This is a genomic window from Flexivirga lutea (assembly GCF_054778955.1).
Genome location: NZ_BAAGZB010000004.1, coordinates 115,521 through 227,901 on the forward strand (window position 1 = coordinate 115,521; position 112,381 = coordinate 227,901).

Sequence of the window (112,381 nt, forward strand, 5' to 3'; positions counted from 1 at the left end):
TCCGGCACTGGACCAGCGAGCTCCTCCTCCGGCACTGGACCAGCGAGCTCCTCCTCCGGCACTGGACCAGCGAGCTCCTCCTCCGGCACTGGACCAGCGAGCTCCTCCTCCGGCACTGGACCAGCGAGCTCCTCCTCCGGCACTGGACCAGCGAGTTCCTCCGGCCGCCGGCCGGTCGTGGTGCGCGGTGTGGAGATCTCGCCGGACGCGGTCGCCAGCGCGCGCCTCAGCGCCGCGCAGCTCCTGCCCGGGGCGTCCGGCAGCGCCATCCGCTTCGAGGCCGCCGATGCGACCAGCGCGCTGGACGACGGTCGGCCCACGGACCTGGTGATCGTCAACCCGCCACGGCGCGGCATCGGTGACCTCGCCGAAGCGCTGGAACGCTCCGACGCCTCCCACGTGCTCTACTCCAGCTGCCACGCGGCCAGCCTGGCGGCCGACCTGGACCGGATGCCGTCATACCAGGTCCGGCGCGCCCGTCTGTTCGACATGTTCCCGCAGACGCGGCACCACGAGGTGCTGCTCCTCCTCGAGCGCTGACCGGCGAGCCGCATCATGACCGAACAGACGACCGACAGGACCAGTGCGCCCGCCATGCCGCGCGAGGTGTGGGTGATGGTCTCGGCCAGCTTCGTCATCGCGCTCGGATACGGCGTCGTGGCTCCCGCGCTGCCGGAGTTCGCCCGCAGCTTCAACGTCGGCGTCACCGCGGCATCGGCCATCGTGTCCGCCTTCGCGGTGATGCGGCTGCTGTTCGCGCCCAGCACCGGCAAGCTGGTCAACCGCTTCGGCGAACGACCGATGTACCTGCTCGGCCTGTTCATCGTGGCCTTGTCGACGCTCGCTGCCGCCTTCGCCCAAAGCTATTGGCAACTGATGCTTTTCAGAGGCTTGGGCGGCATCGGCTCGGTGATGTTCACGGTCTCGGCGATGGGTCTGATGATCCGGATCTCCCCGCCCGCGATCCGCGGACGGGTGTCCGGCCTCTACTCCTCGAGCTTCGTGCTGGGCAGCATCACCGGCCCGATGCTCGGTGGTGCGCTCGTCGGCTTCGGGCTGCGCGTGCCCTTCGTCGTGTATGCCGTGGCCCTCTTCGGCGCGATCGCGGTCGTCCATCTGCAACTGCGCGACAGCACACTGGCCGTCATCGACGACTCCTCCGGCTCGGTGCCGGTGATGCCGCTCGCGGACGCGCTACGGATCGGCGCCTACCGGTCGGCGGTGCTGACCGCCGCAATCTTCGGGTGGGTCTACGCGATGCGCGTGTCGCTGGTGCCGCTGTACTTCGCCATCGTGCTCAAGCAGCCCGACGGTGTCGCCGGTCTCGCCCTGGCGACATACGCCTGTGGAGACGTGCTGGCGATGATCCCGTCCGGGCGCCTGTCGGACCGGATCGGGCGGCGTCCGCTGATCATCACCGGCATGCTGATCCTGGCCCTCGCCACGCTCGCCCTCGCGCTGACGCATTCGGTCGGTATCGCCTTCGCCTCGACGCTGGTCGCCGGCATCGGCACCGGCATGGTCAGCCCCTCCCAGCAGGCGGTGCTGGCCGACATCATGTTCGGCCACGGGCGTGGCGGGCCGGTGCTGGTGACCTACCAGATGAGCCAGGACATGGGCACGGTCATCGGCCCGGTCCTGGGCGGCGTGCTGGCCCAGGAGTGGGGCTTCCCGACCGCGTTCACCGTCACCGCGGTGCTCGCCGGGTGCGCCGCGGCCGCGTGGATCGTCGTCCGCGACACCCTGGTGATCCGCGAGGTATGACGGTCGGCCCGATCAGTGACGGGTCAGCCGGCGCAGCAGCGCACCGAGGACGGCGACGCCGCCCACGGCGGCCACGGCCTGCTTCCAATAGGCCTTCGCCAGCACGGGCAGCACCGTGGTGCCGAGGTCCAGCGTGTCGTCGTCCCCGCGCTGTGTTCCACCCGGTGACGAAGAACCCGGCACTCGCGTGCTTGGCGGTGTCGGAGCGGGGATCTCACCGACCGTGCGCGGGCCGGCGCTGCGCTGCGGTGCGGCGACCGGCTCCGTGGCCGTGACATCCGCCGACGGCGCGACCGCGGGCGCCGCTTCGGCGGCCTCGGCGGCCTCGGCCGGCTCACCGGAGTCACTGCCGGAGCCGACCTTCGTCTGCAGGCAGTCGACGAACTGGCCGAGCAGCTTGTCCGAGACGTCCTGGATGACGCCCCGACCGAACTGGGCCGGCTTGCCGGTGATCGCCAGGTCGGTCACGACCTCGACCTTGGTCCCGCCCTCGGCCTCCGACATGGTCGCGGTGACCACGGCACCGGCGGTCCCGTTGCCGCGTTTGTCCTTGCCCTTGGCATCGATGACCATCCGGTGCGTGGCTTCATCACGTTCGGTGAAGGTGCCGGTCCCCTTGTAGACCAACGCGATCGGACCGAGCTTGACCTTGACGGTGCCGGTGAATGTGTCGCCGTCGGCGTCGGTGATCTGGGCGCCCGGAAAGCACTCGGCGACGGATTGAATGTCCTGGAACGCCGCCCACGTCTGGTCGACCCCGGCCGGCACGGTGAAGGAATGTGTCAGATCCATGGGGTCATCCTCCCGCAGCGGCGAGCACCGCGCGACGCGTCAGCACCTGGGCGAGGTGCTTGCGGTAGTCGGCATCGCCGTTGAGGTCGGACGGCGGGTTGGTGCCGTCGGCCACGTCGGCGACGGCACTCCGTATGGCGTCCTCGGTGGCCGGCTGCCCCTGCAGGGCCTGCTCGACACCGGTCGCGCGAATCGGCGTGGAGCCCATGTTGGTCAGCGCGACCTTCGCCTCGGCGATCGTGCCGGCCTCGGCGCGCACGGTCGCCGCCACCGCGACGATGGACCACTGCTGCGCGATCCGGACGAACTTCTCGTAGTGCGCACCCCAGCCGGTGTGCTTGGGGATGCGGACCTCGGTCAGCAGCTCGTCCTCGCCGATCGCCGTCTCGAACAGATCGACGAAGAAGTCGGAGGCACCGACGGTCCGGGTGCCCCCGCCCTGGCCGGCGATGACGAACTGGGCGTCCAGCGCCAGCGCCGGAGCGCCGACGTCACCGGCAGGATCGGCGTGGGCCAGCGCGCCGCCGAAGGTCCCGCGGTTGCGCACCTGTGCGTCGGCGACCGTCCGCACCGCCTGGCCGAGCAGCGCCGCATGCTGCGCCACCAGCGGGTCGGAAGCGACGGCAGCGTGCGTGGTCATGGCACCGATGACGAGGTGGTCACCGTCGTCGCGAACACCTCGCAACGCCTCGATCCTGCCCAGGTCGATCACGAATTCCGGTGCGTTGAGCCGCAACCGGAGCACCGGGAGCAGTGACTGGCCCCCGGCGATGATCTTCGCATCGTCACCGTGCTCGGCCAGCAGCGCGAGTGCCTCGTCGACGCTGGCCGGTGCGGCGTAGTCGAATGCTGCCGGGATCATTGACCCGCTCCTTCCGTCGCCGTGCCGGTATCGCCGGCCCGGCCGGCCGCGATGGCCGCGTAGACCCGTGCCGGTGAGCACGGCATGACGATGTCGGCGACGCCGAACGGCCGGACCGCGTCGAGCACCGCGTTGACCACGGCCGGGGTCGAGGCGATGGTGCCGGCCTCGCCGACGCCCTTGGTGCCCAGCGTGTTCGTCGTGGCCGGAGTCGACGCGTGATGCGCATCGAAGTCGATCAGGTCCGCAGCGCTCGGCATCAGGTAGTCGACGAACGAACCGGAGACCAGGGTGCCCTGGTCGTCGAAGACGGCGTCCTCGTAGAGCGCCTGCGCGATGCCCTGGGCCAGCCCGCCGTGCACCTGTCCTTCGACGATCAACGGGTTGATGATGTTGCCCACGTCGTCCACGCAGGTGTATTTGCGCAGCTTCACCTGGCCGGTCTCGGTGTCGACCTCCACCGCGCACAGGTGTGTGCCGTGCGGGTAGTTGAAATTCACCGGGTCGAAGGTCGCGTCCGCGTCGATCGAGGGTTCCATCCCGTCCGGCAGGTTGTGCGCGGTGAAGACGGCACCCGCGACGTCCTGGATGGACACCCCCGCGTCCGTGCCCCGCACCGTGAAGCGTCCGGTCGCGAACTCGATGTCGTCCACCGACGCCTCCAGCAGATGCGCGGCGACCGGCTTGGCCTTCTCGACCACCTTGTCCGCAGCCTGCACGAGTGCCTCGCCGCCGACCACCAGCGACCGGGACCCGTAGGTGTCCAGGCCCTTGACCGAGACCTGCGTGTCACCGTGCAGGATCTCGACGTCCTCGAAGGGCACCCCCAGCCGATCGGCGACGATCTGGCTGAACGCCGTCTCGTGGCCCTGACCGTGTGCACTGGTGCCGGTGGACACCTCGACCTTGCCGGTCGCCAACATCCGCACGGACGCGTGCTCCCACCCGCCCGCGCCGTAGTCCAGCGACCCCAGCACCCGTGACGGGGCGAGACCGCACATCTCGGTGAACGTCGAGACGCCGATGCCCAGCTGCACGGTGTCACCCGACTCGCGCCGCCGCGCTTGCTCGGCGCGCAGCGCGTCATACCCGAAGAACTCCTTGGCCGTCGCGGTGGCGGCTTCGTAGTTGCCCGAGTCGTATTCGAGGCCGGCGACCGTGGTGAACGGGAACTCCTCGTGGGTGATCCAGTTCTTCTCGCGCAGTTCGAGCGGGTCCATGCCGAGCTCGTCGGCGAGGTCGCTCATCAGCCGCTCGATCGCGAAGGTCGCCTCCGGCCGGCCCGCGCCCCGGTAGGCGTCGGTCCACGTCTTGTTGGTCAGCACCGTCTGGCAGGCGAAGTGGTATGCCGGGATCTTGTAGATCGCGTTGTACATGAATGCGCCGAGCACCGGCACACCACCGCCGACGATGGCGACATACGACCCGAGATCGGCGGTGAGTTCGACCTTGAGCCCGGTGACCTTGCCCTCCTTGGTGGCGGCGAGGGTGAGCTTCTGCCACTGGTCCCGGCCGTGGTGAGCGGCCATCATGGATTCCGAACGCGTCTCGGTGTATTTGACCGGCTTGTGCAGCTGGCGGGCGATCCACCAGGCCAGCCACTCCTCCGGTGTCACCTGCAGCTTGCCGCCGAAGCCGCCGCCGACGTCCGGCGCGATGACCCGGATCTTGTTCTCCGGCACCCCGGTGGTGGCCGCGAGCGCGAAGCGCAGGATGTGCGGCACCTGGGTGGCCGACCACATCGTCAACTGTTCGCCGGTCGGGTCCACGACCACCGAACGCGGCTCCATGAATGCGGGGATCAGCCGGTTCTGCCGGAACTCGCGCTCGAGGACCACGCCGTCCGTGCGCGCTTGGCTGATCGCGTCCTCGACGTTGCCGCCCGTGCCGGCCTCCGCGGAGTCGAAGACCCACAGTGCGGACTTGTTGGTGCCCAGGTCGGGGTGCGCGAGCACCGTGTCCTCGGCCGCCTCCTTCAGGTCGATCGCGGCCGGCAGCTCCTCGTAGTCGACGTCGACCAGTTCGGCCGCGTCCCGGGCCGCCGCCGCACTGCGCGCCACGACGACGGCGACGATCTCCCCGGCGAAGGTCACCCGGTCCGCCGGCAGCGGCGCGTGCACCGGCGTCTTCTGGTCCGGGGTGATCGGCCAGGCGTTGATCAGCACACCGGCGGACTCATCGAGGTCCGCGGCGGTGTAGACCGCGACGACGTTGGTCGCCTGCTTGGCCTCGGCGGTGTCGATGGAGGTGATCTTCGCGTGAGCGAACGGACTGCGCACCATCGCCAGATGCAGCATGCCGGGCAGCACGATGTTGTCGGTGTAGCGGCTGCTGCCGGTGATCAGCCGGCGGTCCTCCTTGCGGCGCCGGTCCCTGCCGATCTCGGCGGCCGGCCGGTCGTCGGTGACGGTCATCACTGCGCTCCCTTCCCGGCAGCGGCGGCGGTCCGCACCGCGCGCACGATGTTGTGGTAGCCGGTGCACCGGCACAGGTTGCCCTCCAGACCCTCGCGGATCTCCTCATCGCTGGGGTCGGGGTTCTCGTTCAGCAGGTCCACCGAGCGCATGATCATCCCCGGTGTGCAGAAGCCGCACTGCAGCGCATGGCATTCGTGGAACGCCGCCTGCACCGGGTGCAGGTCGCCGCCGTCGTGTGTCGCGGCCAGACCCTCGATCGTGGTCACCTCGGCACCGTCGGCCTGGACGGCCAGCACGTTGCACGACTTCACCGCGTGCCCGTTCAGGTGCACCGTGCAGGCTCCGCAGTTGCTGGTATCACAACCGATGAGAGTTCCTGTCTTGCCTAGCTTTTCGCGCAGGAACTGCACGAGGAGCATGCGTGGCTCCACGTCGTCGGAGACCTTGCCTCCGTCGACGGTGAGTTCGATCCTGGTCATGTTCGGCACCCTTCGATTACGCAGACTGCTGGCGTCATGCCCGAACCTAGATGGCCCCGGGTTGGTGCAAGGTTGGCTTTACGAAGAGTCAACGTTTCGCCGCTGCGAGGCGGCCGCGCAGCAGCGGCACGGCCCGGTGGACGCCGGTGCCGATCCGGTGCAGGCAGGCCTCGAGAACCTCCGCGTCATACGGCGCGATCTCGCTGTAGCCCAGCACGGCGTCGGGGTCGGGATCCGCAAGCAACGCCTCGCGCACCGCGACCGCGACCACCTCGGCGAGCTCGGTCAGCGCCGGCGAGTCGGTGCCCGGCATCAGGTCGCCGCCGTATGCCGTCACCGCGGCCAGCACGTGACCGGCCCGGATCCGGTCAAGGACCTCCTCGACGTCGGTGACGACCGGAAGCATCAACCGGTAGGGCCGGGACGAGATCGCCCCGCCGAGGGTGGACCGCAGGTGGGACACCTCGGCCTTGAGGGTCGAGAAGCTGACCGCGGCGTCGCCGTAGAGCAGGGCGTGCAGACGTTCGAGCGACAGTCCGTCCGGGTGCAGTGCCAGCAAGGCGAGGATCTCCGTCTGCCGCCGGTTGAGCAGCAGCCGTTCGCCGTCCAGCCGCGCCTCGGCCGCCCCCAGCAGCGTGAGCACCAGCCCCTGGTCCGCCGCCCGGGCGCCGTGCCGCGGGTGCTGACGGGTGTCGGGCATGGCGCTCTCGATCATCTGCGCCATCAGCCGGGCTGTCGCCAGGCCGATCGGGTGCGCCCGGTCCCAGGTCGTCGACAGATCGATCACGCCGAGTCGTTCACCGGTCACCGGGTCGTGCACCGGCGCGGCCCAGCAGACCCAGTTGTGCACGATCGGCGAGTAGTGCTCGGCGGAGAAGACGGTCGCGGGTGCGTCGAGGCGGCCGGCGAGGTCCAACGCGTTGGTGCCGACGCTGCCGTCGTCCCACCGACCGCCGGCGACGAAGTTGACCGTCTCGGCCTTGCGCCGCATCACCCGGCCACCGTAGGTCCACAGGATCCTGGTCCGGGTGTCTGTGACGGCCAGCACCAGATCGCCGTCCTCGGCGCTCCTGCGCAGCTCCTGCTCCACCGCGGACACAGCGGCCTGCAGCGGCGAATCCTGCCAGAACGCAGCGGTTTCGTCTTCGTCGGCCAGCGGCGCACCGGTGACGTCGAGCGCCCGGCCCTGGGCCGAGCGACGCCAACTGGTCAGGATCTCCGGGCGCACCCGGACCGCATCGTCGCCCTCGGTGACGAAGGCGGTCCAGGCCCGGACGGCATCGATCCGGCGGTCGCGCAACGAGACGGCGGGCAGCACCATGACACCTCCAGTGTGAGCACCATCACACTATCCCGAGCCGCCGTCGGATCAGGCGTGAATGCGGCCTTCCGTCTCACCGAGCCGGCTGCCGCTGCCGCCCCATTGCCGCGCGATGATCTCCGCCGCGATGCTGATGGCGGTCTCCTCCGGCGTGCGTGCCCCGAGGTCGAGGCCGAGTGGGCTGTGCAGCTTGCGCAACGACTCCTCCGCCACCCCGATCTCGCGCAGCCTGCTGACCCGGTCGTCGTGGGTACGACGCGAGCCCATCGCGCCGATGTAGGCCACCTCCGGTGCCTGCAGGGCGACCTCCAGCAGCGGCACGTCGAACTTGTGGTCGTGGGTGAGCACGGTGATCACCGTGCGAGCGTCGATCCGTCCCGCCTCGATCTCACCGGACAGATAACGGTGCGGCCAGTCGACGATCACTTCGTCCGCGTCGGGGAACCGTGTGGCGGTGGCGAAGACCGGACGCGCGTCGCAGACCGTGACCCGGTAACCCAGGAAGGAGCCGACCTTCGCCACCGCGGCCGCGAAGTCGATGGCACCGAAGACGAGCATCCGTGGTGGCGGTGCGAACGCCGACACGAAGACTCGCATCCCGTCATCGAGGCGCTGTCCGTCGGGGCCGTAGGTGAGGGTCGCGCTGCGTCCGCTGGCGAGCAGACCGAGTGCATCGTCGGCGACCGCGGAGTCGGCCCGGTCGCTGCCGAGACCACCCTCGGGTGCGGCCTCGGGCCGGATCACCAGTCTCCGGCCGAGCCAGGACCGGTCCGGGTGCTCGATCACCGTGGCGACGGCGACCGGCCGGTCGTGCTCGATGTCGTCGGCGACCGCGGCCAGTTCGGGAAAGCTGGTCCTGTCGACCTTCTCGACATACACGTCGAGGATGCCGCCGCAGGTCAACCCGACGGCGAAGGCGTCGTCATCGGAGACGCCATACCGCTGCAGCACCGGGGTGCCGGATGCGACGACCTCGCCGGCGAGTTCGTAGACCGCGCCCTCGACGCAACCGCCGGAGACCGACCCCACCGCCTCGCCGCCGGGGCCCACGAGCATCGACGCTCCGGGCGGGCGCGGCGCCGAGCGGAACGTCGCCACCACCGTGCCGACGCCGACGGACTCGCCCTCGTCGTACCACTGCATGAGTTCGTTGAGGACTTCACGCACTGCCGACCACCTCCAACACCTGCTCGAACGCGCGCAGGGAGTGACCTGCGACGAAGTGGTCGCAGTGCGGCAGTGCTGCGACGATGCCCTGCTGCACGGGTTCGTAGCCGTCCTTGCCGCGGTGCGGGTTGACCCAGACGACGCGGTAAGCCAGTCGGCCCAGCCGGGCCATCTGGTCACCGAGCAGCTGGGCATCGCCACGCTCCCAGCCGTCACTGAACACGACGACGACCGCACCGCGTGCCATTCCCCGGGCGCCCCACCGGTCGAGGAACGCCTCGAGGGTCTCCCCCAGCCGGGTGCCACCTGCCCAGTCCGGCACCTCGTCACCGGCGCGCACCAGGGCGCGATCCGGGTCGGCGGTGCGCAGCGCCGTCGTGATCCGGGTCAGCCGGGTGCCGAGAGTGAAGACCTCGACCGGCGCGCGGGTGGCCACGAGCGTGTGTGCCAGGCGCAGCAGCGCATCGGCATACGGGCGCATGCTGGCGGACACGTCGACCAGCAGCACGACCCGGCGCGGCTCGGCGCCGCGCCGCCGGTGCCGCACCTGGGCCGGCTCCCCCATCAACTGCAGGGAACTGCGCAAGGTGCGCTGCAGGTCGACCTCGCCGCGCCGCCACGGTGTATGACGCGAGGCGCGCCGCACCGGAGGGTGCGGCCGCAAGGCCCGGATCATCGCGTCCAGGACCGCCTTCTGCGCGGCATCCAACGCGGCGACGTCCCGGTGGCGGAGAATCTCCGCCTCCGACGCGGCGGCGTGCACCAGGTCGCGCTCCCCCTGCCCGGCAGCGCCGTCCGGCTCGTCGGTCACCGGCAACGGCGCGGCGACGTCCTGGGGACGTTCCCGTGGAATGCTGCGGGGCAGCTCCGAGCGGTCGCCGAACCATGCCTCGAAGACCCGGTCGAAGCGTTCCAGGTCGTCCGGACCGGAGCAGAGCGTGGCGCGTCCGGCGACATACACACCGGCCGGGTCGGCCAGTCCGACGATCGCGGCGGCGGTGAGGAAGTGGGCCGCACGGTCGTGGGTGACCCGCACACCCGCCGCCCGCAACGCCCGGGTGAAGGCGAGCAGGATGCGGTCCGGCTCGTGACTCATCTCGCGAGCATCCGGTCCAGGACGTGCTTGACCCGGTCGATGTCCTCCCGGTATTTGACCACCGCCCCCAGAGTGGCGGCGGCGTGCTCCAGATCCAGCTGCTCTGCTCCCAGCCGCTGCAGCGCGCGTGCCCAGTCGAGGGTCTCGGCGACACCCGGGGGTTTCAGCAGGTGCTCGCCGCGCAGTTGCTGGACCACCTCGACGACCTGCCGGGCCAGCGTCTGCGGCACGTCGGGCAGTCGCGAACGCACGATCGCGATCTCGCGCTCCAGCCCGGGGTGGTCGATCCAGTGATAGAGGCACCGGCGCTTCAGCGCGTCGTGCAACTCACGGGTGCGATTGGAGGTGAGCACGACGCTCGGCGGCGTGGCGGCGGCGACGGTGCCCAGCTCCGGGATGCTGACCGACCAGGTCGACAGCACCTCCAGCAGGAACGCCTCGAACTCGTCGTCGGCGCGGTCGATTTCGTCGATGAGCAGCACGGCGGGGGCCTCCCGCAGCGCTCGCAGCACCGGGCGGGCCAGCAGGAAGCGTTCGTCGAAGAGCGACTTCTCCGCCTCGGCCGGGTCGAGCGAACCGTCCTTGCCGGCGGCCTCCAGGGTGCGCAGGTGCAGGATCTGCCGTGGGAAGTCCCAGTCGTAGAGCGCCTGGCCGGCGTCGATGCCCTCGTAGCACTGCAGCCGGATCAACGGCACGCCGTGGATCTGCGCGAGCGCCTCGGCGAGTGCAGTCTTGCCGGTGCCGGGCTCGCCCTCCAGCAGCAGCGGACGAGCCATCTGGTCGGCCAGGTAGGTGACGGTCGCCAGCGCCACGTCGCTCAGGTAGCCGGTGCCTTCCAGCGCATGTGCCACCGCACTCGGTGAATCCATGCGTCCAGGCTAGTCAGTGCCGGGTTGGCGGGCGGTTGGGTGCGACCGGTCTCCCGACGGCTGCGCCGTGTCGACGTCGCGCCCGGTGGCCAGGTCACCGCACTCGACCAGCGTCGGCGCGTGCGCGCGCAGGTAGTCGCGGGCTCCGCGATCCCCGGTGGCGCTCGCCACCACGCCGGGCCAGTGGTCGCGACCGAGCAGCACCGGGTGACCGGGCACCCCGTGGTAGGCGGCACGCGCGAGCACGGCGGTCGTGTCCGGCTGCGCCAGCACCCGCTGTATGACGTCGGCGCCGACATCGGGCAGATCGACCAGTGTGAGCAGGCAACGCGTTTCGTCGGTGAGCGCGGCGAGTCCGGCACGCAACGAGGCCCCCATGCCGGTGTGCCAGTCGTGCGCCACGACGATCCGGACGGTCCGCTCACCGATCAGCGGCCGAGCCTCCTCCGCCCGCGCGCCCAGCACGACCACCACCGTGTCGCAGCCGGCCAAGGTGTCGACGGCATGCGCCAGCCAGCCGTCGACCAGTGCCTTCGGCCGGCCCATCCGGCGCCCGGCACCGGCGGCCAGCACCACTCCTGCGGTCGTCATGAGGCCAGTATGGCGTCGCTCGCCAACGCCATCTCGCACCGTGGGTCGCACTGCGTCATACGGGCTCGGGACCTAGGGTTGCCGGGTCATGCATCCACTCGCGAAACTCCGTGTAGACGGCTTCATCGTGGCCATCCTGGCCACGGTGGTCCTCGCGAGCGTCCTGCCCGCCAGTGCGGGTTTCGCCCCGACGCTCGACCACATCGTCACGGCTGCGATCGCACTGCTCTTCTTCCTGTACGGCGCGCGGATGCACCCACAGGAGGCGATCCGCGGCTTGCGGCACTGGCGGCTGCACACGCTGATCCTCGCCTTCACCTTCCTCGTCTTCCCCGTGCTGGGGATCTGCCTGCGGCTGCTGGAGCCGCACCTGCTCAGTCCCAGCCTCTACACGGGGGTGCTCTATCTGACGCTCGTGCCGTCGACGGTGCAGTCGTCGATCGCCTTCACGTCGATCGCTCGTGGCAACGTCGCCGGAGCGATCGTCAGCGCCTCCGCCTCCAACCTGCTCGGGGTCTTCCTGACTCCGCTGCTGGTGATCGCGATGACCGGCATCGGAGTGATCGGGGGTGGCGGCAGCATCTCGATCAGCGGCCATCAGATGATCGACATCTGCCTGCAGATCCTGGCGCCGTTCATCATCGGTCAACTCGCCCGGCCGCTGGTCGGGTCATTCGTCGAGACGCACAAGGCGCAGCTGAAGTATGTCGATCGCGGCTCGATCGTCCTCGTCGTCTACGCCGCTTTCAGCGCGGGCGTCCGCCAGGGCATCTGGAGCGCGGTCGAGCCGGGACAGATCGTCTTCCTCATCGTCCTGTCGATCGTGCTGGTCGCCGTCATGCTGTGGCTCACGTGGTACGTGGCGGAGCGGTTCGGCTTCGGCCGCGCCGACTGCATCGCGGTGCAGTTCTGCGGGACCAAGAAGAGCCTTGCGAGCGGACTCCCCATGGCCGCAGTGCTTTTCGCCGGGCATCAGGTCAGCATCATCGTTCTGCCGCTGATGGTCTTCCATCAGGTCCAGCTGATGATGTGCTCCTGGTTGGCGGCGCGGTATGCCGGGGACACCGACGCCGAACCGGCGCCTGCCTGAGCAGCCCTCAGCGTCGTTCCTCGATGGCGGCGGTGCGTAGTTGGATCGCTCGGATGCGTGCAACATCCAGCTTGGCCGACCGGTCGAAGAAGTAGATGCCGTTCTGCTCCTGGAAGACGTCGGTGAGCTGCGTGTAGCAGTAGCCGAACATCAGCGGGTCGTCGAGCAGCGCGTCCACCAGTCCGGCGAAACGTTCGTAGAGTTCGTCCTCGCTGCGCACGGCCTCGCCGTAACCCCATGACTCGTCGCCCTGCGTCGCGCGCGGGTTCCACCAGATGCCACCGAATTCGCTGCAGAAGTAGGGCTGTCCGCGGTAGGGCACGGACCACTTCCCCTCCCCGTTGGCGTATGGCGCACCCCCCGCGAGTGGCGCCATCAGCTTCGCGAACGTCGCCGGATCCTGCTCGTAGAGGTGGGAGTCGTAGACATCGGTCTCGTCGACGCGGTGCGCGTAGCCGGACGCGTCGATCACCGGGCGCGTGCGGTCGGCGAGCTTGGTCGCGAGAAACATCCCGCGCGTCACGTCGTCGAGCGCCGTGATCCGGTCGTGTCGCAGCTGGTAGGTCTCGTTGAGCGGGCACCAGCCCACGATGCTGGGGTGGCTGTAGTCGCGCTCCACGGCTTCGATCCACTGGGTGATGTATGCCGCGTCCGGTCGCTGGTTGTCCTTCGCCGCCGGGCCGCGCTCCCGACAACCCCAGTCGCCGAACTCCGCCCAGACGAGATAACCCAGCCGGTCCGCGTGGAAGAAGTAGCGCTCCTCGAAGACCTTCTCGTGCAGCCGGGCGCCGTTGAACCCGGCGGCCATGGACAGCTCGATGTCGCGCACCAGGTCGGTGTCCGAGGGCGCCGTCATCAGCCCGTCGGGGTAGTACCCCTGGTCGAGCACGAGCCGCTGGAAGACCGGCTCGCCGTTGAGCAGCACCGCCGGACCGTCGATCGTCACCGATCGCAGTCCGGCATACGACTCGACCGTGTCGACGACGGTGTCGTCGGCCGAGATCAATTGCAGGCGAACGTCATACAGATGTGGGTCTTCGGGTGACCAGAGCCGTCGACGGTCCTCGGGCACACGCAGGTCGAGCATCGTCGTGAAGTCTCCGGCAGCGGATCGCTCGACCCGGTCCAGCAGCGCGCCGTCGTCCAGCAACTCGGCGACGACGCGGAGTCCGGCGGTCGGTCCGCGGGTGCCGAGCTCGAGGTGGAACGCTGACGCGCCGACGTCCGGCGTGATCCGCGGCCGCCGGAACGACGTCTCGGCGACCGGCTCCAACCAGACCGTCTGCCAGATGCCGGTGGTGCGGCCGTAGTGGGCTGCCCACCCCGCGTAGTCCCGGCTCTGCTTGCCCCGCGGCTGTGGGTCGCGGTGGTTGTCGCGACAGCGGATCGTCAACGGCCGAGGCTCGTCGACGAAGTCGTCGGCGGCTCCGAGATCGACGGTGAACGAGGTGAATCCACCGCGGTGGCGGCCCTGCTCGACGTCGTCGACCCACACGGTCGTGTCGTAGTCGGCCGCTCCGACATGCAACAGCAGCCGCTGTCCACGCCACTCTGCCGGCACCTGGATCGGCCGTCGATACCAAACTGCCTCCAAGTAGTCGGTGTTCTCGACTCCGGAGAGTGCGCTCTCCGGAGCGAACGGCACCGTGATCCGGCCGACGAGGTCGTCGGTCAGCAGTCCCCTTTGCAGGCCGCTGTCCCCCTGGTCGATCTCGAAGTCCCAGGTCCCGTTGAGGTTCAACCAGGCGTCCCGGCGGAACGACGGACGCGGATATTCGGCGCGCGGAATTGCTTCCCGCACAACGTCATCGGTCATTTGGTCGGCCCCTTCGCCAATGGATGATCGGGCACATCGGTGCCCGCTGTGCTGGCTCGTACGGCGATCCCGTGCGGGATCACGATGTGGTCGTGGGACGAGGCGTGTCCGGCGATCTGCGGGATCAGCTGGTCGAGCGCGGCGCCCGCGACCGCCCGTCGATCGACACTCACCGAGGACAGGCTCGGCACTGCGAACTGGGCATCGCTCAGGTCGTCCCAGCCGATCACCGCGATGTCTTCGGGGATCGCTACCCCGGCCGTGTGCAGGGCATGCAGCGCGCCGAGTGCGAGCTCGTCGTTGAAGCAGAAGATGGCGTCCGGCCGATCGGTTGACTTGAGAAGTCCCCGCACTGCACGGGCGCCGTCGGTCCGTCCGTAGCCGTCCGGTGCGACGACCCAGCCCCGGCGGACCCGCAGGCCGGCCTGTCGCATCGCGAGGCGGTAGCCCTTGGTGCGCAGTGCGCCCGTCTCACCACCGAAGCCCCGCTGGTCGCCCACGACGGCAATCTTCTTGCGCCCCAACGAAATCAGGTAGCTCGTCGCATCACGCGCCGCCGCGACGTTGTCGGTGCCGATCCAGGCCAGGTCGAAGCTCGCGCCGTGCTCCCCCAGCGCCACGATGGGCGCTCCCGCGTGTTGGGCGAGGTCGTCCTGCGTCATGCTCAGCGGACTGACGATGGCGCCGTCCCACAGACCGTCGCCCAGACCCTGTCGCAGCGGTGACACCTCGTCGTCGCGCCGGCCGTCCGTCTGGTCCACGACCACCGACAGATCGCGCTGCCGTGCCTCGGTGACCACAGCGTCAGCGAGTTCGGCGAAATAGTGCTCGGCCAGCCGTGGGATGAGCAGCCCCACCACTCCGGTCCGACCGGACCGCAGCCGCCGGGCGACCTTGTTGGGTCGGTAGCCCAGCGCGTCGATCGACGCCTGCACGGTCGCTCGCGTCACGTCGGCAACCTGCGGAAAGTCGTTGACCACATTGGAAACCGTGCGCACGGACACACCGGCATGAGCCGCTACGTCTCTCAAGGTGACTGCCACGGAAGAAAGTTATCAGGATTCCTTGCATCGTTGCATGCAACGATGCAAGGATCCACTTCGCACGAGGAGGTGCACCTGCATGGCGAACACCCCGGTTCCCCGGCCGCCGAGCCGATTGGCACGACCCACCCGTCGCACACTGCTTGGCGCAGGCCTCGGGACTGCCGCGGCAGGACTCCTGTCAGGATGCGGATCTCCGGTCGCCACAGGGCTTTTCGGTGTTGCTCCACCGCCGAGCAAGCTGACCTTCTGGAACCTCTTCACCGGAGGTGACGGGGCGAACATGATCACGATGGAGGAGAAATACTCCAAGCAACACCCGCACTCCGACCTGAGCGCCACGGTCCTGGCGTGGGGCACGCCCTATTACACGAAGCTCGCCCTGGCGACCGCCGGCGGAGCTCCACCCGACGTCGCGATCCTGCATCTGTCCCGCTTGCAGACCTTCGTCGATGCCGGGCTGGTCACCGCGCTCACGGCCGAGGAGATGGCGGCGGCGGGGATGCCCACCGCCAAGTTCACCCCGGCAGCCATCCGGAAGGCCACCGTCGGCGGCAAGGTGCACGCAGTGCCGCTCGACACACACCCGTTCGTGATGTTCTACAACGAGGACGTGTGCCGCAAGGCCGGCCTGCTGGACTCCGACGGCATGCTGAAGCCGATCCACGGACCGGCGGAGCTGACGGCAGCACTGCGCGCTGCGAAGAAGGTCACCGGGCACTACGGCGGGGTCGCAGCGGTCACCAACGACCCGTCGACGAACCTGCGCTTCTTCGCCACGCTCTACTACCAACTCGGCGGGACCTTCTTGGCCGATCACGGCACCCGGATCACCATCGACGACGAACTCGCGGTCAAGGCACTGACCTATCTGCGGAGCCTCACCAGGAGCGGCCTGCTGCCGCAGTCCGTTGATCCGACCGGAGTCACCTCGCTCTTCTCGACCGGGAAGGCAGGTTTCCTCTTCGACGGCGAGTGGCAGATCCCGACCTACGAGGCGACCAAGATCAAGTTCAACGTCGTGCCGGTCCCCCACCTCTACGGTCCGAAGCTCGCGACATACGCCGACAGTCACTCCTTCGTCATACCGGCGGGAAGTGCCGATGACGCCGAACGCCGTTCGCAGGCATTGACATTCATCAAGTCGCTGCTCAACAGCAGCCGCACCTGGGCCAAGGGCGGACACATACCGGCGTGGTTGCCGGTCCGGGACTCGGCAGCGTTCGAGCAGATGAAGCCGCAGGCGAATTACGTCGCGGCCGCGGACGCCGCGCAGTACGACCCACCCGGCTGGTACTCCGGGGCGGGCAGCGAATTCGAGAACATCGTGGGTGCCGCGATCGCCGGATCCCAGTCCGGCGCAACGTCGCCCGCCACCGCAGTGCGCAAGATGCGCGCGGGGCTGCAGCCCTACGCGTCCGCGAAGCCGCCGGTGGGATGAGGAGCGGAATACATGGCGACCACGATCATCGACGACGGCGCGTTCATCGAAGCTCGTCCCACAACGGGCAGGCGGCGCGGCGGCGGCTCGGACGAGAACCGCGCGGGGTGGGCGCTCAGTGTGCCCTTCCTGGTGCTCTACGTCCTCTTCCTCATCGGACCGGCGGTCTACGGCTTGGTCATGAGCTTCTTCAATGCCACGTCGGTCAAACCCGGGCTCGGCGAGTCCGTCGGGCTGGACAACTACCGCGACATCTTCACCAGCTCCGACTTCTGGTCCTCAATGGGCCACACGGTCTGGTTCACGGTCCTGACCACCCCGCCGCTGGTGATCCTCGCATTCCTCTTCGCGATCCTCGCCGAGCGTGTTCGGCACGGAAAAGCGTTGGTGCGCTTCATCTTCTTCGCTCCCTTCGTGCTCCCGGTCACGTCGGTGACGATGATCTTCACCTGGCTGTATGCCGGTGACATCGGGCTGATCCCCCACTGGATCGACAAGCTCGGGATGACGCCGCCGAACCTGCTCGGCGAGACCAAGTGGGCATTCATCTCGGTGGCCGCGCTGACCGTGTGGTGGACGCTCGGCTTCAACTTCGTGTTGTTCCTCGCCGGACTGCAGGACATCCCGACCGACGTCTACGAGGCGGCAGCGGTCGACGGGAGCAGCCCGACGCGCACGCTGCGGTCGGTCACGCTGCCGCTGTTGCGGCCCACGATCGTGCTGGTCACCATGCTGCAGATCATCGCCAGCCTGCAGGTCTTCAACCAGATGTATCTGATGACCGGCGGTGGCCCGGGCACGTCGACCAGGCCGGTCATGGAATACATCTACGACATCGGGTTCTCCGACTACCGAGCCGGTTACGCCTCCGCCGCGACGATCGTCTACTTCGTGATCGTGGCCGTGGTCTCGGTCGTGTGGTTCTTCCTGCGTCGTCAGTCCAACAAAGGAGTCGGCGCATGACGACGAACGCACTGGACTACAACGGCCGGTCGCGCGCCTTCAAGATCTTCTCCGTGCTCGTGCTGGGCGTCTTCGCCGTCATCTGGGCGATCCCGCTGCTGTTTGCGGTGGACACCTCGCTGAAGCCGGAGGGTGAGATCGCGGCGCACCCGACGAGCTGGTGGAGCTCCAACTTTTCGCTGGACGCCTACAGCAAGGTCATCGACAACACGCCGATCCTGACCTGGTATCTCAACAGCCTCATCATCGCGGTCCTGACCGTCGTGCTGACGCTGCTGGTGACCTCGATGATCGGCTTCGCGCTCGCCCAGACCCGCTTCTCCGGCCGAGGCGGGCTCATCGCGCTGGTGCTGGCCGGGCTGCTGATCCCCGGCCAGATCCTCGTGCTGCCGCTCTACCAGATCGTGCAGGGGATGCACCTGCTCAACACCTACTGGGCGATGGTGCTTCCGGCGGCCGCCGCACCGGTGGCGGTCTTCATCTTCGAGTCTTTCTTCAGCGGGCTGCCGCGTGAGCTCGTCGATGCCGCACGCATCGACGGTGCGTCGTGGTTCGGCATCTACTGGCGGGTCTGCCTGCCGCTGTGCCGCCCGGCTGTCGCCGCCGTCGCGATCTTCACCTTCGTCACCAGCTGGAACAACTTCCTGTGGCCGCTGCTCGCACTCAGCAACGTCGACCAGATGACGATCCCGGTCGGTATGGCGACCGTGTCCGGCGGTTTCGGCCTGCTCTACGCACAGCTGATGGCCACCGCGGTGCTCGGAGCGCTGCCGCTCTTCGTGGTGTTCCTGCTCTTCCAGCGACAGATCGTGCAGGGCATCGCCGGCACCGGCATCAAGTAGCCGCTGCCACACCCGCAGGTCGGGCATCCCGACGGACCAGGCCCGCCGCGAACGACACCGCATAGATCGCGAAGCTCACGAAGCAGATGAGCACGCTCGCCTTGATGTCGGTGTCACTCAGGGCGAGGCTCAGCAGGAACCCGCCGTCAGCGGCCACCAGCGCGAACACGACCGAAAGCGCAGTGAACGCAATGGGATTCGCGGTCCACCGGCGGGCTGCGGCGGCCGGAGTGATCGCGAGGCTGAGCACCAGCAGGGTGCCAACGACCTGCGCCGCCTCGGTGACGGTCAGCGCCAGCAGGACCAGGAAGACCAGCCCCAGCCGGTGCACCGGCACTCCACGCGCGATCGCCACGGCCGGGTCGACCGACGCGAACAGCAGTGGGCGGAAGATCACCACCATGGTGATCACCACCAGGACCGAGAGCACACCGAGGATCACGATGTCCCGCGTCGAGGCCGACACGAGTGATCCGAAGAGGATATTGGTGGCTGCCGACGAGAAGCCGTCGTAGAAACTCAGCAGGAAGACACCGAGCCCGAGACCGAAGGCGAGCACGACTCCGATCGCCGTATTGCTCTCGCTGCGCCGTCGGCCCAGCAGCGCGAATGCCGTTGCCACCACAAGGGATCCGACAAGCGCGCCACCGACCGCGTCGCCGGCGATCAGCAACCCCGCGACTGCGGTCGGGAAGGAAAGCTCCGCCGTGCCGTGCACCGCGAACGCCATGTCACGCATGACGACGAACGGGGCGACCAGACCGCACGTCAGGGCGATCAGGGTGGCTGCAATGAGGGCGTGTTGGGCGAACGGGTAGTGCAGCATCTCCGTCAGGTTGCTCACGAGACGGCCACCTCGGCAGGCCCGCAGTGATGCGACTGCTCCGGTGTCTCGCCACCGCCGACCACGATGACCCGCCCGCGGACGCGGAGAACGTCGACGGGTGCGCCATACAGGCCGGACAACTGCTCGGTGGTGAGCACTTCGTCGGGTGTGCCGACCGCCCAGTTACCGCCCACGAGATAGATGATGCGATCGACGTAGGGCAGGATCGGGTTGATCTCGTGCGTGACCATCACGACGGCTGTGCGTGAGGACCGCCGTCGGGCATCGAGCAGCTCGAGGACGCCTTCCTGATGCCGCAGATCCAGTGAGGTGAGCGGCTCGTCGCACAGCAACACCTTGGGGTCGCTCATCAACGCCTGGGCGATGCGCAGCCGCTGCTGCTCGCCGCCGGAGAGTTTGCCCACCGGTGCGTCGGCGTATGACGACGCACCCACTGCCTGGACCATCGCGTCAGTGGCGGCGCGGACCGATGCACTCGCCCAGGGGCGGCCGAAGCGGTGCCCGTCCGCGCCGAGCGCGACCAGGTCACGGCCGCGCAGTCCGAGGTCGCCGTCGAAGATCTTCTGCTGCGGGATGTAGCCGACGTCCGAACTGCCGCGCAGTGGCTTCCTGCCCGCGACCGTCACCGAGCCACCGGACAGCTCCTGCAGCCCGAGCAATGCGCGCAACAGGGTTGTCTTGCCGGCTCCGTTCGGGCCGAGGATCGCGACGAACTCACCCGCCTGGATGTCCAGATCGAGGCCGGACCACAGGGTCCGTCCACCGAGGGTCAGGGTGGCACCCCGGAAGGCGATCACCGTCGCGTCGGTGGGTTCGTCCTTCATGCAGACTTCTCCAGAGCGGCTCGTAGTTGCTTGACCTGCTTCAGCTGCCATGCCTGGTAGCTACTGCTCTTCTTCGGCATGGTCTCGGTGACCGCGACCAGTGACACACCGGCCGACGTCGCCTGGTGCTTCAGTTGCTCGGTCTGCTTGTCGGTGACCTGGCTGTTGTAGATCAGCGCTCGGACCGTGTGCTTCTGCAGGGCTTTGTCGAAGGCAACAGTATCGCCCGGACTCGGGTCGTCGCCCTCCTCCACCGCTCGAGGGAAGCCGGCCGGTATGCCGAGCTGCAGACCGGCGTCGGCGAGGAGGTAGCCCGCGACCCGCTCGGTGTAGGCGATCTTCGCGCCGTCGTCCTTCGTCCTGATCGACTGCACCACCTTCTCCACCGGCTGCAATGACTTGGTGAACTTCGCGGCGTTCTTGCGGTAGTCGGCGGCGTGGCTCGCGTCGATCGTGCCGAGCTTCTTCGCGATGGCGTCCGCCACCTTCGCCATCTTCGGGACGTCGTACCAAAGGTGCGGGTTGGCGTCGTCGCCACTCACGCCGAGCACCTTCGCAGCGGTGATGACCGTCTGCTTCCGGGAGTCCGCGGACGAGGTCAGCTCGTCCATGAAGCTGTCGTAGCCCAGACCGTTCTCGACGATCAGCTCTGCGTCGTAGACGGTCGCGGCGTTCTTGGCGCTGGACTCATACCCGTGCGGGTCCACGTTGGGGTCGCTGAGCACCGACGTCACCTGGACGTGTAAGCCGCCGACCTGCTTCACGATGTCGCCATAGACGTTGGTGCTCGCCACGACTCCGATCCGACCGTCGGAGTTCCCCGTGCCCTTGGCATCCGAGCCACACCCGGTGAGTGCCACCAGCGGCACAACAGCGGCGACCGCCCAACGCAACTTCATTCGCTTCCCCGAATCCGTATTGATAGTCATTCTCGTTAAGGAGACAGTAGCAGCACGCCTGCGCATCACCGAATCGACCACACATCGACCACGCCCGTGCGCGATCCCGAGTCGCAGCCCAAGCCCGGCCCCCTTCAGGTCCCCCACATCGGCCAGTGACGGCTTCCTCGCCGAGCGACGGTTGTATGGCGCCGTCAGTCGGCGATCTCGCCGTCACTCGGCGTGTGGGCGGGTGGCCAGGCGGTCGGAAGGACTCGGCCGAGCCAGGAGCAGTTCGACTACTCGACTACGTGTCGCTGAAGCTCGTCAGGGTGCCCCAGCGGTCCGGCGCCTCTGTCGCAGCGAAGATCGCCGCCTGCGAAATGGCCCCGCCCAGGTCGTTGTGCCCACGGCCGGGCAGGACGACCCGATGAGCGATCCGGAGGTTCTCCGCCAGAGCAGCACTCATCCGAGTCGGCACCACCACGTCATCCGCTCCATGGATCAGCAGTGTGGGCACCTCCACCTGCCCCGCCTTGGCGAGACTGTCGAACCGGTCTCCCGCGGTGAACAACCGGGCAGGCACAAAGCGCGCATGATGCCGCACCATGCCAGCAGTGGAGGTGAAGGGCGCCGACAGGACCAGACGACCGCCGTAACCTCGCGTGGCCATCTCAACGGCGACCGCGGTCCCCAGCGAGTGCCCGAGCAGGACGGTCTGTTCTGGTTCGAGCCCGGTCTCCCGGCGCAGGTGCTCGAGTATGGCGACAGCTGCGGCATACAAGCTGGACTCGCTCGGCTGCTGATCGGCTGCGAGTCCATAGCCGGGATACTCCACTGCCACGAATCCGAGTCCGGTCGCCACGACAGCATCCATCAGCGGCCCGGCGTCGCTGAGTTGTTGAGCGTTGCCGTGAAAGTAGACAACGGTGCGCCCCGTGACGGGCGGCGTGTGCAGGGCGAAAGCAGGCTCGGGACCCGGCGTTCGAATGATCTCTGCACCATCCCCGACGTCGACCGGCTCTGCTGAAGGAACGGGATAGACAGTCCGCCTCAAATAGCGGACGACAGCCGCGTGACCGAACACGACAGTGACGCTACCGCTCACCTACCCAGCAGCCGTCGGAAGCCTCTCCGCTCGGGCTGGGTCTTCTCCGGGTGGCCGGGGCACCAGTCCGCCTCCGGGACTCTCGCGCGCACGTTCTCGATGTGAGCACCGCATCCGGTCCAGGTGGTCTTGCCGCAGCGTTTGCAACGGGTCGGTCGGCACATGATGGATCCTCCTCGGTGTCAGGCCGGCTGCTCGCCGGATTCGAGTGCGTCGGCGAACTCGCAGAACGCGTCGTACGCTCGCGCGCCGTGGACGGTGGCGGGTCCGCCGTGCATCAGGAAGGTGACACCGATGGCTTCGGCGGCTTCCTGTCGTGTTGCGCCTGCGCGTGCCGCCGACTGTCCGTGAGAAGCGATGCAGCCATCGCATCCCTCGACCACCCCGATCGCCAGCGCGATCAGCTCCTTGGTTCTCCGGTCCAGCGCACCGTCGGCGAACGCCGCCGCCGACAGTTGCCCGAATCCTCGATAGACATCGGGTATCGCGTGACGCAGCTCGCGATGGAGCGGAGCGAGCTCGTGCAGGGTGGCTTTGCCGTGCGGACTGTGATCGGTCATGGCATGAATCTCCTTCGTGCGGTTGGTTGTTCAGTGCGAGAAGCGGATGGTGGGCAGGATCCGGCGCAGCCAGGTCGGACACGCCCAGGCGGCCCGGCCGGTCAGGCGCAGCAGGACAGGAAGCAGGACCAGGCGCACCAGGAATGCGTCGAGCAGGACCGCGACCCCGAGGATGACGCCCATCTCCTTCGGCGGCAGTGGGCCGGACAGCGAGAAGGTGAAGAAGACCGCGACCATGACGGCTCCTGCGGCGAAGATGACGCGTCCGGACTGCGCGACTGCTCCGACCATGGCGTCGTGCGGGCTCTTCGATTTCTCCCAGTGCTCCTTCGCCGAGGCGAGCAGGAAGACCGTGTAGTCCATCGCGACGGCGAAGATCATCGCGAAGAAGAACACCGGCGCCCATGCGTCGAGGAAACCCTGCGACTCGAAACCGAACAGTCCGCTGAGGTGACCGTCCTGGAAAATCAGGCGTGCGACACCGAACGCTGCCGCTGTCGACAGCAAACTCACCAGCGTGCCGAGCAGCGCGATCAGCGGGGCCTGGAGGGCGATCAGCAGCAGCACGAAGCCGAGCGCCAGCACGATGCCGATGACCCACGGAGTGGATCGGTCGAGCTGGTTCTTCAGATCGAGGTTCTCCACGGCGGCCCCTCCGACGACTGCTCCCTGAGGGAGGTTTTGGCGCAGCCGGTCGACGGTCTGTTTCAGACCGGGATCGGACGGGTCGGTCTTCGGCATCGCCTGGATCACCCGGTATGGCGTGCCGTCGGTGGACGGCTGGGCAGGAAGGGTTGCCGCGATCCCGTGGTCGGCGGCGACGGCCGCCGCGGCGGTATCGGCTTCCGCCGCGGGAGCGACGACTTGGAGCATGCCGGGTGCGCCCGGCCCGAACGCCGATTGGACACGGTCGTAGCCGACCCGGGCGGGTGCGTCCGCGGGAAGCACCTTGATCGAGGGCATCGCCGTCCGCAGACCGGCGATCGGTGCGGCGAGGGCCACGAGCACGATCAGCGCGGCTGCGCCATACGCCACGGGCCGACGCCACAGTCGCTCGCCCCACTTCTCGAAGGCAGGTGACCGATGCTCGGTGACTCGCGACCACGGCAGCGCCAGTTTGTTGATCCGGGTGTCGAGTTTGCCGAGCACGAGAGGTAGCAGGGTCAGGGTCGCGGCCAGCACGAAGACGACGGCCAGCATGATCCCGCCGGCCATCGACCGGAAGGCCGGTGACGGCACGATCTCCACCGCCGACAAGGCGACCAGCACCGTCAGACCGGACAGCAGCACGGCCTTACCCGCGGTGTCCATGGTTTCGGCGACGGCACGTTCCCGGGTGCTGCCGGGGACTGCGCGAGCGGCCCGGTAACGGACGACGAGGAAGAGTGCGTAGTCGATGCCTAGGGCGAGGGCGAACATCATCGCGAAGTTCATGGCCCAGATGGACACGGGCACCAAGGCATTGATCAGCACCAGCGAACCGGCCGACGCCACGAGACCGGCCAGGGTCAGCAGCAGTGGCAGGCCCGCGGCGACCAGTGCACCGAACGCGAGGACCAGGATCGCCAGCGTGACCGGCCACGAGAGCATCTCCGACTTCAGCATCGCGTCGAGGTTCGCCGCGTTGAAGTCGGCCCACAGCTGGGACGCCCCGGTCGGCGTGACCTGAACACCGTCGCCGGACAGCGCGATGAGTTCGGGCTTCAGGTCCACGGCCGCACGAACCATGTCGTTCGTATCGGCGCCGGCGCCGCCGATCACGATGGCCGTGTGCCCGTCCTCGCTGAGCGTCGCGCCGGGCTCCGGAGCGATCACTGTGGCGATCCGGTGATCGCCACGCAGAGCTTGCTCCACCTGACCGGTGATCCGCTGCCCCTGCGGCGAGGTGAGCGGTGCGTCCTCGCTGTGAATCACCACTTGCAACGCGGAGCTGGCGTTCCCGCCGAAGTGCTCCTGCGCGAGTTGTCGGGCGGCCACCGACTCCGAACCACTGGCCTGCCAGCCCGCTCCGGACAAGGACGCCTCGACCCGAGGCGCGAAGACGCCGAGTCCGAGCACGATGAGCACCCACAACGCCAGCGTGATTCGTGCGTGGCCGAGCACTGCGAGGCCCAGCCGGCCCAGCGGTCCGGGCGGCGACTCGGCGCCGGCGGCGCCGTCGGTGCGGTGTGTTGCGTCCGGTGCGTCCGGTGTCGATCGACTGAGCCTCATCGTTTCCTCTCCTAACCCCCTGGGGGGATGTGAGATACTATAGATATCCCCCCCAGGGGGATATGCAAATCACACGAGGAGAGGATTGAGATGAATGACTTCACGATGCGTGTCTCGGTCGCGCAGCCGTACGACGAGACCGTCACTCGCGTCCGCGAAGTGCTCGCGGACGCCGGGTTCGGCGTGTTGACCGAGATCGACATGGCCGCCACACTTCGCGCCAAGCTCGGCGTCGAGGTCGAGCCGCGCATCATCCTGGGTGCTTGCAATCCGTCGCTCGCCCACCAGGCCCTCGATGCGGATCCGCGAGTCGCGACCCTGCTGCCGTGCAACGTGGTGGTCGCCGCCGACGGAGCCGACAGCGTCGTCGAGGTCTTCGACCCCGCCGTGATGACCGATTTCAGCCCTCGGCTCGCCGGCGTCGCCGGTGAGGCACGGACGCGACTGTCAGGGATGATGAATGCGTTGACCAGCGACCGGAGAGACAGTGATGCAACTAGAGCCTGACGAGATCACCGCGATCATCACCCGCCTCAAGCGGGCCAACGGACACCTTGCGTCCGTGATCCGCATGCTCGAGGACGGAGCCGAGTGCGAGGACGCCCTCACCCAGCTGGCGGCGGTCAGCAAGGCGGTCAGCAGGGGCGGGTACGCCCTCGTCGCAACCGGGCTCGAACGCTGCCTGGCCGAGGGTGGCCGCGACAGCGTGGACACCAAGAAGCTGGAGAAAGTGTTCCTCGCGCTCGCCTGATGCGCCACGCGAAGCGAGCACACGCACAGCGTCCTTCACAGGGTCCTTGGCAGCTGGGCGCGTGGTGTTCGTGGCCCCTCGCCCGGAGCTACGACGCCAGCCAGTCCGCGATCGTCCGGCCGAGTGCGCGGTCGGCAACTGCGCTCATGTGATTGCCCGGGATCTCCGCGAAGCTGCCGTGCGGGACGGCAGCGGCGAGCCGCTCGGCACCCTCCCGATGGTCGGTGTCCTGCGCACCGCAGATCGCCAGTAGGGGTTGCGAAATCGCAGACAGCTCAGCGGGATCCGTGCGCACGCTGGAGCGCCATACGCCGCGCAGGGCGACCGGGTCCGAGCCGGTCTGTCGCATGAAGATGCGCGCCTTGCCCGCTGCCGACCGCTTGTCGACCTCCTGGTCGAGGTCGAACGCGGTCTCGTAGACCTCATCGCGCGTCTTGAGGTTCTCGATGCCGTCCAGACCCATGCCCGCGGTGATCAGCCGCGCCGGAGTTGCGCCGCGCAGCACCATCCGCACGGCGGTGTGTGCGCCCAGCGAGTAGCCGCCCAGGTCGTAGTCGGTCAGCCCGAGCTGCTCGATCAAGGCCGCACCGTCCATCGCCAACACGTCCGGCGGGTATGCCGCCGCGTCGTGCGGTTGCGCACTGTCACCATGCCCTCGCAGGTCCGGCATGATCACCCGAAAGCCTTTGTCGGCAACGGTCTTCGCGTGTCCGTAGCGGATCCAGTTGGTGAGCGCGTTGGACACGAAACCGTGGATCAGCACCACCGGCCGGCCGGCGCCCAGCTCGCGCCATACGAGCTGGGCACCGTCGAACGAGGCGAACCGGTGCAGCGTCGGCTCAGCCGCGCCAGCCGGCGTGCTCATGCAAGCGAACCCATCGGGTCCCACGCCGGGAGCACGATCGGGTCTGCGTCGACTGCGGCCTGCAACTCGGCGGGCAACTGGTCGCGCCGCGCAGCGATCTCGAAGACGTATTCACCGAACCAGGAATCGTTCATCGTGTAGAAGCCCTTGTCGGCCTTCTCGTCGCCCCAGGAGTTCTCGACCCGCCACTTGCGAGGGGTGTCGCCGTCCAGGTCCACACCGGTGAGCAGCATCGCGTGCGTCATCAGCGTCTCGTGGAACTCCAGGCGAGCCGCCTTGTCGAGCTCGAACCGCGTGTCATAGACACCCTCGAAGTCATAGAGCCCGGCATCCCAGACACCGGTCTCCCGCTCCATCATCTGACCGACATCGCACCCGAACCAGACCGGCTCACCGGACTTGATCGCCTCGGCCGCCAGCGTCTTCAAGGTGTCCGACGGGACATTGAGGTAACGCACCGGCGCTCCGCCGACGATGTTGCCCAGATGGTCGACGGTGAAGGTGCGGCCGCGAGGGCTGGTCGCACGCGGGTCGTCCACCAAACACACGTAGTCATTGACGTCCACGGTGAGATAGCGATCGCGGAACTCCGCCGGTGTCAGCATCCCGTCGCGGTGGAACTCGCCCTCGTCATCGGTCCACTGCCACTCGAACTCCGTGGGCGGCGTACCCAGGTGAATGGCCAGGATCCGGTAGGCCGCCGACATCACCCGCGAGCGGATCTGCTCGACGGCAGCATCGTCGCCTGCCACCCGGATGTCCCGCGCGGCCTGACGCAACAGGCTGCGCAGGCTCTTGTTCATCGCCGCCGTGTTGGACGACGACTCCGTCTCCGGCATCACCGACTTGGGCACGACGCCGTGCTTGGTGACGAGTGCCGCAAACATGTTCCACTGCCCGCCGTCGCCCATCACGTCCTCCAGCACGAAGGACAGCGTGCGGTCGTCCGAGGGACGGTCGGACAGCTCGACGATCGACTGCAGGAAGTAGTTGCAGCGCTCGAGCTTGTCCCAGAAGAGGGGGTAGTTCTGCGAGAGCTCGAAGTCCTTGACGCCCAGCTTCTCCATCACACCGGCGCGTAGCAGATTGAGACCGGCGAACATCCAGCAACGGCCGCTCTTGCGCTGGTTGGTCACCGGCCACTTGTCGAGCCGGTGCGACATGGACCGGTCGATGCGGGTGACGACCGACCGGTCGAGCGCGACCTGCGTGATCGGAGTGCTCGTCACGGCGTTCTGGAACAAGCGATTGACCGAGCGGGCGTCGAACTCCTTGCGGAGAAGTTCGACGTCCTGCTCGGTCAACGGGTTTGGAGTGTGGCTCATGAACTCAGCTTCTCACGAGCCCGGGGAGGATGGACAGCGATCACCGCACCGGGTCGATGCTGCGCTCCTCCTCACGCTCGTAGTCATCCAAAGCGCCTGTGGCGCCACCGAATTCGTCGCCGACCTCGTGAGAGATCTGCGCGGGCGAGTCGGCTCCTGCGACGTGGTGACCGTCCTCGTCCATACCCTTGTCGGCGGCAGCCAGCGTGCGGTGCGCCGTGCTCAGCAGAACAGCCGCCAGAACCGCGGTCACCGCAGCGATGGCGAACGGCAGGTGCAGGTTGTAGTGCTCGACCAACTTGCCGGCGACGAACGGGGCGAGACCGCCGCCGATGAAGCGGACGAAGCCGTATGCCGCCGAGGCGACCGGTCGCTCGACCGGCGAGATCACCATGACCGCCTGGGTGGTCAGCGTGTTGTTGATGCCGATGAAGATGCCGGCCGCGATGACGGCGCAGATCAATACCGTGCGGTGGGTCGGCCAGATCGCGATGATCGCTAGGTCGACCGCGAAGAGGGTGAGGGCGGCATACAACGTTGGGGCGGTGCCGAAACGACGCTGCAGCCACGGCGCACCGAAGACAGCGAAGATCGCGACCAGGATGCCCCAGCCGAAGAAGACGAAGCCGAGCTGGATCGCCGACAGCTTCATCGGGAACGGCGCGTAACCGAGCATGGTGAAGAACGCCCAGTTGTAGAACAGCGCCGCGACACCCATGGTCAGCAGGCCACGGTGGGTCAGCGCCTTCAGCGGGGCGAGCACCGAGGTGTGCGTCGCGGGCTTCGGGGTCTCCGGCAGGAAGAAGACGGTCGCGATCAGCGCGATGAGCATCAGCACCGAGACGCCGAAGAACGGTCCACGCCAAGACATTTCGCCGAGCAGTCCGCCGAGCAGCGGGCCGCAGGCGATACCGACGCCGAGCGCCGTCTCGTAGAGGATGATCGCGCCGGCGAACCCGCCGGTCGCGGAGGACACGATGACCGCCAGCGAAGTCGCGATGAACAGCGCGTTGCCGAGGCCCCAGCCGGCCCGGAAGCCGACGATGCCGTTGATCGAACCGGCCGCGCCGGCCAGCCCCGCGAACACCACGATGAGCGCCAGCCCGGCGATCAGCGTCTTCTTCGCACCGATGCGGCTGGACACCGCGTTGGTGATGAGCATCGCGACGGCGGTGACGACCAGGTAGCTGGTGAACAGCAGCGTCACCTGGCTCGGCGTTGCGTGCAGCTGCTCCGAGATGGCCGGCAGGATCGGGTCGACCAGACCGATGCCCATGAACGACACGACACAGGCGAAGGCGACGGCATACACCGCCTTCGGCTGGTTGAACATGGAAGGCCGTTGCTTCTCAGCGGCCGCAGGATGACTCACTGCTTCGCTCCTTGCACATCTGGACGACTTCAGAACCATCCAGAACTATATGCATTGACTATATATATTTCAAGTCGAGGGCTCGCGGCGTCATCGGCGCACCGCGCCGGCGACCGTCAGGGAATCAGCAGCAGCTTGCCGGTGGTGTTGCGCCCCTCCAGCGCCTCGTAGGCGGCCGCCGCGTCACCGAGCGGGAACCGGCCGCCGACCTCGAGGGTCAGCGTGCCACCGGCGAGGGCGCCGAGGATCTCGGCAGAGCGCCACAACAACTCCTCACGATCGGCGACGTAGGACGCGAGCGTCGGACGAGTGACGAAGAGTGAGCCCAACTGGTTGAGGACCTGCAGGTCGAGCGGGTCGACCTGCCCGCTCGCGCCGCCGAACAGCACGCCCATGCCCCGCGGCCGCAACGACTTCAGGGACGCGTCGAAGGTGGCCCTCCCGACACCGTCGTAGGCGACGTCGACGCCGCGGCCGGCCAGGCGACGAACCTCCTCGGCCAGCGCGTCGCCGCTGAACCGGCGGTAGTTGATCGTGTGGTCGGCGCCGAGCTGCCGTGCGATGTCCAGCTTCTCGTCGCTCCCGGCCGTCGCGATCACTGCGGCACCGCGGCCGCTGATCAGCTGCACCAGCAACTGGCCCACTCCCCCGGCCGCCGCATGGACGAGGGCGATCTGTCCCGACTGCACCGGCCAGGTGGAGGTGACGAGGTAGTGGGCCGTCATGCCCTGCAGCATCGCCGCCGCAGCGATGTCCAGGTCGAGTCCGCCGGGCACCGGGACCACCCGGGCAGCGGGCAGATCGGCCAGCTCCGCGGCACTACCCATCGGCCCGGCCCACGCGACGCGATCACCCACCGCAACGTCGGTCACCTCCGGGCCGATGGCCTCGACGGTGCCGGCGCCTTCCTGGCCGAGCACGAACGGCGTCTGCATCGGGTAGACGCCCTGACGCTGGTAGACGTCGATGAAGTTCACGCCCGCCGCGGCGACCCGCACCTGCACCTCACCCGGCCCCGGCGGCGGAACGTCGACCTGCTGCACCTCGAGCACGGACCGGTCACCCGGCTTCGTCACCACCAGAGCACGTGTCATGCCTGCAACTCTAGCCAGCAAGCCGCGTGCGGCGACCTTCCGCGGTGCCGAACCTGGCGACGTAGTGCCATAGCTGTTTGACCGCCTGCGGGTGGTGCTTCCCGGTCCGCGCCACGTCACCGACGCGTCGCGGTGTCAACTGGCCGCCGAGCGCGTACTCCGTTGCCAGAGCCACGATTTCGGGGCCTCGAAACGCCGGGTGGGCGACGATGTCGGCCATGTTGGCCACGAACCCCTGGTGCCATTCGACCGGGCACGGCAGCTGCCGGGACGCCGTTTCGACGGTTGTGCCGCGGAAACTCGGATCGAGCACCATCGCCTCGACGTCGGTCGCCAGCTCGATATGACCGTGCACGTGCGCCTCGACGTAGTCGTCGAGCAGATCCCGACCGTCTGCGTCTGCGAGCTCAGTGAGCGAACAGGACGCTGCCACACCGAAGTTCGCTGGGCTGTCGAAACTGTCCGGGTAGCAGAACGTGGTGCGTTCCAGCGTGTGCGCCGCCAGCCGGATGTATGCGGACCCGAACCGCGGCGACCCACCCGTGCTGCGGAGCCGGTGGTTCAACGCGCCGTACTTCGGGCGCAGCTCCGGGTCCGCACCGTCATACACGCCACCGAACATCCTTTGCTCCCAGCGGAACCGGTCGCCACCCCGGAACGCGGTCAGGCCACCGTTGCTCGTGCCCGTCACGAACTGTGACGTGTAGATCCCTTCGCGGGCAAGACGTTCGATGACGAGGTCGGACGACCCGGGCGAGGCCCACCGGTCAGGATGGAAGCTGCAGGTGACCCGCAACGCGGCGTTGAGCGGCGGGCCGTCGGCGCGTGACGCCACTTCGGCAACCGCCGCAGCGACCGGGCCGGCCGGCAGATAGGTCATGCCTCGAACGGAGTGGGGTCGCCGGCGCCGACCCGGACGACCTCGGCATACCCGTCGGAGAAGTCGACGACGGTCGTCGGCTCGATGCCGCACTCGCCGGAGTCGATCACGGCGTCGACCTGGTGGTCGAGTGCGTCCTTCACCTGCCAGCCGTCGGTCAACGGGTCCTCTTCGTCCGGCAGCAGCAGCGTGCTGGTCATAATCGGCTCGCCGAGTTCGGCGACCAGCGCACGCGCGACCGGGTGATCGCTGATGCGGACACCGACCGTCTTCTTCTTCGGTTGCTGCAGCCGGTGCGGCACCTCCGACGTCGCCGGCAGGATGAACGTGTAGGGCCCGGGCGTCGCCGACTTGATCGCCCGGAAGACCCGGTTGTCGACGTGCACGAGCTGCCCGAGCTGGGCGAAGTCGCGACACATGAGGGTGAAGTTGTGCTTGTCGTTCAACTGCCGGATGCGCACGATCCGGTCACGACCATCACGGTTGCCCAGCGTGCACCCGAGCGCGAAGCACGAGTCCGTCGGATAGGCGATCAGGCCCCCATCGCGCAGGATCTGCACGGCCTGCGCGATGCTGCGCGGCTGGGGGTCCCGGGGATGCACGTCGAAGTAGCGAGCCATGAGCCCACCGTACGACCCGCGAGCGTCAGCCGCCCCATTTGTCGGCGAGGGCGCGCACCACCTTCAGATCACGCGTGGTGGCGACCACGCCACCCCGCTCCAGACGCGCATTCGAGACCTTCGCCTCATGGGTCGGTTTGGCCAGCCACCAGTGCAATTCGGCACCGTCGGGGTGCAGCCGCTCACCCGGCTCGGACCACTGCGCCAACTCCGCGGCGCGGTCCTGCGGCAACGGCTCCCGGAAGAAGGTGACGTAGCGGCGCAGGGTGTCGCCGGCCAACGGGTCCGACAGGCCGTCGGCATACGCGGCGACCGCCCGCAGTTGTGCCGGGCTGCGGACGACACACGGTATGGCGAAACCGAACTCGGCCTGAAGCAGCTTCTCCAACGCGACAGCGAGCTTCACCGGGCTGCGCATGGGAGTGCCGACGTGCACGTTGCCGCTCTGGATGTGCGTCTGCACGTCGTCGAACCCCGCCGCGGTGAGCACCTCCCGCAGGCGTTGCATCTTCACCCAGCGCCCGCCGACGTTGACCGCCCGCAGCAGCACGACGTGCCGTGGCACGTCAGTCCGCCTGGTGCATGGTGACCTCGGTGGGAAGCGCCACGGTGCGGCTGACCGTGCACAGCCGCTCGTGCGACTTCTGGATCGCGTCGGGCAGCACCGCCCGGGCCGCGTCGCCGTCGGTGCCCTCGGGGAAGGCGATCCGGAACGTCACGTCGATCGGGCCCATGTGATTGCCCTGTTCGTCGCGCAGCTTGTCCCCTTCCGCGACAACCTCGAAGCGGGTCGGCTCACTGCGGCGGGTGGTGAAGATGTCGACATCGATGCCGGTGCAGCCGGCGATCGCGGTGAGCAGCAACTCGACCGGGGTGAACTGGTCGTCTCCCCCGCTGCCGAAGTCGAACGTGCCGCCGCGCGCGTTGGTCGCGCGGAACGTGCCGGGTGCGGTGCGGGCGATGGTGACGGAGCGGTGGGCGTCCGAAGGTTGAGTCGTCATACGCCAAGACTGCCAGTAGCGTGAGCCGTGTGAGCGCACACTCCGAGCACAGCATCGTCCTAGTCCGTCATGGAGCGACCGAGTGGTCGCGTAACGGGCGCCATACGGGCACCACGGACCTGCCACTGCTGCCCGACGGCGAGGCCGATGCGCGCAAACTGCGCGATCAGGTCGCCGAGCTGGACGTCGTGGCCACCTTCTGCAGCCCGATGCAGCGCGCGCGCCGCACCGCAGAACTCGCCGGCCTGACCGACCTGCGTTTCGACGACGACCTGCGCGAATGGGATTACGGTGCGTACGAAGGGCTTTCGACGCCGCAGATCCGCGAGAAGCTCGGCGATCCGTCGTGGGAGATCTTCGCCGACGGCGTCGAGCCGGGTGCCACCCCCGGGGAGACGGTCGAGGACGTCGCGGCGCGGGTCAGCCACGTCGTGCGCCGCGTCGTGCCGCTCATGGAGATCGGCAACGTCGCTCTCGTCGCGCACGGCCACTCACTGCGGATCTTCGCCGCAATCTTCCTGCGGCAGGAGGCGCGGATGGGCGCTCAACTCATCCTCAATGCCGGGTCGCTGTCGACCCTCGGCTTCTACCACGGCACACCGTGCATCCAGCGGTGGAACACCGGCGGCGACCTCGCAGGGTAGCCATCAAGGGAGCTTCCAGGTGTGCACCGGCTCCCCACCGTGCATGTTGTCCAGGTAGTGGCGCAGCATCTCCACCAGTGCGCTGGCGCGATCCTTGCCCTTGGCCTCCAGGGCCCGCACGCAGTCGATCTGCCACGACGCGCCGTTCTGGCCGGTGCGGCAGCGCTCCTCGATGACGCCGAGGTAGCGGTCACGCACCTCGGTGGCGACGCCCCATGACTTCAGGCCCTCGTCCGCCATCGGCAGCAGGTGCCGCAGAGTGAGTTCGTCGGCGCGCACCTCACCGGAGCCCGGCCAGTAGACCTTGGCGTCGATCCCGCGACGAGCGCAGCCCGCGAAGTTGTCCTCCGCGGCCGCGAAACTCATCCGCGTCCACACCGGACGGTCGGAGTCGGCCAGTGTCCGCACGACTCCGTAGTAGAAGGCACTGTTCGCCATACAGTCCACGATCGTCGGCCCGGCCGGCAGCACGCGGTTCTCGACCCGCAGGTGCGGGCTGCCGTCCACGATGTCGTAGATCGGGCGGTTCCAGCGATAGACGGTGCCGTTGTGCAACCGCAGCTCGGCCAGCTGCGGCGCGTCGCCCGCCTCGAACACCGCCACCGGGTCCTCGTCGGTGGACTCGGGCAGCAGCGCCGGGAAGTAGCGGACGTTCTCCTCGAACAGGTCGAAGATCGAGGTGATCCACCGTTCCCCGAACCACACCCGCGGGCGCACGCCCTGATTCTTCAGTTCGACGGCGCGGGTATCGGTCGCCTGCTCGAACAGCGGCACCCGACTCTCATGCCACAGTTCCTTGCCGAAGAAATAGGGCGAGTTGGCCCCGATCGCCAGCTGCACCGCGGACATCGCCTGCGCAGCGTTCCAGTGATCGGCGAAGCGATGGGGCTGCACCTGCAGGTGCAGCTGCACCGAGGTGCAGGCCGATTCCGGCGCGATGGAATCGGCGAACATTGCCAGCCGATCCCCGCTGGAGCCCTCGATGTCGATGAAGATGTCCTCGCCCCGCGCGGCGAAGATCGCCTCGTTGAGCGCCGCGTAGCGAGCGTTGGCACTCATCCACTCGGTGGTGAAGTGCTCGGGCATCAGCGTCGGCAGGATGCCGATCATCGCGATCTGGGCACCAGCCGCGTTGGCCTGCTGCTCGGCGCGGTTGAGGCTGTCACGCAGATCCTTCTCCAGCTGCAGCGCTGCATCGCCGGGCAACGGACGCGGGCTGACGTTGAGCTCGATGTTGTACTGCCCGAGCTCGGTCTGGTAGTCCTCGTCGGCGATGCTGGTCAGCACGTCGGCGTTGCTCATCGCCGGTTGCAGATCGTCGCCGACGAGGTTGAGCTCGATCTCCATCCCGGTCAGCTGGCGCTCGAAGTCGAAGCTGTGTGTGTGCAGCATCCGCTCGAAGACGTCCAGGTCCTGCCGCACCTTCTCGCGATACCGCTGTCGTTGCTCGCGGGTGTATGACGTGGCGGCGACTTCCTTGCCCATCAGAGCCTCCTCCTGGCGACCGGCGTGACCACACGCTTGCACATTCTCCGGCCGACCGGCGGGAAAACGCGGCTGTCCTCGTCAGGCGGACGATCCGCCACACGCCGAGGACGCTGCCGGACGCTGTCGGCGGTGGCTCCTACCCTGCTGCCATGCGCCTGATTCACACCTCCGACTGGCACCTGGGACGCAGCTTCCACGGCGCCTCACTGGAGCAGGCTCAGGCGGCATACCTCGACCACCTGGTGGAGGTGGTGCGCACCGAGCGCATCGACGCAGTGCTGGTCTCCGGCGACGTCTACGACCGGGCACTGCCCGGCCCCGGCAGCGTGCAACTGCTCGATGAGACTCTGGTGCGGCTGCGCGACGCCGGTGCAACGGTGGTGATCTCGGCCGGCAACCACGACTCGGCCGTGCGGCTCGGCTTCGGCTCCCGGGTTTTGGCGCACGGCGGCGTCCACATCCGCACGGACCCGGCGTCGGTCGGATCACCGGTCCTGCTGGACGGCGTGGCCGTCTACCCGCTGCCCTACCTCGAGCCGTCGCTGTCCTGCTCGGCTCTTGACGCCACGGAGGCCACCCACGCCGGTGTGCTGCGCGCCGCGATGCGGCGCGTGCACACCGACCTGGCCGGCCGCGACGTGCCCGGGGTCGTGATGGCGCACGCCTTCGTCGTCGGGTCGGCGACCTGTGAGTCCGAGCGGGACATCACCGTCGGCGGTGCCAGTGCCGTGCCGGCCGCCACGTTCGACGGCGTCGCGTATGCCGCCCTCGGCCATCTGCACGGCGCCCAGGACGTGGCCGGCGTCGGCCGCTACAGCGGCTCACCGGTGGCCATGTCGTTCTCCGAGACCGGTCACCGGAAGAGTTCGGTGCTCCTGGAGATCGGTTCCGGCGACCCGGCAGTGACCACCACGTTGATCGAGGCGCCCGTGACGCGGCCACTGGCCAAGCTGAGCGGCACCCTCGACGAGTTGCTCGCCGACCCCGGGCTGACGTCGGCCGAAAGCGCCTGGTGCCAGGTCACCTTGACCGACAGCAACCGACCGCTCGGGGCCATGGAGCAACTGCGTCGACGGTTCCCGCACACCGTGCACCTGCTGTTCGACCAGCCCGTGCGGCAGTTGCGGGACCACCGCTACACCAGCAAGGTCGCCGGCAAGGAGACGCTGGACCTGTGCTGCGACTTCTTGGAGCACACACGCGGCGGCGCGTCCGCCACCGACGCCGAACGCAGCCTGTTGCGGCAGGCCCTGGAGCAGACCCGCCTGCAACGCGCCGCACAGGACGGCCCCGACCGCGTCCACACCGTGGGCGACACCGGTGCGGCATGAACACCACACGGAGCCTTCCGTCGACTCGCTGCTCGGACAGTTCGAAGGGGCCCGGCTCATGAGACTGCACCGACTCCGGCTGCAGGCGTTCGGGCCGTTTGCCGGCACCGAATGGGTGGACTTCGACGACCTGGCCGCCGCAGGTCTGCACCTCATCCACGGTCCGACGGGCGCCGGCAAGACCAGCATCCTGGACGGCATCTGCTTCGCGCTGTTCGGCGGCGTGCCGGGCGGCCGGATGCAGGGACGCGACACGTTGCGCAGCGACCACGCCGATCCCGGTGTGCGACCCGAGGTCGAGTTGGAGTTCGGTGTGGGTGACCGCCGCCTGCGGGTCCGGCGGTCCCCCGAGCACCAGGTGCCCAAGAAGCGCGGCTCCGGCACTCGCACCCAGCGCGGGAGTGTGACGCTCGAGGAGCGCCGCAACGGCGCCTGGCAGACGGTGGGGACTCGCCATGACGAGGTCGCCCAGACGATCGGTGACCTGCTGGGCATGGGCCTGCCCCAGTTCGCACAGGTCATGCTGCTCCCGCAGGGCGAGTTCACGGCCTTCCTGCGCGCCAAACCCGACGATCGCGGGCGGTTGCTCGAGCGGCTGTTCGACATCAGCGACTTCGCGGCCCTCGAGCAATGGCTCACCGCACACCGCAAGGCGTTGGAAGCACGCGCGATCGAGGCGCAGGCCCATCGCGGGGCCTTGCTGGCTCGCGCGGCGGAAGCGATCACCGAGCTGGAGGTGACCGAGCTGGAGGTCACCGGCACGGACGAGCCGGCCACGCACGACACAGCGTGGGACGGCAGCGCGGCCGGACTCGACCGGCTCACGGCGACGCTCTCCGAGGCGCTGACGACCGCCTTGGCCGCTGCGGATACCGCGGCGGGCGACGTCGACCGGTGGCGCGGCCGGCTACAGGCCGAGCAGACCCTGGCCGGTCTGCAGCGGCAGGCCCGGGCCGCCCAGCAGGCCATGGACCGGGTCGCCGCCGAACGCCCTCGGGTGCGCGCCGCACGTGATCGGCTGCAGCTGGCCGAGCGGGCAGACCGGTGCGCTCCGGCGATCGTGGCGCTCACCCGCCGCCGGGCAGCGCACGATGCTGCCCGGCAGGACGCCGACTTCCGACGCCACGAGCTCGTCCGGCGCGCGGCCTGGAGTGTGCCGGAGCCGTCGGCCGAGAGCGCTCTGTCGGAGTCGGCGCTCGTGCCGCTCGCCGAGCGGGCCGAAGCGGGCGGAGCCGCGCTGGCCGGCCACGCCGAGTTGCGCCGGCACCAAGACGACGTCGCCGGCCAGCTCGAAGCGACCCGCACCGCCGTCGAGGAGGCCACGGCGGAGGTGGACCGTCGCCGCGCCGCCGTGGCCGCGGCCGGACGCCAGCTGGAGGACCTCGACGCACGCCGCGCCGCCGTGCAAGCGGCGGCAACTGCGCACCCGCACTGGGATCGCCTGCACCGCGAGGTCGATCTCGCGTGCCAGGCGCTCGACGCTGCGACGAGCGACGTGGACGCCGCGATCGCCGCCGGTGATCGCCACCGACAGACCCAGCGGCGCTGGGCCGCGGCCGAGCGCGAGGTGCTCCGCCTGCGGACCGCACGCGTCGACGGCATCGCCGCCGAACTGGCCGCCGACCTGGGCCACGGGGACCCGTGCCCCGTGTGCGGCTCGGCCGACCACCCCCGACTCGCTCGCCGCGCCGATGGTCATGTCGACGCCGAGCAGGTCGCAGCTGCGGAACACGCGGCCGGGACCGCACTGACCGCCGCCGAACGCGCGGGCAGTGCCTGGTCCACCACCGTCGGGCGCGCACACAGTTCCAGCCGGGCGGCGCTGGAGGCGATCGGCATCCTGGCCGCGACCGACGCGGAGCCGCTCGACGAGGTCGGCGCGGACCGGCAGCGGGTGCTGCAGTTGCGCACCGAGCTGCGCGCTGCGACCGAGAGTGCACATGCTCGGGCCGCGGCGGCGCTCGACGGCTTCGGTGACGCGGCGATGGCGACCGACGAAGCGAAGGTCGCCTCCGAGGCGTTGTCGGCGGCGCTGGTCGAACTCGCCGGTTCGTTGACGCCTGGTCGCCACGAGATCGCCGACCGCGCGGCCGCCGCCCAGTCTGCGGTCCGGCAACTGCAGGTGGTCGACGATCAGCTCGCGGCGTTCGACGCCGAGTGGCACGCTGCTCGGGATGCGGTTCGCACCGCAGAGGAGGCTGTGCAGCTGGCCTCGGCACGTGTCGAGGCGCTGCAGGAGCAACGAGCGGCCCTGGACACACGCACGAGGCAGATGGGCCGCGAGCACGACGACGTCTGCGGCTGCGCGCCGGGAGCCCAGGACCTCGACGCGACGACCGATCCGGTCGCGACCCACCGGGAGTGCGTCGCGCTGCTCGACCGGTTGGTGGCCGCCGCAGCAGCACAACGCGCTGCGGCCGCCGAGCTCGCCACGGCGCGCCAGGAGCTCGACGCCGTGCTGGAGCACACCGGTTTCGCGGACCAGGCCGCCGCGGCGGCGGCACGGCTCGACGAGCACGACGTCCGGCAGGTGCAGGCCATGCTCGAGCGGGCTCGCTCCGACGAGGAACGCGCCACCGGGGTCCTCGAACAACCGGAGGTCGCTGCGGCAGTCGCTGCTCCCCCTGCCGACTGCGAGACCGTCGCCGCAGAACTGGCCGTTGCCGAGCGGACCGCTCGGCACACCCGCGATGCCGTCGCAGAGGTGCGCCGCGCCCTCACCACCCTGCAGCGCATCGGTGCCGAACTCGCTGCCCACGACGCAGAGCACGCCACGCTGCAGGAGGAGTTGTCGGTGGCCACCTCGGTCGCCACGGCGGTGACCGGCTCCGGGGACAACACGATGCGCATGCGGCTGACGGCATACGTGCTGGCCGCCCGGCTGGAGTCGGTGACCGCGCTGGCCAACGAGCGACTGCAGGCGATGACCGGTGGCCGTTACCAGCTGGAGCACACCGACGAGCGCGCTGCGCACGGCAGCAAGAGCGGGCTCGGCCTGCGCGTGCGTGATGCCTGGACCGGCACCACTCGTGACACGGCGACGCTGTCCGGAGGTGAGTCGTTCATCGCGTCCCTGGCCCTCGCGCTCGGGCTCGGCGACGCCGTCCTGGAGGCGGCCGGCGGGCGCCGGCTCGAGACGCTGCTGGTGGACGAGGGGTTCGGCTCCCTCGACGAGGACAGCCTCGAGCAGGTGCTGGACGTTCTGGACGGTCTGCGCGCTGGTGGCCGCACCGTCGGCATCGTCAGCCACGTCGCCGAACTCCGCACCCGCATACCCGCTCAGATCCGGGTCCGCAAAACCGCGCACGGCTCGACGTTGCAGGTCCACACCGACGCGGTGGCGTGACACCGGGCCACGCCGCGGACACGGCCACCGATGTGCTCCTTCCCGTGGGAAACTGGCGTGGTGCGGCCCATCAAACAGTCCAAGAAGCTCCAGGACGTCCGGTATGACGTGCGCGGACCGATCCTGGTGGAGGCCGAGAAGCTGGAGGCTCAGGGTCACCGCATCCTGAAGCTCAACATCGGCAACACCGCACCGTTCGGGTTCGAGGCGCCGGACGCCGTGCTGCGCGACATGATCCACAACCTGCCGCAGTCCCAGGGCTACAGCGACAGCCGCGGGATCTACTCGGCACGGACCGCCGTGGCCCACTACTACCAGTCGCACGGATTGACCGACACCACCGTCGAGGACGTCTTCATCGGCAACGGCGTCTCGGAGCTGATCAGCATGGTGCTGCAGGCCTTCGTCGACGACGGCAACCAGATCCTGGTGCCAGCACCGGACTATCCGCTCTGGACCGGCGCGGTGTCACTCGCCGGTGGCACCCCGGTGCACTACCGATGCGACGAGGAGAACGACTGGAACCCCGACCTGGCCGACATCGAGGCCAAGGTCACCGCCGACACCCACGCTCTGGTGGTGATCAACCCCAACAATCCCACCGGCGCCGTCTACTCCGAGGACACCGTTCGGGGGCTGGTCGACATCGCCCGACGGCACGATCTGGTGCTGATGGTCGACGAGATCTACGAAAAGATCCTCTTCGAGGACGCCGTGCATCACCACGCCGCGACCTTCGCCGGTGACGACGTGCTGTGCCTGACCTTCAGCGGCCTGTCCAAGGCCTACCGCGCCTGCGGCTACCGCGCCGGGTGGCTGATGGTGTCCGGACCCAAGCACCTCGCGGCCGATTTCCTGGAGGGCCTCACCCTGCTGGCCAACATGCGCATGTGCGCCAACGTGCCGGGTCAGCACGCGATCCAGACCGCGCTCGGCGGCTACCAGTCGATCAACGAGCTCATCGGCCCCGGCGGGCGGTTCTACGAACAGTCCATGACCGCGTGGCGATTGCTCAACGAGATCCCCGGGGTCAGCTGCGTCAAGCCCCGCGGCGCGCTCTACTGCTTCCCCCGCCTCGACCCGGCGGTCTACCCGATCGAGGACGACCAGCAGTTCGTCATCGATCTGCTGCGAGCGGAGAAGATCCTGGTGACCCACGGCACCGGCTTCAACTGGTCCGAGCCGGACCACTTCCGGCTGGTGACCCTGCCGGACGTGGAGGTCCTCACCGAAGCCATCGGCCGGATCGCCAACTACCTCAGCGCTGTCCGCGCCGGCGCGCCGGTGGCAGCTCGTTGAGGTGACGTTGACATGACGATGCTGCACTGCCCCGCGACCGTGTTGCTCGCGCGACACGGCGAGGCGGCATACGAGAGCACGACCTGGTCCGGCGAAGGCGGCTCGCTGACCCGGGACGGCCGGGCGCAGGCCGCAGCGCTCGCCGACCGGTTGCACGGCCGACGCGTCGTCCACGTCTACAGCAGCACGATGGCCCGGGCGGTCCAGACCGCCGAGATCGCGGCCGCACGGCTCGGTGTCGACGTGACCACCCGCACCGGGCTGCAGGAGTTCGCGGTCGGCGACCACTACGGCGTCGCACGCGACACCGATCCCTTCGCCGAGACCTTCCGGCGCTGGCTCGACGACGACCTGTCGCTGCGGGTGCCGGGCGGTGAGACGGGCGACGAAGTCGTCGCGCGGGCCAACACGGTGCTGGGCGACATCGCCGACGCCCACCCCGGCGAGACCGTGCTGGTCATCGCGCACGGCGGCATACTCACTCTCGCCGTCCGCAACCTGCTGACCTTCGCATCGGGTGTCAAGCCAAAGGTTTTCGCCAATTGCGCATTCGCCGAGACCGAGTTGCGCGGGGACGGCTGGCGGCTGACGGGCTGGTCGGAGCCGGACTGACCGGGACAGGCCGTGGGGCTGTCGGAGTCCTCTGCGAGGCTGCTCCCATGACGGATGACATCACCGGCCGGGTCGGCGCGCTCGCCTCCTTCTCCCTCCAGTGTCCGGACGCACCCGCGTTGGCCGACTTCTATCGGCGGCTGCTCGGTGGACGCGAGGCCTTCCGGGCTCCGGACGGCTCCGTCGTCGCGGTGGCCGTCGGCGACGTGTTCCTCACCGCCATGCGGGTTGACGACTACCGGCGCCCGATCTGGCCGGATCCCCACGGTCCGGCGATCGCGCACCTGGACATCGCGGTCGACGAGCTGGTCGTCTCCGTGTCGGAGGCCGAGGCCCTCGGAGCGGTCCAGGCATCGGATCAGCCGGCCCCTCACCTCTTCCGCGTCCTCCTCGACCCGGCCGGGCACCCGTTCTGTCTGACGACGGCCCGGCCGGACTGAGCCGGCTGCCACTCCTGCGGTGCCACCGGGCGGGCAGCCCCGTGGCACCGCTCCGACGACGGACCAGGAACTCCTCAGTCCTCGAACGCCTCCGGCGCCGGGCACGAGCAGATCAGGTTGCGGTCACCGTAGGCACCGTCGATGCGACGTACGGGTGCCCAGTACTTCCGCAGCGGGTCCACTCCGTGGGGGTATGCCGCCTCGCGGCGCGAGTAGGGGTGCGTCCAATCGTCCGCAGCCAGTGACAGCGCGGTGTGCGGGGCGTGCCGCAGCACCGACTCCTCGGCCGTGACGTTGCCGTCCATGACCTGCTGGATCTCGGCGCGGATGGCGATCATCGCGTCGCAGAAACGGTCCAGCTCCTCCAGCGACTCGCTCTCGGTCGGCTCGACCATCAGTGTGCCGGCCACCGGGAAGGACATCGTCGGCGCGTGGAAGCCGTAGTCGATCAGACGCTTGGCGACGTCGTCGACGGTCACGCCCGACTCCTTGGTCAGGCCGCGCAGGTCCAGGATGCACTCGTGCGCGACCAGTCCGCCCTCGCCGGCATACAGCACCGGGTAGTGCGCGCCGAGCCGCTTGGCGACGTAATTGGCCGACAGGATGGCCGCCTGGGTCGCCTTGGCCAGGCCCGCACCGCCCATCAGACGCACATAGGCCCAGGAGATCGGCAGGATCGACGCCGAGCCGTATGGCGCGGCCGACACCGGCCCGGTTTCCCCGGTGAGTTCCTCCGCGAACGGGTGCGAGGGCAGGTAGGGCGTCAGGTGCTCGCGGACACCGATCGGGCCGACGCCCGGACCGCCGCCACCGTGCGGGATGCAGAAGGTCTTGTGCAGGTTGAGGTGCGACACGTCGCCGCCGAACTTGCCCGGCCGGGCCAGCCCGATCAGCGCGTTGAGGTTGGCGCCGTCGACGTAGACCTGGCCGCCTGCCTCGTGCACCAGCGAGCACAGCTCGGAGATGGTGTCCTCGAAGACGCCGTGGGTCGACGGGTAGGTGACCATGATGGCCGCCAGGTCCTCGCCGTGCTCCTTCAGCTTGCCCTTCAGGTCGTCCATGTCGATCTCGCCGGTCGGGGCGGTCTTGACGACGACGACCTTCATCCCCGCCATCACCGCGGACGCGGCATTGGTGCCGTGCGCCGATGCCGGGATGAGGCACACGTTGCGCGCCGACTCACCGCGCGACTCGTGGTAGCCGCGGATCGCCAGCAACCCGGCGAGCTCGCCCTGCGAACCGGCGTTCGGCTGCAGCGACACCGAGTCGTAACCGGTGATCTCGCACAGCCACTGCTCGAGGTCGGTGATCAGCTCGCGGATGCCCTCGGTCTGAGCGGACGGCGCGAACGGGTGCAGGTTCGCGAACTCCGGCCAGGTGATCGACTCCATCTCGGTGGTGGCGTTGAGCTTCATGGTGCACGATCCGAGCGGGATCATGCCGCGGTCCAGGGCGTAGTCCCGGTCGGCCAACGCGCGCAGGTAGCGCAGCATCGCGGTCTCGCTGTGGTGGGCGCTGAACACCGGGTGGGTCAGGATCTCGTCGGTGCGCACCAGGCTCTGGTCCCAGCTCAGCCCGCCGTCCGACGGCACCGGGGCGTTGACGCCGAATGCCGCGGCCACGGCCGCCAGCTGCTCGTCGGTCGTCGTCTCGTCGACGCTGACCGACACGTGGTCGCTGTCGACGCGCCAGACGTTGATGCCGCGCTGCAGCGCGGCCTCGACCACCGAGTCGGCGCGGCCGGGGACGACGGCGGTGACCGTGTCGAAGAAGCTGTCACTGATCAGCTCGACACCGCCGCCGCGCAGTGCTTCGGCGAGGCCGACGGCCTTGCCGTGCACCGCGCGGGCGATGTCGCGCAGGCCGTCCGGGCCATGCCACACGGCATACATCGAGGCCATCACGGCCAGCAGGACCTGTGCGGTGCAGATGTTGGAGGTGGCCTTCTCGCGGCGGATGTGCTGCTCGCGGGTCTGCAGTGCCAGGCGGTATGCCGGAGCGCCGTCCGCGTCGACGCTCACGCCCACCAGCCTGCCCGGCATGGTGCGCTCCAGGCCCGTGCGGACACTCATGTAACCGGCGTGCGGGCCGCCGAAGCCCATCGGGACACCGAACCGCTGACTGGTGCCCACCGCGACGTCCGCGCCGAGCTCGGCCGGCGAGGTGAGCAGGGTCAGCGCGAGCAGGTCCGCCGCGACCGTCACCAGTGCCTTGACCTCGTGCGCCGCCTCGGCCAGCGCCCGCCAGTCATGGATGACGCCGTCCGCACCGGGGTACTGGACCACGACGCCGAAGACGTCGCGCTCCCCCGCCGCGGCACGCAGCCCCTCGGTGTCGTTGACCGAACGCAGGTCGGCCACCACGACGCCTATGTCGAGCGCCGTCGCGCGCGTCTGCACCACCGCGATCGACTGGGGCATCAGCTGTGCGTCCAGCAGCAGGACAGCATCCTTGGCCGCTTTGGACCCGCGCCGCATCAGCGTCATCGCCTCGGCCACCGCCGTGGCCTCGTCCAGTAGCGACGAACCGGCGGTCGGCAGACCCGTCAGGTCGGAGATGACCGTCTGGAAGTTGAGCAGCGCCTCCAATCGGCCCTGGGAGATCTCCGGCTGGTACGGCGTGTAGGCGGTGTACCAGGCGGGGTTCTCCAGGATGTTGCGGCGCACGACTGCAGGAGTGTGCGTGCCGTAGTAGCCCAGGCCGATCATCGGGGCGAGCACCTGATTGCGGTCCGCCTTGGCGCGCAACTCCTCGAGCACTGCCGGCTCGGACGGGGCGGCGTCAACCGCGAGGGCCTCCGAGGCGCGGATGCCACCGGGCACCGCCGTGGCGAGCAGATCCTCCATCGTGGAGTAACCGAGCAGACCGAGCATCGACGACATGTCGTCGTCGGTCGGTCCGATGTGGCGGGACGGGAAGTCGGGCAGCTCGACAGCACTCATGAGGCGGCACCTTCGGTCGGGGTAGTGCGATGACGTTAGTGTCCTCAACTGTCGTCACCGACGGTGCCTTCAGCGATGCCTCGGCCGGGCGGTCCTGGCGCCTGAGAGGTTCTGAGGTGGTTGCCCCTTCGGCGTCCGACCCGGTATGGCGGAACTCTCCCGCCCGGTGTCGTCAGCAAACCCCAATTTATCAGAGCGCACATCCGGGCCGGTCCCGTCGGTCGCCCTGGACGACCACCATGGCACGAGAAGACCCGCAGCATCTCGCTGCGGGTCTTCGGAGGCAGTGGCTGCCGGGTCAGCCGGCGGCGTTGCGGCGGCTGCGTCGCTCGTGCAACTCGTCGCCGGGATGCGGCGCCGGCGCCTCGTCCTCGGGGCGCTCGCCGGGCAGCTCCGAGAGCGAACCTTCGACCTCGCGCCACACCGAGCCGAGCGCGATGCCGAAGACACCCTGTCCGCCGCGGAGCAGGTCGATGACCTGGTCGTCGGACGTGCACTCGTAGACACTCGCGCCGTCCGACATCAGGGTGATGCCGGCCAGCTCGGACACGCCGTGCTCGCGCAGGACGGTCACCGCGACACGGATCTGCTGCAGCGAGACGCCGGTGTCCAGCAGCCGTTTGATGACCTTGATGACCAGGATGTCGCGGAAGCTGTAGAGGCGCTGATGGCCCGACCCGGTCGGATTGCGCACCGACGGCTCCAGCAGCCCGGTGCGTGCCCAGTAGTCCAGCTGCCGATAGGTGACGCCGGCCGCGCGGCACACCGCCGGACCGCGGTAACCGACCTGGTCGGTCATCTCCTCGGGCAGGTCGTGCGTGAACAGCGCTTCCTGCATCGGAGCGGGCGCGCTCGACACCGCGCTACGTGCTTCACCCTTGCTGACCACGACATCCTCCAACGATTTCCAGCATGCGCCGCGAGGCTCGTGCTGGGTTGCTCGAACTCGCGCGTGATGCTCCGCCAACGTATGGCCCGGCATGCGTGGACGCAACGACCGCGGCGCGTGTCGCGATCGCGTTTCTGTCCCTCACCTTCAAGTGAAGGTTGCGAGTCGGGGTCATGATTCCTCCGAACCCTCGTCGCCGACCTCGAAGTCCTCGGCGGACACGTTGTCCAGGAACTCGCGGAAGCGCTCGACCTCGTCTTCCTCCTCGACCGGGACGTCGACGCCGGCCTCGGCCAGCACGTCCTCGTCGACGAAGACCGGCACCTGGGCGCGCAACGCCACAGCAACCGCATCGGACGACCGCGCGCTGATCCGCTGGTCGCCGTCGATCACCAGCTCGGCGTAGAAGATGCCGTCCTCCATCCGGGTGATCATCACGCTGGACAACTCGTGACCCAGCCCGGTCAGCACGTCCAGCAGCAGGTCGTGCGTCAACGGCCGTGGCGGGGTGACACCCTGTTGCGCGTAGGCGATCGCCGTCGCTTCCGGGGCACCGATCCAGATCGGCACGTATCGCTCGCCGTCCCGTTCGCGCAGCAACAGGATCGGCTTGTTGGTCGGCATCTCGACCCGCACACCCATCACATCGACCTGTTTCACAGCGACAACGCTACTCCCGTGCGAGGTCGGCGCGCACCAGCGCGAGGTGCAGCTCGAGACACTGGCGGACGAGTCCTTCGGCATCGACCTCGTGGGATGCGCCGGTCAGTCCCTGGACCAGTGCGACCTCCCGCTCGGCGGCCAGCCGGAAGGGGCGCAGGTGGCGCGCCTCGATGCCGTAGGACAACAGCGACGCGGCCGCGTGGGCGACCTGCAGATCCAGCCCGGTGTAGAGGCTGTCCGCATCCGAATGCACCAGGCCGAAGGACTCCAGGTCCGCCAGCGCACGCGAGTCCAGGCCGGTCGCGCGCTGCAACTCGGCACGGGTCAGCCGGACCGTCTGCTCCCCCGCGGCCGTGTCGCCGTGCACCGCGGCCAGTGCCGGGTCCGTTTCCGCGGACGGCGGCTGCGGCCCGTCGCTGTGCTCGCTGGGCCGCAGCCCGCGGTCGTAGGCGTCCAGCGCCTCGGCGATGACCTTCAACGGCCAGTACTTGTCGCGCTGACAGCGCAGCACGAACCTCAGCCGGTCCACGTCGCGCTCGGCATACCGGCGGTAACCGGACGCGGCACGCTCGGGTGACACGAGGCCCTGCGCATCGAGGAACCGCACCTTCGAGAGGGTGAGGTCGGGGAATTCTTCCTGCAACCGGGTCAGCACCGCGCCGATCGACAGGCCGGGCGACCGTTCGGTCACGACGTCGGTGCGCCGTAGAAGACGAGACGATATTTGCCGATCATGACCTCGTCGCCGGTCGTCAGATCGTGCGAGTCGACGATCTGGGAGTTGACGTAGGTGCCGTTGAGCGAGCCGATGTCGGTGACGGCGTAGCCGTTGTCGGTGCGGCGGAAGACCGCGTGCCGACGGGAGACCGTCACGTCGTCCAGGAAGATGTCGCTGCTCGGGTGTCGGCCGACACTCACCTCGTTGTCGTCCAGCAGGAACCGGGCGCCGGAGTTGGGGCCGCGCAGCGCGAGCAGCAGTGCGGTGCCCGGCCGGAGCGCGTCGATCGTCGCCTGGTCGGAGGAGGACAACCGGACCTCGGTGCTGCTGGGTCGCTCCGCGACGGTGTCCTCCGCCGGGGCGGCGGAGAATCGCGCGGTGGCGTCGCCCGCAGCCTCGCGGGGCGGCTGCGCCGGGGCCTCACGCCGCCCGGCATCGCCCTGCGCGAAGTCGCTGTCGTCGTTGGTCATCGAATCAACCTCGGGATCGGCGGAAGGGTGGAAGTGTCGATCGTACGCCTCAGTCGAGCGACGCTTTGTACGCTTCCACGTCCTGCAGGCCGCCGACCGCGGCGGCGTCCGCCAGCTTCAGCTCGTACATCCAGCCCTCCCCATAGGGGTCGGTGTTGACCAGCTCGGGCGTGGCGTCGAGCTGCTCGTTGATCGCGGTCACCTCGCCGGCCAGCGGCGAGTAGAGGTCGCTGACCGACTTGGTCGACTCGACCTCGCCGCAGGCGTCGCCGGCTGCCACGGTGTCGCCCACCGTGGGCAGGCTGACGTAGACCACGTCACCGAGCGCGTCCTGGGCGAACGCCGAGATGCCGATCCGCACCACGCCCTCGCCCTGCTCCTTCACCCACTCGTGGTCGGCGGTGTAACGCAGGTCGGCGGGGTATTCGAGGTCGCTCATGAGTCTCCTTGAACGCGAATCGGATCGGGAACCGGAGCAGCTCCGGTTCGGCATGGTGCTCGGCTCGAGCCGGGTGAGTAGCTGCCCGGTCACGACGTACTGGGCTGAGCGTAACGAGGCGTGCTCGCGGGCCGCAACGCAGTCACCTCAACCCGTGTCGCGGACTTCACCGTCGGGGTCGCTCCCAGCTGTTTGAGCGCGTCGACCACGCCGCCGGGAATCGCCATCGCCGTCGACATCGTGTGCGGATCGCCGATCGCGGTGATCACGTATGGCGGGTCGACCGGGGTGCCGTCGGCGACCAGCCGGCCGTCGGCGGCGGTGGCGAAGTAGCTGTCGGCGACGATGCGTACCGGTCCGAGCTGGATCGCCTCCGCTCCGGCGTCGCGCAGTTCTTCCACCGCGTTGAGGATGTCGCTGGGTCGCACGACCTTCTTGGGGTCGGCGATGGTGATCCGGATGCCGGGACCGGTCGCCGGCAGCGTGCCGGCCAGGATGCCGAGGGTCTTGAGCCGGTCGGTCGCGGCCTGCAGCGCCGCTTCGTCGCCGCCCGAGCTCTCCAGCTGGGACTTGGTCCGGGTCAGCCGGTCTGCCTCCTTGCTCAGCTTCAGCGACTGCTGGTTGACGCCGTCGAGGAGGGCCACGAGGTCCTCCTGACGCAGGTTCTCCAAACCGGAGGTGCGCGTCTCGTGGACCTGCGCCACCATGGCGAACCCGAGCAGTGCCGCCAGGACGGTGATGTAGCCGTTGGCACGGGTCAGCCGCGGCCGGGCCGCGCGCCACAGGCGCGACCAGCCGGTGCGAACGTTCTCGTTCTCGGGAAATTCAGGCATGGAACAGGTGGCGGCGGATGGCCGCGACGTTGCTGAAGATGCGGACACCGAGGACCACCACCACACCGGTGGACAGCTGCGAACCCACGCCGAGTTGATCGCCCAGATAGACGATCAGCGCCGCGACCACCACGTTGGACAGGAACGAGACGACGAACACCTTGTCGTCGAAGATCCCGTCCAGCACCGAGCGGACGGCGCCGAACACGGCGTCGAGCGCGGCGATCACCGCGATGGGCAGATAGGGCTGCAGGGACAGCGGGACGTCGGGGTGCAGGACGATGCCGACGACGAGACCGACGACCAGCCCGATGGCCGGGATCATGATCCTCCTTCGCGCGACGTGGGCGTCGCGGTGGTGGGTGCGTGTGCGTGGCTCAGCGACGCCACGGCCGCCGCCGGAACGGACACGGAGTCCTTCGTGCTGAGATTCTCCCGGATGCCGTAGGTGCCGACGAGTTCGCGCAGGTAGGCGCCACCGGAGTTGCTGCGGAAGTTGTCGGCGACCTTCGGGCCGCCGATCACCGTGACGTCATAGGGCGGTTGCAGCGCACGGAAGTTGACCAGGATCGCCTCGCCGGCGAAGCGGATGGCCGTCTGACTGGTCAGCCGCTGGCCGTTGATCGAGATGGCTTCGGCGCCCGCGGTCCACAGTCCGTTGACGATGATCTGCAGGTCCGTCGAGGTGATGCGTCCGGTGTCGGAGCTGTCGGTGCGCGGATTGCCCTGCGCGTCGGTGCCGGCGTCCGGTGCGTCGTTGAGGGTGAGCACGAGCCCGGGTCCGTGGGCGGCCGACGTGCCGGTCGTCAGTTCGAGCGCCTTGAGCCGGTCCGCCAGGGAGGTGTCGTGCTGCCGTTGCAGTGCGGTGGCCTGCAGTTCGTTGATCTGCTGTTGGGTGGTGTTGATCGTGCGACTGTCCGCGTCGATCGTGTCCTGCCGCTCCTTGATGCTGCTGATCAGCTCGGACCGGCGCTTCTCCGACGCGGCCTGCGGCACGCGCAGCGCATGGGCCGCAACGGCCAGGCACAGGCCGATGACCACCAGCGTGACGATCAGCAACGGCGACCGCAATCCCGTCGAGGCCGGCTTGCCCTCCGCCCGACGCTTGCGCGCCGCGGCCTCGTAGCCGGGGTCCAGTGGCGCCCGCATCAGGTCGTTGATCAGCGACATGGACCGCGCCGGGTCGCCCCGGCCGGTCGGCTTCTGCCCCGTGCCGCCCGGGTCGCCCTCGGCGTTGCCCGGGTGCTCTCGCTCGGCCGTCATGGAGCGACCGAAGCCCGCTGCACCATGCCACGGACCTGCCCGACATACATCACGCCGGCCAGCCAGTAGAGCACCGTGCCCCACCACACGAACGACCAGCCGATCGGCCGGGCGACGTCACCCCAGGCGTTGTCGAGGCTGCCGAGCAGCACCAGCGGGAAGCCGTAGATGAGGCAGAAGGTGGCCGCCTTGCCGATGAAGTGCACCGGCGGGATGGGCAGCCGGTGCCGGCGCAGGGTCGGGCCCAGCCCGAAGACCATCAGCTCACGCAGCAGCAGGACCGCCACGAGCCACCACGGGATGATGTCCTTCCAGGCGAGCGCGATGATCGTGGACAGGATGTAGAGGCGGTCCGCGGCCGGGTCGAGCAATTGGCCCAGCCGCGTGACGAGGCCGTACCTGCGGGCGATCTTGCCGTCCAGGTAGTCGGTCACTCCGGACACCACCAGCACCCAGAGCGCCCACAGACGATGGTCGGCGAACATCAGCCACAGGAAGACCGGCACACCGATGAGTCGCCCGATGGACAGCAGGTTGGGCACCGTCCAGATCTGCCGATGCAGCGGCAACGCGTCAGTCGTCGGGTCAGTCACGGGACAAGGCTAAGTGGTGCGGCGGCGTTCGCCGGGACGCCTCCCCGAGGGTCGGGCAGGTCACGGCGGGATAATGCGCTCCGAGTGGCTGCACACGGTCATTCGGCGCCCCCGCGTGTAGGCCACCAGGGTCACCCCGAGCCGTTCGGCGGCCTCGATGGCCAGGCTGGACGGCGCCGACACGCACGCCAGCACCGGTATGCCGGCCGTCGCAACCTTCTGCACGATCTCGAACGACGCCCGCGACGACACCATCGCGATGGTCTCGGTGGTCGCCCGCTCCTGCAGCAGCGCCCAGCCGGTGATCTTGTCCACCGCGTTGTGCCGCCCGATGTCCTCGCGAATGACCAGTGCGTCGCCCTGCAGCTCGAACAGGCCGGCGGCGTGCACCCCGCCGGTCTTGTCGAACACGGTTTGTCCGGCACGCAGCAGGTCCGGCAGCGCGGCGATGCGTTCGGCGGGCACGCGCAGGGAGGAGACGGCGGCTGCCGCGTCATACGCCGGTGACGCCGTGACGGCGTCGATGCTGGTCTTTCCGCACAGACCGCATCCGCCGTGTGAGATCAGGCTGCGTTGAGCGGTGGCCGGCACGCCTGCACGGTCCCGCAGCTGCAACTGCAGGACGTTCATCAGCTCCGTGTCGGCGCAGTAGCGAGCGATGAGCACGTCCTCGCGGCGCCGGATGATGCCCTCGGCCTGCAGCAGGCCGTGGGCCAACTCCACGTCGTGTCCCGGTGTGCGCATGGTGACCGTCAGCACCTCGTCGTCGACCCGGATCTCCAGTGGTTCCTCGACCGCCGCGACCTCCGCCCGGGTCGTCACGCCGCGATCGAGGTCGATGCGCACGACTTTGTGTCTGCTGGTGATTCTGCCCATTGCGGTGGCCGGTCAGGCGCTGCGCCGCAACGGTGCGGTGATGCGCTCGGTGATGTGACTGACGCGCGCGACTCCCCCGCGGTCGTTCAGCGTGACCACCGACGCGGCGTCGACACGCGTCGCACCGACCTCCTCGCGCAGAATGCCGCTGGAGGCGACCACGCTCAGCCCGTCGCGTTGCAGCAGGCTCAGGTCCAGGTACGGCGGGTGGGTGGTGTCGTCGTCCGGCCACACCTGCACATCGCCGGGCTCGGCCTCCGGGTCGTGCAGGCTGATCAGGTGCAGTTCGCGAGGCGTCAACAGCACGGCGTTGAGGCTGCTGGCCGACATGCCGTGCCAGCGCATCCGGGACAGCACGCGTCCCGCGGCGCGGGCCACGGCCGCGCCACCCTGCTTGTGACCGATGTTGTCCCGCAGCCGGGCGAAGTAGCGCTCGCTGTCGGTGCTGCCCTGCGGCTCGGCCGCCCCCGTCGGCAGCAGCAGATCGATCCGCTCCTGCGGGAAGATCGCGCCGTTGTGCGCGAATGCCGTCCGGCCGGCGACGAACGGGTGGGTGTCGGTCACCTCCAGGCCGAGACCAGGAGTCGCCAAGCGCAGGTGCAGGAGGCCGCGGCGGGTCGGAGTCTCGTGGACGAAGCGACGGAAGTCGCCGTCGTCACCGGCGGCCAGCGTCGAGCGATGGGCGTGCAACCGGTCGTCACCCTCGGCATACCAGGCCATCCCGCAACCGTGCGCGTGCACCGCCGCCAGCTCGCGCAACCGGTCCAGGGCGGGTGCGCCGAGCACCTCCGCGACCGTCACCGGGTGGTCGGACGACCAACCGAGCAACCGACACATGTGACCTCCGTCCCGCCGCGAAGAGCGCGGCTATCAGCCTGCTTCCATCATGCGCTCGGCGCGCTGCACGCCGACCGCCGGGTACGGCGCGCAGCCCGGCTATGCACCACAAAGTCCGGGAATTCACCGATAATGAGGTGCAATCGCGCGTCGCGACGGTGACCATTCCAGGTGATGGAAGGAGGTCCCCATGTCGGTCCTGGTGCTCAACGCGGGCTACGAGCCGCTGCACACGGTGTCGGTGAAGCACGCCATGAACATGCTCTGGCGTGGGGTCGCCACCGTCGAGGAGTCACATCCGGAGCAGACCTTCGGTCCGTTCCCGATGCCGACGGTGCTGCGGTTGGTGCGCTACGTGAAGATGACCTGGGCCTACGCCAAACGCGGCGGCCTGAAGCTGACCGAGGCGAGCGTGAAGATCACCTGGGAGCAGTTCTCCCGCGGTGTGCCGACCTACAGCCAGGCGGGTGTGCTGAAGCGTGACCACGGCCAGTGCGCCTACTGCGGACAGCCGCTCGCGACGACGATGGACCACGTGCTGCCGAAGTCGCGCGGCGGCGCCACCACCTGGGATAACGCGGTCGCCGCCTGCGAGCCGTGCAATCAGCGCAAGGCCGACCGGACACCGGACGAGGCGGGCATGCGGTTGCTCTGGGAGCCGTTCGTGCCCACCCGCGAGGACCTCACCTGGTAGCGACGCAACCGCAGTGCGCGCAGCGCAGCGGACGGAACGCCCTGCACCTCGGCCAGCGTGTCGAGGGCGGCGGCGGTTGCGTCCACGCCGCACGACCGGGCGGCATGGTCGTCCGCGGACATCTCGATCAGCAGGTGGACCGCGCGCTCGAACGCGCGCGCCCCACGCAGCGACGGGAAGCAGGCGAGGTTCACGGCCGCGATCCGCAGCACCAGATGGTGGCGCCGCAGCAGGTGGCAACGCTCGTGCGCGAGCACGGTGCGCAACTGCGCCACGCTGAGGGCCTCCCGCAGCCCGCGGGTCACCAGGATCCGGCAGCCGCCGAAGCGTTCGGCCAGCGCCAGCGGGACCGGACTGTCGACGTAGACCACCTCGATGCCGCCGACCTGCTCGCGGTCGTATGACGCCGTGCCCGCCACCAGGTTCAGCCGGCGGCGGGTGGCGCGGTCCGCGTCGGCCAGCGGCGCCGACCGCGTCCAGATCATGGCGAGCAGCCCGCCGATGACGGCAAGGCCGCCCCACGCCGCGAGTGTCAGCGCGGTCTGCTCGACCCAGGCCGACGGGTCCGGTGGCCGGGTGCCATTGCGGACCGTGGCGAACAGGGCACCGACCGCGGCAGCGACGAAAAGCATTGCTCCGGTGAGGATCAGCGCGATCCAGCAGCGGATCGCCCGGTCCGGGTGGCGCACGGCCCAGCGCTCGTTGCGCAGCGCGAGCGGTGCCATCAGCACCACCACGACGGCCAGCGAAGCCAGGCCGACGACCGCGCCGAGGGCACCGATCACGACTCCCCCAGCACCCGTCGCAGGACGTCCAGGTCGGCGCTGTCCAACTCCCCCGCGAAGTGAGTGAGGGCGGCAGTCCGGTCGCCGACGTGCTCCAGTGTCTCGGTCATCGAGCGGGCGGCCGCCTGCGCGTCGGTCGGTGTGCGTCGGAACAGTGCTCCACCGGAAGCCGGCGTGCGCTGCACCAGCCCCTTGGTCTCCAGCCGGCTCAGCACGGTCAGCAAGGTGGTGCGGGCCGGCCTGTCGTCGGTGAACGCTTCCCACAGGCGCCGGCTGGTCACCGGTTCGTCATACGTGCGGAGCAGGCGGAGCACCTCGTCCTCCAGTCCGCCGTGGCTGCGTCGGGTCACCACACGTCCTCCCGGCTTCGGGTCGCCTGCACCTCGACGACATACGCACGACGTACGAAAACACCGAAGCCGCCGACGAGTCGGCGGCTTCCATGATGTCGGGCTGACAGGATTTGAACCTGCGGCCCCTTGACCCCCAGTCAAGTGCGCTACCAAACTGCGCCACAGCCCGTTGCCCCTCGCGGGGCGTCCGAAACGATATCGCACGGCGGGCCGTGGCACCCAATCGGCTCCCGCTGTCGGAACCGGCTAACGGCGCCGCTTCTCCCGCACCCGCACCGACAGCTCGATCGGTGTGCCCTCGAAGCCGAACTGCTCGCGCAGCCGGCGCTCGAGGAACCGGCGGTAGCCGGCCTCGATGAACCCCGAGGCGAACACCACGAACCGCGGCGGGCGGGTGGACGCCTGGGTCGCGAAGAGAATGCGCGGCTGCTTGCCGCCGCGTACCGGGTGCGGGTGTGCGGCGACGACCTCGCCCAGGAAGGAGTTGAGTCGTCCGGTGGGCACCCGCTGGTCCCACGAGTCGAGTGCGACCTCCAGGCCCGGCACGAGCCGGTCCACGTGCCGACCGGTCAGTGCCGAGATGTTGGCGCGCGGCGCCCAGGCGACCTGACCCAGGTCGCGCTCGATCTCACGTTCCAGGTAGTGCCGGCGCTCCTCGTCCAGCAGGTCCCACTTGTTGAACGCCAGCACCAGCGCGCGGCCGGCGTCGATGACCTGTTGCACGACACGGACGTCCTGCTCGGCGATGTTGTCCTCGGCATCGATGAGCACCACGGCGACCTCGGCCTTCTCGATCGCCGCCTGGGTGCGCAGCGAGGCGTAGAAGTCGGCGCCCCTGCTCATGTGGACGCGCCGGCGGATGCCGGCGGTGTCGACGAATCGCCAGGTGCGGCCGCCGAGTTCGATGAGTTCGTCGACCGGGTCACGGGTCGTGCCGGCGACGTTGTCGACCACCACCCGGTCCTCACCGGCGAGCTTGTTCAGCAGCGACGACTTGCCCACGTTGGGCCGCCCGACGAGCGCGACACGGCGGGGGCCGCCTCGCTCGTATGCCGCCACGGCGGACTTCTCCGGCAACACCTCCAGCAGCGCGTCCAGCGCGTCGCCGGTGCCGCGACCGTGCAGTGCCGAGATCGGCCAGGGCTGACCGAGGCCCAGCGACCAGAGGGTCGCCGCGTCCAGTTCGGTCTTCTGGTCGTCGACCTTGTTGGCCACCAGCACCACGGGCTTCTTCGAGCGACGCAGCAGCTTCACGACCGCTTCGTCGGTGTCGGTGGCACCCACCTTGGCGTCCACGACGAACAGCACGGCGTCGGCGAGATCGATGGCCACCTCGGCCTGCTCGGCCACTCGCAGGTGTATGCCGCTGGCGTCGACCTCCCAGCCGCCGGTGTCCACGAGCGTGAAGTCGCGCCCGGACCACTCGGCGTCGTAGGCGACACGGTCACGGGTCACGCCCGGAACGTCCTCGACCACGGCCTCCCGGCGCCCGAGCACCCGGTTGACCAGGGTCGACTTACCGACGTTCGGACGGCCGATGATGGCGACCACCGGCCGCGCGACGCCCTCCGGCTCGTCACCGCTGCGAGGACCGTCGGCCTCGAGCAGGGCCCGGTCCGCGTCGCTGAGCTCGAAGTCGTCCAGACCGACGCGGAGCGCGTGCTCGACCGATTCGTCGGTCCGGTCGTCGGGGAAGGAATCAGACATTCCCCCATCATCCCTGACGCGGACTGGAAACCGTCATTCGGGCATCGTGGCGGTGAGCGCCAACCCGGTCTCCCGGGTGGCCGCGTCGACGTGCGACGCCAGTCGGCTGCGCAACTCCTCGGTCGCCAGGCGCAGTCGTTCGCGGCCCGGCACCCCGCGGTGCTTGGTCAGCGCGAACGGCTCGCCCACGACGACCCGCAGCGGCGCCCGGAGCCTGGGCCACGAATCCCGGCCACCGCGCCCCTTGGTGCCCAGCACCGCCACCGGGACGACACGCGCACCGGTCGCCTGCGCCAGGAACGCTGCGCCCTGCTGCGCCGTGTGTACCGCACCCGAGCCACGCGTGCCTTCCGGAAAGATCCCCAGACCACCGCCGGAGGTCAGCACCTCCCGCGCGGCGCCGAGCGCAGCACGGTCGGCGTTGTTCTGGTCGATCGGGATCTGCCCGGTCGCCCGCAGGAAGACGCCCCACGCCGATCCGAAGTAGCTGCGCTTGACCAGGAACCGCAGCGGGCGCGGAGCGAAGACGAACACCAGCGGGCCGTCGAGGAATCCGACGTGGTTGGACACCACGATCACCGGACCCTCCGTGGGCATGCGCTCGCTGTGCAGCGTCTGCACGTCATACAGTGCGTGGGCGAGGCCGACGCCGAGTCGGCGGCAGGCGTCAGCCAGCCGAGGTCGATAGGTCGGGGTCGGCATCGAGCACCTCCTTCACCACCTGGAGTACGGCGGCCACGGACTGCCGGAAGTCGATGTGCGAGGTGTCGATGGTGACGACACCGTCGGCGGCCGTGGTGAACTGCGAGACCGTGGAGTCCACGCGGTCCCGGTCCACGATCTGGGACCGGGTCGACTCGGCAGCCACCTTCAACTGCTTGGAACGACGCGCCATCCGAGCCTCCTCGCTGGCGGTCATCAGGATGCGGACCGCTGCGTCGGGCGCCACCACCGTGGTGATGTCGCGTCCCTCGGCCACGCAACCGCCCGTCTCCGCCGCGCCGGCCGCGATCAGATCACGTTGGCGTTGTGTGAGATCGGCGCGTACGGCCAGGTTGGTGGCGACTTTGGAGACCACCGAGGTGACCGCGTCCTGGCGGATCTCGGCGTCGATCAACCGCTCCCCCACACCGACCGACGGCGCGGCCGGGTCCATCCCCATCCGCAGGTCGAAGGTGCGGCAGTGTTCGGCGACAGCGTCGGCGTCGTCGAGATCTATTCGCGCGTGGACACACGACCACGTCAGCGCCCGGTACATCGCACCGGTGTCCAGGAAGCTCACGCCGAGTCGTGTGGCGACGGCCTTGGACACACTCGACTTGCCGGTCCCCGAGGGGCCGTCGATCGCCACGATCAGCGGCTTGGTCATGCCGGCCCCCTCCGCTGTCGGTCTCGGGACCCGTCCTGAGCTCCCTGCTCGGTCACCACGTTCACTCATGAACACTCCATCCCTTGTCCTCCAACACATCTCGCAGCCGGTCGACAACGGCCGGCAGCACGGAGAGCTCGACCAGGCCGACCGGTGCGCCGACCCCGTGCTCCATCCGCAAATCCTCCAGGTTGACACCGGCCGCGCCGACGTCGTGGAACAGCCTGGCGAAGGCACCCGGCTCGTCCGGGATCGGCACGATCACCGTGGCGTATGTCGCCGGGGCGGCACCGTGCTTGCCCGGGATCCGGGCGTGTCCGAGCCGGCCGTCCTCGATCAGCCGGGCGACCGCGCCGCGACTGCCCTCCGCGTCGGTGGCGTCCGAAGCCAGCCGGCCCAGCGAGCGGGCGACGGTGTCCAACTGCTCGGCCACCCGTTGCAGCACCGGCGCGACGGCCGCCGCGTTACCGGCCAGGATCTGGGTCCAGAGCATCGGATCACTGGCCGCGATGCGAGTGACATCGCGAATACCGCCACCGGACAAGGCGATCGCGGCCTCCGGCAGGTCTCGCAACTGGGCGGCGACGATCGACGCCGCCACCTGCGGGACATGAGAGACGACCGCCACGGCGGCATCGTGCTCAGCGGCCGGCATCGTCTCCACCGCTGCACCCGTCGCACGCGCCAGGTGCCGCACCAGCTCGACCGCGTGCGGGTCGGTCTCGTCCTGGGGGCACACCACCCAGGTCCGCCCCTCGAAGAGGTCGGCCTGCGCCGCGACCGCACCCGAACGCTCCCGTCCGGCCATCGGGTGACTGCCGACATACCTGCGCAACTGGGCGGGGTCGACCTGCGCACGCACCGCGTCCGCCACCTGCTGCTTGACGGAGGCGACGTCGGCGACCACCGCGTCGGGCCAACGCCGCAACTGGTGTGCCACCACTGACGCGGCGACGTCCGGCGGTGCGGCCACGAAGATCACGTCCGCGGCGACCTCGTCGTCGATGCGGCCCGCGCCGAGGTCCGCCGCCAACGCCTGCGCCGTCGGTGACGGATCGGTCAGCAGCACGCGAAAGCCGTTGCGGGACAAGGCAAGACCGATCGAGGTGCCGATCAGGCCAGTACCGACGATCCGGACCGTGGACTCTCGGTCTCGATACGCGCCTCGTACCTCACCGCTACTCGACCGGCGAGTGTCTCGATACGCGGCTCGTACCTCGCTCTTGTGCTCACCTCGATCGGCGCTCACAGGCCGGCCGCCTTGTAGAGTCCGGCGACCTCCTGCCGGGTGAGCGGCCGCATCTTGCCGGGGCGCAACTCACCCAGGTGCACCGGGCCGACGTCGGTGCGCGACAACGACTCGACCGGGTGACCGACCGCTTCCAGCATCCGCCGCACGATGTGCTTGCGTCCCTCGTGCAGGATGACCTCGACCAGCGCCCAGCCCGGGGTGGAGTCGACCACCTTGAACGAGTCGACCGCGACCTTGCCGTCCTCCAGTTCGACGCCGTCGCGCAACTGCTTGCCCAGCGTGCGCGGCACCGGACCGGGGATCATCGCGACATACGTCTTGGGCACGCCGTAGGACGGGTGCTGCAGGCGATTGGCGAGTTCGCCGTCGTTGGTCAGCAGCAGCAGGCCCTCGGTGTCCACGTCGAGCCGGCCGACGTGGAAGAGGCGTTCCTTGCGCTGCTCGACGTATTCGCCCACCGACGGCCGGCCCATCTCGTCGTGCATGGTCGACACCACCCCGAGCGGTTTGTTGAACGCCAGGTAAACCCGCGACTCGTCCAGCTGGATGCGTTCGCCGTCGACGTGCACGACCTGGGCCAACGGGTCGATGCGGACACCGAGCTCCTGCACCGTCTGCCCGTCGACCGAGACCCGGCCCTGCCGGATCAGGTCCTCGCACACCCGCCGGCTGCCGACGCCCGCGGCGGCCAGCAGCTTCTGCAGCCGCACACCGTCCGGATCGTGCACGTCCACGTAGGGCGCCTTGGGTGCCGGCGGCTGCTGCGGGCGCCGCTGCTGACCGCCGGCGCGGGTGCGTGCCGGTCGTCCCGCGCCGCCGCTCCTGCCGCCGGTGCGTCCGGCGCCGCCGGCGCGCCCGCCCTGCCCGCTCTGTCCCCGGTGCCCGCGACCCCGTGAGCCGCCCGGCTGTCCGCCCGACTGGTTGTTCCGCTTGTTGCCTGTCATCCGTGCCCCTGCGCAATGAGTTCGTCCACCACATCTGCATCCGGCAGGTATGGCGCCAGTGCCGGCAGTTCGTCGAGCGAGCTGAGCCCGAGCCGCTGCAGGAAATAGGGGGTGGTGCCGTAGAGCATCGCACCCTGTTCGCCTTCGGAACCGATCTCCACGATCAGCCCACGGGTCAGCAGCGTGCGGACCACCCCGTCGACGTTGACCCCGCGGACCGCGCTGATCCGGGATCGGGAGATCGGCTGCCGGTAGGCGATGACCGCGAGCGTCTCCAGGGACGCCTGGGTGAGTTTGGCCTGCTGGCCGTCCAGCAGGAACTTCTCGACCGCCGGCGCGTAGTCCGGGCGGCTGTAGACGCGCCAGCCCTCGTTGATGCACCGCAATGTGAAACCTCGCTGATGCGAAGTGTATTCGCGTTCGAGATCCTCGATGATCTCCACGACCTCGGGCTCGGGCAGCTCCAGCGCGGTGGCGAGTTCGTGCGCCGTGACCGGTTGGTCGACGACCATCAGCACCGCCTCGATGGCACTGCGCGCACCGCCGGGCATCGCGTGGACATCGAACGCCGGCGCCTCCTCGGCGATCTCGACCGCGTTCTCGTCCGCCGGCTCGGCGGGCTCCGGCTGCTCGTCAGTCATCGGCATCCTCCTCGTGCTTCGCGTCCGGCGCGGTCGCCTGGTCGTTGTCGAGCTCGTCGAACTCGGCACTCACCCGGACCGTGCCGCGGTCGTCACCGGTCCAGTGCACGACCAGTTCGCCGAGCGCCTCGGGCTGGTCCAGGGTCACCGCGGCTTCCTTGTAGAGCTCCAGCAGCGCCAGGAAACGGGCCACGATCACCAGCGTCGACTCCGCATCGGCGACCAGGGACCGGAAACTGGCCTGTCGGCGGTCTCGCAGCTCGGCGATGACGATCGCGGCCTGCTCACGCACACTCACCGCCGGCGCGTGCAGGTGCGTCAGTCCGACGGTCGGCTCCGGCCGCGGCGTCATCGCGTGCGCCGCGATCCGGGCCAGCTGGTCGGGGGTGATGTTGAGGATCAGCTCGGGCAGCAGTGTGGCGAAGCGCTCCTCCAGCCCGGCCTGACGGGCCGTCATACGGCCGGCCGACGCCATCCGGTCGGCGAACTCGGCGGACACCTCCTTGAACGCGCGGTACTGCAGCAACCGGGCGAACAACAGGTCACGCGCCTCGATCAGCGCCAGGTCGTCGTCATCGTCGGCGCGCAGGTCCGGCAACAGCCGGGATGCCTTGATGTCCAACAGGGTCGCGGCGATCAGGACGAACTCCGACGCCTGTCCCAGGTCCCAGTCCGCTTGCTGCGCCTGCGCCTGGCGGATGTGTGCGACGAATTCGTCGGTGACCTTGGCCAGCGCGATCTCGGTGACGTCGAGCTTGTGCTTGGAGATCAGGCCGAGCAGCAGTTCGAACGGCCCGGAGAAGACGTCCAGGTGCACCTCGAACGGGGCCGACGCGGCGCGTCGGGTGAGTACGCCGCCGGGGACGGCCCCCTCAGAGGGGGCTTCCGGGTGGGAGTCAGTGGCCGGCTCCGCCTCAGGCGGCGCCGGTGGGGTGAGGCTCATGGTCAGGCCGCTGCCCCACGAGCGACCAGCTCGCGGGCGAGTTGCCGATAGGACTCCGCGGCACCGTGACTGGAGGCATAGGTGGTGATCGGTTCGGCGGCCAGGGTGGCGTCGGGGAACTTCACCGTCCGGCTGATCACCGTGTGCAGCACCTTGTCCCCGAAGTGGCCGACGACCGAACGGATCACGTCGCGGCTGTGCAGGGTCCGGCCGTCATACATCGTCGCCAGGATGCCGTCGACCTCCAGGCGCGGGTTGAGCCGGTCGGTCACCTTGTCGATGGTCTCCACCAGTAGCGCGACACCGCGCATGGCGAAGAACTCGCACTCCAGCGGGATGACGACCCCGTGTGCGGCGGTCAGCGCGTTGACCGTGAGCAGGCCCAGCGAGGGCTGGCAGTCGATCAGGATGACGTCGTACTCGTCGAGCACCGGGCGCAGCACCCGGGCCAGCACCATCTCGCGCGCCACCTCACCGACCAGTTGCACCTCGGCGGCGGACAGGTCGATGTTGGCCGGCAGCACATCGAGGTTGGCGGTCGCCGTGGACTGTATGACGTCGTGGATGTCGTCGTCACGGGAGACCAGCAGGTTGTAGACGGTCGTGTCGAGTTCGTGGGCGCGGATGCCCAGACCCACCGACAGGGCACCCTGCGGGTCGAAGTCGACGAGCAGCACCTTGCGGCCGTATTCGGCCAGCGCGGCCCCCAGATTGATGGTGCTGGTGGTCTTGCCGACACCGCCCTTCTGGTTGCACATCGCGATGATGCGCGCCGGACCATGGCTCTTCAGCTCGGCGGGCCGGGGAAAGGTGGGCAGCGGGCGCCCTGTCGGGCCGACCTGCTCCTTCGAACTCACTGCTCGCTCCCGTGTCACTCGTTCGGCCTCTCGGCGATCGCGGTCAAACCTATTACATCCGGCGCGAGGCGCGGGCGGGCAGGCTCGCCGAACCGGCGCGAGTCATCGTGCCCGCGGATGCGACGTGGCGAACACCTCGCGTAGTTGTTGCACGGTGACCATGGTGTAGATCTGCGTCGTGGTCACCGACGCGTGCCCGAGCAGCTCCTGGACCACCCGGACGTCGGCGCCCCCGTCGAGCAGATGCGTGGCGAACGAGTGCCGCAGCGTGTGCGGACTGAGGTGACCGGGCAGGTCGGCCCGGGCGGCGGCCGACCGGATGATGTTCCAGGCGGACTGACGCGACAGCCGGCCTCCGCGCTGATTCAGGAACAGGGCCGGGGTGCCGGCGCCCTTGCTCGCCAGCGCCGGCCGGGCCCGGGTCAGGTATGCCGTCAGCGCCGCGGCGGCATACCGCCCGAGCGGCAGCACCCGCTCCTTGCTGCCCTTGCCCAGCACCCGGACGGTCGCCGACTCGAACTCGATGTCGTCCACGTCCAGGCTGACGGCCTCGGTGACGCGCGCGCCGATGCCGTAGAGCAGCTCCAGCAGGGCCCGGTCGCGCAGCGCCGCCGGGGTGTCGCCCACGCCGGCGGCGTCCAGCAGCCGCTCGACCTGGTCCAGCGGGATCGCCTTGGGCAGCCGCCGCGGCGGTTTCGGCGGCGCGACCGCCGCGGCGACGTCATCGGGCGTGTCGCCTTCCATGGTGAGGAATTTGTGGAAGCCGCGGACAGCGACGAGGGTGCGTGCCGCCGAGGACGCGGCCAGCGGCGGATGCTCCGCGTCGCCCTCGCGCAGCGTGGCCAGGAAGTCGGCGATGTCGGGCTCCCCCACCCGTGCGGCGTCGTCGATGCCCCGCGTCGTGAGGTGGGCGGCATACCGACGCAGATCGCGCTCGTAGGCGCGCAGTGTGTGCGGTGACGCCCCGCGCTCGACGCGCAGGTGGTCCAGCCAGCCGCGCACGGATCGCTCGAGTGAGGTTGCCACGGAACGACATTCTCGCCGATCACGTCTGCAGGGCGTGAACGGGACACGCGTGGACGCCACCGGAGATCACCGGTGAAGCTGTATGCCGCACAGGCCTCACGGGCCGGCCGCCAGGCCATGTATGACGCCCTGACGCTGGCGTGGGTGAGCGCATGGGTCTGGCTGGGCGTTCAGGTGCACGCACAGGTGTCGGGGTCCGAGGACGGCGCACGACGCATCGAGCGCAACAGTGGTGAGCTGGCCAGGCAGCTGCACGACGCGGCGGACGTGCTGGCGCACACGCCGTTGATCGGTGCGAAGGTGCGCCGGCCGGTCGACAAGTCCGGGGACGCGGCGGCGGGTCTGCAGCACGCCGGCCGGCAGCTGGCCGACAACCTGGGCAAGCTCGGCGCCGCGGTGGGCGTCGAGGTCGCTCTGGTGCCGGTCCTGGTGGCGGTCGCCGGCTGGCTGGTGCTTCGGCTCGACTACGCCCGCCGCGCGGGACGGGCCGATGCACTGCGACGGCTACCCGGCGGGGCGGACCTGTTGGCGCTGGAGGCGCTGCGCCGCCTGCCGCCCGCGCGGCTGGCCTCCCTCACCGACGACCCGGTGCACGCGTGGCGCACGGGTGAACCCGAGGCGATCACGGCCCTGGCCGCCGCCTACCTGGACTCGCTCGGCCTGCGTGGCGTCAGCGTCACGCAGGACTGACCCGCGGGTGCGGCGCCGGCTTCCGCGTGCCCGTACCAAACCTTCCCCAGGGCAGACTTCGGCACGCCCCGGGCCGGCATACCCGTACCAAACCCTCCCCAGGGCAGACTTCGGCACGCCCCGGAGCCGCTCGGTCAGGCCTGTTCGGGACGCACCAGCGTCGGGCGCAGGTCGGCCACCGGCGGTGACCAGGACGCCGCATCCGCGGCCACCTGGTCACCGCTGCGGAGGTCCTTCACCTGGTCGCCGACCCGGTCTGCGACGCCGTCCCCCGAGGCGCCGTGGTCGGTGCCGGGGAACCACACGAACGGGATGCCGCGCCGGTCGGCGAACTGGATCTGTTTGCCGAACTTTGCCGCCTTCGGCGAGACGAGGGTCGGTATGCCGCGGGCACGCAACGCCGCAGCCACCCGCATCGACACGTTGCGGGACGCTTCGTCGTTGACCGCGACCAGCACGGCGGCCGGCGTCTCCCGCGATGCGGTGAGCCCTTCCTCGGTGATCAGCTTGCCGAGCAGTCGGGACACCCCGATCGAGATGCCGACTCCGGGGAAGGTGCGCTTGCCGTCGGTGGCCAGGGCGTCATACCGCCCACCGGAGCAGATCGAGCCGTAACCCCGGTCGCGCTCCAGCAGCGTCTCGTAGACGGTCCCGGTGTAGTAGTCGAGACCGCGGGCGATGCGCAGGTCCGCGACCACGACGCCCGGAGCGTGCTCGCCGGCGACCTCGATGATCGCGGCGAGCTTGGCCAGCCCCTCGTCCAACAGCTCGTGCTCGACGCCGAGCGCGCGGACCCGGTCGACGAAACCGGTGTCGGGCGTGCTGATCTCGGCGAGGGCGAGACACTGGGCGGCCTGCTGCTCGGTGCAGCCGGCCTCCCGCAGCAGCTGCCGCACACCGTCGGCGCCGATCTTGTCCAGCTTGTCGACGATCCGCAGTGTCCCGGTGACGTCGTCGATGCCGAGGCCGCGGTAGAAGCCCTCGCAGATCTTCCGGTCGTTGACGTGGATCGTGTAGTCGCCGACCGGCAGCCGGGAGAAGACGTCCGCGACGACCAGCAGCAGCTCCGCCTCGTAGTGGTCGGGCAGTGACCCGATGTCGACGATGTCGATGTCGGCCTGGATGAACTCGCGGTAGCGGCCGCGCTGCGGGCGCTCGCCACGCCACGCGGGCTGCATCTGGTAGCGGCGGAACGGGAAGGTCAGCTTGCCGGAGTTCTCCAGCACATAGCGCGCGAATGGCACCGTGAGGTCGAAGTGCAGGCCCAGGCCGGTGTCGCCGGCCTCGTCGTCGCCGGCGGCGAGCCGCCCCACACCGTAGATCTCCTTGTCGGCGTCCTCGCCCTGGCCGGCGAGCCGCTCGACGGTCTCCATCGCGCGTGTGTTGATGGACGCGAAGCCGTGCAGCTCGAAGACCTCACGGATCGTGTCGAGCACGATGAGCTCGGCGATGCGGTCGGCGGGGAGCCATTCCTGGAAGCCACTGATCGGGGTGACCTTGGTTGCCATGGGTTCGAGTTTCCTAGAGGTTCTGAAGGTACGGGTTGGTGGCGCGTTCGCGGGCCATGGTGGTGCCGGGGCCGTGTCCGGGCAGCACCAGGGCGGTGTCCGGCAGCGCGAGCACGACGTCGCGCAGCGAGCGCTGCAGCGCCTCGCCGTCACCGCCGGCCAGGTCGGTGCGACCGATCGATCCGGCGAAGAGGGTGTCGCCGGACAACACCGTCGAGTCGACCTCGGTGTCCGCCGGCAGCCCGTCGGGGACCTCGTCGATGCCGAAGAGCACCGAGCCCTCGGTGTGCCCGGGGGTATGTCGCACCTCGAACGTCATACCCGCCAGCTCCAGCGCCTGCCGGTCGTCGATCGGCACCACGTCGGTGGGTTCGGTCCAGGTGGGTGCCTTCCCGAACTGCTGCTCGAACATCGACACCAGCTGCGGTCCGAGCGACGACAACGGGTCGGCCAGCCGGTAGCGGTCGTCGCGATGGATGTAGGCGCCGACCGTGCCACCGCAGACCGGCGTCACCGAGTAGACGTGGTCGACGTGGCCGTGGGTCAGCAGCACCGCCGCGGGTCGCAGACGCAACTCGGCGAGCGCGTCGCGCAGCGTGTCGACGACGCCGATGCCCGGGTCGACGACGACGCACTCCTCGCCCCGGCCGGGTGCGATCAGGTAGCAGTTCGTGCCGAACACGGTGGCGGGGAAGGACGCGGTGAGCACCCGGCGAGCCTATCGGTGCACCGGCGGCCGCCGTGACGACGTACCAGCTGCCAGGTATCCGGTGGAAATCACCCGGGAACCCTTTAGACTGACGAGAGTTTGTCAGCTTCCTCCCACGAGCGCGCAGATCCGCCGTATGGAGATCACCGAGGAGAGCCATCCCTTGCGTCTGAACCGGACCCGGTCCGTCATCGGCGTTGCGTGCGTTGCCACGAGCCTGAGCCTTGCCGCGTGCGGGTCCGGTAGTGGCGGTTCGTCGTCGTCCGTGGCGCTGACCCCTGCCGCGCCGTCGACCGGCACGCTCGGCGTCACCGGCACCAAGCTGCACTGCACGACGCCGCCCAAGCCGCCCACCAGCACCACCCAGCAGAAGCTGCCGCCCCGGCAGATCGCCGAGGGCAAGACGTTCACCGCCGTCCTGCACACGAGCTGCGGCGACGTCACGGTCGAGTTGTATGGCGACAAGGCGCCGCAGACCGTCGCCTCGTTCCTCCAGTTGGCCAAGGGCTACTGGGACGACAGCCCCTGTCACCGGCTGACCACCCAGGGCATCTACGTCCTGCAGTGCGGTGACCCGACCGGGACCGGCAGCGGCACCCCGGGCTACGGCTTCGGCATCGAGAACGCACCCGCGGACGGCGACTACCCGGCCGGGACGCTGGCGATGGCCCGCACCCAGGACCCCAACTCCAACGGCGGCCAGTTCTTCATCGTCTACGCCGACACCCAGCTGCCCACCGACGGCGGCGGCTACTCCATCTTCGGCAAGGTCGTCGACGGCATGAAGATCGTCAACGCCGTTGCCAAGGCCGGCACCAACGGCCCGAACGGCGACGGCGCACCGTCACAACCGATCAGCATCCTCAAGGTCACCGTCACGGAGAAGAAGGCATGAGCGAGCGCAGCGAGCGAACAACAGCGCCAGGAGAATGGCGGGGGCCGACGAAGGAGGACGACGCCATGAGCGAACACATGTCACCCGAAAGCCAGCAGCCCACCGACGAGTCGAGCACGCCTTCGGCGGCGGCATCAGCGCCCACCCCCGCACCAGCGCCCACTCCCGCACCGGCGCCTGCGCCGCGGCCCGCTCCCCCGTCGCCGGCGTCGATGAAACCGCACCCGCCCACCGGCGCCGCGGCCCCGCAGGCACCGGCAGCGGCACCGGCCGTGGCGGGCACCTCGGCGACATTCGGCCGGGTCGCGGACGACGGGACCGTCTTCGTGCGCACGCCGGACGGCGAACGCGAGGTCGGCTCCTACCCGGACGCCACCCACGAGGAGGCGCTCGCCTACTTCGCCCGCAAGTACGACGAGCTCGCGGCCGCCGCCAACCTGCTGCTGCAGCGGGTCGTGCAGACCGACCTGTCCGTCCACGACGGTCAGGAGGCGTTGCGGGCGCTGCGCGAGCAGGTGGCCGCAGCACATGTCGTGGGTGACCTCGCGCAGCTGGACTCCACGGTCGAGCAGACCGCGACCGCCCTCAAGGCGAAGGCTCAGGTCGAGGGTGAGGCCCGCGCGACCGCTCGCGCCGAGGCGGCCGCCCAGCGCGAGAAGCTGGTCGCCGAGGCGGAGCAGATCGCCGCCCAGCCCACCGAGAAGATCCAGTGGAAGTCCAGCACGGCACGGATGCGTGAGCTGCTGGAGGAGTGGAAGACCCTGCAGCGCACCGGCGCCAAGCTCGACAAGCCGACCGAGAACGCACTGTGGCAGCGGTTCAGCCATGCCCGCAACGGCTTCGACAAGACGCGGCGGTCGCACTTCGCCCGGCTGGACGAGCAGCATGGCGAGGTCAAGGCACGCAAGGAACGGCTGATCGCCGAAGCGGAGCGACTGGCGTCCTCCAAGGACTGGGGTCCGACCGCGACGGCGTTCAAGCGCCTGATGGGCGAATGGCGTCAGGCCGGCCGGGCGTCCCGGCACGACGACGACAAGTTGTGGGCCCGGTTCAAGGCGGCCCAGGACTCCTTCTTTGCGGCCAAGGACGAGATCGTCGCCGAGGAGAACAAGGAGTTCGAGGCCAACCTGGCGGTCAAGGAGCAGCTGCTGAAGGAGGCGCAGGCGCTGCTGCCGGTCAAGAACCTCGGCGCGGCCAAGTCCGCGTTGCACAGCATCCAGGACCGGTGGGACGCCGCCGGCAAGGTGCCGCGCAAGGACATGTCCCGCATCGAAGCGGCGATGCGCAAGGTGGAGCAGGCGGTCCGCGACGCCGAGGACTCCAAGTGGAAGAAGACGGACCCGGAGCTCGCCGCCCGTGCCCAGTCCATGGTCGACCAGCTCGAGGCGGCCGTTGCCGACATCGAGTCGGACCTGGCCAAGGCTCGTGAGGACGGCAACGAGAAGTTGGTCAAAGAGCTGGAGGATTCGTTGAAGGCGCGCCGGGCGTGGCTCGAACAAGCCCGCGGTGGCCTGCAGGACTCCACCAAGTGAGTGGGACGGAGATCGGTGCCGGCCTGATCGACTACCTCGCCGCGTCACCCACGCCGTTCCACGCCTGCGCCGAGTCTGCCCGGCTGCTGACCGGCGCCGGGTTCCGGCAGGTCGCCGAGACCGCGGAATGGCCGACCGAGCCCGGCGGGTACTTCCTGATCCGCGGCGGATCGTTGCTGGCCTGGTCGACCCGGCACTCCGCCGGTGCGACCACCCCGATCCGGATGGTCGGTGCGCACACCGACTCGCCCAACTTCCGGATCAAGCCCCAGCCCGACCTCGCTCGCGCCGGCTGGCAGCTGCTCGGCGTCGAGCCCTACGGCGGCATCATCGCGCCGAGCTGGCTGGACCGGGACCTGGGAGTCGCCGGCCGGGTCGCCGTGCGCGACGGCGCAGGGGTGCGTGAGCAGCTGTTCCGCATCGACGACCCCATCCTGCGGATCTCCCGGCTCGCCATACATCTGGACCGCTCGGCACGCGACGGTGAGCAGCTCAACCCGCAGCAGCACCTGGTGCCGCACTGGGGTCTCGGCGACCGTCCCGGGGACTTCCGTGCTCACCTCGCGCAGCAGCTGGGTGCCGCCGCCACGGACGTACTCGCCTGGGACGCCATGACGTTCGACCTGCAGCCGGCCGCCTTCTTCGGCCGCGACCGGGAACTCATCGCCGGTGCGCGCATGGACAACCTCGCCACGTCGTACGCCGGCACGCTGGCGCTCATTCGCGCCGACCGCGATGCTCCCGGTGCACCCACGACCCAGGTGCTCGCGCTGTTCGATCACGAGGAGATCGGTTCGGTCTCCGAACGCGGCGCACAGTCCGCCCTGCTGATGACCACGCTGGAGCGCATCACTCGCACGCTCGGCGGCGACCGCGAGGCGATGCACCGGGCGCTGGCCGGCAGCGTGATCGCCTCCGGTGACATGGCGCACGCGACGCACCCCAACTACGCCGAGCGGCACGAGCCGCAGCACCGCATCGCCATGAACGGCGGACCGGTGCTGAAGATCAACACCACTCTGCGGTATGCCACGGACGCGGTGGGGGCGGCCGCGTTCGCGCTGGCCTGCGAGCAGGCGGGCGTGCCGGTGCAACGCTTCGTGGTGCGGTCCGATCTGCCCTGCGGCTCCACCGTCGGCCCGGTCACCTCGGCACTGACCGGCGTGACGACGGTCGACTTCGGCGCACCGACACTGTCCATGCACTCGGTCCGTGAGCTCGTCGGCACCGAGGACCAACGAATGTATGCCGACGCGCTCACGGCGTTCCTCTGCCCGGCGTGACCGCCGACCAGTCGGACCCGTAGACGGCGAAGATGGCCGCCGCCGGGTGGTCCGCGCGTGCCGAGCGCAAACTGTGCGCCGCGGAGTCACCGGCGGCCAGTCGGCGGTGGTATGCCGTCATCGCCTCGGCCGCCTGCTGGTCGTCGACCGGCCCGGCGGCTGCGAGCACGCTGCGGACCCCGAGGGCCAGCAGCGCCGCCGCGAGACCCAGTGGCTCCTCCCCCGGCCCGACGGCGGACCGGCCCACGTCGCAGGCGGACAGCACCACGTGATCCGGCACCTGGGCACGACCGGTGAGCTCGTGGGCGAACAGCGGCCCGTCGTGCAGGTCCAGCCGGGAGAAGATCGGGCTCTGCTGGGCGTGTTCGCCGTGCGCGGCGACGTGGACCAGCTGGGCACCCGCGAACGCGCCGAGCAGGTCACGCGTCGTGCCGTGCAGACGGGTCCGGACCTCACGACCGGCCCGCCGCCATACCCGCTCCACGGCACGCAGTTCGGGTGCGCCGTGGGCGATCCGGGGGCCGAGCAGCAGTGCGGCGGCGTGCATCTCGCCCGTCGTGGGTCCGGCCGCGCACCAGCGGGACACCGAGGGCGCGACGACCACCGGCCGCGCCGACAACGCCGGGAGCATGCTCCACGGGATCGACGCGAGTGCGCGCGTCGGCGCCACGAGCACCGGACCGGCGGCACCGATGGCATCCGGCGGCAGCAGCAACGCGGCGAGCTGCTCGACGTCGCGGGCCACGCTGCGGTCGATCGCGGCGCGAAGGGCGGCGTCCGGGCCGGCGTGGGCGCGCGCCCGCAGAGCCGACTCCAGCCGGGCCACCGCTGCCTCCGTCCGGGTGGCCGGCGCGAGCACACGGATCACCGGTCGCCGCGCGCCGATCGTCAGCAGGTGGTCCCTCCTGTCCTGCCGGAAGTAGTAGAGCAACGTCGCCCCGCTCTCGGCGAGCTTCGCGCGCACCGCACGGTATGCCGCGGGCGGTAGCCCGGTCCCCACCGCGTCGGCGCCCGCCGCCCACAGCCGTCGAGCCAATTGCCTTTCCAGGGAGGCGATCTCGGCCCGCACTGCCGGACCGTCGTGACCGGACTGTGCGTCGTGCCGCACCTGCCGCAGCCGCATCACCCAGGACGCCACGACGGGGTCCGGATGAGGATGCAGTGCCGGCAGCCGCTGCGACGCGGCGCGCCAGCGTTCGACGGACCGGAAGACGTGCTCGGGGTCGCCGCGGCGGATGGCCTGCCCGAGGTCGTTCCGGGCCAGCCGGGTCCCGTGCACGGCCACGGCGGCGCGGGCCTCCGGACCGGCCACCGATGCCTGCATGCGCGCCAGTTTCCGTGCCGCAGCGGCGAATTCGCGTTCGGCGCTGCGCTGATCGCTGCGGTATGTCGCCAGCCGGGCGCGCAGCAGATGCTCGTGCATCACCGCGTCGATGCCGTCGATCGGCTGCCGGCCCAGCCCGTGCAGCAGGCGGTCGGCCCGGTCGAGGTCGCCCCGGTCGATCGACGCCTCGGCCAGCAGTCGTGCGGCCATCCGGCCGGTCGGGCCCGGCCGGTCCAGCAGGGCCGGATCGAGCGCGGGACGCCCCCGTGTCAGGTCCGCCGCAGCCAGCAGAAGCTGCGCGTGCGCGGCCAGGTCGGCGTCGTCATACGCCCGGAAGGCATGGGCGGCCGATGCGGCGGCGCGTGCGGCCGACCGCGTGTCACCGGCCAGCAGGTGCGCGCCGGCCAGGTCCAGCAGGATGTTGCCCTCGTCGAGTCGTAACCCCCTGCGCCGGGCGCTGCGCAGGGCCAGGCCCAGCAGGTGCCTGGCCGGGTCGATCAGCCCGACCTCCAGCAGCGCGGCGGCGATGTCCCGCCGGGACTGCAGCCGGTCCACCCGAACCGGCGACTCGTCGGCTTCCTGCATCAGCCGGATCGCCTCCGGCAGGTGCCCGACGAAGAATTCCAGGCAGCCCAGGTTGTGCCGGGCCTTGAACACCACCTCCGGCCAGTCCTGCCGGATCGCCAGCCGCAACGCGGCCCGCAGGTCACGGCGCCCGGCGACCGGATGCCGCAGGGTGGTGTTGGCCAGACCGCGGTTGAGCAGCACCGCGAGCACCTCGGCCGGTGAGCGCAGATCGTCCAATCGCACCCGATCCAGCGCGAGAAGCCCGGCAGTCCAGTCACCGCGGTACATGGCGATGGTGCCCTCCTGGACCAGCGCGAGCGCTGCGACGTACCGGGACCCGGCGGCCGTGGCGGCGCGGCGTGCCTCCTCCAGTGTCCGCTGCGCGGCGACCGGCCCGTCGAGGTGCAGGTCGGGCAGCGCCCGGGTCACCAGCACCCGGCCGAGCAGTTCCGGTTGCGCGGGGTCCTCGGCCACGAGGCGTTCGACCGCGCCGCTGAGCGCGCTGCGCGACGCGGACCACTGCCCCAGGGTGTTCAGCTGCTTGGCCCGGGCGAGGTCGCGTTCGGCATACGGCGTGCTGATCTCCGCACCTCAGATCTGGATCGGCGGGGTGACGACCGGGCGGCCGGGCGGGTCGCCGGGCAGCTGAATCACCAGGTGCACCAGGCCGGCTCGGGTGAACTCGATCTCGAATCGGCCGTCCTCGTCGATCGCGGCGTCCACCGGACCGTCGGGGCCGTGGACCCGTGCTGTCGCGTCGGCCGTGCTCAGCCAGCCGGTGATCCGCCGGCGCGGCCGGCGCTGCGGCTCCAGGGTCAGCAGCACGGTGACCTCGTCGCCGCTGAACGTCACCGTGGTGATGGTGTCGTATGACGAACGCACGCCGACCGGTGCGGGCTCGAGGAGTTCGGCGACCTGCGCACCGAGGGCCTCCACGGTGAGCGCGAACTTCACCCGGTCGGCCAGGCCCGCCGGGGCCGGGTCGCTCGCGGACAGGATGCTGCCGAGTGCGCGCAGCACTCGTTCGTCGGCGGCGTCGATCGGACCGTTGCTCAGCTCGTCGAGGCGGTTCATCGCGCGCCCTCCCAGTGCCGGTCGGCCTCCAGCGAGGCGCGCAGTGTGGCCAGGCACCGGCCGCGGGTCGGCCCGATGCTGCCGACCGACATACCCATCGCGGCCGCCAGACCGGCGTAGTCCGGCCGGTCCCCCGCCGCGACCACCCGCAGCAAGGCCTGGCAGCGCGGCGACAGCGCCCGGAAGTGGCGCCACAGCGTGCGGTCCGCGTCCGAGCGCAGCACGACCTGCTCCGGCCCGTCGTCCGGCGGAGCGGTGTGCTCGACGTCGGCCTCCGCTCCCGGGTCGGCCGGGCGGGTCCGTCCGGCGCGGCGCGCCTCCGCCCACGCGCGGCGGCGGGTGCTGACCAGCAGCCACTGCAGGACCGCCTGGCAGTCGGTGATGCGATCGGCACGCCGGTAGAGGGTCAGCCACACCTCCTGGACCACGTCCTCGGCGGTGCCCTGGTCGAGCCCGGCGGCGCGTGCGGTGTGCCACATGACCGGTGTGACGGCGTCCACCAGCCGACCCATGGCGAGCTCGTCACCTGCGCGGTAGTCGCGGAAGCAACCGGCGGCCCGGTCCGCCAGGCCGTCCCGCCGGGACCCGACGGCGGTCACCACGCACCTGCCAGGCAGGTGCGCACCGCGGTGTCGAGCCGGTCGCGGCGGCCGCTGAGATCGGCTCCGGCACCGCCGCCCAACGCCGCGGCGACATCTCCGGCCAGCGCCGGCGCCGCGAAGGAGGTGCCGCTCCAGATGCCGAACCCTGCCGAGTAGTCGTCCAGATCGACGGCCGAGCGGGCCGGTAACGCGCCGGGCCCGGTCGACAGCGCCGCACGGGCCGCCGCGTTGAACGTGGTCGGCATGGTGCTGACGACGTTGGTGGCGGCGCGGTAGGTCGTCACCCAGGAACCGGTGTTGGAGTAGACCGACACGAGCGTGCGGCCGGGGTCGGTCGCGCCGACCGCGATCAGCGGCACCGCGCCGGCGGCATCGGCGCCGCCTGCTCCCCCTGCCAGCCCGGCCGGGTAGAACGGTGTGGTGGTCGCGTCGTTGCCGGCCGCCGCGACCACGCTCACGCCGGCGTCGCCGAACGCGCGCAGGATGCCGGCCAGCGCGCTGCCGTGCACGGCGGCGCCGGGCGACTCGGCGTAATAACCCATCGACAGCGACAGCACGTCGATGGGTCGGGCGTCGACCCGGCCTTCGCACGCCAGCAGGTGGTAGGCGTACAGGTCGGTCAGGGCGGCGAGCAGATCGGACTCGTCGGCGGCGCCGTCGCCATACATCACCGGTGCGCTGAGCAGTTGCGCGCTCGGGCAGTGCTGTCGGACGATGCCCGCGACGAACGTCCCGTGCCCGGCGAGCGGGTCGAGCGTGCCGTTGACCCGGTCGATCGTGACGCCGCTGCGCTCCGGGTCCTCGGACGGGTCGAAGCGCAGCCCGATCGGCTCACCGGCGAGTCGAGGGTCGCGCTCCGTGCCGTGAGTGAACCAGGGATGGGTGCCGATGCCGGTGTCCAGCAACGCCACGACCGGTCCGTCGGCGGTGTCGGCACCGTCCGACGGGTCCGGTGCGGCCCAGCTGACCGGTGCCCGTGACGCCCCGGCGGCCTCCGCGCCGACGCCCTGCAGGTAACCGACGCCCTGCAGGTAGCCCACGCCCTGCAGGTAGCCCACGCCCTGCAGGTAACCGACGCCCTGCAGGTAACCGACTCCCTGCAGGTAGCCCGCGACCGTCAGCACGTGGCTCAGCCCGGCGCGGATCCCGGCGTCCCGGGCACGCAACACCCAGGGCGCCGCGTCCACCGGCCGCCGGTCGGCCGCTGCGGGAAGCAGCTGCAGGACGGTCGCGGCCACCGGTTCGAGGCGGTCCAGCAGATCGAAACGCGCATACACGGCGGTCCGTTCGCGCAGGCCCCGAGACACCATGACCCGGGCGCGTCCGTCGAGCAGCTTGCCGATCGTCTCGATCGCGGAGTCCGCGCCTCGTCCCGGCAGACCCGGCACGACGATCCGGTCGCCGACATACAACGTCGGTGCGGCGGGCCGGCCGTCGTCGTCGCCCGGCCACTGGTCGGGGTCCAGCCGGCGCACGGAGAAGCGCGCGGCGGCCGATGCGGGCACGGTCGTCACCGGCGAAACCGGTTGTGCGGCGGGCGGTTCGGAACGGGTGCCAGCTTTCATGGGTGTCTCCTCGAGACCGTGGACCCGGTGGCTCCCAGTATGGCGCCAGGAATCCGGTGCTGCCACTGGTCCGTGCAGGTTGGGCCGGCCCGGGGCGGTCGGCCGTCACCTGTCAGGAGCGCGTCGCCCAGCGCGGTGATACCTGCACGGGCACACTTCTTCGCACGTATCAACGGCACATCCCGACCCTCCTTGCTGGCAACGAGCCCGACTCGCGGGCCGCACCGAGGGAAAGGAAGTCCCATGGCCGACGAACGAGCCCGCGCTCGGGCACAGATCCGCGGCGTGAAGCAGGCCGCCGAGGCGGACCTGCTGGCCAGGAAGAACGTCATCGGCGTCGACATCGCCGACAAGGAGACCGACGGCCGCACCACCGGGCGACTGGCCATCGTGGTGTTCGTCGAGGAGAAGCAGCCGAGGTCGAAGCTCGCCGCCGCCGACCGGGTGCCCGAGGAGATCGACGGCATACCGACCGACGTGCAGCAGATGACCGTCGAACTGCAGGGGCCCTCGCGGGAACTGGTCGATCAGCTGACCCCGCAGGTCGACACCACGACGTACACGACACTGCACGGCGGGATCTCGATGGGTCCGCTGCGCAGCGTCTACCTCACCCCGCCCGACGTGACCTCCGCGGGTTACTACATCTTCGCCGGCACCCTCGGCGCCATGGTGCGCGACCGCGGGAACGGCGCGACGATGGCGCTCACCAACTTCCACGTGGCGTGCGTCAACAACACCTGGTCCGTGGGTGACCGCATGGTGCAGCCGTCGCTGCTCGACGGCGGATCCAGTGGCAACCAGTTCGGCAGTCTGACGCGTGCCACGTTGTCCGACGACGTGGACGGCGCGGTGGTGACCGTCGACACCGGCAAGTCCACCAGCGCCACGGTCCAGGACATCGGTGATGTCGCCGGACACACCGCCGCGACCGTCGGCGCCGCCGTGCGCAAACGCGGCCGGACCACCGAACTCACCTACGGCACAGTGGTTTCCACCGACTTCACGGTGTCGATCAACTACGGCAGTGATGTCGGATCGCGGACGCTGCACCACCAGATCCGCGTGCAGACCGACACCAGCCGGTCGTCCCGGTTCTCCGACCACGGCGACTCCGGCTCGGTGGTCATGGACGACAACCGGATGGTCGTCGGTCTGCTCTTCGCCGGGTCGAGCGACGGACAGTGGACGTTCGCCAACCCGATCCAGTCGGTGCTGGACGAGCTGAACGTCGACCTGCTCGTCGCCCCGGTCGTCACCCGCCCGATCGTGACCTGCCTCAACACGCGGCTGGCGATCTGCACGATCACCCGTCCGGCGGCGTGCGTGCTGACCAGGACGGTGAGCTGCAACGTCACGCGCACCCCGTCGTGCCTGGTCACCCGGGCGGTGGCGTGCAACATCACGCGCGCCTCCTGGTGCCCGGTCGTGACGCGGGTGCCGGCCACGTGCAACGTCCTGACCCGCGCCGGTTGCGAGGTGCCCGTCCCCGGCCCGGGACCCGTGGAGGGTGGTCCGGTCCACGACGGGTACGGGTACGGCGCGACGGCCGATGTGCCCGAGGAGTACTGGGCGGGTTACCTCGCGGCGCTGGAGGAGATCGACCAGCTCGACGAACGCGACCGGTCGGACCGGGGCTGAGATGCGTGCGCGTAGCGCGCCCACAGGCGCAGCGGCGATCGCTTGCCCCCGAGGTAGGAGGCGATGGGCATGAAGGCCACTCCGGAGATCCTGTCCCTCGCCGTCCGAGCGGGCATGGTCGCCGGCCGGGACGTGATCTCCGGAGTCACCGGCGCCGTGCCGGTCACCCGCACCAACGGCGTGCACTGCGTGCAGCGGTCCGGCCGACCCCTCGCCTACGCCAAGCAGCCCGGGGTGGCGAGCCGGCTGGACGGGGACGACGTCGTCGCGGCCGAGCGGTCGGCCCTCACCCGGCTGCGTCACCTCGGTCTGACACCGCCGCTGATCCCTCAGGGGGGACCAGCGGTGGTGTGGACCGCCGCCGTACGGGGGACCGACCTGACGACCCTGTCGCTCGACCAGCAGTCAGCCCTGCGGCTGTCGCACGCGCTGGGCGCTGCCCTGGCCGCACTGCACCGCGCGCCCGTCGACCCGGACGTGCCGACCGCTCGGGCACCGTGGCCGCTGCTGGACGCACCGCTTGCGTCGATGACGACGCATCCGGCCGGCCGCGACCGGGACGCGGTGCTGGCCACCTGGCGTGAACCCGCCGTGCGCGCCGCACTGGCACCGTTGCGGGACAGCTGGGCGCGAGCCGCCCGCTGGACGCACGGCGACCTGTCCGCGTCGAACGTGTTCGTCGACGGTGATTCCCGGATCACCTTCCTCGACTGGGAGTCCGCCGGACGCGGCGACCCGTGCTGGGACCTGGTCAGTCTCGAGCAGTCCCTGACGTCGATCGGCTTGCCCCTGCATTGTTTTCGCCGGGCGTATGCCGCGGGCGGCGGCCCGGCACTGCCGTGTCCATCCGGGTGGCGGACCGTGCGCTCCCTGGTGACCGCGTGGCAGTACGCCGCGGCACCCGGTCCCGACCACCACCGTCTCGTCGAACGGCTGTTGACCGACGCCCGGGCCAGTGCCCGGGCCAGTGACTTCACCAGGACGCGCCGGAGCGCGTCGCCGATGCAGGAGGCATCCCGATGAGCTGGGACCGACACACCACCGCCGAACTACAGGCCGCGCAGCACGTCCTCACCGTCATGGCGGACGCCGACGACCTCGCGACGACGCTCTACGAGCACTGGTGGGCGGCGCCGCGGCCCGGCGGCACGAGCCGGGGTCGATGGGACCCACCGATCGGCTGGGCGCTGCGTGCCGCGCACGCCGGTGCGCTCGCCTGGTCGCCGCAGGAGCAGGAGGTCCTTGCCGTCGGCGGATTCGGCGCCGTCGTGGTCACCGACGGCCCTCGCCGGCGCCGCCGCGCCGTGGGCCGGGGCGACTACCTGAGCGTGCACTCCGGGGCCGGCCTCGCGCCGACGGTCGGCGCGAGGCTGCGCCTCAGCCGCCGCCGGGGCGGCCACGCCGACCAGGGCTGGTGGCGCACCTGGGGTGACGACTGGCCCGCCGACCGGGTCCCGCACGACCTGACCCGGCTCTATTGCGCCCCGCGCCGCGTCGAGGTCGCGCGGCTGGTGCACGAGATCACCCGCGTCATACCGCAGATCACCGCGCAGTGGTCGCTGAAGGTGGCGACCGACGCGGCCGCCCTGGACCGAGCCGATGCCGTCGTCCTCTACCTGCCGGACGGTTGCCGCGCCGCGGCGTTCGAGGCGGTGGCGACCTGCTGCGCCGCGCACGTCCGCAATGCGTCGCCGCCGTTCACCAAGGTGCTGGCGCCGGGGATCGCGTGGAGCGAGGACCCCGGGGACGGCTGCAGCTTCGGTGAGTTGCGCTGCCGCTGGCTCGGCGAGGCGCACCGTCGCGCCGAGGCACGGTGTAGCGCGTTCGCCGACGTCGTGGCCGAGGTGTTCCGCGAGCACGGAGTCGACCCGGTCGCCGCCCATCTGCGCGCCGTCCCGGTGCCGGCATGAGCGCCACGCTGCTGCCGGCCGCCACGGACGGCGCGCCGGCGCCGGGCGTGGTACGCACGGTCGACCGGCTCCGCGGGGCGGTCGCGGACTGCGTGGACCTGCTGCAGGCGACGGCGATCGAGGACGGTGACGAGGTCACCTGGCCCACCTGGCACCCTGCCGCCGACGGGACGCCCGAGCGCTGCACCGGCGGCCGGTCCTCGTTCTACGACGGTGATGCCGGCATCGCGTGGGCACTGCGCCGGCTCGGTGCGGCACTGCACCGGGCGGACGTCGTCGAGCTCGCCGCGCGGGCCGGCCGGGCGGTCACGCGCCGCGCGCCGCTTCCCGATCCGGGTCTGCTGTCCGGCACCGCCGGCGTCGAGCTGGTGCGGCCTTCCGGGAGCCGCCGCTCATCGGCCGGCGCCGCCGGTGAGGCCGGTGAGGCCGGTGAGCAGCTGGCGGGGCGGTTGCCGTCCAGCGATCTGACCTCCGGCCTGGCCGGTGTGCTGCTGGCGCTGACCCGGGCCCCGCACGCCGATCCCGCCGTCGCGGCCCGGTTGGTCGATGCCCTGTGGCGCCGGTCGGAGCGGCAGTTGTGGGGCCGCGGCTGGCCGGATCCCACGCAGCACGGTTCCGGCGCACGGCCGCTGTGCGGTATGGCGCACGGCGCCGGCGGGATCGCCTGGGCGCTGGCCGAAACGGCCTGGCGTTGGCCACAATTGGCCGGGTCGGCGTTGCCCCTCGCGCACGACGCGCTGCGCTTCGAGGCGTCGTGGTCCGATCCGTTGCACGGTGGCTGGCCGGACCTGCGCGGTCCCGAACCGGTGTGGGCCGCCCGGTGGTGTCACGGCGCCGCGGGAGCGGCCGTCATACGGCTGCGGTTGCTGGAGCTGGACGCGCAGGGATTGCGGGCGCCGTGGTCGGAGGAGTCGATCCGGGTGGAGACGGAGGTGGCGATCCAGGCGTGCGGCGCCGAGGTGTGGTGCGAGCGCGAGGCGTGGGTCGCGTATGGCGCCGATGCGCTGGGTCAGGGCTGGACGCTGTGCCACGGCGTGGGCGGGCCGGTGGGAGCTCTGGACCTGGCCGCACGGGTGCTCCAGGAGCCGGCACACCGGGTGCTGGCCCTGGACACGGCTGCGGCGTTCCTCGACCTGGCCGGCGACGACCCGGGCCAGTGGCCGTGCGGCCTGGCGGCCGCCGACGGGGATCTGGCCCTGTTCAACGGTGTCGCGGGCACTGCGGTGCTGCTGGCCGACCTGGCCGGGCTGAGCGGTCCGCGCTCGACCGCCGGCCGCAGTCGTCCGGTGCTGCTGCTGGGCTGAGCGTCGCGGCCGCTCAACCGGCCCGGGGCACGACCAGATCGTCGGCGGCGAAGACCTGCACACGGTCGCGGGTGGCCAGATGGATCGGCCAGCGCGGGTGCTGGTCGCGCAGTGCGGTGGTCAGCGCAACCGCCCAACGGCGGTCACCCTCGGTCATGGCCGACGGGCCGGGACGGGAGATGAGCATCGGCACCTGCGCGATCCCGACCTCGTCCCGGATCCGTGCGATCAGGTCGGTGATCGACACGATGTCACGCGCGTCGGGGAGCATCGGGATGTCGTCGATCGGCACGATCAGGTCGGACTGGTGCCCGTCCTCGTCCAGGAAGATGAGCCACAGGCTGCGGCGGCCGAAGCCACCCGGCCCCATCAGGTCCTCCCATCGCTCGAAGAGGTCGGCGTCGGTCCGGATCGGCTTGCGCTGCTGCGGTGAAGGAGTCATGCCGACAGAGCTTGCCCCCGTGCGGCGGACGCGCGCAGAAGTTATCCACAGTGTCGCGAGGCAGACCTCAGGCCTGGGCGGCGTGTTCGGTGCTGCGGTGGCCGGATCCGGTGATCCGGTAGACGTCGAAGACGCCGTCGATCTTGCGGACCGCCTTGATGACGTGTTCGAGGTGGTTGGGGTCGCCCATCTCGAAGGTGAACTTCGACATCGCGACACGGTTGCGGGTGGTCTGCACGGAGGCGGACAGGATGTTGACGTGCTGGTCGGACAGGACCCGCGTCACGTCGGACAGCAACCGGTTGCGGTCCAGCGCCTCGACCTGCAACTGGACCAGGAAGACCGACGCCGCCGACGGCGACCACGCCACGTTGATCAGCCGCTCCGGCTGGGCCAGCAGTTGCTCGGCGTTGGTGCAGTCACGCCGGTGCACCGACACACCGTTGCCGGTGGTCACGAAGCCGATGATGTCGTCGCCGGGCACCGGTGTGCAGCAGCGGGCCAGCTTGACCCACACGTCGTCGGTGCCGACCACGGTCACGCCCGGGTCGGCCTCGGACGAGCGGCGATTGCGCCGGACCGGGTTGGTCGCCTCGGCCAGGTCCTCGGTCGTGCCCTCCTCGCCACCGAGCATCGTCACCAGCTGCTTGACGACATGGTCGGGCGAGACGTGGCTGTCGCCGATGGCGGCATACAGGGCGTCGATGTCCTGGTACTTCAGCTGCTCGGCGACCGCGGTCAGCGACTCGTGCGACATCAGCCGCTGGATGCCGAGGCCCTTCTTGCGAATCGTCCGGGCGAGGGCGTCCTTGCCGTTCTCGATCGCCTCCTCGCGCCGCTCCTTGGAGAACCATTGGCGGATCTTGTTGCGGGCCCGTGGACTCTTGACGAAGCCCAGCCAGTCGCGGCTCGGGCCCGCACCGTCGGCCTTGGAGGTCAGGATCTCCACCACGTCGCCGTTCTCCAGCGGACTCTCCAGCGGCACCAGCCGGCCGTTGACCCGCCCGCCGATCGTGTGGTGGCCCACCTCGGTGTGCACGGCATACGCGAAATCGACCGGCGTCGACCCCGCCGGCAGCCCGATGACCGAGCCCTTCGGGGTGAAGACGTAGACCTCACGCGACCCGACGTCGAAACGCAGCGACTCCAGGAACTCCCCCGGGTCGGCCGTCTCGCGCTGCCAGTCCAGCAGCTGCCGCAGCCACGACATGTCGTTGCCGGGCCCGTCCCCGTCGCTGTCACCGCCGGTCTTGTTGGCGTCCTCCTTGTACTTCCAGTGCGCCGCGACACCGTATTCGGCGCGGCGGTGCATCGCGAAGGTGCGGATCTGAATCTCCACCGGCTTGCCCTGCGGGCCCATGACCGTCGTGTGCAACGACTGGTACATATTGAACTTCGGCATCGCGATGTAGTCCTTGAACCGCCCGGGCAGGGGGCTCCACCGCGAGTGGATCGTGCCGAGGACCGCGTAACAGTCGCGCACCGACTCCACCAGCACCCGGATGGCGACCAGGTCGTAGATGTCCTCGAAGTCGCGGCCGCGGACGATCATCTTCTGGTAGACGGAGTAGTAGTGCTTCGGGCGGCCGGTGACGGTCGCCTTGATCTTCGCGGCCCGCAGGTCGCCGGTCACTTGCTCGCGGACGCCGCGCAGGTACTCCTCCCGGGCCGGCGCGCGGTCGGCGACCAGGCGGGCGATCTCGTCGTACACCTTGGGGTAGAGCGTCGCGAAGGACAGGTCCTCCAGCTCCCACTTGATGGTGTTCATGCCCAGCCGGTGCGCCAGCGGGGCGTAGATCTCCAGCGTCTCGGTGGCCTTGCGCTGGGCGGACTCGGCCGACACGTAGCGCCAGGTCCGCGCGTTGTGCAGCCGGTCGGCCAGCTTGATGACCAGCACCCGGATGTCCTTGGCCATCGCGATGACCATCTTGCGGACCGTCTCGGCCTGCGCGGCGTCGCCGTAGGTCACCTTGTCGAGCTTGGTGACACCGTCCACCAGCATGGCGATCTCGGGACCGAACTCGTCGGTCAGCTGCGTCAGGCTGTATGCCGTGTCCTCCACGGTGTCGTGCAGCAGCGCCGCGGCGAGGGTCGGTGGCGTCATACCAAGCTCGGCCAGGATGGTGGCGACGGCCAGCGGATGGGTGATGTAGGGGTCGCCCGACTTGCGCAGCTGACCACGGTGGGCGCGCTCGGCGACACCGTAGGCGCGGTCGATGACGGCCAGGTCTGCCTTCGGGTGGGTCGCCCGGACGATGGCGAGCAACGGCTCGATCTCCCGGTTGCTGCTGGGCCGGGGAGCCCCGAACCGCACGAGCCTGGCTCGGACCCGCGAGGCACCCGACGGATTGCTGGTGCGCTCGTCCTGACTCATAAACCGAGTGTAGTGGGGGTCAATCGACCAGAATCGCGCGGACGTCCCGGCCCGGCAGCTTGTCCCGGCCGTGCAGGAAGCTCAGCTCCAGCAGCATCTCCAGGGCCACGACCTCGGCGCCGGCGCTCTCGACGAGCGCGCACGCCGCGGCCGCCGTGCCGCCGGTCGCCAGCACGTCATCGACCAGCAGCACGCGATGGCCGGCAGCGAATGCGTCCGTGGTGACCTCGATCGTGGCGGTGCCGTATTCGAGGTCGTAGGAGCGGGTGTGGGTGTCGCCGGGCAACTTGCCCGCCTTGCGGATCGGCACGAAACCCAGCCCCATCCGCATGGCCAGCGGCGCGCCCAGGATGAAGCCGCGCGCCTCGACGCCGGCGACCACGTCGACCTGGCCGGTCCAGCGGCCCGCGATGTCGTCCAGCACGACACTGAACGCCCCCGGCTCGCGGAACAGCGGTGTCAGGTCCTTGAACTTCACTCCCGGCTTGGGGAAGTCCGCGACCTCGCGGGTGTGTGTGGCCAGCACCTGCGCGGCGGTGTCAGTCATCCGCGTTCCGCTTGGCGAGCGGGTGGATCTCCCGCTTGCGCACCTTCGTCGCAGCGGCCGCGCGCGCGGCCTTCGCGCGCTCGGGCTCGATCACACCGGACACCGATTCGCCGGGCGTGTGCTCCTCGCGGGTGCCGGTCCGTGCCAGCACGCTGGCCTGGCTGGCCTGGTAGGCCTTCGCGCGGCGGTCCAGCTCCTTGATCGAGGCCTCGCGGTGCCGCAGCGATGTCAGCAGCGGGGTCGCGATGAAGATGGAGGAGTAGGTGCCCACGGCGATACCGAAGAAGAGCGCGACCGCCAGGTCGAGCAGGGTGCCGGGTCCGAGCAGGAAGATGCCGACGACCATGATCGCGGTGATCGGCAGCAACGCCACGACGGAGGTGTTGATCGAGCGCACCAGCGTCTGGTTGACCGCGTAGTTGGCCGCCTGGGCGTAGGTGCGGTTGCCGTCGCGGATGGCTTCGTCGGTGTTTTCCCGGACCTTGTCGAAGACGACGACGGTGTCGTAGATCGAGTAGCCGAGGATGGTCAGGAAGCCGATCATCGTCGCCGGCGAGATCTCGATGCCGGTCAACGCGTAGATGCCGACGGTGAAGAACAGGTCGTGCACCAGCGCGACCAGCGCGGCTGCCGCCATCGTCCAGGTACGGAAGTAGACCGACAGCAGGATCGCCAGCAGCAGCAGGAAGACGATCAGTGCCTGGATCGCCTTGTGCGTGACCGAACTGCCCCACGACGGTCCGATGAACTGCGTGGTGACGGCGCTGTCCTTGACGCCGAACTCCTTGGCCAGCGCGGCCGCGACCTTGTCGGTGTCGGCGGAGGTGCCCTTGCCCAGCTTCTTGGACTCGACGTTGACGGTGCTCGCGCCGGCCTTGGTGACCTGCAGGTTGTCGGCGGAACCGACTGCGGACTTGACGGCGTCGTGGGCCCGCTGGTCGAAGTTGCTGGTGTTCTGGATGTTGGTCACCGACAGGTGGGAACCGCCTTCGAACTCCAGGCTGAAATTCAGCCCGCGCCCGAACAGCCCCACTGCCGCGATGACCAGCAGCACACCGGTCAGCAGGTACCAGGTGCGGCGGCGGCCGATGAAGTTGATCTGCCGCCGACCGGTGAACAGGTCGTTGCCGAACTGCGCGAAGCTGCCCATCAGGCCTGTCCTCCTTCGACCGTGGCCGAGCCGGCGGCCGCCTTGCGGTCGGCGATCGTCACCCGACCGCGACCGGCATACGTGACTCCCGCGGCGCCCAGCCGGTCGGGGTCGAACCCGGACCACTTGTGGCCGCTGCCGAAGAACTTGGTGCGGGCCAGCTGGGTGAGCACCGGGTGGGTGAACATCATGACGACGACCAGGTCGACGACGGTCGACAGGCCGAGCGTGAACGCGAAGGCCTTGACGTTGTCCTCGCTGAGCACGTAGAGCACCGCGGAGGCCAGGAAGTTGACCATGTCGGAGATGATGATGGTCCGGCGGGCCCGGGCCCATCCGGTCTCGACGGCGGCCCGCAGGGGCCTGCCGGATCTGACTTCGTCTCTCACCCGCTCGAAGTAGACGATGAAGCTGTCCGCGGTGATGCCGATGGAGACGATCAGACCAGTGACCCCGGCCATGGTGAGGCGGAAGCCGCTGGTGGTGCCGAGCAGCGTCACCAGGCCGTAGCTGAGCACGCCCGCCACGATCAGCGACGCGACGGTCACGAAACCGAGCGCGCGGTATTGCAGCAGCGAGTAGAGGACGACCAGCAGCAGGCCGATCAGGCCGGCGATGATGCCCTTCTGCAACTGGTCGGTGCCGACCTCGGGGCTGACCTGGTTGGAGGTCAGTTCCTTGAAGGAGAACGGCAGCGCACCGAACTTCAACTGGTTGGCCAAGGTCTTGGCCTCGGACTCGGTGAAGTTGCCGGTGATCTGGGCGTGCCCGTCGGTGATCACCGAGTTGGTCTGCGGCGCCGAGATGACCCGACCGTCCATGGTGATCGCGAAGCGGTTCTGGTCGGTGCCCTGGTGCTGCATCAGCCGCTCGGTCACCTTCGCGAAGGCGTCCTTGCCCTTGCTGTTGAACGTCAGGTTGACGCCGATGGTGCTGGTGGCGACGCCTTGCTGGTTGGTCTCGTTGCCCCAGGAGGCATCGGTGACCTCGGAGCCGGTGACCTCGGCCGGGCCCATCAGGAACTTCTCGGTGTCGGAGCAGGCGACGCTCGGCTGGTCCTGCGGAGCCTGGGCACCGACCTCGCGCCACTTCTCCACGGAGGCACCGCCCTTGGTGACCTGGGCCGGGGTGCACGGGTATGCCGCGAAGAGCTCGGAGTAGGTCTCTCCCGCCGTCGCGAGGTTGTTCTCGACCCAGATGTTGTCCACCGGCATGGTGCCCCAGGCGGTGTCACTGGGCGAGGTCGGCTCCGGGCGCGCGCCCGGGAGCTGCCGGGACGGCTGCGTGGGCGTCGGGGTGGGCGTCGCCGTGGGGGTCGACGCCGGGCTCGAGGAAGGCGACGCCTTGGACGAGGCCTTGGACGAGGCCTTGGACGAGGCCTTGGACGAGGGCGTCGAGGACGGCGACTTCGTGTCGCGCAGGAACGCCTGGGGCAGCAGGTCGTTGGCACCCTTGCTCGACGCGGACGTGCTCGGCGTGGACGTGCTCGGCGTCGACGTGCTCGGAGTCGCCGTGCCGGAGCTGGACGGGCTCGACGTCGGGCTCGACTTCGGGCTCGACTTCGGGCTCGACTTCGGGCTCGACTTCGCGCTCGGTGCGGGGGCCGGGATCGGTTGCGCCTGGATGACGGCCCGGAAGGCCAGCTGCGAGGACTGCGCGAGCGACTTGAGGGTCTGTTCGCTCGGGTTGCCTGGCAGCGACACGACGATCAGCGAGTTGTTGAGGGTGGAGACCTCGGCCTCCGACACCCCGTTGCCGTTGACGCGGTTGCGGATGATGTCGACGGCCTGCTGGACCTGCCCGGCGTTGACCTGCTGGCCCTTGCCGACCAGCGGTTGCAGGGTGATCTGCCGGCCGCCCTCGAGGTCGAGGCCGAGCAGCGGCACCCATTTGCCCTTGGGCGACGCCCAGGCTGCGGTGCCGGCGATGCCGGCGTACAGCGCGACGATCAGCAGCAACAGGATCGTCAGGATCTGCCGCGGTTTGCCGGTGGTGGATCGACGGGCTCGGCTGGCCACCTATTCGGCCTTCGTCTCGGGGGTGTGGTCGTCCTGCCGGACGCCCTCACGCTTGCCCAGGTCGACATGGCCCGGCTCCGCGACGTCGGCCGGCGTGGACTCGGCCGGCGTGGACTCGGCCGGCGTCGGCTCGATCTGTGTCGACTCGGCGTCCGCGGTCTCCGCCGGCGCGGGCGCGCCGACCTGGCTGCGCGGGACGATCGCCCGGCGCACGAACCGCAGCTGCACGCCGGGTGACACCTCGATGGTGCCCTCCTCGTCGTCGAGCGCGACCAGCGTGCCGAGCAGCCCGGACGTGGTGCTGATCTCCTGCCCCACCTGGATCGAGTCCTGGGCCGAACGCATCTGCTGCTGGCGCTTGCGCTGCGTCCAGAACAGATAGGCCAGCAACAGCAAGGGCAGCAGAATGATCAGAGAGCCCATGTCTGCTCCAGTGCATACATCGAAAAGTCAGTCCTTGGATTGGTGGGTGTCGGGCAGCATCAGCGGCCGACGGGTGAGTCTAAGTGAGCAACGTCATCGACGGGCGTCCGGGTTCCGAGCGTGTCGGGCTCAGTCGCTGAATCGACCGCCGCCGTCCTCGTCCAGTGGCAAGGGTATGGCGCCTGCGATCGCCGTGGGTGGCGCGGTGAGACCGAGATGGTCCCAGGCGAGCTGGGCGGCCGCCCGGCCGCGCGGTGTGCGCACCAGGTAGCCCTCCCGGACGAGGTAGGGCTCGGCGACGGTCTCGACCGTGTCCGGCTCCTCCCCGACGGCGACCGCGAGGGTCGACAGGCCGACCGGACCGCCGCCGAACCGGCGGCACAGTGCCTCCAGGACGGCACGGTCCAGCCGGTCCAGACCGCTCTGGTCGACGTCGAAGAGGGACAGGGCCGCCCGCGCCGCCGTGAGGTCGACGACGTCCTTGCCGTGCACCTGCGCGTAGTCGCGGACCCGGCGCAGCAGCCGGTTGGCGATGCGTGGTGTGCCGCGCGACCGTCCGGCGATCTCGTCGATGCCCTGGGCGGTGGAGTCGATGCCCAGGAGGCGGGCGTTGCGCGTCAGGATCGCGGCCAGGTCCTCGGTCGCGTAGAAGTCCAGGTGCCCGGTGAAACCGAACCGGTCGCGCAGTGGCGCCGGCAGCAGGCCGGCTCGCGTGGTGGCCCCGACGACGGTGAACGGCGGCAGCTCCAGGGGTATGGCGGTGGCGCCCGGTCCCTTGCCGACGACCACGTCGACGCGGAAGTCCTCCATCGCCAGATAGAGCATCTCCTCGGCCGGCCGGGCCATCCGGTGGATCTCGTCGAGGAAGAGGACTTCGCCCTCGGCGAGCGAGGACAGGATCGCGGCCAGATCGCCCGCGTGCTGGATGGCGGGCCCGCTGGTGATCCGGATCGGTTGCTCCAGCTCGGCGGCGATGATCATCGCCAGCGACGTCTTGCCGAGGCCGGGCGGTCCGGACAGCAGCACATGGTCCGGTGGCCGTTGGCGGCGGCGCGCGGCCTCGAGCACGAGGCCGAGCTGGTCGCGCACCCGCGGCTGACCGGGGAAGTCGGCCAGCCGTTTGGGGCGTAGCGCGACCTCGAGCCGGCGCTCCTCCTCGTCCCCGCCCGGGTCGACGATGCGGGACGTCGCATCGTAGGAGCCGTCGGGGTTCGGCTCTGTCTCGTCCTCCACGCCCGTCATCGTCCCAGCTCGCGCAGCGCCGCCCGCAGCAGCGCGGACACCTCGGTGAGTGCCGGGTCGGCCGCGGTGGCCTTCGCGACGGCGTCATCGGCCTGTTTGGCGGACCAGCCGAGCCCGATGAGCGCCTCGCTGACCTGGTCGTGCCCGCCACCGACCGGTGCGGGGCGCGTGTCGGTCGTGTCGCCGGCGAGCAGCGGGCCGACCTTGTCCTTGAGCTCCAGGACGATGCGTTCGGCCCCCTTCTTGCCGATGCCGGGCGTCTTCACCAGCGCGGCGACGTCACCGCCGGCGATGGCCGCCCGGATCTGGTCCGGGCTGGCGACGGCCAGCATCGCCAGCGCGATCCGCGGACCGACGCCGCTGACCGTCTGCACCAGCTCGAAGAGATCCCGCTCATCCGCGGTGCCGAACCCGTAGAGCGTCAGTGCATCCTCCCGGACCACCAGCGTCGTGGACAGCGTCGCCTCTCCCCCGGTCCGCAGCGCGGCAGCGGTGCCGGGCGTGGTGTGGGTCAACAGTCCGACGCCGCCGACCTCGACGACGACCTGGTCGAGCCCGACCTGCAGGACGGTCCCGCGCAGTGTGGCGATCATCGACGTACACCTGCGACGGCGCGTTGCTGGGCGACGGCCGCCGCGATGCGGTCCTGGGCGCCGCCGCGCCATACATGACAGATGGCGATGGCCAGGGCGTCCGCCGCGTCGGCCGGCTTCGGCGCGACCTCGAGCCGCAGGATGCGGGTGACCATCGAGGTGACCTGTGCCTTGTCGGCACGGCCGTTGCCGGTGACGGCCGCCTTGACCTCACTGGGGGTGTGCAGCGCCAGCGGCAGGCCACGCCGCGCGGCGGCCAGCATCGGTATGGCGGACGCCTGCGCGGTGCCCATGATGCCCTTGATGTTGGCCTTGGCGAAGACCCGCTCGACCGCGACCGAGTCGGGTGTGTGGCGTTCCATCCACTCGTCGATCTCGGTCTGCAGGCTCAGCAGGCGTTCGGCCGGGTCGTCGGTGACCGGCGTGCGCACGACACCGACGGCGACCATCCGCACCGGCTGCCCGATGCCTCCTTCGACCACGCCGAGACCGCACCGGGTCAGGCCGGGGTCGACTCCGAGCACTCGCACAGCAGGGCAGCTCCTTCACGACATACGGGGTCCGACATATGTTCGGTCCGTGTCAGCTTAGGCGGCGGCAGCGGCATACCGGCGAAGGCTGCGGCGGCGCGTCGGCGAACCGACGGGATCAGTCCTCGGCCTCGAGCTCCGCGAGCACCTCGTCCGAGACGTCGCCGTTGGCGTAGACGTTCTGCACATCGTCGCTGTCCTCCAGCGCCTCGATGATGCGGAACATCTTCTTGGCGCCGTCCTTGTCCAGCGGCACCTCGGTGGTCGGCAGGAAGGAGGAGTCGGCCGAGTCGTAGTCGATGCCGGCGCCCTGCAGCGACTCGCGGACGGCGACCAGATCGGTGGCCTCCGAGACGATCTCGAAGGACTCGCCCAGGTCGTTGACCTCTTCGGCACCCGAGTCGAGCACCACCTCGAGCAGCCCGTCCTCGGTGGCCTCGCCCTCCGGCTGCTTCTTGGGGACGATCACGACGCCCTTGCGGTTGAAGAGGAACGCGACCGAGCCGGACTCGCCCATCGAGCCGCCGTTCTTCGACAGCGCGGTGCGCACCTCGGCCACGGCGCGGTTCTTGTTGTCGGTCAGGCACTCGATGAGCAGGGCGACACCACCGGGCGCGTAGCCCTCGTAGGTCAGCGCCAGGTAGTCGGCGCCACCGGCCTCGGCGCCGGAGCCGCGCTTGACCGCGCGATCGATGTTGTCGTTGGGGACGCTGGACTTCTTGGCCTTCTGGATGGCGTCGAAGAGCGTCGGATTGCCTGCCGGGTCACCGCCACCGGAGCGCGCCGCAACCTCGATGTTCTTGATCAGCTTGGCGAACAGTTTGCCGCGCTTGGCATCGATCGCAGCCTTTTTGTGCTTGGTTGTCGCCCACTTGGAGTGACCTGACATACATCCCTCTTCTGGCTAGAACGTGCTGGTGTCTCGACCGGCAATGTTATCGCCGCGCCGCTGGTGCGCCATACGCAGGAAGTATTCGTGGATCCGGTGGTCGCCGGTGACCTCCGGGTGGAACGACGTCGCGAGCACATTGCCCTGGCGCACGGCGACGATCCGCCCGGCCGCCGGGCCGGTCGTCACGGTGCCGAGCACCTGCACCTGGGGGCCGACCGCCTCCACCCAGGGAGCCCGGATGAACACCGCCCGCACCGGCGGCGCCGACTCCCCCACGATCTGCGGCATCTCGAGGTCCTCCTCGAACGAGTCGACCTGCCGCCCGAAGGCGTTGCGCCGCACCGTGACATCCAGGCCGCCGAGCGTCTGCTGGCCGGCCGTCGCGTCCAGCACGCGGTCGGCCAGCAGGATCATCCCGGCGCACGAGCCGTATGCCGGCAGGCCCGCCGTCAACCGCTCCCGCAGCGGGTCCCGCAGCTCGAAGGCGCGCAGCAGTTTGTCCATCGTGGTCGACTCCCCGCCGGGGAGCACGATCCCGTCGAGGCCCTCCAGCTCCTCCGGCCGGCGAACCAATCGCGTTGCGGCTCCGACGGATTCGAGAGAACGAGCATGCTCGCGGACATCGCCTTGCACGGCGAGCACGCCGATGAGTGACTTCACGCCGCAAGCGTCCCACAAAGAAATGCCTGCACGTCATGGGCGTCATCGCGTAAAATCACGATATATCGCGACAGTGAGGAAAGCTAAGCATCTGCCGCGCATCCACATCTGACGGAGGGGTCATCGGATGGATCGTCGATTCGCGGCACTGGTGTGCGGCCGCCGCAGCAAATACGCAGTCCTCGTCATCTGGGTCGTTGCGCTCGTCGCGCTCGGCCCGCTGGCCGGCAAACTGTCCGGCGCGCAGGACAACCAGACCTCGTCATGGCTACCGGCCAGTGCCGAGTCCACCAAGGCCTACGACCAGTTGGGCGCCTTCGTGGACCGCAACAGCATCCCGGCCATCGTCGTCTATCACCGGGACGGTGGACTGACCGCGGCCGACCGCGCGAAGGCGGCCGCCGACGCCGCGGCATACAAGAACACACCGCACGTGGCCGGCCCGGTCGTCGGTCCGATCCCGTCCGAGGACGGGACGACGCTGCAAACGCTGATCCCGTTGCACATCGACCCGAAGTCCGGCTGGAACGACCTGCCCAAGACGGCCGACCAGATCCGTGCCACCGCAACTGAGGGGGCACACGGCATGGGCGTGCATCTCGGCGGACCGGTCGGTTTCGGCGCCGACCAGGCCGACGCCTTCTCGGGCATCGACGGCACGCTGCTGTTCGGCACGCTCGGCGTCGTCATCCTGATCCTGCTGCTGACCTACCGGAGCCCGGTGCTGTGGGTGCTGCCGATCCTCAGCGCCGGCGTGCCGCTCACGGCCGCACAGGCGTTCATCTACCTGCTGGTCGACCACACCGGGCTGACCGTCAACGGCCAGAGCTACGGGATCCTCACCGTGCTGGTCATCGGGGCCGGCACCGACTACGCCCTGTTGCTCGTGGCGCGCTATCGCGAGGAGCTGCGCCGACACGAGGACCGGCATGAGGCAATGGCATTCGCGCTCCATCGGTCGGGGCCGGCCATCTTGGCCAGTGGCAGCACCGTCATCCTCGGCATGCTGTGCCTGCTCGCCGCGCAGATGAACTCGACGAAGGGTCTCGGACCGGTCGCGGCGCTCGGCATCGTCTTCGCGCTGCTCGCGATGCTGACGCTCCTGCCGGCGCTGCTGGTGACCGTCGGCCGATGGGTGTTCTGGCCACGACGTCCCACCTACGGGAGCGCGGAGCCGACGCAGAGCGGTCTGTGGTCCAAGGTCGGCGGGTTCATCCGTCCGCGACCGCGCACCGTGTGGCTGGTGACCGTCGGCGTCCTGCTGCTGTGCACCGCCGGACTGACCCAGCTCCACTCGCACAGCCTGTCGACGACCCAGAGCTTCACCGGCAACCCGGACTCGGTGACCGCCAGCAAGATCCTGCAGAGTCACTACCGGTCCAACGCGTCCGACCCGGCCTATGTGCTGGTCGACTCTGCCCGATCGGACGTGGTGACGCAGCGATTGTCGGCCGCGGGCTTCGCACCGGCGGCGAAGCCGATCGTCCGGGGCGACCGCACCCTGCTGCAGACCTCCATCTCCGGCGATCCGTACAGCGCCGAGGCGTTCGATCAGATCGCGCGGGTCAGGGGCATCGTGCACGGCATACCCGGCGCGGACCCGCTCGTCGGCGGCAACACCGCCACGACGTATGACGTGCAGCACGCCACCGATCACGACAGCAGGGTGATCATCCCGCTGACACTGCTGGTGGTGTTGGCCGTTCTGGCGGTGCTGTTGCGGGCGCTCGTCGCTCCGGTGCTGCTGATCCTGACGGTGATCCTGTCGTTCGGCGCGGCGCTCGGCCTGTCGTCGCTGGTGTTCCATTTCGTCTTCGGGTTCGCCGGCACCGACCCGTCACTGCCGTTGTTCGTCTTCGTCTTCCTCGTCGCGCTGGGGATCGACTACAACATCTTCCTGATGACCCGCGTCCGTGAGGAGGCGCGTCAGCACGGCACCCGACGCGGCGCGATCGTCGGCCTGTCGGCGACCGGCGGGGTGATCACCTCGGCCGGTCTCGTGCTCGCCTCGACGTTCGCGGTCCTCGGAACCCTGCCGCTGGTCGCGTTCGCCGAGATCGGCTTCGCCGTGGCCCTCGGTGTCCTGCTGGACACCATCGTGGTGCGCGCAGTGCTGGTCACCGCGTTGACCCTCGACATCGGCCCGAAGATCTGGTGGCCCGGCACGTTGCGCCACGTGCCGGACGCCACCGCCGAACAGATCGCGTCCGACGCCGAGGCGGAGGCGGCAGCGCGCGTGTGACGCGCTGCCACCTCCGAACGGCCGACCTCTACCGGCGTGCTGCCATCCGGAAGAACGCGGCGGCCGGCGAACCGACGCCCGTCTCGCTGTCCCAGCCGCGGGTGTCGTGCAGCGTCGAGCTCTGCACGTCGATGCGCTGCAACTCGAAGTGCAGACCGCCGGATCGGTCCAGCCCGTTGACGTAGTCGGTGCGGACCTGTGACAGCGGCTGCGTCGGTGCCTTCAGGTCGTGCAGTGCCCGGCTGTCCAGCAGCGAGTAGTACAGCGGGTTGACGAACCCCAGTGTCCGATGAGCCCGGGAACCGGCCACTGCGACGATGCCCGCCATCACCGGCGAGGACAGGCTGGTGCCGCCGATCCGGTAGGTGTCCCAATAGGTTCCGTCCGGGAACTGTTGCGTTTCGCCGACCACCAGGCCGGTGTTCGGGTCGCCGACGGTCGAGATGTCCGGTGTCGCCCGCATCGGTGTGCTGCCGTAGTAGTCGGCCACCGCGGTGGGGACGATGCCCTTCTGGTACCACGGCTGCGCGAACAGCTGGCTGGTGCCGCCGCCACCGCCGGACGAGTACTTCCCGGGAGGTGACACCCAGGAGGTTCCGTCCGGTGACAGTTGCGCATAGGCGTTCTGCCAGCCCCATTCACCGGTCCAGGCACCCAACCTGTCGACATCGAGGCTGGTGCCGCCGACGCCGGTCACGTAGGGCAGGTCCGAGGGGAAACTCAGGCTCTTGGCGCCCAGGTCGGTGCCGCCGGAGGTTTGGTCGCCGTCGTCGCCGGTGGAGAAGTTCACCGTGATCCCGCGCAGTGCCGCCTCGGTGGAGTACTGCTGATAGAAGTCGATGTAGGACTGCCCCAGGTCGGCGACGGTGTCGACGCCGTCGCCCCACGAGTTGGTGATGATGTCGCCGGTGTGGTTGTCGATCGCCGCGGCCCAGGTGTTGTCCAGCCCGGAGGCACAGTCCGGGGCGCCGGCATAGACGATCTTGGCGCCCGGCGCCATCGAGTGCACCGCCTCGACATCGAGGGTCTCCTCGCCGTACCAGCCGTTGCCGCCGCACTCGCTCACCAGGTCGTACCCGTCCGGCCCGGGGGTCTGCTGGCTGAACTGGCCCTTCTTGAACTGCGGCAGGCCGTATTTCGCGTTGTATTTGCGCAGGTCCGCCGCGATCGTCGGCGCCGCGAACGCGTCGGTGATGACGACCGTCTGGCCCTTGCCCGAGTAGCCGTGCTTGAGCTGCTGGTCGACGCCGTAGGCGCTCTCCAGCTGCTTGGGGGTGTAGCCGCAGACGGCGTAGGGCCACTTCTTGCCGTATGCCGATGGCTGGTCGGCCGCGGTCTTCTGGCCGTAGTAGGACGAGCACGGCTGGACACCGTAGCGGCCGCCCGGTGGCGGGCCGGGCAACGTGTCGGCGGGCTTCTTGACCGTGGCACCGGTGTCCAGGCCGACAACACCCTTCACTGCCGACAGCACGGTCGCGGACGTGCTGCTCGGCAGGGTCAACGCCGTGGTGTTGGAGCGGACAGTCACGCCCTGGAACGAGTAGGACTCCATCTTCGTCGCGAAGACGCGGTTGACCGTGCTGGTCGACCCGGTGACGTTGACGAGCATGCCGCTCGGCGCCACCGAGGAGACGTGCAGGCCGTGCGACCTGGCCCAGGAGGTCACGGCGGTGATGTCGGCCTCGCGGGGGCCGTATGCCGCGTCGAACTGCTTGAGGCTCAACCATTTTCCGTACTTGGGGCTGGACGGGTCGCTGAGGGCGCGGACCATGGCGTCCGCTCCCGACTGGTTGCGCATGCCGAGCAGCATGCTGAAACTCAGGGTCTGCCCGCTGGGCAGCGCCCCCTTGGCGTGCGCCTTGCCCAGCCAGGTCGGTCGGGCTTGCAGCTGATGCCGGGGCCCGGACGCTGCCGTGGCGGCGCCGGCGGAGGCGAGGCCCATGCCTGCCGCCAGAGTTCCTGCTGTTGCGATCACGACAATTGTGGTGCGCGACGTGGGTTGTTTCATCAAGACACCTCACCGATGCGTGGAGGAGATCGAGCGCTGGCCGATCGGCCGGCCTATGCAATAGACACCCGCCGATATGAGCGCGTCAATGCATCGAATGAAGGCTGATGAGAACCTGATTCGCAACCCGGAGGCAGCGGTGTGCCGGCTGGGCGCGGCCGGCGAATCAGCCGACCCAGCCGCCGCGCAGACCCCAGTCGCCGAAGGCGCCGTACGTGGGCCGACCGCCGCGTCCGCCCAGGTAGCCGCCGACCACCGCTGCACCCAGCTCGTCGAGTTCGGGTGCGACGACCCGGCCGTCGGCGCGTCGGGCGAGTTGGTCGACGAACTGGGCGAGGCCGGGGTCCTCGCCGAGCCGGAAGATCGTCGTCTGCGCGCCGAGCCGCACCGCGGTGTCGAGCTCGCGCACGCTGTAGGCGATCGTCAGCGGGTGCGGCGGATAGCTGAACCACGCCTCGCCGTCCGGTTCGAGGTGCGCCGTCGGCTCGCCGTCGGTGACGATGAGCAGGACCGGCTGGGCGTTCGGGTGTCGCCGGAAGTGCTGGTTGGCCAGCATCAGTGCGTGATGCAGGTTGGTGCCCTTGTCCCATTCGGCCGACAGCGCGGTGAGGGTGTCGATGTCCATCGACCGGGCGTGCCGCCCGAAACCGATGAGCTGCAACGAATCACCGCGGAAGCGGGTCTGGATCAGGTGGTGCAGGGCGAGTGCGGTGCGCTTCATCGGCACCCAGCGCCCGTCCATGGCCATCGAGAAGGACGTGTCGACCAGCAGGGCGACCGCGGCCTGGGTCCGGGCCTCGGTCTCCTGCACCTCCACGTCGGCGATGGTCAGCATTCGGGTGTCGTCGCCACCGGCCCTGCGCAACGCGGCATTGGTCAGCGTCCGGGTCACGTCCCAGGGCTCGGTGTCACCGAACTGCCACTCCCGGGCGGCGCCGGTCGGCTCCCCCGCCATACCCGCTCGGCGCGCGTCCCGTGAGCCGGACCGGCCGCTGAGCCGGGTCGCCACGTCCTTGAGCAGGGTGCGGCCGAGTTCACGCATCGCGCGTGGCGACAGCTTCAGCTCGCCGGTGGAATCCTTTGTCAGATAACCGCGTTCGCGCAGCGCGTGCTCCAGTGCGGCAAGGGTGCGGGCGTCGGCCGCCGCCGCGTCGCCCAGCTGCCTGGCGAGCGCGTCCAGATCCAGGTCGTCCATCTGGGCGCCGGCATACTGCTGCGACAACTGCTCGGACAGGTCGTCCAACTGCGCCAGATCCTGTATGACGCCGGTGCCGTCGCCGAGGCCCATCCCCTGCTCGCCGCCGAACTGTTCCGAACCGGACCAGTCCTCCCCCGGCCGCAGCGCCTGCAGGTTGCCGTCCAGCTGCGCCAGCTGCTGCATCAGCTCCGGCGAACCGAACGCCTGCTGCGACAGCTCCATGAGCTCTTGGCGTTGCTCGGGCGTCATCGAGTTGAGCATCCGCTGAGCGGCGGCGGCGCGCTGCGCGAGCGAGTCGAGCAGCTCGTCGATGTTCTGCGGGTTCTCCGGGAAGAAGTCACCGTGCTTCGCCATGAAGTCGGCGAACTGCTGATCGCTGTCGTCGCCGCGGGCGTGGGCCTCGAGCAGGTCGTTCAGGTCGCGCAGCATGTCGCTGATCTGCTGCCGGTCCTGATCGGTCGCCCCCTCCAGTGCCTGCTTCATCCCGGCGAACCGCTGGTCGAGCATCTCCCGGCCGAGCAGGTCCTTGATCTGGTCGTACTTCTCGCGAGCTTCGCTGCTGCGCCAGGGATAGTCGGCGAGTTCGTTGACGGCGGCAGCAGTAGAGGGTGGGAGGTTCTCGATGCGCATCTCCGCGAACCGCGCGTCGTCGTCCAGGTCGCGCGCCAGCTGCTTGCGCTCGGCGAGCACCGCGTCGTCCAGCAGCTGCTTGATCTCGGCGAACGTGCCGTCCAGGTTGTGCTTGGCCAGCAACTCGCGGCGCTTCTCCGCGACCTGCCGGGCCAGATCGTCCAGCCCACGCTGCTGCCGCCCGCCGCGCCGCAGGAACTCCCGCATCGCGTGCTCCGGGCTGTAGCCGGCCATGACGTCCTCGCCGATCGCGTCGAGCGCCTCGGCCAGGTCGACCGGTGGTGCCAGCGGGTCGGGCCCGCCGGCATACCGGCCATAGCGTGAGCGGTGAGTGTGCTTACGTGTCAACGAGATACGCCTCCATGCGCTATTCCTGGCCGTGGGTGTGCCGCGGGGTCATCAGTTTCGCGACGGCTCCGTCCGGGCCGGACGCCCAGCACGCGCCGTCGGTGGCGCAGTGGATCCCGTCGTAGTCGGTGCCGTCGAACGTCGTCCACGTGCGCCCACCGTCGCGACTCACGTCGCTGCCGGTCGGACCCACCGCGATCACCACATTGCCGCGGCCCGGCACGTAGGCCACGCCGGAGCGGTAGCCGCCCAGCGCAGTGCGGCTTGCCTTCCACGGCGACGTGCCGTGCTGGGTCGCAGCGGCGTCAGTGCCATCGGTCGGCGCGGTGTAGTCACCGCCGACCGCGACGCCTGTGCCGTGGTGCTTGAACGCGATGCTGTAGATGCCGGCTGCGTCCCCCGCGCGCACGGGCGTCGTCTCCGCGGTCCAGCTGGTGCCTGCGTTGGTCGTGTGGAAGACCCGCGGGGACTGTCCGCCGGTCGCGAACCAGAACTCGCCCGGTCGGGCACCGCGCGTGTCCTGTGCCGAGACCAGGCAGGTGCCGGATGCGGCGAAACCGAACTCGTTCGCGAAGGCCGGAGGCATTCCCTGGGTGGGCAGCACCTTCCACGACTTCCCGCCGTCCGTCGTGCGCGCGATCCGGAAGTAGCCGTCCACCGGGTCGCTCATCGCCAGGCCGATCCCTCGTGAGCTGAACGCCATACAGTCGTAGAACGCGGCGGGATCGGTGTTGGTGAAGACCTGCTGCCAGGTCTGTCCGCCGTCGTCGGTGCGGAAGATCCGCGAGTCGCCGCCTTCCCCGATCGACAGCGCTTCGGCATGCCGGCTGTCCCACGCCTCGATGTCGCGCAGTGCCAGTCCGTCCGCCTTCGCGACGGCCGGCGACACGTCTGCCCAGCTGTGTCCGCCGTCGGTCGTGCGCAGGACGCTGCCCTGCTCGCCGCTGACCCAGGCAACGCGTGCGTTGACGGCGGCCAGGCCACGGAACTGCTCCTGCACACCGGTCGGACGTGGCGACCATGAGTAGTTCTGGTGGTGCGCAGAGCCGTGCTGAGCGGCGGGCGCAGCAGTAGCCGGCGCAGCCAGGGCGGCGGTGGCGCACGCCGCGGTCAGGACCCCGGCAAGGCGCAGGGAGCGTTTCGATGCAGTGTGGGTGAACATCCTTCAGACGCTAGTCCTGCGCGGTCGCCGGAAGGGGGTTGCGCGCGTCGTCATCCCTGCTCGCTCTCGCCGTAGACGGCGTTGCCCTCGTCGTCGGAGTCCTTGCTCACCTGCTTGGCCAGGTAGAGCCCCTCGAGGGCGAGTTCGACGGCCCCGGCGCGTGCGCCGGGCGTCGTGGCGTCGAGTCGCTCGGCGATCCGGTCGTAGAGGTCGGACTCCCCCAGCACCGGGAGCCCGCCGAGCACTTCTGCGGCGCTGACCTGTTCGCCGGTGGTGACGCGTGCGCCGTGCTCCAGGGCTCGCACCAGGAGTCCGAGGTCGATGCCGCGAAGCCGGCTACGGGCGGTCTCGGCGGTCGCGGTGCGCAGCAGGTGCTCGAGGATCGCCTCCTCGCGGCCCTCGTGCCCGGACTCGAACTCCACCTTGCCGGCCAGCACGTCGACGGCGGTCTCCAGGTCGATGACGCGCGCGACCGCCTCGCGCTCGCCTTGGACGGTCGCCCGGTGCAGTGCCGCCGCAGCCACCGTCTCGGCCGCCGCGATGGCGAATCGCGCTGAGACACCGGAGCGTTGGTCGACGGCGCTGGACTCCCGTAGCGCGCGGGTGAAGCGCGCCAGGATCTCGATCAGGTATGCCGGAACCCCCGCCACCAGATGCGCCTCCTGCTCGATGACGGCGATCTCGCCCTCGACCTCGAGCGGGTAGTGGGTGCGTATCTGGGCGCCGAAGCGGTCCTTCAGCGGGGTGATGATGCGGCCGCGGTTGGTGTAGTCCTCCGGGTTGGCGCTGGCGACCACCAGCACGTCCAGCGGCAGTCGCAGCGTGTAGCCGCGCACCTGGATGTCGCGTTCCTCCATGACGTTGAGCATGGCGACCTGGATGCGCTCGGCCAGGTCGGGCAGTTCGTTGATGGCCACGATGCCACGGTGGGCGCGCGGGATGAGACCGAAGTGGATCGTCTCCGGGTCGCCCAGGCTGCGGCCCTCGGCCACCTTCATCGGATCGATGTCGCCCACCAGGTCGCCGACGGAGGTGTCCGGGGTGGCGAGCTTCTCGGCATACCGCTCATCCCGGTGCCGCCAGGCGATCGGCAGGTCGTCGCCGAGCTCGGTCGCACGCCGCCGGGATGCGGGCGTGATGGGTTCGTACGGGTGCTCGCCCAACTCGGAGCTGGCTATCACCGGGGTCCACTCGTCCAGCAGGCCGACCAGGGTGCGCAGCACGCGGGTCTTGCCCTGTCCGCGCTCGCCGAGCAGCACGATGTCGTGCCCCGCGAGCAGCGCACGTTCCAGCTGCGGCAGCACGGTGAATTCGAAGCCCTGTATGCCGGGCCATGGATCCTCCCCGGCCGCGAGCTTGGCCAGCAGGTTGTGGCGCAACTCGTCCCGAACGCTGCGCAACTCGTGCCCGGAGGCACGCAACTGGCCGAGGGTGGTGATCGAGGGTGCAGAGGTCGAAGTCGTCGAATCCGTCACGACGTCAACGCTACGCCTCCCCGCGGCGAAAACGGAGGGGGTATCCGGATCTGCTGCTCGGGCGGCCGCTCGACCGGCCCGGGCGCGATGTCCGACCAGCTTCGTAGGCTGGTCGGTATGACGATCTCCATCGGCGCACACGTGGACCAGCAGGACCCGATCGCGGAGGCCGCCGCACGCGGCACGGACGTCGTGCAGTTCTTCCTCGGCGATCCGCAGAGCTACAAGGGTCCGGTGATCGCGTATGACGGTGGCGCCGCCGCGTTGCGCGATGCCGCACAGGCCGCCGGCGTCACGGTCTTCGTGCACGCCCCGTACATCATCAACGTCGCCACGTTGAACAACCGGATCCGCATTCCGAGCCGCAAACTGCTGCAGCAGCACATGGACGCCGCCGCCGAGATCGGTGCGGCCGGGCTGATCGTGCACGGCGGCCACGTCAACAAGACCGACGACCCGGCCACAGGCTTCGACAACTGGCGCAAGGCCATCGAGGCGACCGACTGCAAGATCCCGCTGCTCATCGAGAACACCGCGGGCGGCGACAACGCGATGGCTCGTCACCTGGACCGGATCGCCGCGGTGTGGGAAGCCATCACGCACGCCGACGGCCACGAGCAGGTCGGCTTCTGCCTGGATACCTGTCACGCCTGGGCGGGCGGCATCGCGCTTGCCGAAGCGGCCGAACGCATCCATGAGATCACCGGCCGGATCGACCTGGTCCACGGCAACGACAGTCGTGACGCCTTCGACTCCGGGGCCGACCGGCACGCCAATTTCGGTGCGGGACAGATAGATCCGGACGAATTGGCTTCCGTCGTGCGTGCTGCGGACGCACCGGTGATCTGTGAAACTCCCGGTGGCGCCGACGAGCACAAGGCCGACATCGCCTGGCTGCGCGAACGCCTCTGAGCCCATGCTGGTCGAGTAGGCCGAGGCCTTATCGCGACTCAATCGGCGTGGCTGACCATGTTGACCACGGTGCCATCGGGCGCCTGCACGAAGAAGCGACGCACGCCCCACTCCTCGCGCGTCAGCGGGTGCACGATCCGGTAGCCGCGACGCTGTGCCTCGGCATACGCGGCGTCGACATCGGCGACATGCACCGAGACCGCCGAGTCGACCGGTGCGGTGGCATCCCGGGTCACCAACTGCACGCACGCGCCGGACTGCGGCGCACTGCGATGCGCGACCCACCCGAGGTTGAAGCCTTCGTCGGTGAGGCCGAGAAACTCACCCCAGAAACCGTCGATGCGGTCCAGGTCGGGCACCGGCAGATTGGCGGTCAGGGCCCGTGCGAGAGCCGGTCCGGTCGGACGCTCCGGATCGTCGTTCTGTTGGTTGAACATCCAGCGGTGCCCGAAAGGATCGTGCAGCACCGCAATACGACCGTGCGGCGTGTCAGCAGGCTCCCGATCGATCTGCGCACCGACGGCCTTCGCCTGCCGGACAACGACGTCCACGGCGGTCGTCTCGACGTGCAGGGAGACGGAATTACGTCGCGCGGGATCCGGCGCCACGACACCGGCACCCTCGAACTCGTCGGACAGCATGAATCGGCTGTCCTTACCAATGGTGAGCTCGACATGGCCGATCCGCCCGTCATCCATGACGATCGGCTCGACGGAGACACGCGCGCCGAATGCGCTGCGGTACCAGTCGATCGCCGCCCGCGCGTCCGCAACCGTGAGGTATGGCGTGATCACTGCGTCTCCGATCCATAGGTGACGCGTGCATCCCAGCTCCAGTGCGGCATCGGCAGGTCGGTCGGCACGTCATCCGCAGACCGGTTGTAACTGTTCATCGGGTGCCAGGTCGCCCAGCTCCAGTAGTCCAGAACTGCCTGGTACGTTTCGAGACTCGCGTCGATGCCGGCGTCCCGCAATGCAGCCGCGAAGCACTCGACGGCGCGCTCGTTCATCTCGTCGTGCTCACCGTCGCCGCTGTGCATGCGGACGACGTCGGCATGCTCGCCATACGTCTCGGTGTAGCGCGCGGGTCCGCCGAGCGCCTCACCCAGGTATGCCGCCAGCCGCTCGACATGGTCCGGTTTCGCGCCGCCATGGAAGGCGTGCGCCACAACCGGGTCGGCCATCGCACGCCGGTGCCAGGCAGCGGCGATGCGCGTCATACCGTCCGCACCACCGGCGGCCTCGAAGATCGACGTCCGCGGCATGAGTGCTCCTTGGTGCCGATGTTTACGCGTACACGCTACCGTTCGGCGCCATACACGATCAAGACCAGCGCGCCGCGTATGCCGAAGTTCGCTCGCTGCTCGGCCAGCGCCGGACCGCACTCCGCCAGCGCCGCCAAGCCGTTGTCCGCGGCATCGCGACGCACACTCTCCTGCACGGTCGGTCGCCGAAGCCCCTGTTCGGCCTCGGCGCTGCGCGCGTCGAGTTGCGCGGCACCGAGGATCAAACGCCACGCTGTCGAGTACCGATGTGCCGCCTGCTCCGGCGAGCAGCCGGCTGCCAACAGCGAACCCAACACGTCGTCCGTGGCGGTCGCGGCCGACGGGGCCATCAGGTCGCCACGGGTCAGCGCGTCCAGCACCCACGGCCGCCGGACAAGCTCTCCGTGCAGCAGCAGCAGCACTTCCAGAGCACGTTCGGCGCCCGGTGTAGGCAGCTCCGGCCAGGTGACCTGCGCGAACTCCTCGTCCAGGAGTGCGACCAACAATTCGTCGCGGCCTGCGTAATGCCGATAGATCGCCATCGGCGTCACACCCAGCCGAGCGCCCAGGGTCCGCATGCTGAGCGCGGGCGCGCCCTCCCCGCGGACGAGGTCACCCGCCACCTCGAGGATTCGACCTCGGGTGAGGGCCGGACTTCGTGCCGCAGCCGTCTTCTCGTCGTCCCGTCCCACGGGCCCGAGCGTATGACAACGAAGCAGACACGAAGTTACCGATTCGTACCCCGGAGCGTCCGCACATGATTGACTCCCCGTTCATGAGTGGTTCCCGCCGAGTCCGATTCGTCGATGTCCACGGCCACCGCCGGGCATTCGTCAAGGTCGGCTCCGGCCCTGCCCTCCTGCTGCTGCACGGAGTCGCCTGCGACCACTCCACCTGGAACCGCGTGATCGCTCCACTGGCGAAGGACTACACGGTCATCGCGCCCGATCTGCTCGGCCACGGACAGTCCGCCAAACCGCGCGCCGACTACACGCTCGGCGGTTACGCCAACGGGATGCGAGACCTGCTGTCGATCCTGGAGATCGAGCGGGCCACGGTCGTCGGGCACAGCTTCGGCGGTGGGGTCGCCATGCAGTTCGCCTACCAGTTCCCCGAGCTGACCGAGCGCCTCGTCCTCGTCGCCCCCGGTGGCCTGGGACCGGACGTGAGTCCGATCATCCGAATGGCGACCGTGCCCGGGTTCGAGCAGCTGATGGGTGCGTTGACGCTGCCGGGCGTGCGCCACGCCGGCCTCGCCGGACTGCGTCTCGCGCACGCGGTCCACCTGCCCGGCACCCAGGACATCGAGGAGTTCGCATCGATCTACGACTCGTTCCGCGACCGGCAGGCGCGGGCCGCCGTGCACCACGTCCTGCGCGCGGTGGTCGACCGGAAGGGCCAGATCGTGACGATGACGGATCGGGCCTACCTCACCGAGTCGATGCCGCTCGCGGTGATCTGGGGAGCCGATGACGCCATCATCCCCTCCGCCCAGGCCCGCAACGTGGACGCGCTCGCCCCCGGGGCGCGCATTGAAATCATCGAGGACAGCGGCCACTTCCCGCACCGGGATCACCCGGATGACTTCGTGCGATTCGTCCGCGACTTCATGGCGTCGACACCTGCGTCGACCTACGACAAGACGCGGTTGCGGCAGTTGCTGCGCAACGGCCCGGGGAAACGTGTACGCCGCGCTCGCGCCGGCCAACGCCCGGTCGCTCCCCTCGCGGGTTGACCCGCTGCGGGTGCTCCGCGGCGTCCGGCTACGGTGCGGATGTGGATCTCGTCATACGGCAACGGCAGGACGACGACCTGTCCGGTCTCGCCGAACTGCTGGGACGACAGCAAGCCCAGACGCGCTACCCGTTCGTCTGGCCGTTCCCCCGGCCGATCGGGGAGTTCTTGAAGAGGCCCACGGAGCTTCGTGCGTGGGTCGCCGAGCTCGACGGCGAGCTCGTCGGGCATGTGGCGCTCGAGAGCGTCCGTGACGATCCGATCGGTCGCTCGTGGGCGCAGGCACACAACGTCACAGTGGACGAACTGCGATGCGTGTCAGTGTTCTTCGCCGACATCAGCCGATCCGGCCAAGGCATCGGGTCACGTCTGCTGGCGACCGCCACCGACGCCGCGCTGGCCGAGGGATATCCGGTGCTCGACGTCGTCGCCGCGCACCGGATCCCGATCGAGCTGTACCTCAGCCGCGGCTGGCGCATCATTGAAACGACCCAGGCGCCGTGGCATCCCGGCACCGACCTACCGATCCACCTGATGATCCTGCCGCGTGAGGACCGATCCGGTCACAACCAGGAGTAGCGTCGATCGGTATGACGAAACTGGGCTACCAGATCCCCAACTTCACCTACCCCGACGTCTCCCCCGGCCAGCTGTTCCCGACCGTGGTCCAGCAGGCCGAAGAGGCCGACGCCAGTGGCTTCGACACCGTGCTGGTGATGGACCACTTCTACCAACTCCCCGGGCTCGGCGAGCCCGACGAACCGATGCTCGAGTGCTATGTCCTGCTGGCGGCACTCGCCCAGCACACCGAGCGTGTCCGGCTGTCGGCGCTGGTCACCGGCAACACCTACCGCAACCCCACCCTGCTCGCCAAGGAGATCACCGCACTCGACGTCGTCTCCGGCGGCCGCGCCCAGCTCGGCATCGGCGCCGGCTGGTACGAACTCGAACATGACTCTCTCGGCTACGAATTCGATACATTCACGGATAGGTTCGAGCGGCTCGAGGAGTCGCTGCAGATCATCCTGCCGATGCTTCGTGGCGAGCGGCCGACGCTGGACGGCAAGCGCTACCGGGTGAAGGACGCGGTCAACTCCCCCGCTCCCCTCAGCCGCGTGCCGGTGATGATCGGTGGCGGCGGCGTGCGCAAGACCCTGCGGATGGCCGCCCAGTATGCCGACGAGTCCAACATCATCTGTGCCCGCGAGGAGATTCCCACCAAGCTCAAGGCGCTGGACGAGCACTGCGAACGGCTGGGCAGGGACCGATCTGAGGTCACCGTCAGCTACCAGACGACGGCGTGCATTGCGCCGACACACGAGGAAGCGCAACGTGACCTCGACGCCTATCTCGAACGCAACCCCGCTGCTCGAGAGCGCGCCGGTTCGGCGATCGTGGGGTCGCCGGACGAGGTGGCTGCGGCATACACCGAGGTCCTGGCGACCGGCATCGACGGAGTGACCGTGAATGCCCCTGCCAATGGGCACATCCCGGGCCGGGTGCAGTTGCTCGGCGAGGCGTTGGCGCCGCTGATCAAGTAGCCACCGAGAGGCAGCGCAACGCACTGAGGGGCATACCTTGTCGGTATGCCCCTCAGTGCGTGAGTGTGCCTCTCGGCAAGTCAGGTCACCAACCGCGCTCGGCGAGCCGGTGCGGCTCGGGGATCTCCTCGACGTTGATCCCGACCATCGCCTCGCCCAAGCCACGCGAGATCTTCGCGATCACGTCGGGGTCGTCGTAGAAGGTGGTCGCCTTGACGATCGCCTCGGCACGCTGTGCCGGGTTGCCGGACTTGAAGATGCCCGAGCCCACGAAGACGCCTTCGGCTCCCAGCTGCATCATCATCGCCGCGTCCGCCGGGGTCGCGATGCCACCGGCGGTGAAGAGCACGACGGGCAGCTTGCCGGCCGCGGCCACCTCCGTGACCAGCTCGTACGGCGCCTGCAGTTCCTTCGCGGCGACATACAACTCGTCCTCAGGCAGGATCTGCAGCCGGCGGATCTCCTGGCGGATTTGCCGCATGTGCGTGGTGGCGTTGGAGACGTCACCGGTGCCGGCCTCGCCCTTGGAGCGGATCATCGCCGCGCCCTCGGTGATGCGGCGCAGCGCCTCGCCGAGGTTGGTGGCCCCGCAGACGAAGGGGACGGTGAAGGCCCACTTGTCGATGTGGTGGGCGTAGTCGGCCGGGGTGAGCACCTCGGACTCGTCGATGTAGTCCACACCGAGGCTCTGCAGCACCTGCGCCTCGACGAAGTGACCGATCCGGGCCTTGGCCATCACCGGGATGGAGACGGCCTCGATGATGCCGTCGATCATGTCCGGATCACTCATCCGGGAGACGCCGCCCTGCGCGCGGATGTCGGCGGGCACCCGCTCCAGCGCCATGACCGCGACCGCGCCGGCGTCCTCGGCGATCTTCGCCTGCTCCGGGGTGACGACATCCATGATGACGCCGCCCTTGAGCATCTCCGCCATACCGCGCTTGACCCGCGCGGTCCCGGTCCGGGTCTCGGCCTGTGCAGTCACTTCTGGGTCTCCTCGTCGCGGGGTGGATGTTTCGCCCAGCGTACCGCCGGATTCGGCAGCTTCATGCCAGACAAGTCGCCATGGCAGGTTCAGGCCACGGCGACTACCGGCCAGCGATGGTGCGTCAGACGCCGTCGGGCAGTCGATCGTCGAACTCCACCGGCGACGGCAAGGGGGTGTGCCCGGCCAGCCCGAGATAGCGCACCTGCGGCCGGCGTCGCAGGCGGCATACGTCCCGGACGGCCTCGTTGTGGAAGCGCCGCGCGATCTCCACGCGCTGTCCTGCCGAGCGCAGTCGTTCGACGACTTCCGGCCAGCCGGCGTTCTCGTCGCGCAGCTCGGCGATCACGTCGGCGGTCAGCGTGGCGCGCAGCACCTCGGTCAGCATGGTCTCGGTGCCGGCGCGCTGTGCCCCGATCCCGTCGGCGCGCACCTTGTCGTGCAGTGCGACCACGTCGGCCGCGTCCAGGGATGCGCTGGCCGCATCGGCCAGCAGTGCGGCGCTGGCCGGATCGAGCACCCCCGAGCCGGCGACCTCGCGCACCACTTCGGCACGCCGCACCAGTTGCGCGTCCAGCGAGGACACCGACCCTTCGACCTTGGTGTGCAGCCGGTCGAGCCGGGCCGCGGTGTAGGACAGGTACCAGGCGACCAGCGCACCGATGGCGACCACCAGCGCGATCCACGCCAGGATCCGCATCAGTCACGCCCCCGCAGCACTCGTTTGGCACGCCCGGTGGACGCCGCTCGCACACCGCCGGGCCGCGCCGCACGACAGGTCTCGTAGACATCCATCAGGTCCGCCGACACTCTCGGCCAGTCGAAGTCGCGCGCCCGCAGCGCGCCGCCTGCCGACAACGCGGCACGCTCGCCCGGGTCACCGAGCAGCCGCACCACGGTCCCGGCCAGGGCGTCCGGGTCGCCGGTGCGGAACATGGCACCGGCGGCGCCGCCGGCCAGCACATCGGTGAAGGACGGCAGGTCACTGGCGACCACGGGCGCTCCCGCGCTCATCGCCTCCACCAGGATGATGCCGAAGCTCTCCGCACCGGTGTTAGGCGCGACATACGCATCGACCGACCGCAGCAGCGAGGCCTTGTCCGGCTCGCTGACCATGCCGAGGAACTCGGTGGCCGCCCGCACCCTGGCCGTCGTATGGCGCAGCGCCTCTCCGGGGTCACCCGGACCGGCGACCAGCAGCCGTAGGCCGGGACGCGCATCCAGCAGCCGCGGCATCGCCTCGAGCAGCACCGACAGACCCTTGCGCGGCTCCTCGAGCCGGCCCAAGAAGGCGATCGTGGGACGGTCGTCACTCCCCCGCCAGCGCGGCACGAGCGGGGCGCCGGCGAATCGATCGACATACACTCCGTTGGGGATGATCAGCGCGTCGGCGGCGCCCTCGTGCCGGTGGATGGTCCGCAGCGCCTCCGGCGACACTGCGATGCGGCCGCTCAACTTCTCCAGCTGAGCCTCCAGCAACGGCATCAGGGTCAGCAGCACCCGCGAGCGCATCGTGCTGGAGTGGAACGTGCCCACCACCGCGCCGTCGGCGGCCATCATCGCCAGCATGGAGACGCTCGGGGCGAAGGGTTCGTGAACGTGCAGCACGTCGAAGCCGCCGCGGTCGATCCAGCGGCCGACCCGTGCTGCGGTGACCGGGCCGAAGAGCAACCGGGCGACCGACCCGTTGTAGGGCACCGGCACGGCTCGGCCCGCCGGGTCCACGTAGTCGGGCAGGTCGGCGTCCTCGTCGGCGGGGGCGAGCACCCGCACGTCGTGCCCCTGGGACAACAGGTGCTCGGCCAGGTCGCGCACGTGGAACTGCACGCCCCCGGGCACGTTGAACGCGTAGGGGCTGACTATGCCGATCCTCATCGCGGGTCCCGCGGGGTGACGAAGACCTTCTGCATCATGTGCCAATCCTGAGTCCGCGCCCTGATCGTCTCCCCGAGGTCATCGACGCACTGTTGCGTCATCGCTCGCACCCGCTCGGCATCCGAGCCGTCGGCAGGCACCGTCACCCGGGCGCCGAAGCGGGCGACCACCCGGTGCGCCGACCGCCCCTGGATCGGCTCATAGGTGATCGCCAGCGGGAAGAGCGCGGCACCGGTCTCCAGCGCCAGCCGGGCCGGCCCGGCGGCCGCCCGGGTGCGGTGTCCGCACAGAGTGACCTCGACGCCACTGCGGGTGAGATCGCGGTCGGCCAGCAACGGCACGAATCCACCACGGGCGACGGCCTGCCGCAGCTGCGGGTAGGCGTTGTCGCCTCCGGTCAGCGGCAGGATCCGCATGCCCAGGGACTCCCGGAAGTCGACGAACGCGTCGAAGACGGACGCCGGCTCGAGCCGTTCGGCGACCGTGGTCACCGGCGCGAAGTGGTGGGTCGCCCAGGCGCCGCAGTGGTCCCAGTTGCCCAGGTGCCCGAGGAAGAGGATCAGCGGCTCGCCGCGCTCGACGATGGCCCGGGCCGCGGCGTCGTGTCCGGTCAGCCGGATCCGCGCGTCGAGTGTCGCGGGGGTCTCCCGCGGGAGCCGGAAGGCGTCGCACCAATAACGCAGGTATGACGCAACGCCTTGCGCCACCAGCGCATCCAGCCGGGCCTGGTCCAATTCCGGGCGGACCAGCGCGTAGTTGTCGCGCATGCGCTGCACCGAGCGACCATTGCGCCGGTGCATGGTCCGGGCGACGCGGTCGAAGGCGCCGTAGGCGGCGCGCTCGGGTAGGCGCTGGACCAGCCGCCAGGCGGCGCGATAGGCCACGCCCTCCGCGCGGTCCCGCAGGGTCACTTCGGCAGTTCCCCGGCTCCGCCCAGCGCCTGGCTGCGCACGGTCAGCATCCGCTGCAGCACGGTGACCAGGCTGGCGATCGCCAGCAGCGCCAGGACCACTCCGAGCACCGCCATGGGCAGATGCAGCCACGGGATCCCGACCAGTCCGGTGGTGACCAGCACTGCGACCAAGCGTTCGGAGCGTTCGGCGATGCCGACGTTGGCCGTCATACCCAGGCCCTCGGCGCGGGCCTTGGAGTAGGAGACGACCATGCCGAGGATGAGGCAGGCGAGGGCGAGACCGGCCATGACGAGGTTGTCGCCGTCACCGGCATACCAGAGCACCAGGGCGCCGAAGATGGCTGCGTCACCGACGCGGTCCAGTGTCGAGTCGAGGTAGGCGCCCCACACGCTGGAGCGGCCCGACATCCGGGCCATGTTGCCGTCGAGGGTGTCGGAGAAGATGAACAGGGTGATCACGACCGTGCCCCAGAAGAAGCTGCCGCGGGGGTAAAAGGCGAGCGCGCCGAAGCACACGCCCAGCGTGCCGACGATGGTGACGACGTCGGGAGAGATGCCCAGCCGCAGCAGCAGTTTCGCCAGTGGCGTGAAGAATGTGGTGATCGCCGCCCGGGCGTAACGGTTGAGCATGGTGCCGTCAGGTTACCGGTCGGTCCCGTTCAGTCCCGTGGCCAGGCGTCGGCGAGCCGCGACCTGGTGTCCTCCAGCAGTGCGGGCAGCGCCTTGGTCTGTCCGACGATGGGCAGGAAGTTGGAGTCGCCCGCCCAGCGCGGCACGACGTGCTGATGCAGGTGGGCGGCGACGCCGGCCCCGGCGACCTCGCCCTGGTTCATGCCCAGGTTGAACCCGTGCGGCGCCGACGCCGCGGTGAGTGCGCGGATCGCCTGGCGGGTGAGCGCGGTGAACTCGGTCGTCTCCTCGTCGGTCAGATCGAGGTAGGACGGGATGTGCCGGTTCGGGCAGATCAGCAGGTGGCCGGGGTTGTAGGGAAACAGGTTGAGGATGACGAAACAGGTGCGTCCGCGGTGCACGATGAGCGCCCGCTCGTCGCTTCGGCCCTGCGCGGCGCAGAACGGACACGCGCCGTCGTCGTCATGGTCCGGCTTGGCGGCCTCGATGTAGGCCATCCGGTGCGGGGTCCACAGCCGTTCGAACCCGTCCGGGACGCGTGCGAAGTCGGCTTCGGGCTCGATCTCCTGCGGCATACCGCGATGGTATGTCGTGGCCGTGGAACAACCGCCGTCCCGTCTCGGTTGACGAGCGAGGAGGACTTCCCGAGATGCACTGAGGAGACGACATGCCGTTGCAGGGCGAATACGCCGACGAGAAGACCGGATGGGTCAAGGACCAACTGGCGAAGATCGACGAGACCGGCACCACCGCCTCGGTGGACGTCAACGGGATGTCGGTCGTCGTCTACACGATCCGCGGTGCCAAGACCGGCAAGCTGCGCCGCGTCCCGCTGATGCGGGTCGAGCACGACGGCGTGTATGCCGCCGTGGCCTCCAAGGGCGGTGCACCGGAGCACCCCGCGTGGTTCCACAACATCAAGGCCAACCCTGAAGTAGAGGTTCAGGACGGCGCGGTGAAGCACGACGGCATTGCCCGCGAGATCAGCGGCGCCGAGCGCGAGCAGTGGTGGGAGCGCGCCGTGGCCGCCTTCCCGCCGTATGCCGAGTACCAGGCCAACACCGACCGACTGATCCCGGTGTTCGTCGTCGAACCGACCTCCCCGTCGGACGAGCGTCGTCCCGAGTAGCCCGCGCGGCACTCAGGACGTGGGCAAGCGGTCGGTGAGTACGTACTGCATCAGCGTGTCCTGCGGACCGCCGAACCCGGCCCGCCGGTAGAAGCCGCGCGCCTGGTCGGTCGCGTTCAGCTGCAGCCGGTAGAGCTGCTTGCGACGCGCCCAGTCCAGCACCTCCTGCATCATCCGCTCGCCCAGGCCGTGGCCGCGCAGTGCCGGGACGACGTAGAAGGAACTGAGGTGCAGCCAGCCACCGGTCGGTCGGCGCAGACTGGGCAGGCTGGTGGCCAGGATGCCGATCACGAAGCCGACCGGGTCACCATCGGCCCGCCTGGCCAGCCAGGCCGGGCGTGTCTCCCCTTGCGCCAGCCACGCCTCGGCGAACTCGTCGATGAACCCGTCCCGGCGTGGCGATCCACCCTCCAGATCCCACCGCAGCGTCATGGCCGCCAGCACGAAGGCGTCCTCGGGCGCGGCTCGCTCGATGCGCACGCCGTCCAGTTCGTCGGTCACAGGGCGAGTGTCCCATGGGCGGTCAGACGTCGATACGTTCGTCGCGAAACGTATTGATCCGTATCGCGTCTGACGGCCACGCCCTGTCACCGCCTCCGAGCACCGAGAGCACAGGCGTATCAACCGGGCACGGTCGAGAACGTGGTGCAGCCCCCGGGGCCTCGAGTGTCCGTGGGGGCTGCATCTGGTTCAACCGGTCCTGCGCTCAGGAAGTTCCCAGCTGCCGCGGTGTGCTTCAGACCTGCCGCTTGTCGCGGATCGCCGACTCGATCTCGGCGATGGCGTCGGAGACCGGCACGCCGTTGCGCTGGGAGCCGTCGCGGTAGCGGAACGACACGGCTCCGGCCGTGCGATCCTCCTCGCCGGCGATCAGCACGAAGGGCACCTTGGACTTGCTGGCGTTGCGGATCTTCTTCGGGAAGCGGTCGTCGGACTCATCGAGTTCGACACGAACGCCCTTGTCCTGCAACTGATCCAGCACGCCCTGCAGGTATGGCGCGAACTCCTCGGCCACCGGCACGCCGAGCACCTGCACGGGTGACAGCCACGGGGGGAACGCCCCGGCGTAGTGCTCGACCAGCACCCCGAAGAAGCGCTCGATCGACCCGAACTTCGCCGAGTGGATCATCACCGGCTCCTGCCGGGTGCCGTCGGCGGCCTGGAACTCCAGCCCGAAGCGATGCGGCTGGTTGAAGTCGTACTGGATGGTCGACATCTGCCAGGTGCGGCCGATGGCGTCCCGGGCCTGCACCGAGATCTTCGGGCCGTAGAACGCGGCACCGCCCGGGTCCGGGACCAGCTCCAGGCCCGACTCGGTGGCGACCTGCTCCAGGATCGCGGTCGCGGTCTCCCACTGCTCGTCGGTGCCGATGAACTTGTCCTTCTTGTCGCCCTCGGTGTCCCGGGTCGACAGCTCCAGATCGAAGTCCTCGAGGCCGAAGTCGCGCAGCAGCGACAGCACGAAGTTCAGCAGGTGCCGGATCTCGTCGGGCGCCTGCTCGGCGGTCACGTAGGAGTGCGAGTCGTCCTGCGTCATACCGCGCACCCGGGTGAGTCCGTGCACGACGCCGGACTTCTCGTAGCGATAGACGGAGCCGAATTCGAAGAAGCGAAGCGGCAACTCGCGGTAGGAGCGCCCGCGCGACTTGAAGATCAGGTTGTGCATGGGGCAGTTCATCGCCTTCAGGCGGTATTGCGCGCCCTCCAGCTCCATCCC

At 69.6% G+C, this 112,381-nt stretch carries 110 protein-coding genes, 1 tRNA gene and 1 riboswitch (1 of these 112 running past the window's edge); of the genes, 29 read left to right on the plus strand and 82 right to left on the minus strand.

From position 1 onward, the window contains the following. The first annotated feature begins 189 nt into the window (after positions 1–189). On the plus strand, positions 190–540 hold the full coding sequence (locus ACYVBN_RS15320) for a class I SAM-dependent methyltransferase (protein WP_460601278.1): 351 nt from the start codon (positions 190–192) through the stop codon (positions 538–540). A 15-nt stretch (positions 541–555) separates the two neighbouring features. Continuing rightward, complete coding sequence (locus ACYVBN_RS15325; RefSeq protein ID WP_460601279.1) at positions 556–1,764, plus strand: MFS transporter; 1,209 nt, start codon at positions 556–558, stop codon at positions 1,762–1,764. A gap of 12 nt (positions 1,765–1,776) precedes the next feature. Here ACYVBN_RS15325 and ACYVBN_RS15330 read toward each other — a convergent pair whose 3' ends face one another. The 9 genes from ACYVBN_RS15330 to ACYVBN_RS15370 all read right to left on the minus strand — a co-directional run bounded on the left by ACYVBN_RS15330 (position 1,777) and on the right by ACYVBN_RS15370 (position 11,358). Then, entirely contained in the window at positions 1,777–2,556 is a 780-nt protein-coding gene (locus tag ACYVBN_RS15330; protein WP_460601280.1) for an SRPBCC family protein, read from the minus strand. 4 nt (positions 2,557–2,560) lie between these two features. After that, positions 2,561–3,418 carry an FAD binding domain-containing protein gene (locus tag ACYVBN_RS15335; RefSeq protein WP_460601281.1) on the minus strand — a complete coding sequence of 286 codons (858 nt, stop codon included), beginning with the start codon at positions 3,416–3,418 and terminating at the stop codon, positions 2,561–2,563. Next, positions 3,415–5,832 carry a xanthine dehydrogenase family protein molybdopterin-binding subunit gene (locus ACYVBN_RS15340; RefSeq protein WP_460601282.1) on the minus strand — a complete coding sequence of 806 codons (2,418 nt, stop codon included), beginning with the start codon at positions 5,830–5,832 and terminating at the stop codon, positions 3,415–3,417. The genes ACYVBN_RS15335 and ACYVBN_RS15340 overlap by 4 nt, the downstream gene beginning before the upstream one ends. Beyond that, a complete protein-coding gene (locus ACYVBN_RS15345) occupies positions 5,832–6,314 on the minus strand; it encodes a (2Fe-2S)-binding protein (protein WP_460601283.1) in 483 nt (160 codons plus the stop codon). The genes ACYVBN_RS15340 and ACYVBN_RS15345 overlap by 1 nt, the downstream gene beginning before the upstream one ends. 88 nt (positions 6,315–6,402) lie before the next feature. After that, complete coding sequence (locus tag ACYVBN_RS15350) at positions 6,403–7,635, minus strand: transcriptional regulator (protein ID WP_460601284.1); 1,233 nt, start codon at positions 7,633–7,635, stop codon at positions 6,403–6,405. Positions 7,636–7,683: 48 nt separating this feature from the next. After that, positions 7,684–8,802 (minus strand): XdhC family protein, encoded by a 1,119-nt coding sequence (locus ACYVBN_RS15355; protein ID WP_460601285.1) that lies wholly within the window; start codon positions 8,800–8,802, stop codon positions 7,684–7,686. Further along, positions 8,795–9,898 carry a vWA domain-containing protein gene (locus ACYVBN_RS15360; protein ID WP_460601286.1) on the minus strand — a complete coding sequence of 368 codons (1,104 nt, stop codon included), beginning with the start codon at positions 9,896–9,898 and terminating at the stop codon, positions 8,795–8,797. The genes ACYVBN_RS15355 and ACYVBN_RS15360 overlap by 8 nt, the downstream gene beginning before the upstream one ends. Then, positions 9,895–10,767, minus strand: a complete 873-nt coding sequence (locus ACYVBN_RS15365) for an AAA family ATPase (RefSeq protein WP_460601287.1) — start codon at positions 10,765–10,767, stop codon at positions 9,895–9,897. The genes ACYVBN_RS15360 and ACYVBN_RS15365 overlap by 4 nt, the downstream gene beginning before the upstream one ends. A 9-nt stretch (positions 10,768–10,776) precedes the next feature. Continuing rightward, complete coding sequence (locus ACYVBN_RS15370) at positions 10,777–11,358, minus strand: nucleotidyltransferase family protein (protein WP_460601288.1); 582 nt, start codon at positions 11,356–11,358, stop codon at positions 10,777–10,779. 88 nt (positions 11,359–11,446) lie between these two features. Between ACYVBN_RS15370 and ACYVBN_RS15375 the strand changes: the two genes are divergently transcribed. Then, positions 11,447–12,448, plus strand: coding sequence for a bile acid:sodium symporter family protein (locus ACYVBN_RS15375; RefSeq protein ID WP_460601289.1), 1,002 nt, complete (start codon positions 11,447–11,449; stop codon positions 12,446–12,448). Between the two features lie 7 nt (positions 12,449–12,455). Here the strand turns inward: ACYVBN_RS15375 and ACYVBN_RS15380 are convergent, their stop codons facing one another. Both ACYVBN_RS15380 and ACYVBN_RS15385 read right to left on the minus strand, forming a co-directional pair. Further along, entirely contained in the window at positions 12,456–14,264 is a 1,809-nt protein-coding gene (locus ACYVBN_RS15380; RefSeq protein ID WP_460601290.1) for a glycoside hydrolase family 2 protein, read from the minus strand. After that, on the minus strand, positions 14,261–15,307 hold the full coding sequence (locus ACYVBN_RS15385; protein ID WP_446663732.1) for a LacI family DNA-binding transcriptional regulator: 1,047 nt from the start codon (positions 15,305–15,307) through the stop codon (positions 14,261–14,263). The genes ACYVBN_RS15380 and ACYVBN_RS15385 overlap by 4 nt, the downstream gene beginning before the upstream one ends. A gap of 283 nt (positions 15,308–15,590) precedes the next feature. Here ACYVBN_RS15385 and ACYVBN_RS15390 point away from each other — a divergent pair, with 283 nt between their 5' ends. The 3 genes from ACYVBN_RS15390 to ACYVBN_RS15400 are packed head-to-tail and all read left to right on the plus strand — an operon-like array spanning position 15,591 to position 18,553. After that, entirely contained in the window at positions 15,591–16,748 is a 1,158-nt protein-coding gene (locus ACYVBN_RS15390; protein ID WP_460601291.1) for a type 2 periplasmic-binding domain-containing protein, read from the plus strand. A 12-nt stretch (positions 16,749–16,760) separates the two neighbouring features. Next, positions 16,761–17,711, plus strand: a complete 951-nt coding sequence (locus ACYVBN_RS15395) for a carbohydrate ABC transporter permease (RefSeq protein WP_460601292.1) — start codon at positions 16,761–16,763, stop codon at positions 17,709–17,711. Next, entirely contained in the window at positions 17,708–18,553 is an 846-nt protein-coding gene (locus ACYVBN_RS15400; RefSeq protein ID WP_460601293.1) for a carbohydrate ABC transporter permease, read from the plus strand. The genes ACYVBN_RS15395 and ACYVBN_RS15400 overlap by 4 nt, the downstream gene beginning before the upstream one ends. Here ACYVBN_RS15400 and ACYVBN_RS15405 read toward each other — a convergent pair. The 6 genes from ACYVBN_RS15405 to ACYVBN_RS15430 form a co-directional block, all read right to left on the minus strand. Continuing rightward, positions 18,546–19,397 (minus strand): metal ABC transporter permease, encoded by an 852-nt coding sequence (locus tag ACYVBN_RS15405; RefSeq protein ID WP_446663736.1) that lies wholly within the window; start codon positions 19,395–19,397, stop codon positions 18,546–18,548. The two genes, ACYVBN_RS15400 and ACYVBN_RS15405, sit on opposite strands and share 8 nt — an antisense overlap. After that, entirely contained in the window at positions 19,394–20,224 is an 831-nt protein-coding gene (locus tag ACYVBN_RS15410; protein WP_460601294.1) for a metal ABC transporter ATP-binding protein, read from the minus strand. Before ACYVBN_RS15410 ends, ACYVBN_RS15405 begins: the two co-directional genes overlap by 4 nt. Next, a complete protein-coding gene (locus tag ACYVBN_RS15415; protein ID WP_460601295.1) occupies positions 20,221–21,123 on the minus strand; it encodes a TroA family protein in 903 nt (300 codons plus the stop codon). The genes ACYVBN_RS15410 and ACYVBN_RS15415 overlap by 4 nt, the downstream gene beginning before the upstream one ends. 286 nt (positions 21,124–21,409) lie before the next feature. Then, complete coding sequence (locus ACYVBN_RS15420; protein WP_460601296.1) at positions 21,410–22,189, minus strand: alpha/beta hydrolase; 780 nt, start codon at positions 22,187–22,189, stop codon at positions 21,410–21,412. Positions 22,190–22,392: 203 nt separating this feature from the next. Beyond that, complete coding sequence (locus ACYVBN_RS15425) at positions 22,393–22,770, minus strand: carboxymuconolactone decarboxylase family protein (RefSeq protein WP_446663740.1); 378 nt, start codon at positions 22,768–22,770, stop codon at positions 22,393–22,395. Between the two features lie 30 nt (positions 22,771–22,800). Next, complete coding sequence (locus tag ACYVBN_RS15430; protein ID WP_460601297.1) at positions 22,801–24,981, minus strand: MMPL family transporter; 2,181 nt, start codon at positions 24,979–24,981, stop codon at positions 22,801–22,803. A 90-nt stretch (positions 24,982–25,071) separates the two neighbouring features. Between ACYVBN_RS15430 and ACYVBN_RS15435 the strand changes: the two genes are divergently transcribed. Continuing rightward, complete coding sequence (locus ACYVBN_RS15435) at positions 25,072–25,488, plus strand: DUF302 domain-containing protein (protein ID WP_446663742.1); 417 nt, start codon at positions 25,072–25,074, stop codon at positions 25,486–25,488. After that, positions 25,472–25,732, plus strand: a complete 261-nt coding sequence (locus ACYVBN_RS15440) for a metal-sensitive transcriptional regulator (RefSeq protein WP_446663743.1) — start codon at positions 25,472–25,474, stop codon at positions 25,730–25,732. Before ACYVBN_RS15435 ends, ACYVBN_RS15440 begins: the two co-directional genes overlap by 17 nt. 88 nt (positions 25,733–25,820) lie before the next feature. Here the strand turns inward: ACYVBN_RS15440 and ACYVBN_RS15445 are convergent, their stop codons facing one another. From ACYVBN_RS15445 to ACYVBN_RS15480, 8 genes are all read right to left on the minus strand, one after another. Then, positions 25,821–26,597, minus strand: coding sequence for an alpha/beta fold hydrolase (locus ACYVBN_RS15445; RefSeq protein ID WP_460601298.1), 777 nt, complete (start codon positions 26,595–26,597; stop codon positions 25,821–25,823). Beyond that, complete coding sequence (locus ACYVBN_RS15450) at positions 26,594–27,922, minus strand: C1 family peptidase (RefSeq protein ID WP_460601299.1); 1,329 nt, start codon at positions 27,920–27,922, stop codon at positions 26,594–26,596. The genes ACYVBN_RS15445 and ACYVBN_RS15450 overlap by 4 nt, the downstream gene beginning before the upstream one ends. 40 nt (positions 27,923–27,962) lie before the next feature. Further along, positions 27,963–29,294 (minus strand): MFS transporter, encoded by a 1,332-nt coding sequence (locus tag ACYVBN_RS15455; RefSeq protein WP_460601300.1) that lies wholly within the window; start codon positions 29,292–29,294, stop codon positions 27,963–27,965. Between the two features lie 116 nt (positions 29,295–29,410). After that, positions 29,411–30,388, minus strand: a complete 978-nt coding sequence (locus ACYVBN_RS15460; RefSeq protein ID WP_460601301.1) for a quinone oxidoreductase family protein — start codon at positions 30,386–30,388, stop codon at positions 29,411–29,413. A 10-nt stretch (positions 30,389–30,398) separates the two neighbouring features. Beyond that, the gene (locus ACYVBN_RS15465) at positions 30,399–31,268 is read right to left on the minus strand and encodes a DUF3626 domain-containing protein (protein WP_460601302.1); all 870 of its coding nucleotides are present in this window, start codon (positions 31,266–31,268) and stop codon (positions 30,399–30,401) included. Continuing rightward, positions 31,265–31,888, minus strand: a complete 624-nt coding sequence (locus tag ACYVBN_RS15470; protein WP_440281425.1) for an L-threonylcarbamoyladenylate synthase — start codon at positions 31,886–31,888, stop codon at positions 31,265–31,267. Before ACYVBN_RS15470 ends, ACYVBN_RS15465 begins: the two co-directional genes overlap by 4 nt. A gap of 25 nt (positions 31,889–31,913) precedes the next feature. Continuing rightward, positions 31,914–32,453, minus strand: a complete 540-nt coding sequence (locus tag ACYVBN_RS15475) for a DUF1697 domain-containing protein (RefSeq protein ID WP_460601303.1) — start codon at positions 32,451–32,453, stop codon at positions 31,914–31,916. 1 nt (position 32,454) lies between these two features. Then, complete coding sequence (locus ACYVBN_RS15480) at positions 32,455–32,889, minus strand: OsmC family protein (RefSeq protein WP_460601304.1); 435 nt, start codon at positions 32,887–32,889, stop codon at positions 32,455–32,457. Between the two features lie 29 nt (positions 32,890–32,918). Here ACYVBN_RS15480 and ACYVBN_RS15485 point away from each other — a divergent pair, with 29 nt between their 5' ends. Next, positions 32,919–33,533: a histidine phosphatase family protein gene (locus ACYVBN_RS15485; protein WP_460601305.1), complete on the plus strand. Its 615-nt coding sequence runs from the start codon at positions 32,919–32,921 to the stop codon at positions 33,531–33,533. A 3-nt stretch (positions 33,534–33,536) separates the two neighbouring features. On the opposite strand, the gene ACYVBN_RS15490 is transcribed toward ACYVBN_RS15485, so the two are convergent. Beyond that, positions 33,537–35,018 (minus strand): glutamate--cysteine ligase, encoded by a 1,482-nt coding sequence (locus ACYVBN_RS15490; protein ID WP_440281429.1) that lies wholly within the window; start codon positions 35,016–35,018, stop codon positions 33,537–33,539. Between the two features lie 152 nt (positions 35,019–35,170). Here ACYVBN_RS15490 and ACYVBN_RS15495 point away from each other — a divergent pair, with 152 nt between their 5' ends. The 5 genes from ACYVBN_RS15495 to ACYVBN_RS15515 are packed head-to-tail and all read left to right on the plus strand — an operon-like array spanning position 35,171 to position 42,049. Then, positions 35,171–36,352 carry an exonuclease SbcCD subunit D gene (locus ACYVBN_RS15495; protein ID WP_460601306.1) on the plus strand — a complete coding sequence of 394 codons (1,182 nt, stop codon included), beginning with the start codon at positions 35,171–35,173 and terminating at the stop codon, positions 36,350–36,352. Between the two features lie 58 nt (positions 36,353–36,410). Continuing rightward, positions 36,411–39,698, plus strand: coding sequence for an AAA family ATPase (locus ACYVBN_RS15500; protein WP_460601307.1), 3,288 nt, complete (start codon positions 36,411–36,413; stop codon positions 39,696–39,698). Positions 39,699–39,758: 60 nt separating this feature from the next. After that, the gene (locus ACYVBN_RS15505; protein ID WP_460601308.1) at positions 39,759–40,997 is read left to right on the plus strand and encodes a pyridoxal phosphate-dependent aminotransferase; all 1,239 of its coding nucleotides are present in this window, start codon (positions 39,759–39,761) and stop codon (positions 40,995–40,997) included. A 12-nt stretch (positions 40,998–41,009) separates the two neighbouring features. Then, entirely contained in the window at positions 41,010–41,609 is a 600-nt protein-coding gene (locus tag ACYVBN_RS15510; protein WP_460601309.1) for a histidine phosphatase family protein, read from the plus strand. 47 nt (positions 41,610–41,656) lie between these two features. Then, positions 41,657–42,049 (plus strand): VOC family protein, encoded by a 393-nt coding sequence (locus tag ACYVBN_RS15515; protein ID WP_460601310.1) that lies wholly within the window; start codon positions 41,657–41,659, stop codon positions 42,047–42,049. 74 nt (positions 42,050–42,123) lie between these two features. Here ACYVBN_RS15515 and gcvP read toward each other — a convergent pair whose 3' ends face one another. From gcvP to ACYVBN_RS15575, 12 genes are all read right to left on the minus strand, one after another. After that, positions 42,124–44,991 carry an aminomethyl-transferring glycine dehydrogenase gene (gene gcvP, locus ACYVBN_RS15520; protein ID WP_460601311.1) on the minus strand — a complete coding sequence of 956 codons (2,868 nt, stop codon included), beginning with the start codon at positions 44,989–44,991 and terminating at the stop codon, positions 42,124–42,126. 79 nt (positions 44,992–45,070) lie between these two features. Then, positions 45,071–45,163: riboswitch (glycine riboswitch) on the minus strand. 126 nt (positions 45,164–45,289) lie between these two features. Beyond that, positions 45,290–45,829 (minus strand): MerR family transcriptional regulator, encoded by a 540-nt coding sequence (locus ACYVBN_RS15525; RefSeq protein WP_440281447.1) that lies wholly within the window; start codon positions 45,827–45,829, stop codon positions 45,290–45,292. 222 nt (positions 45,830–46,051) lie between these two features. Beyond that, entirely contained in the window at positions 46,052–46,540 is a 489-nt protein-coding gene (locus ACYVBN_RS15530; protein WP_460601312.1) for a bifunctional nuclease family protein, read from the minus strand. A gap of 10 nt (positions 46,541–46,550) precedes the next feature. Then, the gene (gene ftsR / locus ACYVBN_RS15535; protein ID WP_440281437.1) at positions 46,551–47,234 is read right to left on the minus strand and encodes a transcriptional regulator FtsR; all 684 of its coding nucleotides are present in this window, start codon (positions 47,232–47,234) and stop codon (positions 46,551–46,553) included. Further along, positions 47,231–47,731: an FHA domain-containing protein gene (locus tag ACYVBN_RS15540; protein WP_440281438.1), complete on the minus strand. Its 501-nt coding sequence runs from the start codon at positions 47,729–47,731 to the stop codon at positions 47,231–47,233. The genes ftsR and ACYVBN_RS15540 overlap by 4 nt, the downstream gene beginning before the upstream one ends. A 49-nt stretch (positions 47,732–47,780) precedes the next feature. Continuing rightward, a complete protein-coding gene (gene gcvH, locus ACYVBN_RS15545) occupies positions 47,781–48,170 on the minus strand; it encodes a glycine cleavage system protein H (RefSeq protein ID WP_460601313.1) in 390 nt (129 codons plus the stop codon). A gap of 89 nt (positions 48,171–48,259) precedes the next feature. Next, on the minus strand, positions 48,260–49,003 hold the full coding sequence (locus ACYVBN_RS15550; RefSeq protein WP_460601314.1) for a DUF881 domain-containing protein: 744 nt from the start codon (positions 49,001–49,003) through the stop codon (positions 48,260–48,262). Further along, complete coding sequence (locus ACYVBN_RS15555) at positions 48,996–49,328, minus strand: small basic family protein (protein ID WP_440281441.1); 333 nt, start codon at positions 49,326–49,328, stop codon at positions 48,996–48,998. The genes ACYVBN_RS15550 and ACYVBN_RS15555 overlap by 8 nt, the downstream gene beginning before the upstream one ends. Next, positions 49,325–50,266: a DUF881 domain-containing protein gene (locus ACYVBN_RS15560; protein ID WP_460601315.1), complete on the minus strand. Its 942-nt coding sequence runs from the start codon at positions 50,264–50,266 to the stop codon at positions 49,325–49,327. Before ACYVBN_RS15560 ends, ACYVBN_RS15555 begins: the two co-directional genes overlap by 4 nt. Continuing rightward, positions 50,263–50,859 (minus strand): CDP-alcohol phosphatidyltransferase family protein, encoded by a 597-nt coding sequence (locus tag ACYVBN_RS15565; protein WP_460601316.1) that lies wholly within the window; start codon positions 50,857–50,859, stop codon positions 50,263–50,265. The genes ACYVBN_RS15560 and ACYVBN_RS15565 overlap by 4 nt, the downstream gene beginning before the upstream one ends. 60 nt (positions 50,860–50,919) lie before the next feature. Beyond that, positions 50,920–51,735, minus strand: a complete 816-nt coding sequence (fdhD, locus tag ACYVBN_RS15570; protein ID WP_460601317.1) for a formate dehydrogenase accessory sulfurtransferase FdhD — start codon at positions 51,733–51,735, stop codon at positions 50,920–50,922. 12 nt (positions 51,736–51,747) lie between these two features. Beyond that, positions 51,748–52,572, minus strand: coding sequence for a class II glutamine amidotransferase (locus tag ACYVBN_RS15575; protein WP_460601318.1), 825 nt, complete (start codon positions 52,570–52,572; stop codon positions 51,748–51,750). A gap of 190 nt (positions 52,573–52,762) precedes the next feature. Between ACYVBN_RS15575 and ACYVBN_RS15580 the strand changes: the two genes are divergently transcribed. Beyond that, positions 52,763–53,266 carry an HNH endonuclease gene (locus ACYVBN_RS15580; protein ID WP_440281233.1) on the plus strand — a complete coding sequence of 168 codons (504 nt, stop codon included), beginning with the start codon at positions 52,763–52,765 and terminating at the stop codon, positions 53,264–53,266. Here ACYVBN_RS15580 and ACYVBN_RS15585 read toward each other — a convergent pair. The 12 genes from ACYVBN_RS15585 to xerD all read right to left on the minus strand — a co-directional run bounded on the left by ACYVBN_RS15585 (position 53,176) and on the right by xerD (position 63,143). After that, entirely contained in the window at positions 53,176–54,051 is an 876-nt protein-coding gene (locus ACYVBN_RS15585; protein ID WP_460601319.1) for a M56 family metallopeptidase, read from the minus strand. The genes ACYVBN_RS15580 and ACYVBN_RS15585 overlap by 91 nt on opposite strands. Further along, positions 54,048–54,401, minus strand: a complete 354-nt coding sequence (locus tag ACYVBN_RS15590) for a BlaI/MecI/CopY family transcriptional regulator (RefSeq protein WP_440281231.1) — start codon at positions 54,399–54,401, stop codon at positions 54,048–54,050. The genes ACYVBN_RS15585 and ACYVBN_RS15590 overlap by 4 nt, the downstream gene beginning before the upstream one ends. A 98-nt stretch (positions 54,402–54,499) precedes the next feature. Continuing rightward, a tRNA-Pro gene (locus tag ACYVBN_RS15595) sits at positions 54,500–54,573 on the minus strand. Between the two features lie 77 nt (positions 54,574–54,650). Next, the gene (gene der, locus ACYVBN_RS15600; protein ID WP_440281230.1) at positions 54,651–56,111 is read right to left on the minus strand and encodes a ribosome biogenesis GTPase Der; all 1,461 of its coding nucleotides are present in this window, start codon (positions 56,109–56,111) and stop codon (positions 54,651–54,653) included. Positions 56,112–56,144: 33 nt separating this feature from the next. Then, positions 56,145–56,813 (minus strand): lysophospholipid acyltransferase family protein, encoded by a 669-nt coding sequence (locus ACYVBN_RS15605; RefSeq protein WP_460601320.1) that lies wholly within the window; start codon positions 56,811–56,813, stop codon positions 56,145–56,147. Further along, complete coding sequence (cmk, locus tag ACYVBN_RS15610) at positions 56,779–57,480, minus strand: (d)CMP kinase (protein WP_440281228.1); 702 nt, start codon at positions 57,478–57,480, stop codon at positions 56,779–56,781. Before cmk ends, ACYVBN_RS15605 begins: the two co-directional genes overlap by 35 nt. Positions 57,481–57,541: 61 nt before the next feature. Then, positions 57,542–58,729 carry a prephenate dehydrogenase gene (locus ACYVBN_RS15615; protein ID WP_460601321.1) on the minus strand — a complete coding sequence of 396 codons (1,188 nt, stop codon included), beginning with the start codon at positions 58,727–58,729 and terminating at the stop codon, positions 57,542–57,544. Continuing rightward, positions 58,726–59,676, minus strand: a complete 951-nt coding sequence (locus ACYVBN_RS15620) for a pseudouridine synthase (protein WP_440281227.1) — start codon at positions 59,674–59,676, stop codon at positions 58,726–58,728. The genes ACYVBN_RS15615 and ACYVBN_RS15620 overlap by 4 nt, the downstream gene beginning before the upstream one ends. After that, entirely contained in the window at positions 59,673–60,317 is a 645-nt protein-coding gene (scpB, locus tag ACYVBN_RS15625; protein WP_460601322.1) for an SMC-Scp complex subunit ScpB, read from the minus strand. The genes ACYVBN_RS15620 and scpB overlap by 4 nt, the downstream gene beginning before the upstream one ends. Continuing rightward, entirely contained in the window at positions 60,310–61,260 is a 951-nt protein-coding gene (locus ACYVBN_RS15630; protein WP_460601323.1) for a segregation and condensation protein A, read from the minus strand. Before ACYVBN_RS15630 ends, scpB begins: the two co-directional genes overlap by 8 nt. Before the next feature lie 2 nt (positions 61,261–61,262). Then, complete coding sequence (locus ACYVBN_RS15635; protein WP_440281224.1) at positions 61,263–62,117, minus strand: ParA family protein; 855 nt, start codon at positions 62,115–62,117, stop codon at positions 61,263–61,265. Positions 62,118–62,219: 102 nt separating this feature from the next. Further along, positions 62,220–63,143, minus strand: coding sequence for a site-specific tyrosine recombinase XerD (gene xerD / locus ACYVBN_RS15640; RefSeq protein ID WP_460601324.1), 924 nt, complete (start codon positions 63,141–63,143; stop codon positions 62,220–62,222). A gap of 72 nt (positions 63,144–63,215) precedes the next feature. On the opposite strand from xerD, the gene ACYVBN_RS15645 reads away from it, so the two are divergent. Then, complete coding sequence (locus ACYVBN_RS15645; RefSeq protein WP_460601325.1) at positions 63,216–63,833, plus strand: hypothetical protein; 618 nt, start codon at positions 63,216–63,218, stop codon at positions 63,831–63,833. 134 nt (positions 63,834–63,967) lie between these two features. Here ACYVBN_RS15645 and hisS read toward each other — a convergent pair whose 3' ends face one another. Further along, positions 63,968–65,341, minus strand: a complete 1,374-nt coding sequence (hisS, locus tag ACYVBN_RS15650; RefSeq protein WP_460601326.1) for a histidine--tRNA ligase — start codon at positions 65,339–65,341, stop codon at positions 63,968–63,970. A gap of 13 nt (positions 65,342–65,354) precedes the next feature. After that, positions 65,355–66,050, minus strand: a complete 696-nt coding sequence (locus ACYVBN_RS15655; protein WP_460601327.1) for an MBL fold metallo-hydrolase — start codon at positions 66,048–66,050, stop codon at positions 65,355–65,357. 136 nt (positions 66,051–66,186) lie between these two features. Here ACYVBN_RS15655 and ACYVBN_RS15660 point away from each other — a divergent pair, with 136 nt between their 5' ends. From ACYVBN_RS15660 to ACYVBN_RS15670, 3 genes are all read left to right on the plus strand, one after another. Beyond that, on the plus strand, positions 66,187–66,945 hold the full coding sequence (locus ACYVBN_RS15660) for a peptidylprolyl isomerase (RefSeq protein WP_460601328.1): 759 nt from the start codon (positions 66,187–66,189) through the stop codon (positions 66,943–66,945). Between the two features lie 65 nt (positions 66,946–67,010). Beyond that, entirely contained in the window at positions 67,011–68,477 is a 1,467-nt protein-coding gene (locus ACYVBN_RS15665) for a DUF349 domain-containing protein (protein ID WP_460601329.1), read from the plus strand. Further along, complete coding sequence (locus ACYVBN_RS15670; protein ID WP_460601330.1) at positions 68,474–69,760, plus strand: M18 family aminopeptidase; 1,287 nt, start codon at positions 68,474–68,476, stop codon at positions 69,758–69,760. The genes ACYVBN_RS15665 and ACYVBN_RS15670 overlap by 4 nt, the downstream gene beginning before the upstream one ends. Here ACYVBN_RS15670 and ACYVBN_RS15675 read toward each other — a convergent pair. The 4 genes from ACYVBN_RS15675 to ACYVBN_RS15690 form a co-directional block, all read right to left on the minus strand. Beyond that, positions 69,735–72,125, minus strand: a complete 2,391-nt coding sequence (locus tag ACYVBN_RS15675; protein ID WP_460601331.1) for a CHAT domain-containing protein — start codon at positions 72,123–72,125, stop codon at positions 69,735–69,737. The two genes, ACYVBN_RS15670 and ACYVBN_RS15675, sit on opposite strands and share 26 nt — an antisense overlap. A gap of 117 nt (positions 72,126–72,242) precedes the next feature. Then, positions 72,243–72,725, minus strand: coding sequence for a hypothetical protein (locus tag ACYVBN_RS15680; protein ID WP_440282578.1), 483 nt, complete (start codon positions 72,723–72,725; stop codon positions 72,243–72,245). Next, on the minus strand, positions 72,722–73,324 hold the full coding sequence (locus ACYVBN_RS15685; protein ID WP_440282579.1) for an RNA polymerase sigma factor: 603 nt from the start codon (positions 73,322–73,324) through the stop codon (positions 72,722–72,724). Before ACYVBN_RS15685 ends, ACYVBN_RS15680 begins: the two co-directional genes overlap by 4 nt. Continuing rightward, positions 73,321–74,892, minus strand: coding sequence for a S8/S53 family peptidase (locus ACYVBN_RS15690; RefSeq protein WP_460601332.1), 1,572 nt, complete (start codon positions 74,890–74,892; stop codon positions 73,321–73,323). The genes ACYVBN_RS15685 and ACYVBN_RS15690 overlap by 4 nt, the downstream gene beginning before the upstream one ends. Before the next feature lie 243 nt (positions 74,893–75,135). On the opposite strand from ACYVBN_RS15690, the gene ACYVBN_RS15695 reads away from it, so the two are divergent. The 4 genes from ACYVBN_RS15695 to ACYVBN_RS15710 all read left to right on the plus strand — a co-directional run bounded on the left by ACYVBN_RS15695 (position 75,136) and on the right by ACYVBN_RS15710 (position 79,747). Continuing rightward, entirely contained in the window at positions 75,136–76,533 is a 1,398-nt protein-coding gene (locus ACYVBN_RS15695; RefSeq protein ID WP_460601333.1) for a chymotrypsin family serine protease, read from the plus strand. 69 nt (positions 76,534–76,602) lie between these two features. Beyond that, the gene (locus ACYVBN_RS15700) at positions 76,603–77,556 is read left to right on the plus strand and encodes a phosphotransferase (RefSeq protein WP_460601334.1); all 954 of its coding nucleotides are present in this window, start codon (positions 76,603–76,605) and stop codon (positions 77,554–77,556) included. Further along, positions 77,553–78,443, plus strand: coding sequence for a T3SS effector HopA1 family protein (locus tag ACYVBN_RS15705; protein ID WP_440282583.1), 891 nt, complete (start codon positions 77,553–77,555; stop codon positions 78,441–78,443). The genes ACYVBN_RS15700 and ACYVBN_RS15705 overlap by 4 nt, the downstream gene beginning before the upstream one ends. Then, the gene (locus tag ACYVBN_RS15710) at positions 78,440–79,747 is read left to right on the plus strand and encodes a glycoside hydrolase family protein (RefSeq protein ID WP_460601335.1); all 1,308 of its coding nucleotides are present in this window, start codon (positions 78,440–78,442) and stop codon (positions 79,745–79,747) included. Before ACYVBN_RS15705 ends, ACYVBN_RS15710 begins: the two co-directional genes overlap by 4 nt. 13 nt (positions 79,748–79,760) lie before the next feature. On the opposite strand, the gene ACYVBN_RS15715 is transcribed toward ACYVBN_RS15710, so the two are convergent. The 11 genes from ACYVBN_RS15715 to pdxT form a co-directional block, all read right to left on the minus strand. Continuing rightward, positions 79,761–80,189 (minus strand): hypothetical protein, encoded by a 429-nt coding sequence (locus ACYVBN_RS15715; RefSeq protein ID WP_440282585.1) that lies wholly within the window; start codon positions 80,187–80,189, stop codon positions 79,761–79,763. 67 nt (positions 80,190–80,256) lie between these two features. Next, a complete protein-coding gene (locus tag ACYVBN_RS15720; protein ID WP_440282586.1) occupies positions 80,257–82,563 on the minus strand; it encodes a RelA/SpoT family protein in 2,307 nt (768 codons plus the stop codon). A 19-nt stretch (positions 82,564–82,582) separates the two neighbouring features. Further along, positions 82,583–83,110, minus strand: coding sequence for a purine phosphoribosyltransferase family protein (locus ACYVBN_RS15725; protein WP_460601336.1), 528 nt, complete (start codon positions 83,108–83,110; stop codon positions 82,583–82,585). Next, on the minus strand, positions 83,103–84,260 hold the full coding sequence (gene secF, locus ACYVBN_RS15730; RefSeq protein WP_460601337.1) for a protein translocase subunit SecF: 1,158 nt from the start codon (positions 84,258–84,260) through the stop codon (positions 83,103–83,105). The genes ACYVBN_RS15725 and secF overlap by 8 nt, the downstream gene beginning before the upstream one ends. Next, a complete protein-coding gene (gene secD / locus ACYVBN_RS15735) occupies positions 84,260–86,278 on the minus strand; it encodes a preprotein translocase subunit SecD (protein WP_460601338.1) in 2,019 nt (672 codons plus the stop codon). Before secD ends, secF begins: the two co-directional genes overlap by 1 nt. After that, positions 86,279–86,701 carry a preprotein translocase subunit YajC gene (yajC, locus tag ACYVBN_RS15740; protein WP_460601339.1) on the minus strand — a complete coding sequence of 141 codons (423 nt, stop codon included), beginning with the start codon at positions 86,699–86,701 and terminating at the stop codon, positions 86,279–86,281. 129 nt (positions 86,702–86,830) lie between these two features. Next, positions 86,831–87,943 carry a Holliday junction branch migration DNA helicase RuvB gene (gene ruvB, locus ACYVBN_RS15745; RefSeq protein WP_460601340.1) on the minus strand — a complete coding sequence of 371 codons (1,113 nt, stop codon included), beginning with the start codon at positions 87,941–87,943 and terminating at the stop codon, positions 86,831–86,833. Next, positions 87,940–88,536, minus strand: coding sequence for a Holliday junction branch migration protein RuvA (gene ruvA / locus ACYVBN_RS15750; protein ID WP_460601341.1), 597 nt, complete (start codon positions 88,534–88,536; stop codon positions 87,940–87,942). Before ruvA ends, ruvB begins: the two co-directional genes overlap by 4 nt. Then, on the minus strand, positions 88,533–89,066 hold the full coding sequence (gene ruvC / locus ACYVBN_RS15755) for a crossover junction endodeoxyribonuclease RuvC (protein WP_460601342.1): 534 nt from the start codon (positions 89,064–89,066) through the stop codon (positions 88,533–88,535). Before ruvC ends, ruvA begins: the two co-directional genes overlap by 4 nt. A gap of 118 nt (positions 89,067–89,184) precedes the next feature. Continuing rightward, the gene (locus ACYVBN_RS15760; RefSeq protein ID WP_460601343.1) at positions 89,185–89,955 is read right to left on the minus strand and encodes a YebC/PmpR family DNA-binding transcriptional regulator; all 771 of its coding nucleotides are present in this window, start codon (positions 89,953–89,955) and stop codon (positions 89,185–89,187) included. Between the two features lie 15 nt (positions 89,956–89,970). Continuing rightward, on the minus strand, positions 89,971–90,618 hold the full coding sequence (pdxT, locus tag ACYVBN_RS15765; RefSeq protein WP_440282595.1) for a pyridoxal 5'-phosphate synthase glutaminase subunit PdxT: 648 nt from the start codon (positions 90,616–90,618) through the stop codon (positions 89,971–89,973). A gap of 127 nt (positions 90,619–90,745) precedes the next feature. Between pdxT and ACYVBN_RS15770 the strand changes: the two genes are divergently transcribed. After that, complete coding sequence (locus tag ACYVBN_RS15770) at positions 90,746–92,860, plus strand: MMPL family transporter (RefSeq protein ID WP_460601344.1); 2,115 nt, start codon at positions 90,746–90,748, stop codon at positions 92,858–92,860. 28 nt (positions 92,861–92,888) lie between these two features. On the opposite strand, the gene ACYVBN_RS15775 is transcribed toward ACYVBN_RS15770, so the two are convergent. From ACYVBN_RS15775 to ACYVBN_RS15790, 4 genes are all read right to left on the minus strand, one after another. Then, positions 92,889–94,868 (minus strand): S53 family peptidase, encoded by a 1,980-nt coding sequence (locus ACYVBN_RS15775; protein ID WP_460601345.1) that lies wholly within the window; start codon positions 94,866–94,868, stop codon positions 92,889–92,891. 166 nt (positions 94,869–95,034) lie between these two features. After that, positions 95,035–97,044, minus strand: coding sequence for a hypothetical protein (locus ACYVBN_RS15780; protein ID WP_460601346.1), 2,010 nt, complete (start codon positions 97,042–97,044; stop codon positions 95,035–95,037). Between the two features lie 19 nt (positions 97,045–97,063). After that, on the minus strand, positions 97,064–98,206 hold the full coding sequence (locus ACYVBN_RS15785) for a WD40/YVTN/BNR-like repeat-containing protein (protein ID WP_460601347.1): 1,143 nt from the start codon (positions 98,204–98,206) through the stop codon (positions 97,064–97,066). Between the two features lie 50 nt (positions 98,207–98,256). Beyond that, a complete protein-coding gene (locus tag ACYVBN_RS15790) occupies positions 98,257–99,681 on the minus strand; it encodes a sigma 54-interacting transcriptional regulator (protein ID WP_460601348.1) in 1,425 nt (474 codons plus the stop codon). Between the two features lie 117 nt (positions 99,682–99,798). On the opposite strand from ACYVBN_RS15790, the gene ACYVBN_RS15795 reads away from it, so the two are divergent. Then, positions 99,799–100,593, plus strand: a complete 795-nt coding sequence (locus tag ACYVBN_RS15795; RefSeq protein ID WP_460601349.1) for a deoxyribonuclease IV — start codon at positions 99,799–99,801, stop codon at positions 100,591–100,593. 38 nt (positions 100,594–100,631) lie between these two features. On the opposite strand, the gene ACYVBN_RS15800 is transcribed toward ACYVBN_RS15795, so the two are convergent. Genes ACYVBN_RS15800 through ACYVBN_RS15810 form a run of 3 tightly spaced genes read right to left on the minus strand, consistent with a single transcriptional unit; the run spans position 100,632 to position 102,549 of the window. Further along, complete coding sequence (locus ACYVBN_RS15800) at positions 100,632–101,387, minus strand: VOC family protein (RefSeq protein WP_440282602.1); 756 nt, start codon at positions 101,385–101,387, stop codon at positions 100,632–100,634. Further along, positions 101,384–101,857 carry a globin family protein gene (locus tag ACYVBN_RS15805; protein ID WP_460601350.1) on the minus strand — a complete coding sequence of 158 codons (474 nt, stop codon included), beginning with the start codon at positions 101,855–101,857 and terminating at the stop codon, positions 101,384–101,386. The genes ACYVBN_RS15800 and ACYVBN_RS15805 overlap by 4 nt, the downstream gene beginning before the upstream one ends. Before the next feature lie 35 nt (positions 101,858–101,892). After that, entirely contained in the window at positions 101,893–102,549 is a 657-nt protein-coding gene (locus ACYVBN_RS15810; RefSeq protein ID WP_460601351.1) for a TetR/AcrR family transcriptional regulator, read from the minus strand. Positions 102,550–102,632: 83 nt separating this feature from the next. Between ACYVBN_RS15810 and ACYVBN_RS15815 the strand changes: the two genes are divergently transcribed. From ACYVBN_RS15815 to ACYVBN_RS15825, 3 genes are read left to right on the plus strand one after another with little or no spacing between them, the layout of a single operon-like run. Next, positions 102,633–103,592, plus strand: coding sequence for an alpha/beta fold hydrolase (locus ACYVBN_RS15815; RefSeq protein ID WP_460601352.1), 960 nt, complete (start codon positions 102,633–102,635; stop codon positions 103,590–103,592). A gap of 41 nt (positions 103,593–103,633) precedes the next feature. Next, a complete protein-coding gene (locus ACYVBN_RS15820) occupies positions 103,634–104,170 on the plus strand; it encodes a GNAT family N-acetyltransferase (protein ID WP_440282606.1) in 537 nt (178 codons plus the stop codon). An 11-nt stretch (positions 104,171–104,181) separates the two neighbouring features. After that, positions 104,182–105,132 (plus strand): LLM class F420-dependent oxidoreductase, encoded by a 951-nt coding sequence (locus ACYVBN_RS15825; RefSeq protein ID WP_440282607.1) that lies wholly within the window; start codon positions 104,182–104,184, stop codon positions 105,130–105,132. An 85-nt stretch (positions 105,133–105,217) separates the two neighbouring features. Here ACYVBN_RS15825 and pdxS read toward each other — a convergent pair whose 3' ends face one another. The 6 genes from pdxS to ACYVBN_RS15855 all read right to left on the minus strand — a co-directional run bounded on the left by pdxS (position 105,218) and on the right by ACYVBN_RS15855 (position 110,110). Then, a complete protein-coding gene (pdxS, locus tag ACYVBN_RS15830) occupies positions 105,218–106,156 on the minus strand; it encodes a pyridoxal 5'-phosphate synthase lyase subunit PdxS (protein WP_460601376.1) in 939 nt (312 codons plus the stop codon). An 85-nt stretch (positions 106,157–106,241) separates the two neighbouring features. Then, positions 106,242–106,817 (minus strand): hypothetical protein, encoded by a 576-nt coding sequence (locus ACYVBN_RS15835; protein WP_460601353.1) that lies wholly within the window; start codon positions 106,815–106,817, stop codon positions 106,242–106,244. Next, entirely contained in the window at positions 106,817–107,992 is a 1,176-nt protein-coding gene (locus ACYVBN_RS15840; protein WP_460601354.1) for a glycosyltransferase family 4 protein, read from the minus strand. Before ACYVBN_RS15840 ends, ACYVBN_RS15835 begins: the two co-directional genes overlap by 1 nt. Continuing rightward, the gene (locus ACYVBN_RS15845) at positions 107,989–108,903 is read right to left on the minus strand and encodes a phosphatidylinositol mannoside acyltransferase (RefSeq protein ID WP_460601355.1); all 915 of its coding nucleotides are present in this window, start codon (positions 108,901–108,903) and stop codon (positions 107,989–107,991) included. Before ACYVBN_RS15845 ends, ACYVBN_RS15840 begins: the two co-directional genes overlap by 4 nt. Continuing rightward, entirely contained in the window at positions 108,900–109,535 is a 636-nt protein-coding gene (gene pgsA / locus ACYVBN_RS15850; RefSeq protein WP_460601356.1) for a phosphatidylinositol phosphate synthase, read from the minus strand. Before pgsA ends, ACYVBN_RS15845 begins: the two co-directional genes overlap by 4 nt. Before the next feature lie 29 nt (positions 109,536–109,564). Beyond that, on the minus strand, positions 109,565–110,110 hold the full coding sequence (locus tag ACYVBN_RS15855) for an HIT family protein (RefSeq protein WP_460601357.1): 546 nt from the start codon (positions 110,108–110,110) through the stop codon (positions 109,565–109,567). 92 nt (positions 110,111–110,202) lie between these two features. Between ACYVBN_RS15855 and ACYVBN_RS15860 the strand changes: the two genes are divergently transcribed. Beyond that, on the plus strand, positions 110,203–110,664 hold the full coding sequence (locus ACYVBN_RS15860; protein ID WP_440282614.1) for a nitroreductase family deazaflavin-dependent oxidoreductase: 462 nt from the start codon (positions 110,203–110,205) through the stop codon (positions 110,662–110,664). 12 nt (positions 110,665–110,676) lie between these two features. On the opposite strand, the gene ACYVBN_RS15865 is transcribed toward ACYVBN_RS15860, so the two are convergent. Both ACYVBN_RS15865 and thrS read right to left on the minus strand, forming a co-directional pair. Then, positions 110,677–111,165 (minus strand): GNAT family N-acetyltransferase, encoded by a 489-nt coding sequence (locus ACYVBN_RS15865; protein WP_440282615.1) that lies wholly within the window; start codon positions 111,163–111,165, stop codon positions 110,677–110,679. Between the two features lie 235 nt (positions 111,166–111,400). Continuing rightward, positions 111,401–112,381, minus strand: the 3' portion of a protein-coding gene (gene thrS, locus ACYVBN_RS15870; protein ID WP_460601358.1) for a threonine--tRNA ligase. 1,002 nt of this gene lie beyond the right edge of the window; 981 of the gene's 1,983 nt are visible here — the last part of the coding sequence; the start codon falls outside the window, past its right edge; it ends in the stop codon at positions 111,401–111,403.

Excerpts from the sequence above, each read along its gene's own strand:
- ACYVBN_RS15795 (WP_460601349.1), top strand. The coding sequence starts at position 99,799 with ATGACGATCTCCATCGGCGCACACGTGGACCAGCAGGACCCGATCGCG.
- ruvA (WP_460601341.1), bottom strand. The coding sequence starts at position 88,536 with ATGATCGCCACACTGCGCGGGACCGTCCTGCAGGTCGGGCTCGACCAG.
- fdhD (WP_460601317.1), bottom strand. The coding sequence starts at position 51,735 with ATGGGCAGAATCACCAGCAGACACAAAGTCGTGCGCATCGACCTCGAT.
- ACYVBN_RS15515 (WP_460601310.1), top strand. The coding sequence starts at position 41,657 with ATGACGGATGACATCACCGGCCGGGTCGGCGCGCTCGCCTCCTTCTCC.
- ACYVBN_RS15630 (WP_460601323.1), bottom strand. The coding sequence starts at position 61,260 with ATGAGCCTCACCCCACCGGCGCCGCCTGAGGCGGAGCCGGCCACTGAC.
- ACYVBN_RS15345 (WP_460601283.1), bottom strand. The coding sequence starts at position 6,314 with ATGACCAGGATCGAACTCACCGTCGACGGAGGCAAGGTCTCCGACGAC.
- ACYVBN_RS15410 (WP_460601294.1), bottom strand. The coding sequence starts at position 20,224 with ATGAAGGACGAACCCACCGACGCGACGGTGATCGCCTTCCGGGGTGCC.
- ACYVBN_RS15370 (WP_460601288.1), bottom strand. The coding sequence starts at position 11,358 with ATGACGACCGCAGGAGTGGTGCTGGCCGCCGGTGCCGGGCGCCGGATG.
- yajC (WP_460601339.1), bottom strand. The coding sequence starts at position 86,701 with ATGGGCTCTCTGATCATTCTGCTGCCCTTGCTGTTGCTGGCCTATCTG.
- ACYVBN_RS15500 (WP_460601307.1), top strand. The coding sequence starts at position 36,411 with ATGAGACTGCACCGACTCCGGCTGCAGGCGTTCGGGCCGTTTGCCGGC.
- ACYVBN_RS15435 (WP_446663742.1), top strand. The coding sequence starts at position 25,072 with ATGAATGACTTCACGATGCGTGTCTCGGTCGCGCAGCCGTACGACGAG.
- ACYVBN_RS15605 (WP_460601320.1), bottom strand. The coding sequence starts at position 56,813 with ATGCCGACCCCGACCTATCGACCTCGGCTGGCTGACGCCTGCCGCCGA.
- ACYVBN_RS15445 (WP_460601298.1), bottom strand. The coding sequence starts at position 26,597 with ATGAGCACGCCGGCTGGCGCGGCTGAGCCGACGCTGCACCGGTTCGCC.
- ACYVBN_RS15860 (WP_440282614.1), top strand. The coding sequence starts at position 110,203 with ATGCCGTTGCAGGGCGAATACGCCGACGAGAAGACCGGATGGGTCAAG.
- ACYVBN_RS15805 (WP_460601350.1), bottom strand. The coding sequence starts at position 101,857 with ATGCCGCGGACGTCGATCTTCGAGGCCGCCGGTGGTGCGGACGGTATG.
- secF (WP_460601337.1), bottom strand. The coding sequence starts at position 84,260 with ATGGGCAGCTTCGCGCAGTTCGGCAACGACCTGTTCACCGGTCGGCGG.
- ACYVBN_RS15815 (WP_460601352.1), top strand. The coding sequence starts at position 102,633 with ATGAGTGGTTCCCGCCGAGTCCGATTCGTCGATGTCCACGGCCACCGC.
- ACYVBN_RS15665 (WP_460601329.1), top strand. The coding sequence starts at position 67,011 with ATGAGCGAACACATGTCACCCGAAAGCCAGCAGCCCACCGACGAGTCG.
- cmk (WP_440281228.1), bottom strand. The coding sequence starts at position 57,480 with ATGACCAAGCCGCTGATCGTGGCGATCGACGGCCCCTCGGGGACCGGC.
- gcvP (WP_460601311.1), bottom strand. The coding sequence starts at position 44,991 with ATGAGTGCTGTCGAGCTGCCCGACTTCCCGTCCCGCCACATCGGACCG.
- ACYVBN_RS15495 (WP_460601306.1), top strand. The coding sequence starts at position 35,171 with ATGCGCCTGATTCACACCTCCGACTGGCACCTGGGACGCAGCTTCCAC.
- ACYVBN_RS15380 (WP_460601290.1), bottom strand. The coding sequence starts at position 14,264 with ATGACCGATGACGTTGTGCGGGAAGCAATTCCGCGCGCCGAATATCCG.
- ACYVBN_RS15480 (WP_460601304.1), bottom strand. The coding sequence starts at position 32,889 with ATGACGACTCAACCTTCGGACGCCCACCGCTCCGTCACCATCGCCCGC.
- ACYVBN_RS15770 (WP_460601344.1), top strand. The coding sequence starts at position 90,746 with ATGGATCGTCGATTCGCGGCACTGGTGTGCGGCCGCCGCAGCAAATAC.
- ACYVBN_RS15620 (WP_440281227.1), bottom strand. The coding sequence starts at position 59,676 with ATGACAGGCAACAAGCGGAACAACCAGTCGGGCGGACAGCCGGGCGGC.
- ACYVBN_RS15695 (WP_460601333.1), top strand. The coding sequence starts at position 75,136 with ATGGCCGACGAACGAGCCCGCGCTCGGGCACAGATCCGCGGCGTGAAG.
- ACYVBN_RS15525 (WP_440281447.1), bottom strand. The coding sequence starts at position 45,829 with ATGCAGGAAGCGCTGTTCACGCACGACCTGCCCGAGGAGATGACCGAC.
- ACYVBN_RS15460 (WP_460601301.1), bottom strand. The coding sequence starts at position 30,388 with ATGACACGTGCTCTGGTGGTGACGAAGCCGGGTGACCGGTCCGTGCTC.
- ACYVBN_RS15540 (WP_440281438.1), bottom strand. The coding sequence starts at position 47,731 with ATGACCAACGACGACAGCGACTTCGCGCAGGGCGATGCCGGGCGGCGT.
- ACYVBN_RS15705 (WP_440282583.1), top strand. The coding sequence starts at position 77,553 with ATGAGCTGGGACCGACACACCACCGCCGAACTACAGGCCGCGCAGCAC.
- ACYVBN_RS15785 (WP_460601347.1), bottom strand. The coding sequence starts at position 98,206 with ATGTTCACCCACACTGCATCGAAACGCTCCCTGCGCCTTGCCGGGGTC.
- ACYVBN_RS15350 (WP_460601284.1), bottom strand. The coding sequence starts at position 7,635 with ATGGTGCTGCCCGCCGTCTCGTTGCGCGACCGCCGGATCGATGCCGTC.
- ACYVBN_RS15335 (WP_460601281.1), bottom strand. The coding sequence starts at position 3,418 with ATGATCCCGGCAGCATTCGACTACGCCGCACCGGCCAGCGTCGACGAG.
- ACYVBN_RS15490 (WP_440281429.1), bottom strand. The coding sequence starts at position 35,018 with ATGGGCAAGGAAGTCGCCGCCACGTCATACACCCGCGAGCAACGACAG.
- ACYVBN_RS15330 (WP_460601280.1), bottom strand. The coding sequence starts at position 2,556 with ATGGATCTGACACATTCCTTCACCGTGCCGGCCGGGGTCGACCAGACG.
- hisS (WP_460601326.1), bottom strand. The coding sequence starts at position 65,341 with ATGGCAACCAAGGTCACCCCGATCAGTGGCTTCCAGGAATGGCTCCCC.
- ACYVBN_RS15725 (WP_460601336.1), bottom strand. The coding sequence starts at position 83,110 with ATGACTGACACCGCCGCGCAGGTGCTGGCCACACACACCCGCGAGGTC.
- ACYVBN_RS15700 (WP_460601334.1), top strand. The coding sequence starts at position 76,603 with ATGAAGGCCACTCCGGAGATCCTGTCCCTCGCCGTCCGAGCGGGCATG.
- ACYVBN_RS15660 (WP_460601328.1), top strand. The coding sequence starts at position 66,187 with ATGGAGATCACCGAGGAGAGCCATCCCTTGCGTCTGAACCGGACCCGG.
- ACYVBN_RS15415 (WP_460601295.1), bottom strand. The coding sequence starts at position 21,123 with ATGAAGTTGCGTTGGGCGGTCGCCGCTGTTGTGCCGCTGGTGGCACTC.
- ruvB (WP_460601340.1), bottom strand. The coding sequence starts at position 87,943 with ATGACGGGCGTGGAGGACGAGACAGAGCCGAACCCCGACGGCTCCTAC.
- ACYVBN_RS15375 (WP_460601289.1), top strand. The coding sequence starts at position 11,447 with ATGCATCCACTCGCGAAACTCCGTGTAGACGGCTTCATCGTGGCCATC.
- ACYVBN_RS15510 (WP_460601309.1), top strand. The coding sequence starts at position 41,010 with ATGACGATGCTGCACTGCCCCGCGACCGTGTTGCTCGCGCGACACGGC.
- der (WP_440281230.1), bottom strand. The coding sequence starts at position 56,111 with ATGTCTGATTCCTTCCCCGACGACCGGACCGACGAATCGGTCGAGCAC.
- ACYVBN_RS15340 (WP_460601282.1), bottom strand. The coding sequence starts at position 5,832 with ATGACCGTCACCGACGACCGGCCGGCCGCCGAGATCGGCAGGGACCGG.
- ACYVBN_RS15360 (WP_460601286.1), bottom strand. The coding sequence starts at position 9,898 with ATGAGTCACGAGCCGGACCGCATCCTGCTCGCCTTCACCCGGGCGTTG.
- ACYVBN_RS15720 (WP_440282586.1), bottom strand. The coding sequence starts at position 82,563 with ATGAGTCAGGACGAGCGCACCAGCAATCCGTCGGGTGCCTCGCGGGTC.
- ACYVBN_RS15550 (WP_460601314.1), bottom strand. The coding sequence starts at position 49,003 with ATGCCTGAATTTCCCGAGAACGAGAACGTTCGCACCGGCTGGTCGCGC.
- ACYVBN_RS15840 (WP_460601354.1), bottom strand. The coding sequence starts at position 107,992 with ATGAGGATCGGCATAGTCAGCCCCTACGCGTTCAACGTGCCCGGGGGC.
- ACYVBN_RS15325 (WP_460601279.1), top strand. The coding sequence starts at position 556 with ATGACCGAACAGACGACCGACAGGACCAGTGCGCCCGCCATGCCGCGC.
- ACYVBN_RS15580 (WP_440281233.1), top strand. The coding sequence starts at position 52,763 with ATGTCGGTCCTGGTGCTCAACGCGGGCTACGAGCCGCTGCACACGGTG.
- ACYVBN_RS15365 (WP_460601287.1), bottom strand. The coding sequence starts at position 10,767 with ATGGATTCACCGAGTGCGGTGGCACATGCGCTGGAAGGCACCGGCTAC.
- ACYVBN_RS15430 (WP_460601297.1), bottom strand. The coding sequence starts at position 24,981 with ATGAGGCTCAGTCGATCGACACCGGACGCACCGGACGCAACACACCGC.
- ACYVBN_RS15465 (WP_460601302.1), bottom strand. The coding sequence starts at position 31,268 with ATGACCTATCTGCCGGCCGGCCCGGTCGCTGCGGCGGTTGCCGAAGTG.
- ACYVBN_RS15835 (WP_460601353.1), bottom strand. The coding sequence starts at position 106,817 with ATGCGGATCCTGGCGTGGATCGCGCTGGTGGTCGCCATCGGTGCGCTG.
- pgsA (WP_460601356.1), bottom strand. The coding sequence starts at position 109,535 with ATGCTCAACCGTTACGCCCGGGCGGCGATCACCACATTCTTCACGCCA.
- ACYVBN_RS15690 (WP_460601332.1), bottom strand. The coding sequence starts at position 74,892 with ATGAAAGCTGGCACCCGTTCCGAACCGCCCGCCGCACAACCGGTTTCG.
- ACYVBN_RS15855 (WP_460601357.1), bottom strand. The coding sequence starts at position 110,110 with ATGCCGCAGGAGATCGAGCCCGAAGCCGACTTCGCACGCGTCCCGGAC.
- ACYVBN_RS15440 (WP_446663743.1), top strand. The coding sequence starts at position 25,472 with ATGCAACTAGAGCCTGACGAGATCACCGCGATCATCACCCGCCTCAAG.
- gcvH (WP_460601313.1), bottom strand. The coding sequence starts at position 48,170 with ATGAGCGACCTCGAATACCCCGCCGACCTGCGTTACACCGCCGACCAC.
- ACYVBN_RS15450 (WP_460601299.1), bottom strand. The coding sequence starts at position 27,922 with ATGAGCCACACTCCAAACCCGTTGACCGAGCAGGACGTCGAACTTCTC.
- ACYVBN_RS15825 (WP_440282607.1), top strand. The coding sequence starts at position 104,182 with ATGACGAAACTGGGCTACCAGATCCCCAACTTCACCTACCCCGACGTC.
- ACYVBN_RS15575 (WP_460601318.1), bottom strand. The coding sequence starts at position 52,572 with ATGTGTCGGTTGCTCGGTTGGTCGTCCGACCACCCGGTGACGGTCGCG.
- ACYVBN_RS15390 (WP_460601291.1), top strand. The coding sequence starts at position 15,591 with ATGATCACGATGGAGGAGAAATACTCCAAGCAACACCCGCACTCCGAC.
- ACYVBN_RS15775 (WP_460601345.1), bottom strand. The coding sequence starts at position 94,868 with ATGAAACAACCCACGTCGCGCACCACAATTGTCGTGATCGCAACAGCA.
- ACYVBN_RS15470 (WP_440281425.1), bottom strand. The coding sequence starts at position 31,888 with ATGGCTCGCTACTTCGACGTGCATCCCCGGGACCCCCAGCCGCGCAGC.
- ACYVBN_RS15555 (WP_440281441.1), bottom strand. The coding sequence starts at position 49,328 with ATGATCCCGGCCATCGGGCTGGTCGTCGGTCTCGTCGTCGGCATCGTC.
- ACYVBN_RS15715 (WP_440282585.1), bottom strand. The coding sequence starts at position 80,189 with ATGACTCCTTCACCGCAGCAGCGCAAGCCGATCCGGACCGACGCCGAC.
- ACYVBN_RS15680 (WP_440282578.1), bottom strand. The coding sequence starts at position 72,725 with ATGAACCGCCTCGACGAGCTGAGCAACGGTCCGATCGACGCCGCCGAC.
- ACYVBN_RS15425 (WP_446663740.1), bottom strand. The coding sequence starts at position 22,770 with ATGACCGATCACAGTCCGCACGGCAAAGCCACCCTGCACGAGCTCGCT.
- ACYVBN_RS15400 (WP_460601293.1), top strand. The coding sequence starts at position 17,708 with ATGACGACGAACGCACTGGACTACAACGGCCGGTCGCGCGCCTTCAAG.
- ACYVBN_RS15710 (WP_460601335.1), top strand. The coding sequence starts at position 78,440 with ATGAGCGCCACGCTGCTGCCGGCCGCCACGGACGGCGCGCCGGCGCCG.
- ACYVBN_RS15560 (WP_460601315.1), bottom strand. The coding sequence starts at position 50,266 with ATGACGGCCGAGCGAGAGCACCCGGGCAACGCCGAGGGCGACCCGGGC.
- scpB (WP_460601322.1), bottom strand. The coding sequence starts at position 60,317 with ATGACTGACGAGCAGCCGGAGCCCGCCGAGCCGGCGGACGAGAACGCG.
- ACYVBN_RS15760 (WP_460601343.1), bottom strand. The coding sequence starts at position 89,955 with ATGTCAGGTCACTCCAAGTGGGCGACAACCAAGCACAAAAAGGCTGCG.
- ACYVBN_RS15395 (WP_460601292.1), top strand. The coding sequence starts at position 16,761 with ATGGCGACCACGATCATCGACGACGGCGCGTTCATCGAAGCTCGTCCC.